Raw genomic sequence first — 82,944 nt, 5'->3', positions numbered from 1 at the left:
ATGTTTCCAGATCGAAGCGGCCATCTTCACGGCGTTCAACCAGGGTCACTTCCTGTCCCAGATGGAAAGTTGGCTCGAATGGTTCAATTTGCTTTAACAGATTGTCTGTCAGTTCCTGGCCTGTACATACTGGCACTGCAGGGATGTCATAGATCGGTTTATCCGGGTACAGCTCGACACATTGGCCGCCAACGACTGCCAGGGAGTCAATAACGTGTGCTTTAATTTCGAGCAAGCCGAGTTCGAATACCTGGAACAGGCCAACTGGACCTGCGCCGATGATGACGGCATCTGCTTCAATGGCGGCGTTGGCCGCGGTAGTTTGTTTGTTTTCCATGCTACGTGATGATTCCTGATATTGCGGATTTGTTTGAGCCGATTAACCTATGCCCGTAATGCTTTCCCAGATACTTACTTGTCCAGATATTGCAATTTATCTTTGACGTCTTTCCAGTCGTCAGCATCTGGCAAAGGAGCAACGGTCTTGGTAATCGACGGCCATTTGCGGGTCAGGTCGGCATTGATCTTGATAAATTGCTGTTGATCGGCCGGTACATCTTCTTCAGCAAAAATGGCGTTAGCCGGGCACTCTGCAACGCACACGGCGCAATCGATGCATTCGTCTGGATCAATGATGAGGAAATTCGGGCCAGCACGGAAGCAGTCCACCGGGCACACATCCACGCAATCGGTATAGCGGCAGCGGATGCAGGATTCGGTCACAACGTGGGTCATAACAGTCCAATCTAAACTAAAAATTCGGGATTTAGGCGCAGTCTAAGCGCAAAAAATAGGCTCAGAGCTGCAAAGCCTTGTATTTTAAGGCAATTTAGCAGTTCTCACAAATCAGGCTTATATAGTTTGCGCATAAGCAAATGCAGTCGTATCAGTGGACTTTGCCTCTGCAGTTTATCATGATGCGCAATTGTAGGCCTAAGCTCAGGCTTCTGGATTGATTTGCATCATCAGCATGAATTTTCTTGCATGAACGATAGCCGGGATGAAAGTTGTTGAACTGCTATAAGTCCTCAAGAAAAGTGAGCGTGAAAACGGTATGATGCGGCAGTGAGCTAGTCTGCCATGAGGCGGGCGGGTATTTTCAGCATTTGTTTTTATATTTTTATTTTAAGGCCGGACATGAAGCCTGCAATCTTGGTAACGCGAGCCATCTTTCCTGAAGTGTTGACGAAGCTGGAACAGTATTTTGATGTTGAGTCGAATCAGGATGATATTATTTTTTTACCAACTGAGCTCGCTGGCCGGCTAAAAGGCAAAGTCGGTACTCTGGCAACAGCCAGTGCAAAAATCAATACGGAATTATTGCAGCAATTGCCAGACTTGAAAGTTGTTGCCAGTATGGCGGTTGGTTATGACAATATCGATCTGGCTGCTTGCACAGCCCATGGTGTCATGGCTAGTAATACGCCTGAAGTCTTGAATGAAACCACTGCCGATTTTGGCTGGGCCTTGCTGATGGCGACTGCCAGGCGGGTGACGGAATCTGAACACTGGCTGCGCGCCGGGCATTGGACAAAGTGGCGGTTTGACTCTTTCCTGGGTGTTGATATACATGGTGCCACCTTGGGTATTATCGGCATGGGCAGGATAGGGCAGGCCATAGCGAGGCGTTCTACAGGTTTTGATATGAAGGTCATGTATCACAATCGCTCGCGCCTGAGTACGGAACAGGAGGCATATGCGAATAACGCGCAATATGTGAGCAAGGAAGAATTGCTGCAACAAGCTGATCATGTGGTGCTGGTGCTGCCATATTCAGCAGCTTCACATCACACCATAGCTGCGGCAGAGTTGGCAATGATGAAGCCGGGCGCAACACTGGTGAATCTGGCACGTGGTGGCATTGTTGATGACCAGGCCCTGATTGCGGCCTTGCGTGAAAAACGGATTGCGGCAGCTGGCCTGGATGTATTTGAGAATGAGCCCAAATTCCATCCAGATTTTTTGACCTTGAGCAATGTCGTGCTGACACCGCATATTGCCAGTGCCTCCGAGACAACTCGCCGGGCAATGGCAAACCGTGCGGCAGATAACCTGATTGCAGGTTTGACTGAGGGCAGACCAAGGGATTGGCTCAATCCTCCGGCTTAACCCCGAATCTTAGCCTTTGAGTTCGTTGATGAGGTCAATGTATTGCTGCATCGCTGTTTCCTGGGTAGTGCCTTTCAGGCCAGTCCAGGCATCAAACTTGGCGCGGCCGACAAAGTCGGTCATGCCAGGGCGATCACCAGTGGCGTCACCTGTGCTGCCTTGTTTGAACAGGGCATAGATTTTCAGCAAAGTCATATTGTCCGGACGCTCGGACAGGTTTTTGGAATCGGCTTGTGCCTGGGTGAATTGTTCTTGCAAGCTCATTGTAGTCTCCAGCATGTTATTAAGAAGCGCAAAAATAGCATGAAGACATGCAGGCAGGGCAGTTTTGCGCTAGAGGTTTCCCTCCAGCGCTTCCGGTTTGCAGTGGATTAATGCAGGGTAGGCTCAGCGCCGCAGCAGACTTTGTATTTTTTGCCGCTGCCACAAGGGCAAGGATCATTTCTGCCTACTTTTGGGGCTTCGCGCTTCACGGTGGTGACGCCAGACTTGCGCAAGGGTGCCCAAAAACGGCGTATGGTGGGGATGGACGCTTCCAGCGTCAACGCCAGTTCATGGCATTTTTCTGGTGTATCGACGAACTTCAATTCGCTTTCTTCTATCTCTTCTGCGCCCAGCAGGTAAATAGGTTGCAGCAATGGGCCGATTTCTTCAGATTCCCAGGCGGCTTCCCATGCTTCTTCACGCAATTGCATGCCTTCCCAGAAGCCCCAGGCCCAGGTTTCGCCGTCGATCAATTCCTTGCCATTTTGTTCCATGACACAAAACAGAGGCTCGTATTCTTGCGGGGCGACTTCAAAGGTGATCTGTATTTCATTCATGAAGCGGGCTACCAGGCCAGTAACGCGCTGCATTTCCTTTTCATTCTTGAACTTGGGTTCGCCCTGGTCAGGCAAGCCCCACACCAGTGGCAGCCATTCAGCCATCGGTATCACTTCCGGGCCCAGGGCAATGGCGGTCAGGTAGCCGTGCAGGGCATCCATGGTCATGCCATCGTCGCCGACTTTTTCCGACATCAGGAATTTGTCGAGTTCATTGAATTCTTTGTCGCTTAGTGGTTCGTCGAGATGCATGGAGTGACTCTTGAAAAGGTAAATATGAAAATACCGGAAGTTTAGCGCTTTGTGTGCTGGCTGTGCAGGACTTTTATCTCTAACCCAGTGAGAGGCACGTACAATAGCGACATGACAGATTTTACTCCCCCAGATTCTTTCGCCGGGCTGACACCCGAATTAGTCCTTGATGCCGTCGATAGTAGTGGCTTGCGCAGCGATGGTCGCATGTTGGCCTTGAATAGCTATGAAAACCGCGTTTATCAGATAGGCATAGAGGATGCTTCTCCTATTATCGCCAAGTTTTATCGCCCCTTGCGCTGGTCAGATGAAGCGATACAGGAGGAACATGACTTCGTCGCTGAGTTGCAGACGCACGAAATTCCTGTCATTGCTGCCTTGCGGGCAGACAATGGAAATAGCCTGCGTCACTATCAAGGATTCCGCTTTTCCTTGTTCAAGCGCCAGAGTGGCCGTGCACCTGAAACTGGTGACCCAGCCACGCTGGAATGGCTGGGACGTTTCATAGGACGCATACATGCCGTCGGCGCTACTACCAGTTATGCAGTTAGGCCAGCGTTGAATCCGCAAAGTTTTGGTGTATTGCCACGTGCGTGGTTGCTGGAGCATGATTTTATTCCAACTGATTTACTGGCGGCGTACGCCAGCGTTAGCCAGCAAGCCCTTGATGGTATTCAGGCTTGTTATGACAGGGCAGGCGAGGTGCTGCAACTACGCTTGCATGGTGATTGCCATCTGGGAAATGTCTTGTGGCTGGAATCTGGTCCAGAGGCTGGCCCGCACTTTGTCGATTTTGATGACAGCCGCATGGGACCAGGCATACAAGACTTATGGATGCTGTTATCGGGCGACCGTAGCGAAATGCAAAGCCAGTTGACCGATATTCTGGTGGGTTACGAAGATTTTTTTGAATTCGAGCCGCGTCAACTATATTTGATAGAGGCCTTGCGCACCTTGCGGCTTATCCATTATTCCGCCTGGCTGGCGCAGCGCTGGAGCGACCCGGCTTTTCCGGCAGCCTTTCCATGGTTTAACAGCCAGCGTTACTGGCAAGACCGCATACTTGAACTGCGCGAGCAGGTTGCTTTAATGGATGAGGCACCGTTGTGGCGAATTTAATACTGTTTTAGTCTCGTTCTTGATCAAATTACGAATAAGTCCGGCCTTATTGTAAAATCCCGCCAATTTTTAAACTATGATGAAAATGCACCATGACTCAAGACGAACTGAAACTTGTCGTCGCCCAGGCGGCAATTGCTTATGTAGTAGAAGGTGAAATTGTTGGCGTAGGTACCGGTTCTACGGCAAACTTTTTTATTGATGAACTAGCCAAGATCAAGCACAAAGTCAAAGCAGCTGTTGCGTCTTCTGAAGTGACGGCAGCACGTTTGCGTTCTCACGGTATTACCGTGCTGGATTTGAATGAAGTGACATCCATGCCAGTGTATATCGATGGCGCGGATGAAATCACACCGCAAGGTGCCATGATCAAGGGTGGCGGTGCGGCATTGACGCGCGAAAAGATCGTTGCATCTGTTGCTGAAAAATTTGTATGTATCGCTGATGGTTCCAAACTGGTGGACGTGCTGGGCAAGTTTCCTTTGCCAGTAGAAGTAATTCCCATGTCACACGCAGTCGTTGCACGCAAGCTCAATGCATTGGGCGGGGAGGCGCGTTTGCGCATGAAAGATGGACAGCCATTATTGACTGACAATGGCAATATGATTTTGGATGTACATGGCATGCAAATTCTTGATCCGCTGACGATGGAAGCAGAGATTAACAATATCGTGGGAGTGGTGACGGTTGGCTTGTTCGCTCGACAAGGTGCAAATGTTTGTCTTCTGGGGACTGCTGAAGGTGTGAAAACCTTGCAGTTCTGAAATTAGCAAGAGACTGGTATGGTTGTTTTGCAGTAAATACATGCCATTGCAGATGAATATGAAGTCATCAATTGTTCAATTCTATGAGGAGATGAAGCAAATGAACATGAATACAAAGAAAAAAACAGCCAAGTCACTAAGTTTCCTGGCCTCACTGACGGCAGCTTTGCTGATCTCAGCTTGTGCAACACAGTCGCCTACCACAGGAAGGCCTGTCATTGATGTTGCAATGACGCAGGCCATGCAAAGTAAGATCAGCCCAGATGCGGCCATTGCGATGCTCAAAGAGGGGAATCAGCGCTTTGTCTCCAGTAGCATGTTGAAACGCGATTTGCCTGGTCAGGTAAAAACCAGCGGAAGGGATGGTCAGTTCCCATTTGCCAGTGTAGTCAGTTGCATAGATTCGCGTTCTGAGCCTGCGCTCGTATTCGATCAAGGTATAGGTGATTTGTTTACTGCCAGAGTGGCCGGTAACATCGTTAATGAAGACATCCTTGGTAGCCTTGAATATGCTGCAAAGGTAGCTGGGTCTAAAGTCATCATCATTCTTGGTCATTCACATTGCGGCGCAGTGAAAGGAGCGTGTGATAATGCTAATTTGGGCAATCTGACACAACTGGTGGCCAAGATCATGCCGGCTGTGAAAGCGACGCCTGATAATCATGGCAGCGACCGTTCTTCAAAAAATCATCATTTTGTCGATGCAGTGGCAGAAATGAACGTGAAAATGACGGTCAAGGCAGTGACAGAAAAGAGCGTGGTATTGAAAGAAATGGCCGACAAGGGCCAGATCAAGATCGTCGGAGCCATGCTGGATGTTGAAACGGGAAAAATCGCTTTCTATTGATAAAGTCAGATCGAAACAAACAAAAAAGCCCGCTAAGCGGGCTTTTTTGTTTAGACGCGACTCAATTACTCTGTCGGCGGAACATAGCCAGTAGCAGCATCGGCCCCATCGCCAAAGAAATGTTTTTCCATCTGCGTTGCCAGATACTTGCGGGCGCGAGTGTCAGCCAGATTCAGGCGGTTCTCATTCACTAGCATGGTCTGGTGTTTGAGCCACGCAGCCCAGGCTTCTTTGGACACGCTTTCATAAATTCTTTTGCCCAATTCACCTGGGTAAGTTGGAACGTCTAGACCTTCGGCTTCTTTGTCTAATTTAATGCAGTGGACCATGCGGGCCATGTTGGTGCTCCTTAATGTGAATCTTGATAAGTCTTGAAAACAGCCTGAATTATACGGGCAGTGGCTTAGAGTTGCTTGATCAGAACCAAAGACTTGCGTTGCCAGTTATACATTTTTTGCCTGTCTTTCGGCAAATCGTCTACCGAAGCACTAACAAAACCGCGTTTCAGGAACCAGTGAGCAGTGCGCGTCGTTAATACAAACAGACTATGGAAGCCAGCCCGGCGCGCACGTTTTTCCAGATGCTTGAGTATGCGTTCGCCGTCGCCTTGGCTTTGCACTTCCGGATTCACAGTCAGGCAAGCCATTTCTGCCATCTTTTCAAAAGGGAAGGGGTAGAGGGCGGCACAACCAAATATCACGCCATCATGCTCAATGACAGAGAAGTAATTGATCTCCCGTTCTATCAGTTCACGTCCACGCTTGACCAGGGTGCCATCGGCTTCCAGCGGTTCTATCAACTTGATAATGCCGCCTACGTCTTCAATCGTGGCCTCGCGCAAGCTTTCCAGGTTTTCTGAAGACACCATGGTGCCCACGCCATCATGGGTGAACAATTCCAGCAGGGCAGAACCATCCATCTTGTACGGGACGATGTGAATACGCGGAACACCACCACGCGATGCCTTGATCGCGTGTTCCAGATAAAACGCAGAATCCAGTGGCAAATAGCCTGCCTTTAATTCTTGCTCGGCTTGCATAAAAGATAATTCGCGGATTTCATCATTATCCTGATCCACCATCATCGGTGTTTCAGAGATGAAAATCAGTTTATCGGCACGCAAGGCGGAAGCTGCCGATACGGCAACGTCTTCCATCGTCAAATTGAATGCTTCACCCGTTGGTGAGAAGCCCAGAGGTCCAAGCAAGACCAGATTGCCTGCATCAAGGATTCGGTGAATCGTTTCATACGCGACCTTGCGGGCAATGCCTGTCAATTGAAAGTCAACTCCGCCAACGATGCCGATCGGTTTTGCGGTGACAAAATTTCCAGAAATGATACGTATGGCAGAGTGGGCCATCGGTGTATTTGGCAAGCCCTGGCTAAATGCAGCTTCTATGTCCAGTCGCAATTCACCAGCAGCTTCTTTTGAACATTCCAGCGCTGCTGTATCGGTAATCCGTATGCCGTTGTGAAAAGCGCCTTCTACGCTACGTAATGCCAGTTGTTCGGCTACCTGGGGTCGTGAGCCATGGACGATGACAATCTTGATACCCAAGGCATGTAAAAGTGATAAATCTTGCGCCAGAACCGGCAGGGCACCTGCCATGACCAGTTCGCCGGGGAAGGCAACCACGAAGGTCTTTCCACGGAAGGCATGAATATAGGGCGCGACTGAGCGCAGCCAGTGAACGAATTGAACGGGATTTTCCATCCGCCAATTATAATCTGAGACGAGAAAACAGATGGTCAATCAACGTGGTCGATTGTACACATTGACAGATTCATTCGCAAAACCCGTGTTTTCAGTGTGTATATGTTGACTTGATACGCTCCAGCTTGCCTACATACAAATCATGGGCTTTGCGGGTTGTGCTATTGGCCTTGGCCAGGAGTAGTTCTTCAGTCGCATCAGGTATCTCACCCAGCTTCAGGTGTGCCAGCGCCAGCCATAAATGAAATTCATCATAGTTGGCGTCGCGTTTTATCTCACGCTTGAACAAGGTTTTTGCTTCAGCAAAGTCACCACGTTGCATGGCAGCCAGGCCGCGATTGAAGAAATGGAAAGGTGGATAGGGTTGTAATTCTTCGAGACGGCTGAAATAGACCTGTGCTTCCAGTGGGCGACCGGATTTGCGCAAGACTTCAGCCAGATTGCTTAAAGCCAGCGTGTTGTCGGGTTCTTTTGTCAATATTTGTTTGAACACATTTTCAGCCAATTGGAAATTGCCGTGTTGGCGATAAATAACCCCCAGTGTATTGTAGGCTGTCAGGAAATTAGGGTCGGTGCGCAATGCCTCGCGGGCAAACCAATAGGCATCATTGACATTGTGTTGCGCCAGTAATTCTGCCGCACGATTATTCATGTACATGGCGATCACAGTCGCTTCACTGATCAGCACTGTTTTTTGCCCCAGAATTTCACTTGGTGGCAAGAAATCTATCACCATTCTTTGATGATATTCATCTGCATTGCGCAAGAAACCAGATCGCCTGCCCAGCACGATATTGACGTGGCCAGCAGCAAAGTACAGATCATTATTGCGACTCCATGATTCATTAATCAACACATTTTGATATTGCACATCCAAACCCAGTTGTTTGGCAAAGGCTGCAGTCATGAGCACTAACGATAAACAGTTGCCAGAGCGTGCTGCAAATGCCTGTGCGGCATTGCGTGTCATTTCAGCATCATATTCCAGCTTGATCTGGCGCTTGCTTGAGATTGCTTCAAACAAAGCTCTTTGTGGTCCTCGTTTGCTTAACTGAGGCATGATTTCCTGATGCAGATAGGATTCCATGTCTTTGCTGACAGTCAGCACATTTTCTTTGTCGATGGGAATGGAACTGGGTGCAAATTCCTGATCATGAAAGTGCAGCTCACTCAGTTTTTGCGTTCCTGATGTCGCGCAGGCTGCTAGCAAGCATGTGAAAAACAGAATAGTCCAAGTTTTCATTTTGCCCCCCGCAAGTATCACGATAAGTAAAATTGATGATCAGGTCAGTTTTTGTTTATTCAGTATAGATCAAATTGTTTTGAAATTTCTTGCTGCTAAACCTGCTTTGTTCTGGGTGGTAAATGAATAAGTAAAAAAACAACATTGAGCAACTCTGCCAAAAATCTGGGATAATGGAAAGTGCTATGTCTTCAAATCAAACACCTAAAAACTCCCCCCAAAAAGCAATGCCCAATGTGATAGATGGTTTATCGGGATTGCGCGAACTTCGACAACAATTGCGCGAAACAGCTGGCAAGCCAGAATCGCCTGACAACAAGCCTCTAAAGGAAAATGTCGCTGAGCGAGTTCGTATGCCCAAAGTACAGAATACAAGATCGCAGCCAAATCGCAATAAGTCTGCGACAACTGCAAGCGAACCTCCAGCCGCAAGAAAAAAAATAACTGGGCCAGCCAGGGAAGCGGCGCCATTGCCATTTCGTAATCCCTTGCCACCTATCAGCTATCCTGAAGAGTTACCAGTATCCGGCAAACGGGCAGAAATTGCCGAGGCTTTGCAAAAGCATCAGGTCATTATTGTCTGTGGTGAAACTGGCTCCGGTAAAACCACGCAATTACCAAAAATCTGCCTGGAACTGGGGCGCGGCCAAAAAGGCATGATAGGCCATACCCAGCCACGCCGGATTGCTGCGTCGTCTACCGCCAAACGTATTGCGCAAGAATTGAACTCACCGCTGGGTGAACATGTTGGTTTTAAAGTCCGTTTTACCGATACTCTGAGCAAGGGCGCATCGGTCAAGCTGATGACCGACGGTATCTTGCTGGCAGAAACCCAGACCGACCCGCTGTTAAAACAATATGACACCATCATCATTGATGAGGCGCATGAGCGCAGCCTGAATATTGATTTCCTGCTCGGTTACCTGAAGCAATTGCTGCCCAAGCGTCGTGACCTGAAGATCATCATCACTTCAGCCACGATCGATGCCCAGCGCTTCGCCAATCATTTTGCTGATACCAGGGGGGCAGAACCCAAGCCTGCTCCCGTGATTGAAGTGTCGGGCCGTTTGTATCCGGTAGAAGTGCGCTATCGCCCGATACAGGATACAGAAAAAGATAAAGAACGCGATTTGATGACGGCCATTACTGATGCCGTTGATGAATTGTGCCGCGTAGGTTCTGGTGACGTACTTGTATTTTTGCCAGGCGAGCGTGAGATTCGTGATGCTGCTGAAGCCCTGCGCAAACATCATCCACCGCATGTAGAGATTTTGCCCCTGTTTGCCCGTTTGTCGGCGCAAGAGCAGGAGAGGGTATTCAAGATCTCGAATGCACGCCGTATCGTCCTTGCTACAAATGTGGCCGAAACCTCGCTGACCGTACCTGGCATACGCTACGTCGTCGATGCCGGTCTGGCGCGTGTCAAACGCTATAGCTACAGGAATAAAGTCGAGCAATTGCAGATAGAGGCAGTAGCCCAGTCGGCTGCCAATCAGCGGGCTGGCCGTTGCGGTCGCGTTGCGGCGGGTGTTTGCATACGTCTGTACGATGAGCAGGATTATCTGCAAAGGCCAAAATTTACCGAGCCAGAAATTTTGCGCTCATCCCTGGCAGCAGTCATTTTGCGGATGAAATCGCTGCGCCTGACTGATGTCGAGACTTTTCCCTTCATTGAGCCGCCACCTGGCCGGGCGATTGCTGACGGTTACCAGCTCTTGCAAGAATTGGGAGCCATGGACGAAGTCAATCAGTTGACGCCGGTTGGCAGGCAGTTGGCGAAACTGCCGCTGGACCCGCGCGTTGGTCGCATGATCCTGGCAGCGCGCGACAACCAGGCCTTGCAGGAAGTGTTGATCATTGCTGCCGCATTGTCGGTGCAAGATCCGCGTGATCGCCCGATGGAGGCGCAGGCGGCAGCAGACATGGCGCACAAGAAATTTGCCGATGAAAAGTCTGAATTCCAGTCTTACCTGAAAATCTGGAAATGGTTTGAAGATGCCATTGAGCACAAGAAAACCAATCGCCAGTTGCAAGACAATTGCCGCGCCAATTTCCTGAGTCAGATGCGCTTGCGCGAATGGCGAGAAGTGCATTCGCAATTGTTGACGATAGTAAAAGAGCAGGGCTGGCGTTTAAATGAAGCACCTGCCACTTATGAGCAATTGCACTTATCTCTATTGACGGGTTTGCTGGGTAATATCGGTTACAAGTCAGATGAAGAAGCGCATTACCTAGGCGCGCGTGGTATCAAGTTTTATATCTGGCCAGGTTCTACCCTGGCCAAAAAAGCCGGACGCTGGATCATGGCGGCTGAGCTGGTTGATACTACACGCCTGTATGGCCGTTGCATCGCCCAGATCAATCCTGAATGGCTGGAAAAAATCGGCGAGCACCTGCTGAAAAAATCCTATGGTGAACCACGCTGGGAGAAACGTGCCGGTCAGGTATCTGCCTTCGAACGTGCGACCCTGTACGGTCTGGTCGTGTATAGCCAGCGGCGAACCCAGTATGGATTGACGCACCCTGCAGAGGCACGCGAGATGTTCATCCGCGATGCACTGGTCGAAGGTGAATTTGATACCCGCGCCCCTTTCTTTGCGTATAACCAGAAACTGGTACGCGAGATAGAAAACCTCGAACATAAATCACGCCGTCTGGATGTGCTGGTGGATGAAGAACTGATCGTGGCTTTCTATGACCAGCACTTGCCAGTCGATGTCTATAACGCCGTCTTGTTTGAAGAGTGGCATAAGGAAGCGACCAAAGCCAATCCCAAGCTCTTGTACCTGAACAAGGACGAGTTGATGCGCCATGAAGCGGCTGGCGTTACCACGGATTTATTCCCCAAGAGCATGCAGGTGTCAGGCGTGGCCTTGCAGCTCAGTTATCACTTTGAGCCTGGTAGTCCGCGCGATGGTGTGACTCTGACCGTGCCTCTGTTTTCACTTAATCAGGTCTCGGCAGACCGCTGTGAATGGCTGGTACCCGGCATGCTGAAAGAAAAAGTGCATTTGCTGATCAAGTCCTTGCCGCAAAAAATACGTCGTCACTGTGTGCCTATTCCTGAATATGCAGCAGGCTTTTGTGAGCGCAATGATTTTGGCAAAGGCAACTTCCTTGATGCAGTGATTGCAGATATACGCGAGCAAAAAGGTTTGCTGTGCAAGACCACGGACTTTAAATTCGAGACTGTGCCTGTGCATTTGACGATGAACTTTAAAGTCGTCGATGAACATGGCCGTCAACTGGAAATGGGACGTAACCTGGCCAGCCTGCGGGCGGAATTTGGTGGCCAGGCACGCGAGAGTTTCCAGCGTATTGCCAGTGCCGAGAAACTGGCTTTGCTAGATACAAATCCAGTTGCGATCAAGCAGGCTGCTGTGGCAGAAGACAAATCAGTCCGTAATGCCGGGAAACCAGCAACTGCCAACGTCCAGACTGGTGCCGCAATACCGGCATTCAAGCAGGAAAACCTGACAGCCTGGACTTTCGACAGCTTGCCCGAATTGCTGGAAGTCCAGCAGGGTAAACAGACCCTCATTGGTTATCCAGCTCTGGTGGATAAACTCACGCATTGCCATATTGAGGTCTTTGATGACCCTGATGAAGCGGCGCGTATACATCGCATAGGCATGCGGCGTCTGTTTGCCTTGCAGTTGAAAGAGCAGATCAAGTTCCTGGAAAAAAATATCCCTGGTTTGCAGCAGATGGGCATGCAATTCATGGCGCTGGGTTCGCAGGAAGAATTGCGTGACCAGATTATTCAGGTCGCCATAGAAAGTGCCTTCCTGCAAAGCCCTTTACCTGCCAATTCAGGTGAATTCAACAAGCGCAGGGATGAAGGTAAGGCCAGGTTGAATTTGCTTGCCAATGAAATTGCCCGCACAGCCGCACAGATACTGGCTGAATACCATGGATTGCCGAAGAAACTGCAAGGCATCAAGGCGCATGCGCAAGCTGCTGCCGATATGCAGGCGCAATTGCAGATGCTGGTGACCAAGCACTTTATTGCGGAAAATGATTTCACCCAGTTGTCGCACTTCCCGCGTTACCTGAAAGCGATCACGGTACGCATGGACAAGCTGCGTGCCGATCCGGCGCGTGACCAGAAGTTGGTGGCTGAATGGAATAGTGTCGCCCAGGCCTGGCAACGTCACCCGCGCAAGACCGGTGTTGATGCTGATCCAAAACTGCTGGAGTTTCGCTGGTTGCTGGAAGAACTCAGGGTCTCGCTGTTTGCCCAGGAGCTGCGTACACCCATGCCGGTGTCAGTCAAGCGCTTGCAAAAAGTGTGGGAAAGTTTGCAGCGATAGCCGTCAATAGATCATCAGTAAATGAGTAATAGCATGGCCGCATGCAAAGCTTGTTTGCTTGTTGTATGCTAAGGGCAGGCAGACAGGTTAATACACCTGATACTGCCTGCTTTTTTTATAGGCATGCTGAAATTCATGAATCATAAACTGAACCCTGCAACGATCTTCTTGCTTGTCATACCGCCTTTGCTCTGGGCGGGCAATGCTGTCGTCGGGCGTATGATTCATGAGATGGTGCCGCCTATCACTCTGAATTTTATTCGATGGGTATTGGCCTTTTTGATACTCTTGCCCATGGCTTTCCATATTTATCGCCGCGATAGCATGTTATGGCGTAACTGGCGGCGCTATGCGGTACTGGGTTTGCTGGGTGTGGGTTTGTACAATGCCTTGCAATACCTGGCCTTGCAGAGTTCTACACCGATTAACGTCACACTGGTTGCTGCCAGCATGCCGGTGTGGATGATGATGGTTGGTAGCCTGTTCTTCCAGGCCAAGGTCTCTCGCTGGCAACTGGCCGGTGCAGTATTGTCTATCGTTGGTGTGTTGATTGTCTTAAGCCGTGGTGAAATAAGGCAATTGCTGTCGCTGCATCTGGTTCTTGGCGATATTTTCATGATCATTGCCACCATCACCTGGTCAGTCTATAGCTGGTTGCTGACGCGCGGTAACGATGGTGAGTTACGCAATCACTGGGCTGATTTCTTACTGGCGCAAGTCAGCTTTGGTGTATTGTGGTCCGGCTTATTTTCTGCAACTGAATGGGTTGTTACCAAGCCGGTCATACACTGGAGCCCCATGCTATTCGCGGCCCTGGCTTTTGTTGCCATCGGCCCGGCAGTGATTGCTTTTCGTTGCTGGGGCTTAGGCGTACAAAGGGTAGGGCCGAATATTGCTGCTTTTTTCAACAACCTGACGCCCCTGTTTGCTGCCCTGATGTCAGCTGCCTTTTTGGGGGAAGCACCGCATGTGTTTCATGCGCTGGCATTTATGTGCATCGTCGGTGGCATTATCCTGTCTTCGCGGCGCTAGATTTTTTTATCGAGTTCTTGGTTTAAATTGGGTCGCCAACGCCTATAGGCGCAGGAGCGATGTTGACGATGAGTGAAAATAGTTGCTCATATTTGTAACGTTCGCCAGCATCATCGAGCATTTTGCGGTTTTCCAAAAATGCGGCATCAACTTCTTTCCAGTCCTGGTCATTCAGCACTTGCCTGGCTATGGGCATGATGCGCTCTTCTTCTGCGCGCATGTGGGCAAAATAAAAATGGGCGTACTGCTCCACAAGATCACGAAATCGTGCAAAAGCAGGTTTGCCACCAAATTCATAATCCAGCAAAGCATGAAATAACCTGTGCACCATCAATTCACCTTTACTGTGTTGTTCACTTAAGGCATCAAGTTCACTGTCGAGTTGATGTGTTCTTTCCTTGATTTTCGCAAACAGGTATTGATCTTCTTTGGGGTGATGGACTTTTTCAGGATATTCCATGATGTAATACAGCATCGCCCGGAATACTTTCAGATCAGGCGCATTGCCGCCACTTTCTATTTGCCGGACGAAATAGCGCATACCTTGTATGACTGATGACAAGTGTTCGTGCTCATCTTGTATGACGCGCAGCGAAGCAGGGTAAATATTTCTGACTGACATGGCGTGTCTCCTTGCTATTCTTTTTATTACTTTACTTTGGCAGAGACAGGGGGCTCTTGATCAGGATCAAAGGTGCTGGCTTGACTGGTTGATAAAAAATTAGCCACGCAAGCGAAGCTTGCGCGGCTATATTGCATTCTGATTGTGTGAAAACGCTACTTGGCGTTCAATGTATTCTGAAAATCAGACTTAATGTATTAACGTTTTGCTTGTATCGCTTCGATCTGATCCATGATTTTATTCATGCGTACAAATACTGCCTGATAGGGGGCGGGAGAAGCCAAGTCAACACCTGCACTCTTGACCAGTTCGTAGGGATACGCAGAGCCGCCTGCTTTCAGGATGTTCAGGTATTTATCCCTGGCGCCAGCTTGCCCTTTCAGGATTTCATCTGCAAACATGGAGCCAGCAGCGATGGAAGTTGCATACTGGAATACATAAAAGCGATTGTAGAAGTGTGGAATATAAGCCCATTCTACGGCATAGGCATCATCTATCTTCATGACGTTTTCTTTGTCACCATGATAGCTTTTCAGGATGTCGCCATAGATTTTCGATAATGCTTCACCAGTCAGGGATTCACCTTTGTCTACTTTGGCATGTACTTCACGCTCAAAGTCGGCAAACATGGCCTGGCGGAAGAAAGTGCCGCGCAGGTTTTCCAGTGCTGAACCGAGATACAGGAGGCGCTCATCATCGCTTTTGGCGATCTTTAGCATATGGTCAAGCAGGAAAACTTCATTGGTGGTTGATGCAATTTCCGCTGTGAAAATCGGATAGTCAGCGCTGATGAAAGGCTGATGCTTGTTGGCCAGATAGGAATGCATGGCATGACCCCATTCATGTCCCAAAGTTGACACCGATTCATAATCATCGTTGTAATTCAACAGCACGTAGGGGTGAACATCGTAGGCCGAGCCATTCATGTATGCGCCTGAGCGCTTGCGTGGACGTGGGTAAACATCCATCCATCGTTCTGTCGTGGCTTTGGTCATGGCTTTGACATAGTCGTCACCTAAAGGCTTGACTGACTCCAAAACCAGTTTGACACCATCCTTGATTGTGTATTTGAAATCGCCAGATACCAGGGGGGGATAGATGTCGAAATAGCGCAGGTCTTTTACCCCAAGCAGTTTGGCTCGCAATTTGAAGTAGCGGTGCAGGGTAGGCAGGTTGGCCCTGGTTTGCGATACCAGTGTGTCATAGACTTCGCGTGGCACCTTGTTGTTATCCAGTGCTTGCGTCAAAGAATCGGGATAGTTGCGTATCTTGGCGTAGGCTGAGTCGCGTTTTAATTGTTCGTAAAACATAACGCCATAACTGCGTTCAAATTCTTTCCATTTACCCCAGAATGCGTCAAATACAAGTTGGCGATCTGCCCGGTTGGGGGCCGCACGGTATTTGGTATAGGCGGACTGATCTATGCGTACTTCTTCACCAGTCGATAATTTGACCTTGGGCCATGGCATATCTGCATTTGACAAGGTGGAATAGACAGCGCTGGCAGTATTGGTTGCCATACCAAAGGTTGCGACGATTTCTTCGCCTTTTTTATCCAGGGTATGCTGGCCGGAACGCAAGATGTCATCTAACTGATGGGTATAGATCTTCAAGCCTTTTTCTTTAGACTGGAATGCAGCTATTTTTTTTGCACCTATACTCAAAATTTCTGGTCTGAGGAAAGACGTTGCTTCTTCCACTTTACTGCCCAAAATGTCCGAGCGCTGGCCCAGGTCTGCACCAGCATTGTCACCAGTGTCCTGATCGCGGAACTGGAAGGCATAGCTGGAAAGACGGGCATAGCGCTTCCACAAGTCAGCATTCAGATCCAGGCACGTCTTGAAGCGGGCAATATTGTCGCCCAGGTGACCGCTACAGGTTTGAAACTGTTTTAACTGGACCTCCAGCGTCATGGCATCTTTATCCCAATCAGCCTTGGTCTGATACATGTCTTTCAAATTCCATCGATCTGCTTCTGTCTCATTGGGATGGGCAGCAAAGGCAAAGCTTGGCAGGGTCAATGCAACAGCGAACAAGTTGCGAACAAGATGTTTATGCATGGTTTATGGTCCAGTTTGGATTTTTTGGATTAATGGATGTGCAACAAATGCAGGATAGTGGCTTATTGTTTATTTAATATCAACACATTTCAATGTAGTCATATTGACCCTGCACTTGAGGCCATATTTTGGTCTGAAAGTTCACAATTGAAAAGCAAATTTGGAAATATATTTACCATTTCCAAAACTTGAAATTGTCAAATAATTAATTAATTCGCAACTAAACCTGGCTTATGGTTACACAATGGCGGTAAATCCAAAAAAAGCACATATGTGCAAAAAAGGCGAACCATGGTTCGCCTTTTTGTGCAGGTAAACTCAATTACTTGCTACTCAATTCCACCTTGATCAAATTATCATCAGGTTTGCGATCCACATACTTGATATCTGGATCGATGCCTGCTTTGGCGGGCATGCCTTTGACGATGAGTTTGAATTCCATTTCTTTCTGGTGGATGAACTGGCGCTGACGCAGCAAGGGTTTGCCGTCTTTGTCGTCTATGCCTATGTCCATCCAGTCTTTCAGAGGGACTTCTTTTTCTACACCCAATTCATCGGCCTTGAGTTTATTGCTGGTGACTTTGAGCGTCACTTCGTGCTGACCATCAGACAAGGCTGTAGCCGTTGCTGAAATGGCGCGATTTTCATACAGGGTGATGGAGTCAAACAGATCATCAATCACATATTGCTGCTCAGTCGGCGTGACTTCACGCAAGGCCTTGGTCAGGGCAGTGCTGCTAGGATAAGGTGCGCCCTTGTTGGCATGGCGTGCGATGACTTGGCGCAAGGCCTGATTGACTTTGTCTTCGCCGATCTGGTCTTGCAGCAAGTACATGGCCAGGCTGCCTTTGGCATAGTGGATATAGTCTTGATTTTCATTTTGTGCCAGCGGCAGTTCTTTTTTCCTTTCCTGACTGCGGCCCTGTAAATAGCGATCCAACTCAAACTGCAAGAAGCGGCGCATGGTTGCATCACCATAGGTATGCTTCATGACCATCAGGGCAGAATACTGTGCCAAGGTTTCCACCAGCACTGTGCCGCCTTTGCTATTGCCCGAGATGACTTGATGTGCCCACCATTGATGGGCGACTTCATGTGCTGTTACATAGAATGGATAATCAATTTCCTTGGGATTGTTATCATCGACACGGGCAATGAAGCCTATGCTTTCTGAGAAAGGTATGGTGTTGGGGAAAGCCTGCGCAAATCTGGCATACCGTGGAAATTCAATGATACGGACCAGTTTGTGCTGATACGGACCAAAGTTCTTGGTGTAATAATCCAGTGATTTTTGCACGCCTTTCACCATACGGTCTACATTGTATTCATGTCCTCTGTGATAATTGATTTCTATGGGAGTGTTTTGCCATTTCGCCTGTTTGACTTCATAACGTCCTGACAGGAAGGCATAAAAATTCAAGATGGCTTGCTCTGGCACGTAGTGATAATAGTTGCGCCCTTGTTCTTGCCATTGACGCTTTAAAGTGCCAGGTGCAACTGCCATTTGATCTGCAGAGGTTGACACTACCGCATCAAAACTGATCCAGTCGGCATCATTGGCGATATAATTGTTTTCCAATGCCTTGGGATCATCCCTTTCAGCCATTCTCTCCTTTTCAGGCAAGCCATGCTCGCGTCTGGTTTTATCTTCTCTGAGTTCCAGAGCTGGCTGATAGCCTATATGTGGCATCAACATGCTATTGAAGAAGCTGCCATTGTAGTAAAGAGGGCTACCCTGGCTCATACCCAGGAAGTTTTTGGGCGCGATTTTAAGTTCAAAATTGAAATTCAATTTCTCACCTGCCGCTAAAGGTTCTTTAAGTTTGTAGCTATGAAACCCCAGCTTGCTATCGGCTATATTTCTTTCATTCGGTAAATCCCATTCCATCTTGATGATGTCTACATCGTCTTTTTGCGTGATAAAAATTTCTTGTATAGCGTGGTTGCTGCGATTGACGAGTTGGTAGCTACCTTTGATATGGCTGCTACGGGTTTCCGGGAAAATGTCTACATTCAGCTTGACATCGCTAATGCGTGGCTGTGCCTGGTTGGCATACTGTTTATAACGTTTTTCATATTGGGCATTATCAGTTTGCTGGGCAAACTGGTTTTGATAAGGATTGAGGATATTCGTAAAGTAAAAAATCGCAGCACCAGTCAACAAAAAGACACTGGTGCCAGCCAACATCAAAATCGAATTGCCGCCTGAGAAAGCCTGTTTTGCCAGGCGTAAACGCAGGCGGAAATCGGTGGTAGTGCCACGTACCCACATCATCAAAGACAGGCTGACCAGGATCAAGGCTGCACCGGTCCAGTAAGTCAGATACCAGCGTGAGATCGCCAGCATGTGGCCATAACCATTCATGTCAGAATAAGTAACAGATGGTGTCACTGCATAGTTGAACATGGGATGCTCCACACCCAGTGCAGGCAAGGCTATCGTGGCAGCGTAATACAGTATGATCAAAAAATAAGCCAGATACTTGTGATTGACGATAACTTGCAAGGAAATCGCTAGTACAGCTAACAAGGCATATTCCGGCCATTGCATCAGAAACAGCTGCTGCACATACTGGGCTAACTCATAATTGTTATAGCCTTTGATGGTCTGTAGCAGGATGCCGCACAACATCAATACGAAGAGCATGATGCCTTGCAAGGCGATCAGTGCGATCAGCTTTGCAGCGAATGGCAAATAGCTTGGAATGGGTAGTGCGTCGAGAAGTTGCGCAATGCGCGCATCCCGTTCACGCCATACCAGTTCTCCGGCATAAAAAGTAGTGATGGCAAGCATGAAGATACCAAAGCTGCCACCCAAAATCTCCAGTACCGCATAGGTCACAGGATAAGTGGGCGTACCAAACATTTTAGTGATGGAACTGGAAATCGCAAACATGAACAAAACGCCAGCCAATAGTATGACGATGAAATAAACATTTTTTACTGACTCCCGCAAATTCAGCATGCTCTCGGCATACAGTAACTTCAAGATTCTGTTACCTGAGAAAATGGGTGTAACTTTTTGCAGTAGCATCGTGGCGGGTAACGTTGTAGCAGCCTCTTTCTTTTGCTTGCCTGTCGTGTTGATCGTTGCGAATTTAAAGCGCCAGTAGCACAGCGCCAGACTGGCAAGGCCAAGACCCAGCCATATCAGACGGTTGATGAGAAAAACGCCATCCAGAGCGATTTGGCGGGCATTCTTGTCGGCTATGCTCCAGTATTCAGTCATCATGCTGACGGCAGAAGAACCAAAGGGATCAAGCAGTGCAGCCATGGTCTTGTTGTCGAGATCAGCCCGCAACGAACGGGCGACCAGATAGCCGATAATCAACAGCACGCTGGACACATACACCGGCATCATGCGACGTGTAAGTGCGCCAAGGGTAAAGAAAATACCACCAAAAATTATAAAATTCGGCAATATCGCATACAGATAGGGCATGACATATGACAAAGGCTGTACTGCACCCAGCCTGACAGCTTCTATGCCCGGCAAATAACAACCCAGCCATGCACCCAGACCGAGCCCAGAAAAAATGATGATGCTGGTCAGCAGGGCAGCCAAAAAGCGACCTGCGAGATATTGGAATTTGCTGATGGGGGCGCTGTAGAAAAAATGCCAGGTGTGGTGTTCTATATCCTGGTGCGTCGCTTGTCCCATCAATGCCGCAACCGTGCTGATGCCCAGATAGCCAAGGAAGGTGATGCTTTGAAAAACGGCTACTGGGGCATTGATATAAACCTTGCCGCCAAAACCGATGGACGCGCCGGCAAATAAGCCACCTGCTGCTGCCATCCATAGCAGGGCCAGGCAAAAGAAAACCAGAAAATAGACATAAGTGGACAGGCTGTGGGATTTCTGGCGCAGCTCAAACATGAGTATCGCTAACATGACGACTCCTCAGGCTGCGCGTTGAACTGGCAATGCAGCAGGGCTGGGCAGCAAACCAGCCATCGCAGCGAAATACACATCTTCCAGATTGCCTTGGGTCGCGTCAAAGCCATGATCTGGCTGTTCGTCCGCATAGACGTGGATGAGCGTACGGCCCGAAGTCAGGCGACTGGAGATGACTTGATACTTTTGCTGGCAGGCTGCGAGTTCAGTCTTCTCAACAAAGCGTTTCCAGATTTTGCCCTGGATCTGTGCGATCAAAGAAAGCGGCTGTCCGGTTAGTATTACCTGGCCTTTGTTGATGACAGCCATGTTGTTGCACAGGTCAGCCACATCTTCAACGATATGGGTGGAAAGGATGACGATTTTTTCTGTACCTATGTCAGACAGCAAATTATGAAAGCGTACCCGTTCTTCCGGGTCTAGGCCAGCCGTAGGTTCATCAACGATGATCAGTTTTGGGTCGCCGAGCAAGGCCTGCGCAATGCCAAAACGCTGACGCATGCCACCAGAGAAGCCACCCAGGTGCTTGTTTTTGACATTGTAGAGATTGGTTTGATGGAGTAAAGCCTCAACCACCTCTTTACGTTGTTTGCGATTATCCAGCCCCTTCAGGACCGCAAAGTGATCCAGCAAGTCATAGGCGCTGACCTTGGGGTAAAGGCCAAAGTCTTGCGGTAGATAGCCAAGCAAACGGCGTATCTGATCCTTTTGTTCATGGATATTGATATTGTCCAGCAGCGCAGTGCCTGAATCGGCATCCTGTAAAGTCGCCAGCGTGCGCATCAGGGTTGATTTGCCCGCACCATTTGGTCCCAGCAAGCCAAACATCCCTGCAGGTATGGTCAGGTTGATATCATTGAGTGCCTGTACACCGTTACTGTATAGTTTTGAGAGATGTTGTATGCGAAGTTCCATGCTTTTTCCTTGTTGTAATTGAATCATTCCTTGCGCGGTTGGCGCCGGTAGATATATCTTATGCAAATGGAATGTGCAAATGGAAAGATGCGATGAAACAGGTATGAGCAGGGACGGAAGCGAGAAATTGGGGATTGAATTAGTCACCCTGGAACGAGATTGGCATCTTGTCAGGCTTATTAGGTCAAAGTGCTGCAAGTTTGTGTTTGATGCGATATAATGGAGCTTGGCGGGCCCCTGCGCATTGCGGCATGGCCAATCTGGTCAGGTCGGGAACGAAGCAGCCACAGTCATTTCCCGTAAGTGCCGCAGATCAGGCTCGCCAACTTCTCCTTTCAAATTCCCCAGCTTAAATTCTCGTAACATGGGTTGCCATGTGGTCTAGTTTTGCTCAATGCTATGCGGCAAACTTGTCAGTTTGATTGACAGGAGCGATGAGGGGTAATAGCAGGCTGATGGTGGTTCCTTCGCCTGGTTCACTTTCCAGATCGATTTTGCCCCCAAGGACATCCGTTACCAGATTGTAGACGATATGCATTCCCAGGCCAGAACCTCCTTTGCCAAGTTTCGTTGTAAAGAAGGGGTCAAAGACACGGGCGAGGTGTTCAGGTGAAATGCCTGTACCATCATCACTGAAGATAATTTCAACCTGATGCTGACCAAACAGCCTGGTTTTCAGGTACATATTTCCGTGCTCGAGATTTTCAAATGCGTGGGTCAGGCAGTTATTGACAGAATTTGTAATAATTTGCGCCAGAGCACCCGGATAACTTTCCATCATGATATCAGGTGTAAAGTCTATATGCAGGTGATGAGTACTCCTGCTATACATAGGTTCCAAAGTGACCAGAATTTCATTAAGTGTCGTGCTAAGGTCAAAATTGCGCCGGTGATTGCTGGACTGGTCCACGGCCACTTGTTTGAAACTGAGAATTAACTGTGCTGCCCTGTCCAGGCTACGTACTAGGATATTCGCGCCCTTGCTGGTTTCACGAGTTAGCTGTGCCAGGACAGAGCGACGTGGCTGCGTAGTGGATAATTCATTTTCCATGGTGACTGCATGGTCTTGCAAAGTTGAGGCTACCGTGACGCTGTTTCCTATGGGTGTATTCAACTCATGCGCAATACCGGCGACTAAAGAACCTAGTGCGGCCATTTTTTCTGAACGTATCAATTCACCTTGCATGGCGGTCAAACTGTCTAGTGCATTTGCCAGTTCATTATTGGTTTCTTCCAGGCTTAGTGTGCGTTGCACTACCCGTTTTTCCAGATCTGCGTTCAATTGACGGATTTCATTTTCTATAGCGCGTATCTGGCTTATATCGATGGGTGTAAAGATAACCATCTTGTTGCCACCAGATTCAAATAACCTTGAAGACAGTAAACAGGTGGCGATTTTGCCATTTTTATAGCGAAATCGCATTTCAAACTGGTCGACAAAACCCTGCTCTTTGAGTAATTTTAGATAGTTTTCCCGTAAAGAGACGTCTTCCCAAAGCTGTAGTTCTTGCGGGGTTTTTCCCATCATTTCATGGACTTGAAAACCGGTTTGCCTCAGCAGGCTGTCATTCACTTCAACCAGTTTGTCATCTGCCAAACTGATCAACGCCAGGGGAACAGGCGAAAATTTAAATAGATTGACGAATTTGCTTTCACTAACGCGTAGTGACATTTCGGATTTTCTTAAGGAGTCTTCCGAGAGATGCAGGCGATGTATATGTACCCATAAAGAAAACGTCAATATGCACAAAAGCAGTATCGTAATCCCTGAAAATACCAGACGGTCACGCGTGCGTTCGCGCCACGGCATCAGGATGGAATCGCTGTCGCGGGCAAAAACTGACACGATAGGGAAGCTGGCAATTTTCCGGTAAGTATAAAGTCGCTCTATTTGATTTTTTTCATCAAGAAACTGTGCGTCTCTGAAATTGCCTTCGACGGGTTTACTGGCCAGCTCACGAATGACTGGCGAATTTCTAATCTCTTTACCTATATATTCCTTGTCAAAAGGAAAACGCACGATCACGGTGCCATTTTCGGTAAACAGGGATACTATCGCCTTGCTATCTTTAGCGATGCGGGCATACACCGCACTAAAGTAAGAAACGCTAATGTCGGTACTTATAATTCCTAAATGACTACCATTGTCCGCATATAAGTTGCGAGCAAGTGGGACGACCAGCTCCGTATCATAAAAGCGCTGAAAGGGCTGACCAATCACGGCATGTTTGATTTCGGGATGCTTGAGCAAATAGGGGATGTATGTTCTTTCGTCCGCATCAACCTGATATGCAGGGTAATCGATAGTACTGACGAAGGCTTTTCCAGCAACATTGACATACTGCAGTGCTTTTAATATTTTGTTAAAAGGCTGTGCTTTGGTGATGAGTTCACGGATGATGTCGTCATTTAGCTCTCGCTCCCTGCTGATGGATTGTATGGCGTTGATGACTGTGCTCAAGTTGCCATCGGCCTCGCTCAGAGTTTGGGTAGCATGTTCTTCCAGCAGGCGAACAGCGACCAATCCATTTTCATGCTCGGATCTGAAAGTAATGTTGCGGTCTTGCGAAATGGCCCACCATGTTTGCAAAATAATGGCTGCAATGGCCACACCTGCAAGTAACAGGAAAATCACACCAGCAATTTTGGGCCGTTCAGCCGGTACCGCCATGCAAATTCCTTCCTGTAAATTCTTTCAGATTCCCGATGATTGAGACAGCTTGCGAGTTGGCGAAATTATTAATTGAATATGGGTAAGCTCAAACCTGGACAAAGAGGAAGTTTTTGGACATCCCCTTTTTAAAGATGTACCAAGCTTTATCTTAATAGTATATTCCTGTTCCCAGGCAGAAATCTTGTCCAGGAACTCTCTCTACATATCCTTTTTTCTTTTCCAAATCCTTGGTAACAGGATTGGGCCAGCGATAGGCAACCCATGCTTTGCCGTTGGCGAAACATTTTTCTGCCATCTCCTTGATCAGGTAAACACCATCCTGATCACGCATGTCCAGCATGGTCTTACCCACAATCTTTGGATTTTTACCGTGGACAGCCTGGTAACCTTTTTGATCAAGTGTATATAAATACAAGTCGCCTTTTTTATTGATATCGCTGGCAGTATTGAAGGGGCTGTCCAGTTTGTTAAATTCAGCAATGGACTTTTCAACACCATTCTTTTTGATGTATTCCTGCGCTTTTTGAATCAAAGCGACGGCTTCTGCTTCCGTACTTCTTTCTGCAGCGCTTGCGAAGTTAGGTGATGTACCGACAATTAATCCCAAAGCAAATACGAGGCTTGTCTTTTTCATGGGTGTCTCCCTGATTTGAAGCTGGTTAAAGAACTATGAAACCGGGTTTTTCAAGTGCTGAACAGGAAATGCTTATAATGGGTTGAAGTACCTTGCTTATACAGGGTACTACTGCATGCAATCACAATGATACAAATTAATTGCCCAGTGTTTATATGATAGAGCCAAACTTTGAAAAGTTAAGTAAAATGGAAATAAATTGCTATTCAAATTCACCCGATTTAACATTGAATTTGTTGTTTTTTTTGCGAAACTGAATGCCGGGGCAGGCAATGAATCTGGGGCAATCGATACTTGACTTGAATTTTTCAAGTCGTCATGAAAACAATGCAGGTGCCGCCGTACCGGATTTTTAGATTTTTGTGCAAGCATATGAGGAAATGAGCAAGGTTGCCAGAAATACGCTGACATGCATACCTGGTGCCGCTTATGGTTCCGGGATTGCAGAAAAGCTGGATATCGATATCTTCCTGGCACTTCATACCGAGTCAGGTAATCCGGTAATGTTTTATATCCATGCAATGAATGGGTGCAATTGATACCAGAGAGGGCGACCAGGCTCAGCCCTATGCTGTTGGCTCACGCAGGCCACGCTCCCGACATTCTGGCGATTGGCGTTTGGAAGGTGGCGGGCTTTCGTTTGCAGAAGTGACTCAGGCCCTGGTGCTGCATATGCTTTCAGCCTGAGCCAGTTTAGTTGGCGTTTATGCAGCGGCGCGTTTGTCCGTCACTCTGGCGATAGGGCTGATTTGCGTTGCCATGATGACGATCAGGATCAACAAGCTGCCACTGCCCATGAATAATTGCGGAATAGTGATACCGCGCAGTAGCCAGCCCGTGAATGCCGCCGAGACTGGCCCTATGCCCATGAAGATAAACATGAACATACTCATGGCACGGCCTATCATATTCGGTGGCACCTGTTTTTGTACCCAGGTAAATACTGCCACATGTAAAAAACCACCCAGTATGCCTACGCTTAATAGTATGACTGCACCTTGCCAACTGGCGCTGATCAGGCCCATGGGGATAAACAGAATGCCCACAATTAAATCGACCAGCAAGATAGTGCGCCCCAGGTTGCCAAAACGCAGATTCGGTTTCATGCCTGCCAGAGCCATACCCAATAACGTACCAGCTCCGTGCGAACCTGCCAGCAAACCAAGTGCACTGGCGCTGTTGCTGAGTTGATTCGCCATCACAGGCAAGGCGATCTGTATCGGCCCCATGATGAAAAAGGCGATCGCCGACCAATAGATAAAGCAGCTGCGCAACTGTTTCTCATTCCAGCAATAACGCAAGCCTTCTGTCAGTGATTGCAGCAGAGCTGGTTTATGTCCGGCAGGGCCAGGGGGCATAGTCATGTTGTTCATCCCGACCTTGCTCAGTGTCCAGGCAGAAAAAGCATATGTGAAGCAATCAAAGAAGAAAGCCGCTGCCAACCCTTGCGCATCGTTGATCATCCCTTGCTCATGCGTGCCAAACAGAGCAATCAGCAAGCCTGCCAGTACAGGGCCTATGAACATGGTCAACTGGCGCACACTCAACATGATGCCATTTGCAGATTGCAATTGCGCTGGTGCGACTACCCGTGGCAACATGGAAGTACCTGAAGGGATGCTGAAGGCTGTCGAGATTCCCAGGCCCAGGGCCAGGGCATACACCATCCATAATTCCAGCTTTCCGTAAAAAATCAGGGCGCTCAATATACCCAGCAGAAGGGTATTAATGTACTTGGTTTGCATCATCACTATCTTGGGGGAGTAGCGGTCCACCACTGCACCACCCAGCAATATCAACAATGCACGTGGCACGCTGATCAGGGCCAGCACGATACCCAATATCAAGGTGTCACCAGTCATCTTCAATACCAGCCAGGGCAGGGCAATCAAAGTGAACTGATCACCCAGCATGGAGATGGCACCGCCGCCTATCATCCACAGGAAATTACTGTCCTTGAATATGCCTTTGGGCGTGTTGTCGGTTTTGTGTGTATTTACATCGTTCATTTTGTTTTCCTTATGGCTTCAGAGGATGGCTTTTTTCCAGAAAGGCCAGTCCCTGGCGGGCATAGACAATTAATGCCGGCGTCAGTCCGCCACCTATACTTAGTTCTGGTTCTTTTTCGTGGATGCTTCTGACTTTGAGCATGGTAGGCAAATGATTGCCCCATGCATCCATGAATAAACTGCGCCACTTGATTAACGAGGCTTGTACATCGGGATGTTCAGGTGGTAAGCCCAGTGCCATTTTTTGTCTTACTTCTGCAAAAACATGTGTCCAGGTTTCATTATTTTTAAAGAAGGATTTGCGAAAGTACTGCAGTTCTTCTTCATTCAGATATTTGCAATAAATGTCATACCTGACCTCGATGGACGCCTTGGTAATAAAGTCCATCATTTCATCATCCACACCACTTAAGGACTGCAAAGATGGTTCTTTTCTATGCATCTGGGTAAATTTGCTGAGCAATGCGGGGTCAGGCATCAGCGCACTCATGACGCGCACCCACTCCCTGGCCAATTGCTTGGCTCTCGGATCACTTGGGGGTACTTTCTGGTCCAGTAAAACTCGCCCTGCCACGACAAAAGGCGGCATATGCGTGTCCACTTTGCTTTGTGCTTGTAACTCCAGTTCACGCAAGCGCAAAATTTCATCGCGGCTGAAATATTTGCCAATCAGGCTCATCATTTCCAGCGTAGACAACCAGTATTCAAGATTGGGTTCGTTATTGGTTTTCAGTAAGCCTGACAGTTCTTGTAATCTGTCGCGCAATTCCATGCTTTGGGCAATCTGCTGGTCCAGGCCGGTAATTTGTTCGTCGATGACGCTGTGCAAGTCGTCACCTGCTCCGTTGATGACATCGCCAACTTCTGCCAGCGACAAGTCCAGGCGGCGCAGGGCTTGGATATGGTGCAAGCGCTTGATATCCGATCTGTCGTAGAGGCGATAACCTGCCTCTGAGCGCGCAGATGGCTTGAGCAAGCCGATTTTGTCGTAATGATGCAGTGTGCGTATGGTCAGGCCAGTGCGGCTGGCCAGTTCGCCGATTTTCAATAACATACCTGATCTCCTTCAGTCAGGCAGACTATAAAGCCTCACCTAATGTCAGGGTCAAAGGTTTTCTGAATATATTTTTGCCAATCGGTGTATTTGCCTTTTTTATCTTTTCTTTGGCCAATATGCCCACATTACTCCAAACAGACTGCTCAGTAGGATAAAGCCCCATTCCATGCCACCTTGACCAGGGCCAACGACATACCAGCCATATTGGGCGTGGACATGAATTAATCCAAAGCAAATCACGACGATATGACCTAGGCATGCAGGCACGACCAGGCGATTGGCCAGCAACGCGAGGCTGCAGGCAGTTTGTAGCAGCAAGACCAGCCATGCCAGGGAAGTGCCAAAGGGATAGCCCAGGGAAGTCAGGAAATCGCCAAATCGCGGAATGTTTTCTATATGGGTGTAACCATGCAGGGGATGCATCAAAATAATGAGGGCGACACCTATGCGTACCATATCCATGCCGCGATTGAGGTTGGCTGGATTTGTTTTATACCATTGCTGAATCATGGAAAGTCTCCTGAAAAATGGGCTCTCAACAATGGCAGAGAATAAAACTTGGCAATGACTTGTGTGATCGATTCGTCTTGCAGAGTGATGAATTCAAGACAGACCTTGGCTGAAGAGGGCTGGTGAGGCTGGATCACCAGGCCAGTAGAAATTAATGCTTGATTTCAGGGGCAGGTAATGTGCCTTCTGTCAGTGTGCTGGCAACGAACAATTGCGCGCAATCCACCTTGTCGAAACCATAGTGCTTGCCACAGAAATCACAATTGATATCCAGCGTACCAAGGTCAGCGATGGCAGATTGTATTTCGTCTTCGCCCAGCATTCTCAACATGTCGCCGACTTTTTCACGTGTGCAATTGCACTGGAATTGCGGATGCAAAGGGTCGAATACACGTATGGTTTCTTCCCAGAACAGGCGGTGCATGAGTATGTCTATCCCAGTGCTCAGCAGTTCCGGCCGCTTCAGGGTATCGCCCAGCATGACGGCATGGTTCCAGGCTTCGGTTTCATCCTCCACCTGAGCTTCCGCACCGCCGGTTTTAGGTAGTTTTTGTAATAACATGCCGCGCGCGACCTTATCATCAGCAGCCAGCCACAGCTTGGTGTCGAGTTGCTCAGAGCGCTGCATATAGTTTTCTATGACAGTTGCGATGCTGTCGCCATCCAGTGGTACGATGCCCTGGTAAGCCTGTTGACCCGGCAATTTATTATTCGGGTCCAGCGTGATCACAAATCGTCCTTTGCCATGGGAATGGATTAAGGCTGTCAGGCTGGCATCATCTGCAATGTCGGCATGCTCGCTGAGTTTGGCAGTGGCGCGCATTTTCAATTCAGCATCGCATTCAACCACCAGCAATTTGACAGGGCCATCTCCATGAATTTGCATGATCATGGTGCCATCAAACTTCAGGTTGGCTGACAGCAGCGCAGATGCGGCCATCAACTCGCCCAATATGGTTTGTACAGCTGCAGGATAAGTCTTGCGTGCCAGGGTTTGTTGCCAGGTGTGAGTCAGTTCGACCATTTCGCCACGTACACCGGCATGTTCGAACATGAATTTTTGTAAGGTATCAGTCATTATTATCGCTAAATCAGTCTATGCGTTTGAGTTGAGTTTTAAAGGCTTGCCCGCGCTTGACATAGTTATTGGCATTGCGCTGCAGGCCAGCAATATCTGCTTCGCTGAGTGTCCTGACTACTTTGGCGGGTGAGCCTATGATGAGGGAGTTATCAGGAAATTCCTTGCCTTCTGTGACAAGCGCGCCAGCGCCAACCAGGCAGTTCTTGCCGATCTTTGCGCCATTCAGTACTACAGCCTGTATGCCTATCAATGATCCATCACCAACGGTACAGCCATGCAGCATGGCCTGGTGGCCAACAGTGACATTTTTGCCTATCACCATCGGGTAACCAGGATCAGTGTGTAAAATACTGCCTTCCTGGACATTGCTGTTTTCACTGATGGTAATCAATTCATTGTCGCCGCGTATGGTGACATCAAACCAGATGCTGGCATTGGCTTCTATCCTGACTTTGCCTATGATGTTGGCACTGTCTGCGATATAGGCGGACGCATCTATTTCTGGAGCTAGGTCACCAAATTGGTAAATAGGCATGATTATTCCGTAAAATGGCGCATTATTTATAACGCATTATTGGGTAGAGCCCGTATTGTAAACCCCAGCGGGTTTGCTTGCCCGACTTTGCCCATCTATGAAAGATAAAGTTATTAATGAGTTAAGAGCATGCGCATTGGCTGCAGTGCTGGAACCAGATCCTCAACGCAAATGTGAGGCTATCCATGCAATTTCCAAGGAGTCCTTACTGGATGTCGCTGCCGAATTTACAGAGCCTGAAGGAATCCCCGGGCGTTTGAGCAAGCCTGAGTTAGTGCCGCCAGGTAAGGTAGGCCGTCGCGCCATGAATACGGTTGAAGGCAGAGCAGTGCTCATTCATGCACTGGCACATATAGAACTGAATGCAGTCAATCTGGCGGCAGACATCATCTGGCGCTTTGCCGGCATGCCCGCACAGTTTTATCTCGATTGGTTGCAAGTAGTTAAAGAGGAGGCCTATCACTTCCAATTGCTGGTTGGACATTTGCGTAGCCAGGGCTTTGCTTATGGAGATTTCCCGGCGCACAACAGCATGTGGGAGATGGCGGAGAAAACCAAGGGCGATCTGTTAGCCCGCCTTGCTTTAGTGCCGCGCACACTGGAAGCGCGTGGCCTGGATGCCACGCCATCTGTCATGGCCAAGTTGACGCAAGCTGGTGACCAGGCTGCTGCCGATATCCTCGCCATTATCCTGCACGACGAAATTGGCCATGTCGCCATCGGCAATTTTTGGTATAAGAAGCTGTGCGCAGAACAGGGTCTGGATATTATTTCGACGTATGCCGAGATGACCCGTAAATACAAGGCCCCGCCAGTGCGGGGGCCTTTTAACCTGGAAGGCAGACGGGCAGCAGGTTTCGATGAGGATGAGCTGCGAGCCTTGCAGGCCGCTGCAAACGCCTAGTTTGGTAGGGAGCTGTGTTTAATCTCCGGCACGTACCGAACCTATGCCTTCCACAGATTTGCTGACATTGCGTGGGTGGCCGTAGTAGGTGAGGCTGCCTATGCCTTGTACAGTTGCATTCAGGCTGTCGCGTGCATTGACGGAGACAGAGCCGACACCTTCGATGCGGGCATCTACCTGCTCGGCGACCAAGTCCTTGGTTTCTACCAGACCGACACCTTCGGCACGCAAGGTGAATGTCTTCACCTTGCCGTTTGCCACCAACAATCCGGCACCTTCATAAGACAAGGCAAAGTGCGTGCCAGAAAGATTGTTCAGTACGGTTTTGCCAGCACCCTCCATCTTGAACTTGCTTAATTCCGGAATGCTGATAGTGACTTGAGAATTGTCGCTGATTTTGACTGAGTTTTTTTCTTTATATGAAATCACCAGTTCATCGCCGATCACTTCGGTAGTGACATTATTGATAAACCTCTCACTGCCTTTGATTTGTACTGACTGAGCTTTACCGACTTCAACCACCAGACTGAAGGCACTACGGGTCTTGATGGATTTGAATGTGGGCAAGTTGCGGGTTTGCTCATCAGCGAAAGCAGTAGAACTGAGCAGCAGGGCAGGTATCAACAATAAACGGCGCATGAATGTCTCCAAAGGTAAGTGTGCTGCACTCCCTCAGGGCAAAAAGCGTGTGCAGATGATTTAGTATTACCAATTTTATCTGCACCTGCGCTCGCTTTGCGATGAACTGCAAAATTCTGGGGCTGAGCCGTCATTCAGACAGGCCGCACTGTATTCAGCTTTTCATAGTGCAGCATGTCCATCCAGATGCCATTTCTGAGCACGGAGGCATGGGAATGACCAAATTCATCAAAGCCACATTTACGCATGATGGCCTGAGATGGCAGATTGTCGATAATCACTACCGCTTCTATCCGGTTGAGCTTGAATTCGTTAAATGCCTGTTCCACTACCGCATTGACTGCAGCAGTAGCATAACCATGGCCACCGTGGCGCTGGCTGAAGCGGTAGCCCAGGAACGCCTTGTGGTATTGGTCTTGCTCGACGCCGCGCAGGGTAATGCGACCTACTACTTCGTTTCCCACCCAGGCAAGGTAGTGATATTCGCGCTTGGCACTGGCCAGGTATTGCGCCTGCTCCAGGCTGGAACGTACTTCTTGCAAGGAATAGAAATCATCGCCACGGCTTGCTATCCATTCTTCAAAGTGATTACGATTTTCCTGCTCAAAGGCTAAGACGGCGCTTGCATCATCAGCTTTGACCAGCGCAATAGTCAGGGTGGAATTCATTATTCTGTTTCATCAAGTCAGGTTGGGAATCTGCTGATTGTAATGGATGCTTAAAGTTGTTGCTAATGCTGTCGTAATCAAAGCTAATCATTCCTGAAAAGAACAAAATGACAGGCTTTAGCTCAATGGTAAACCGGATCGCGTTAATTTTACTCGGCGCATGCTTTTCTGCGCACTCCACTGCACAAATGACTGATCCCGGTTTGCCGCCCAATAAGGCATTGGTATTGACAGGCTTTGCTGTCAACAAACCTGTGCAAGTACTTGATATTGATGATGCGGCCCAGGGTTTTCCCAAGGCTATTGCCCGCAGGTTGATTCGGGAGCGGCAAGTGCAGGTTCGCACCTCCCCTGATCTATTGTCGTTTGACTGGCAGCAGGATGCCCCGCCAGCGAAGCTCTTGCAGCAACTTGGGCAAACGTTTGGCAGTCGCTATATTGTCTCCGGCGAGATCCGCAATGCAGGTATTAAAACAGATAGCAATCTGTTCGGTCTGACGCAAAAAAGAACACGTGCCATAGAACTGGATGTGCGTATCTATGACGCACGCTCTGGTCAACTGCTGGTCCAGCAAGAATTTTCCACGACGGTTTCTGGCAACGTGAGCGTAGGGCGCGAACATGTTTTTGATGGTGCAGCTTTTAACAGCACGCTTTACGGCAAGACCATTAGCGATATGCTTGACCAGGTTGCCAGCCTGGTCAGTGCGACGGTGTTGGTGCAACATTGACACTGTCTGAATTATTGCGTTGTGCGTTCTTGTTCTCGCAGTCTTAATATGCGGCGTTGTACTTTTCCGGTGGTGGTCATGGGTAGGGCATCAATGAACTCTATCTCTTTGGGATATTCATACGGCGCCAGTTTTCCACGCACATGGTTCTGCAATTCCTTGATCAGGGCATCATCACCCTGATAGCCCGGGCTCAGTACCACATATGCCTTGACAAGGTTGCCGCGCTCTTTGTCAGGTTTGGGCACTACAGCTACGTTTGCTACAGCCGCATGCTTGACCAGGCAATTTTCAATTTCTGAAGGGCCTATGCGATAACCTGCGGCCTTGAACATATCGTCTGCTCGGCCCTGATACCAAAGATAGCCATCATCATCGCGAGTGGCCAGATCACCAGTTCTGCACCAGTCGCCTGTGAATTTATTGCGAGTGGCTTCGTCGTTTTTCCAGTAACCCAGAAAGAACACGGGATCTAGGTGACCATAGGCATCATAACGACTCATGGCAACTTCGCCAATTTCGCCATTTTCTACCTCATTACCATCATCATCGATGATAGCAACTTTGTGCCCTGGATACGGTCTCCCCATGCTGCCAGGTTTGGCTGGCCACAGTTGGTGGCTGTTGCCGACGATGTAGTTCATTTCAGTCTGGCCAAACATCTCATTTGGAATGATGTGCAGTGCTTGTTCGCACCAGTTGAAGACTGCATCACCAACGGCTTCGCCCGCAGTCATGATCGCGCGCAGTGAAAGCTTGTATTTTTCCCTCGGTTGCGCTTCCGCCTTCATCATCATTTTCAAGGCAGTTGGGAAAAGGAAGGTATTGGTGATCTTGTATTTTTCCAGCAGATAGTAGGCAGTGTCCGCAGAGAAGCGCCCTTGGTAGCCGACGATGGGCTTACCAAAATACAGGGTAGGCAATAGGGCATCCATCAAGCCGCCGGTCCAGGCCCAATCCGCTGGCGACCAAAATACATCTTCGTCTTGCGGGAACCAGTTTTGCGAAGCCACAAAGCCTGTCAGGTTACCGATAATTGCTGAGTGTGGTATCAGCGCACCTTTGGGTGCACCGGTAGTGCCGCTGGTGTATATCAGGATGGCCGGATCACTGGAGCGGGTATCGGCAATGTGGGAAGTGACAGGCATGTTGGGTACATGTGTTTCCCAGTCTATGCAGGGCGGCATGTCGTTGTTGGCAGTGCAATCCAGACTAATGACAGTTTTCAGGTCGGGACAGCGGTCGCGAATTTCTTCAAATGCCTTTATTCCACTGTCGTCCAGGATGATGGCGATGGACTGACTATGTTGCAGCCTATATTCGAGTGCATCAGGCCCGAACAAAAAAGACAAGGGCATGACGATGGCGCCAATTTGTAGGCAAGCCATGATGGCGATTGCCGTTTCTGGTCTTTGTGGCAAGATGCAAGCTACTACGTCACCACGTTGTATGCCTTCCTGCAAGAATAGATTGGCGAGCTGATTGGCTTGTTCATGCAACTGCTGATAAGTCAGGCGGCGGCTGTTACCTTCGCTGTCTTCATACAGTATGGCCGCCTTCTTTGCATGTTTGTGATTTGCCGCCCAGCGGTGACAGCAAGCTTCTGCGATATTGAAATTGCTGGGCACATCCCATCTGAATTCATGGTAAAGCTGCTCATAATGATCAACTTGATCAGTTCGGTCAGCTTTTGTATCGTTTTTAGTCTTGTCTTTGAGTTTGTTCAACTGCTTCATCCTGTCTCCGTTATAATAATCGAACGGTCGTGCTATTGTGTTGTTGTATTGCTAGGCCGCATTACTCTCATGCTACTTGATAATCCGCTGTACAGGCTGGCGTTTGCCTGTATTTACAGATGAAAAATATTAAATTTTTATGAATTCTCTATTCAAGCCTTCACGCACATCCTTTCTTGATATCCGTGGACTGCAATACCATGTCCGCAGTTGGGGGCGGGAAGATGCACCCAAGATCATCATGCTGCATGGCTGGATGGACGTGTCCGCTTCTTTTCAGTTTGTCGTTGATTGTCTGAAACAAGATTGGCAAGTGCTCGCGCCTGACTGGCGCGGCTTTGGATTGACAGAGTCACCCAAGGTAGATACTTACTGGTTCCCGGATTATCTGGGTGACCTCGATGCATTGCTAAGGCATATATCGCCGAATGAATCCGTGAACCTGCTTGGCCACAGCATGGGCGCGAACGTTGCTGGTCTGTATGCAGGCGTGCGCCCTGAGCGTGTGCGCAAGTTTATTAATCTGGAAGGCTTTGGCATGCCAGTCACCCATCCCAAGCAGGCGCCAGGGCGCTACAGGAAATGGCTGGATGAGCTGGAAAGTCAGGCCAGCTTGCGCACTTACGCCTCGCAGACAGAAGTAGCCGCCCGTTTGCAAAAAACCAATCCACGCTTGTCGGATGAAAGAGCAGCATTTCTTTCTGCTCATTGGGCTAGGGAAACCAGCCCCGGTTGCTGGGAGATTTTGGGTGATCCGGCTCACAAGCAAACTAGTCCGCTGCTGTACAGAGTGGAAGAGGTCATGGCCTGTTGGCAAAAAATCACTGCGCCAGTGTTGTGGATGGAGGCAGATGACACCAATGTCTGGCACTGGATGGGGCCAAAAGAAGAGGCGCGTGTGGAAATAGACAGGCGGCTCGCGTACATTCCGCAATTGAAAAAGGAAATGATCATGGATGCCGGGCATATGCTACATCATGATCAGCCTGAGAAATTGGCCGAGTTGATTGAGACTTTCTTGCTCAAGGAGTGATTCAGCTAGTCTTGCTGCCCCTGTGCCAAAATGAAAAAGCAAGTTCTGGGTTAAACTCCCAGAACTCGCTTTTATTTTATATTCATATCCCGGCACTATGAGCACGACACCTAAACCACCCCAATACGGTTTTACTACCACTATCCTGCATAGCGACAGACAAAAAGACATAGAGCATGGCTCTATCCATAAGCCTATCCATACATCGGTCATGTATGGATATCGTGACGCACGTGATCTGGCTGCCGTGTTCCAGAATAAACAATCTGGCTACCGCTATGGTCGCCAGGGCAATCCCACCGTGTCGGCGTTGGAAGAGAAAATCAGCAAGATGGAAGGTGGACTGGGCACGATTGCCTTCGCAACCGGCATGGCTGCCATCGGCGCAGTGTTCCAGGCATTATTGCGTCAGGGCGATCATGTGGTGTCATCGTCATTCTTGTTTGGCAATACCAACAGTCTGTGGCAAACCGTTGCTGGGCAGGGTGTCAATGTGTCCCTGGTAGATGCTACTGATGTTGCCCATGTTGCTGCTGCACTGACGCCAGCGACCCGCATGGTATTTGTAGAGACCATCGCCAACCCACGTACACAAATCGCTGATTTGAAAAAAATAGGTGAGCTATGCCGTGAAAAAGGCATCCTGTTTGTGGTTGATAACACCATGACTTCGCCTTATCTGTTTCAGCCCAAAGCTGTGTATGCAGGCTTGGTTGTCAATTCCCTCACTAAATCCATCGCAGGACATGGCAATGTACTGGGTGGTGCCTTGACGGATACTGGTTTGTTTGACTGGAGCGTGTTTCCAAATATTGCAGCCAATTTCCGCAAACAGCCTTCACACATGCAAGGCTTGGCACAAATCAGGGCAAAAGCCTTGCGCGATTTCGGCGCTTCCATTTCACCAGAGGCAGCGCATCAGGTCGCGGTAGGGGCAGAAACGATAGCACTGCGTCAGGAAAGGGAATGCACGAATGCAATGGCGCTGGCAAAAATGCTCGCTGCCGATCCGCGCGTGGCAGCGGTGCATTACCCCGGCTTGCCAGATCATCCGCAGCATGACCTGGCGACGGATTTGTTTGCGGCATATGGGGCTCTGTTCAGCTTTGAGCTAAAGCCAGAGATTGATTGTTTCGATTACCTGAACCGCTTGAAGCTCGCAATCAATGCAACGCATCTTGGTGACACCCGTACCCTTGTGATTCCGGTTGCGCACACCATTTTCTTTGAGATGGGGGCAGAACGCCGGGCCGAGATGGGGATAGCGGATTCCCTGATACGCGTTTCGGTCGGCATAGAAGATACCCAGGATTTGCTGGATGATTTTGCGAATGCGCTGGCATCTGAGTAAAAAACCACGGCAATCTTTGAACTAAAAACTGTTTTGCAGCACTACTGTACGTTGGCGCCAAGGGGCGCTGTGGTTTGCATGTGTTTCGATTATTTTATTTCTGTATTGACAAGGTAACTATGTTTAAACTCTCTCTCAGTATGACGATGCGTGACTGGCGTGCTGGTGAGCTGCGCTTTTTACTGATTGCCTTGATGATTGCCGTGGCCTCACTGGCCTCGGTAGGTTTTTTTACGGACAGGATGCGCAGCGGCCTCAACCGTGATGCGCATCAATTGCTGGGTGCTGACTTGCTGGTCGCTGCTGACCAGCCTATCAAGCCAGAATGGCGACAAGAAGCAGAAAAGCGCGGCTTAAAGACAGCGGAAACTGTAGTTTTTCCCTCCATGGCATTGGCAGGTGAGGGTGATGAAGCTGTATCCCGCCTGGTATCTTTAAAAGCAGTGAGTGCAGATTACCCCTTGCGTGGCAAGTTGAAGTTGAACAAGGGTGAAGCAGAAGTTGCTACCGATGTTGTCCCGCAGCCTGGCACAGTGTGGGTAGATCCTGCCTTGCTGTCGGCCTTGAATTTGAATGTTGGCCAAAAAATCAAACTGGGCGAACTGCAATTGACAGTAACCCAGACCATAGGCACGGAGCCAGACCGTGGTGCCGGTTTCATGAATTTTGCGCCGCGTGCCATGATATCGCTGACGGATATACCCGCCAGCAAGCTGATACAAAATGGTTCACGCGTAACTTACCGCTTACTCATGGCTGGTGATGCCAAGCTTATCGCTACCTATCAAAAAGAGTTGCAGGGAAAAATAGAGGACGAGAAGTTGAAAGGCGTACGCCTCGAATCGTTGGCTGCAGGGCGGCCAGAAATGCGTGCCACGCTGGACAGGGCTGATCAGTTTCTGTCGCTGGTGAGCCTGTTGTCAGCCATGCTGGCTGCAGTTGCGATTGCCATGGCGGCACGGCGTTTCATGTTGCGCCATCTGGATGCCTGCGCCATGTTGCGTTGCCTCGGGCTGACGCAAAACCAGGTCATGTCTATGTATCTCATTGAATTCCTGATACTGGGGTTGCTGGGTAGTATCGCTGGTGTGCTGCTGGGTTATGCAGGCCATTATGTTTTGCTGGAATGGTTGGGCAAGCTGGTCGCTAAGGACTTGCCTGACGCGAATTTCTTGCCTGCTTTGCAGGGCATCGCCACCGGCTTGTTGTTACTGGTTGGATTTGCCTTGCCACCTATTTTGCAATTGCGTAATGTGCCGCATAACCGCGTCATACGACGTGAGCAAGAAGCACCCAAGGCAATGACGCTGGTAACTTATGCCTGCGGTCTTGGGATGTTCGTGGCTTTGTTGCTTTGGCAAACGGCTGATATCAAGTTGGGCTTGATGACTGCGGCTGGCTTTCTGGCTGGCTTGCTGGTATTCGCGTTGGTTGCATGGCTGGGTATGTTTGCACTCAAACGCATGCGTACATTATTTGCACATTCTGCCTGGCGTTTTGCCATTACTGCCTTGCAAAGGCGACCTGGCGCGACTGTGATACAAGTCGTCTCACTGGCACTGGGCTTAATGGCCTTATTGTTATTGACTGTGGTACGCGGCGACCTGATCACGGCGTGGAAAAAAGCGACGCCAGCAGATGCCCCGAATCAGTTTGTCATTAATATACAGCCAGATCAAAAAGAAAATATTACTAAACAGTTGGATGCATTTGGCAAGCCCCAGATTTATCCAATGATACGTGGGCGCTTGATTGCATTGAATGACAAGCAGATCACTGGCGACACCTATATAGAAGACCAGGCCAAGCGCATGGTAGACAGGGAATTCAATTTGTCGACCATGGCCGATATGCCTGCACTGAACAAGATCACTGCGGGTCGTTGGTATGACGATGGCAAGGCAACAGAAGCCGAGGCTTCAGTGGAGGAGGGGATAGCAAAGACCCTGAAATTAAAGCTGGGCGACAAGATAACTTTCGATATCGCCGGGCAGCAAGTGACTGCTACCATCAGCAGTCTGCGCAAGCTGGACTGGGGTTCCATGCGGGTGAATTTCTTTGTCATTATCAATCCCAAGGCGATGGTGGATATGCCGCAGACCTGGATTACGGCTTTCCGTTTACCTGAAAAAGACAAAACTTTCGTCAATCACCTGATGCGTGACTTCCCTAATCTGACGGTGGTAGATGTTGGAGCCATGATTAAGCAAATGCAGGACGTGCTGGATCAGGTGATTACGGCAGTAGAATTCTTGTTCATGTTCACGCTTGCTTCGGGCGTGCTGGTGCTGTATGCAGCGCTGGCGGGTTCGCAAGACGTGCGCATGCGTGAAGCTGCACTCTTGCGCGCCCTCGGGGCAACCCGCAAGCAATTATCACAGGCGCAGTGGATAGAGTTTTTGCTAATAGGCGGCTTGTCTGGCGTATTGGCGGCATCAGGTGCGTCTGCCATCGGCTGGGCATTGGCACGTTTCAGTTTCAATTTTGATTGGACTTTCTCGCCACTGGTCTGGCTGGCAGGCTTGATTGTCGGTGCAACTTGCGCCGTGATAGGTGGCTGGCTGGGCTTGCGCAATGTGTTGAACCAACCACCTTTGCAAAGCCTGCGAGAGACTTGATAGCAGGGCGGCAACTGAATTAACTTAAAAGGATTTATTTTGCAAAAACAAGACATCAAACTCTATGTAGATTCACAATTCACCAGCCCCTATGCGATGTCTGTTTTCGTCACGCTGCAGGAGAAAGGTCTTGACTTTGATTTGCTGACGGTAGATCTGGAAGCAAATGCCCAGCATGCACATGATTATGCCGCTACGTCCCTGACACAGCGCGTGCCTACACTGGTGCACAATGGTTTTGCTTTGTCCGAATCATCGGCGATTACCGAGTATCTGGACGAAGTATTTCCTCAGCAAGCAGTTTATCCCAAGGAAATTCACGCACGTGCCAGGGCACGGCAAGTGCAAGCCTGGATACGCAGCGCCCTGATGCCGATACGGGTAGAGCGCAATACCCAGGTCATTTTCTATGACAAGAAGCTGGAACCCTTGTCTGACGCGGCTAAGGCAGCAGCAGGGCAATTGTTTCTGGTCGGTGAGTCACTGGTGCCAGATGATGCTGAAAATCTCTTTGGTGACTGGTCTGTCGCCGATCTCGATCTTGCCCTGATGATTAATCGCCTGGCACTGCATGGTGACCATGTGCCTGAAAAATTATCCCGATTCGCGGCACAACAATGGCAAAGACCTGCAGTGCAATTGTGGGTGAATCAGGCAAGGCCGGCACTCTGAGTGGTTTTAAGAGTGGTTTTAAATAAGTGATGACATGAATACTGAAGTTGAAAATAATGAAGAAGCCCAGGTCAATTTGTATGAATTGCTGGGTGGTGCAGACAAACTGCGTGAGATGGTTGATCGTTTTTATGACTTGATGGAGCTGGAGCTAGAATTTGCTGGCATACGCGCATTGCATCCCACTCCCATGGATGGGTCACGCGACAAGCTGTACTGGTTCTTGTCAGGCTGGATGGGTGGCCCTGATCTGTATATCGAACAGTTTGGTCACCCGCGCCTGCGTGCTCGTCATCTGCCATATGCCATTTCCAGCAGCGAACGCGATCAATGGCTGCGCTGCATGGCCTGGGCCATGCAGGATATCGGTGTCAGCGAAGATTTGCAGCAGCATTTGATGCAATCGTTTTATCAGACGGCTGACTGGATGCGTAACCGTCCTGGTTAAGTTCGCAAATTGAATTCTGTTTTTCACCTGAATATTTTCTATGAGCATGTTTGAGGTACTAATACTTTTGCTGGCTGCGCTGGCCGTGGTCTTGAATATTTTTCTTTTGCTGCGTAAGTCTGATACCCAGGATGCAGGTGGCATAGCCGCCATACAGGAACAACTGCACCAGACCCAACAACAATCACTGCAGTCGCAAATGACGCAAGAGCGCAGTGAACGCGCACTGAGAGAGCAGGTGCAATTGACAGCCCAGACTGGCCGTCAGGAACTGGCTGGCAGCTTTGGGCAGTTACAGCAAAACCTGGCAGCCCAGTTGACCAGCGTGGCGACCCTGCAAAACAACCAGATCGATGCTTTTTCCCAGCAATTGGTGAAGCTCAATGAAACCAATGCCCAGCAACTGGAACAGTTCAGGCAAGCTTTCATCCTGCAAGGCCAGGTTGCCCGTGACGAGCAAGGCCAAAGCCTGAAGCGCTTTGGTGACAGCCTGAATCAAACGCTGCTTGCGCTGACAGAATCAAATGCCCAGCGCATGAATGAAATACGCGCAACGCTGGAACAAAAAATACAGCAATTGCAGGCAGACAATGCAGGCAAGCTCGAAGAAATGCGCAAGACCGTCGATGAAAAGCTGCATGCCACGCTGGAACAGCGTCTGGGCGAATCATTCAAGCTGGTTTCTGACCGTCTCGAAAAAGTACATCAGGGTCTGGGTGAGATGCAGCAGCTTGCGATAGGTGTAGGGGATCTCAAGCGGGTACTGACGAATGTGAAAACCCGTGGCACCTGGGGTGAGGTGCAACTGGAAATGGTGCTGGAGCAAATGCTGACGCCAGACCAATATGCCAAGAATGTAGAAACCGTACCAGGCTCAGGTGAAAGGGTGGAGTTCGCCATCAAGCTACCTGGCAAGGAAGAAAACAGGGCCCCAGTATGGATGCCCATCGATGCTAAATTTCCCAAAGAACAGTATGAGCGCCTGATCGATGCTGCCGAACGTGCAGATGCAGAAGGGGTGGCGCAGGCAGGCAAAGAACTGGAGAGAGCGATACGTCTCGAAGCCAAAACCATTTCCGAAAAATACCTGTCGCCCCCGCTGACCACTGATTTTGCCATCCTGTTCTTGCCGACTGAAGGCCTGTACGCAGAAGTCATGCGCAGGCCAGGCCTGGCTGATGAATTGCAGCGCACTTGCCGCGTCTCCATCTCTGGCCCTTCGACTTTGTCAGCATTGCTGAATAGTCTACAAATGGGTTTTCGCAGCCTGGTGCTGGAGCAGCGCTCATCCGAAGTCTGGCAGGTGCTGGGCGCAGTCAAGACAGAGTTTGGCAAATTTGCAGATGTGCTGACTGCGACCAAAGTCGCACTGGAAAAGGCAGCGAAAAATATCGATCAGGCTGAGGTCAGGACGAGGCAGATGACCAGAAAATTGAAGAGTGTAGAAGCACTGCCGGCAGACACAGCGCAAAACTTGCTGGGAACCGGCAGTGATGCAATTGATGCAGACACAGAATAACGTAAATCAAACAAATTAGACCAGGTCCGAAGATTTATCCCCCATCAAATAACGTGGTCCGGTGCCTTTATTATTAGCTATATCCTGTGGATTATATAAAGCACAGGATTTGAGTGAAAGGCAGCCACAACCTATGCATGAGCTTAACTGGTCACGCAAAGCTGTCAAAGACCTGATGCGTTCCTCTATCAATGGCTGCCATGATTTTGACAGTTTCTCCCAATCCTGTTTTGTTGGCGTTCTTTGATCGGGCAGGGCGGTCAGTGTAGTTTCTATTTCTTCCAGACTTAAACCAGCAGTTTGTGCTGCCCTTATAAAGGCCACACGACGCAATACTTCCCGTTGGAACTGGCGTCGTTGCGCAGGGCCGCGTACGCTGCTGATCAAGCCCCTGCTTTCATAAAAGCGCAAAGCACTGGCAGCGATTCCTGAACGTTTGGCAAGTTCACCTATGCTGATCAAATTTGCAGTGTTGATAGTTGCCATGATCCAATTTTTTCTCTGAAAAAACGCTTGACTTCAAGTTAACTTGAACTTGCATACTACAGCAAGTTCAATCAAGTATGGAGAATGCGAATGAGGACTTCGATAACATCAATGGGTGGCAATGCAATTCTGAGGGATTTGCTGGACAAAAACAGCGAGTTTGCCTTGAATGCCAAAGGTACGACTAATCACTGCCCTATGGCATTGTGCGCTCTCGCTGGTATGGGGGCGAGCGCTGAACGCCTGCAAGAATTTTTTGTACATTGGCAGGTGTCATATGCATTGCCGCGATTGCCAGTAAATGAAATTATCGAGTACGAAAATTTCCGTGTTTATTTGGGAAAACGAGACAGTTTTGCTGACTTACAAACGTGTTTTGCCACGCGTATCGCTGAGTGCTGCAAAAACGAAGTCATCAATGAAGTTTTGGCGTTGGTCCCATTTGCTCCGGCAACCACAGCTTTTCATGCGCTAATACGACTTTCCTATGGCTTGCAGGCGGAGCACAATGGTGAAATCGCTGCCGGGCTTGCTTCACTGGTAGTTGCTAATTTTGACATTAACATCAATATGTCAGGGAGGCCGCCTGCAAACTCGGTCGCAGCAGGGTTTCAGCATTTGTCTTATGGCATGGAAGGTAAGCTCTATCCGGGCAGGATGATCACTGAAAAAATGCAAGCCGTTGTCAATGATGAACAGTTTTTGCGTCATTTGCCAGCCGCGCCGGTATCAGAGCATCTTCTGGATGAACTTGCTCGTTGGGCAATGACGGCCTACGGTCAAACCAGAGATTTCACCATCTTGCATATTGTTACTGCTGTCAATGCACTGCGACAGATACTGCCATATCTCGAAAGTGAAACCATCGCCAGGAGCTTGCAGGATCTATGGATAGCCTTGTGCGCAGCCTATGTATCTGTTGGCGCACCAGCCTTGAAAGACATTGCTGCTTATGAAAGCGAGATGCTTCTGCTATATCCTGAAGCTGATCCCTGGCCCACCCTATTTACCAAGGCAATCAATATCGATGATGATCATGTCATTAAATTGACTTACACCTGCAGTCAGGAAGCCAGTTTGTCGTCCAGCATCTTGTATCAAGCAGTAGTCATGGACATGCTGGCAGATCACGCAGTCCCGGCATACTGATGATTTTGATAAGCATCGAGATGGACTACGCGATAGGCATTCCTGCCACTGCGTTTGACTTCATACATGGCTGCATCTGCCTGTCTTAATAAATTGTCGGCAATGAATTCTGTCGGGCCAGTGTAGCTGATTCCTATGCTGGCCCCAATTTGTACAAATAGCTTGTCGTTTATGCTGATTGGCTCGCTGACCAGGGTGATTATTTTTTGTGCTATCTCTTCTGCTTTTTCCAGACTCGTCAAGTCTTTGAGCAAGATGATGAATTCATCGCCACCCAGCCTCGCGACAAAATCGGATTTTCTGACAGTATTGCTGACAAGCTGAGAAAAATGGACCAATACCTGATCGCCCACTATGTGACCATGACTGTCATTGACTTGCTTGAATTTATCCAGGTCTATCATCAATAAGAAGAATCCCGAAGCATTTCCATTTCCATGCTCTTTGGAAAGGCGGCTGATTTCTTTTTCAAAGCCCAGGCGGTTATTGATGCCGGTCAAATGATCGGTGACTGCGAGCTGGTTGGCGCTTTCTTCCTGTGATTTGCGTTCAGTTATATCATTGACCAAGCCCTGCAAGATACCATCTTCGGCAGGGCTAATCACAAGATTGACCCATTTCTTGTGGGTTGAAGCTGCCAGTTGTATATAAAAGTCGTCAGACATGACTTTAGCTTCATTGATGGCCATATCTATCATCAAATGCAGGCGCAGTTCTTGCCCTTCTAGCAAGGACGTCAAGGCATTCGCTATCTTGGTACTGTCACTACTTGCATCCAGGCTGAACATGCGCAGAAATGCGGGATTATAGGAAAGCAATTCGCCAGCAAAATTGAGCTGAAATATCCCGGTCTCTGCGTTTTCAAAAATGGTTTGAAATTTCTTTTCGCCGATTGCATGTTTGATACGCAAAGTCCGTTCTTCGTTCAAGGTCTCCAATAAACTGGCGACCAGCGTGTTGACGTCACGCACCAATTGACCTATTTCATCTTTTTCATTGCCATCGGGCAGACACAGCTTGTCACCAGATTCAGGGGCAAGAGTATGCAATCGGTCTGAGATATTCTTGATCGGTTTGGTAATCATATTCAACACCACATACACCACAGCAGATGCCATCGCTAAGGCTTGTAGTAACAGCAAATACATAATGAAACGTGCTTTGGATGTGCTTTGCTCACGGATGAAATCCAGGTTCGGGTCAAGGTGAATTTCGCAGACTTTCTCTTTGGAATTGAAGGGGGAATAGACCTCATGGACCAATTGGCTTGAGGCATCAATGCTTGGCAACATGGTGAGTGCAGAAGGTTCTGATTTTTGTGTGCTTTGCTTGTCTGCTTCAGCAAGAACTTTACCGTCCGAGATAATCTGCACGCGGCTGATGTCTCCATTCTTTATTAATCCACGCGCGAGTTCTGCAGCCAGATTCTGGTCTAGTACGAAGCAGGCGATGCTTGCGGTGTTTTCCACTGTGCTCAGTGAGGCTTGCGTGCGCTGGCGCGCCTGTTCTTGTTCGGACTTTGCCGAGAAATGATAGCTGAGCAAGGCAAAGAAAATACCGACAAGCAGAGCAATGCCAAGCACAATAAATGCGCTGCGATAGACAATACTGGTACGTAGCAGTCTTAACATGCAAAATCACTTACTGTGTAGGGTCATAAATCAGTTTTACCCGTTTATCCAGTTTCTTTCTCTCTATATAGCCAATGGCGGCCTTGTTACTACCTACTATATCCAATACTTCATCTGTTGTCTCCACTTGTAAGGGTGGGGAACCTTGTCCAGAAAACATCAATCTGGCCCAGTATGAATTAATTTCCGGTAAATTCTTATTCACTAGCATGGCATAAAATTTGGCTTTTTCAGCATTGACTGCCGCCAGGTCAAGCGGCATGGCGTTCATCCCCGTGGTCAGTTTGCGATTTCTTCCCATATACAGGTTGATCACTTCATCTTTGCTCAATTTTTCTATGCCGCTTTGTGGATTGGCTATCACAACCAGATCAGCCTGCGCTGCCTGGCAACAACTCCAGAAGCTGACATATAAGAGAAGATGATATATGGCTCTCATCAGTTTTTCCTAAAATATAAAATTGTAGGCAACACTGATCAAATTGGCCCTGCCATTCCATCCGGCCTGCTTATTGCGTACGAGTAGATAGTCTTTGATACTTATATTGTCATATTGTAATTTTATATTTGATTTCTCTGTCAGGTCGTAACGCAGGCCCAGAGATATAGTGGTCTGGTGATTGAACTGATTTTCAATGGCTTGCTCAAAGCCCGCTGCCAGCATGTCAATATCAGGACTGATACCTGTTGGCAGAGGGGTGTAGATTTTGCGGTCTGCAGGGCGGGATGCGGAATACGTGAAGTAGGGAGTCCATTGATCTATCCGGTAACCCATAGTCAGATAGGCGGCCCGATTAGTCGGGAATAGCAGGGATTCAGAGCTGAGTTGATTGAGCATCAATTGAGCCTGTAATGGTCCCTGGTCGTAAGCGATGCCAGCAGACAGGTATTTGAATTTTTTTCCTTCCAGTGACAGATCACTGGCCAGACCTGCCGCGCTGGGGATCAGGCCATTCAGAGAAGGAGAGCGCAGGCTGTCTAGCAGCGGTTGCAGCGAAGGAAAGTCGTTTTTGAATCTCAACTGGGAATAGCCTAGTCTAAATATCCAGTTTTGCGTTTGGTATTCGATATGCCCACCCAGCAGGCGAGAACGGTTCGAGGATAAAAATTCATCCGTATTGCCGGTAAAAGTCTTTTCGCGTGCCACTCCAGCGAATACTTTGGCGCGAAAAACACCATCACCTAATGGTTTGGAAATAATCATGTCTGCGCCATCAAAATACGAGATGATCAGGCTGCCAAAGAAGTCTATTGGTGGCCGTACCCATTGATAGGAATAGCCTACATTACGCGAATCAGCCAGCAGGTAGACATCAAACCCCAGGCGACCTGCACGTAGCTGCAGGTTGTCGCTGGGTAGGTAGCGACCATAGGCCCAGGTGATTTCAGGTTGAAAATTATTCGCTGACCTGCGGCTGATAATTTGCAGGGCAGTATCGATATTGTCGTTGATATTCTTGTTGATCTGGATGCCAAAATTGGAGTCCATACCAAAATCAGTTTGCCTGGTAAAACCAACGCCATCGTTTTGCGTCAGATCGCGAACTATATCAACCTGACGACTATCACTGCGGACCAGACCAAGCGTACCAAAGCCGCTGATAGATAACGGTTTGTCATCTGCAGCCAAGCACGGCGCTGCCAGGCTCAACATGCTGATGCTTAAAAGTAGACGTGAAAACCTGCTTGACATAGAACCTCACTACAAAGGTAAAGTGCTACACAATCAAAGGCAAGCTATTGTTGAGCAATGTCTGATAATAGGTTTCACAGACGCTGCAGGTAACCAAACTGTTATTTTTTTTCTGGCGATTTTTGCTTCGCAAGCAGCAAATCTTATATGCTGTTATGCAGGGCTTCAGGCAATGTGTTTTGTAGGCGCTATCCAAGTCCATCAGCTCAGTCTTGGTTGTTGCGGATGCCGTCGCTGAGGGAGTTGCTGAGCGTCTCAGCACCCAATGTTGTGCCTGAAGTCATTGTTGTCAGCCGAGTCAAGACTCATATTGTTTGCCATGGTTTTTTCATCTTCACCCCATCCCAAAAATAAAACAGGAGCGCGAAGCTCCTGTTTTTAACAACTTTCATGAGCATGAGCGCTGCAAGAGCAGCATATCATGTTATTGTGTTTGTACCATTGAATTAATGAATACGGGTGTTACTGGTACATCAGTCATACCTGCTGCTGTTGTAGTTGGGACGACATTGATTTTGTCCATGATGTCGAGGCCAGTAACGATTTTGCCAAATACAGCATAGCCAGTACCTGCAGTCAGCCCGTCAAAACCTGCGTTGTCAGCGGCATTCAGATAGAACTGTGCCGTAGCCGAATTGGCCTCGCTGGTGCGGGCCATGGCAATGGTGCCACGCAGATTGCTCAGGCCATTTGGTGTTTCCAATCTGATTGGCGACTGTGTTGTGGGTTGCTGCAAATCTACAGTAAAGCCACCGCCCTGAACAATGGCGTTCTTAATGACGCGGTGGAAAATTTTATTTACATAAAATCCACTTTCCACATAGTTGAGGAAATTGTCAACAGTAATGGGTGCTCTTGCCGGATTGAGTTCCAATACGATATTTCCAAGGCTGGTCGTCATCGTTACTTGTGGTTGCGCTTTAAGTGTTAGATCCACAATTCCCGAATAAAGGGTCGTGCCGTTTGCTGCGGTGATCGTATAAGTAGTCGAGCCAACACCTATAAGTTTGCAGGACAATACTCTTTGTGTGGCCGTACCGCCCGCCAGTTCAGTGATGCTCAGACAAGCTGGAATGCTGGCGTTATAACCTTTATCCAGATTTTGGCCGGTAATCGTAAAATTGGTAACTTTGCGATAGACCACTTGGTCAGTAGTAACTTTTGTCACTGAAGGTGTTACTGCTGGCGTATCCGATTTTGATCCGCCGCAGCCACTCAGCAATACGAGAGATGCACAGGCACCCAATAGCCATGTTGTCGCTTTCAAACTGTTCTCCAAAAGTAAATAAATGCGGGTATTTTACTTTGCTTATTCCTTTTTTTATCAACAAGTCAGAAGCTGTTACGATTTCTATACAATTGCAGCCGTATTTTGTTAAATCAGGCCATCAAACAGCAAAATATTGACTTTGTCACCTGCGGCTACGGAAGATTGATCATGACTCAGAACTATCATGCAATTTGCTTCTGACATAGAACGCAAAATACCAGATCCTTGAGAGCCTGTAATGCTGACACAAAGGTCTCCGTTTTCATCAAGAGCAAATATGCCGCGTTGATATTCTGTACGTCCAGGACGTTTGCGTATGGTGGTGTTCGACTTGGCGCTAAGCAGTGGCAAGGTCGTGATATTGCCACCCATCAGTTGCAGCAAAGCCTGTCGGGCAAAAAAGTAAAAAGAAACCATGACGGCTACCGGGTTACCTGGCAAGCCGAATAAATAGGCACTTTTTTCGGCAGACTTGATTTTGCCAAATGCCATTGGCCGTCCAGGACGCATAGCGATACTCCAGAAAGCTACGTCGCCGAGCCGTTTCATCATTTGCTGGGTATGGTCAGCATCGCCAACCGAAACGCCACCGGAGGTGATTATTGCATCGGCATTTTCGCAAGCACTGCGCATGGCGGCTTCCAGCGCATCTGGATTGTCCTGAACCACACCCATATCCAGCACATCGCAACCCAGGCGTGTCAGCATGCCATACAGGGTATAACGATTGCTATCATAGACACAGCCTGCTTCCAGTGCTTCACCCAAAGAGCGTAATTCGTTGCCAGTAGAAAAAATGGCGACTCGCAAGCGTCGTTGTACGCTGACTTCCGGAATGCCAAGGGAGGCTAACAAACCCAGATCGGCCGGTGTCAATATTTTGCCTTTTTGCAGGGCGACTCTGCCTTTCGCCAAGTCTTCGCCTTTCAGGCGGCGATTATCTCCTGCACGCAAAATACCTGCACTTAATTTGACTTGAGTATCGCTGACTTTGCTTGTGAATTCCTGTGGCACGACCGTGTCACATCCTTCTGGGAGGACTGCACCCGTCATGATGCGTACACATTGATTGTGCTTGACTACGCCCATAAACGCGACACCAGCCAGGGCAGTGCCTATAGTGTCCAGATACAGCTCTTGATCGCCGGACAAATCTTCGCTGCGCAAGGCATATCCATCCATGGCAGAATTGTCGTGGGCAGGTACGTCGATGGGGGAGGTGATGTCGACGGCCAGTACGCGCCCCAAAGCTTGGCGCAAGGTAAGTTTTTCCATGCCGCAAACAGGCTGGATATATTTGCGCATGATGTCTTGCGCTTGTTGTACCGAGATATCTTCTGGATCGTAGTCAGTCATGCATCCTGTAATGTCATGCAAGTTCCTGGCAGGTGCCGGGGGGGTATTCATATCAGTTTTCCAGTTCCCTTAATTCTTCCAGTGTATTGATATTGCGGAATGCCGTATTGTCTTCAAACAAGACTTCGCAAATCTGCAGACTGGTATGCCACGCTTGCATTTTGCGTCCACCATTTTCCAGATAAGTTGTCAGTCCGCCTAATACACTGGTTTTCATCAAGGCAAATACAGGGTGACTTTGTTTTTGCAGCATGCCATTCCGGCTTTCCAGTGTTACCGCCACGGCCAATTCAGCCTTGCTGTCTAGCAGCGCAGACGATAATCTGTCTGCCAAGTAGGTCGGCAAATATGGCGAATCGCAGGATGTGCACATCAGGTAGGGTGTATTGCAATGTAGCAGACCGGTTTGTATGCCTGCCAGTGGGCCAGCAAAGCCTTCCATGTGATCTTGCCAGACAGGAAAACCAAACTCCTGATAGATGTCGATGTTTTGGTTTGCACTGATCAAGACAGTTGCTGTTTGTTGTGCCAGTCTTTGCAGCACATGCAAAGCCATGGCTTTTCCGTGAAGGCATTGCAAACCTTTATCTACCTTTCCCATGCGTATGCCACGGCCGCCCGCCAGTACCAGGCCAGTGATCAGTTTTTTGTCTAAGGGAGGGCTAGAAGTAGGCACTGAAATCGATTTGCTGAAATCTAAAGTACGGATAATACTGTTATCAGCCGCCTATGTAAGACATTTCTATTTTTTTTTGCTCTCGGCCAGGCGTATTTTGGCTGCGCAATTCAGAATAGCGATCTGTACGCTGCTGCCAGATTTGAGATATCACATTCGCGATGGCCAGGTCTGAGTGCTGTTGAGTGTCACGCAACAAGGCACGCAAATCATGGCCGCGGCTGGCGAACAGGCAAGTATAGAGCTTACCCTCAGTTGACAGCCTGGCTCTGCTGCAGTCATGACAAAAAGTTTGCGTGACGCTTGATATGAAACCCAGTTCACCACTGCCGTCTGCATGACGCCAGCGGGCTGCGGTTTCGCCAGTGTAGTTTGCACCCATGGAGACCAGTGGCATGCCGGCATCTTGTATACGTTGTACCACCTGGGAAGAGGGGGTGACCTCATCGAGCTTCCAGCCATTCGATGCACCGACATCCATGTATTCTATGAATCTGAGTATATGCGGCTTGCCCTTGAAGTAACGAGTCATGGGAATGATCTCATGGTCATTCAAACCTGCCTTGACTACCATATTTACTTTCACTGGCCCAAGCCCGGCTGCTTCAGCTGCGGCGATGCCTTCCAGTACTTCGTTGACAGAAAAATCGACATCATTCATGCGTTTGAAAATCGCATCGTCCAGCGCATCCAGTGAAACTGTCACACGCGTCAAGCCAGCATCCTTGAGGCTTTGCGCCTTGCGCGCCAACAACGAGCCATTTGTCGTCAGCGTCAGGTCCAGCGGCTTGCCATCGATAGTCCTGAGTTCGGCCAGCATTTCTATCAGGCGTTCCAGATGCTTGCGCAATAGCGGTTCACCGCCGGTCAGGCGTATTTTCCTGACGCCATGCGCGACAAATATGCTGGCGATACGGGTGATTTCTTCAAAGCTCAGCAGGGAATTGTGTGGCAGGTATTGATAGTCTTTATCAAAGACCTCTTTGGGCATGCAGTACACACAGCGGAAGTTGCAGCGATCAGTTACTGAGATGCGCAGATCATGCAGGGGGCGTGACAAGGCATCCTGCAATTGGCCATCGGGTGTTTTCAATACTTCTGGAACAGACAATGCAGGACTAAATCGTTTTAATTCTGATAGCGGAATAAATTTTTCCGTCATGGCTAGGGCAAGTAATTTTTAAGCTTAATAATGAACAATAGCACGACTTGAAATCTCATGTGACTGCATAGGTTTTTGTTAAATTTAAGCTAATAGTGAGAGGGTATATCCCGCCAAGGCGCAGGCTGCCAGCAGCTTGACAGTAGAAAGCTTGAATTTGAATACAGCGATACCGGCCAGGGCAGTGAGTACTATGGCTTGAATATCCAAAGTTGCCGCATCTTTAAAAAAGACATGGCTGGCAAACATCCAGGCCAAGCTGACAATAACGCCAACTACCGCAGCTGAAATGGCATTCAGCGGTGCATTCAAATGCAAATTATTCCTGCTGGATTCAACCAGTGGACCACCTGCCAGAATGAAAATAAACGAAGGCAGAAAAGTGAAGAAGCAGGCTACGCTTGCCCCCAGGCCTGCTGCCAGTAGTAGATGATCCGCACCTAAAAAAGCATGGCTCCAGCCGCCAATGAAGCCGACAAAAGCAACGATCATGATCAAGGGGCCGGGTGTGGTTTCACCCAGTGCCAAACCATCCATCATTTGCGTTGTACTTAACCAGTGGTATTGCTCAACTGCTGCCTGTACCATATACGGCAGCACTGCATAAGCGCCACCAAAACTGAGTATGGCTGCCTTGGTGAAAAAGCTGGCCATATCGGTTAATGGGTGAAGCAGGCCAAAACTGAGCGCAAGCAACAGCCACACCGCAACAGCAAACAAGATGCCCACGCCTAGCGTGATGAGCAGTTTTAACCAGGAAAAGCGTGCATGTTCTGGCGTTGGTGTGTCGTCACCAATAATCGCGGGCAGATGTTGATGTTTGGTTTGTCGGTGGGCAGATTGTGCTGTGTTGCAGAATTTGCGAAAGATCAGGCCCGTGCACGCAGCAGCAATGATGACCAGAGGAAAGGGAAGATGTAGCCAGGCGATGGCAACAAAGGCCGCAAGTGCGACTGCAATCAGTACGCCGGTCTTTAGAGTGCGCTGAGCGATGCGCCAGGCTGCAACCAGTACGATGGCGACTACCGCAGGCTTGATGCCATTCATAAGCGCTTGGACGACAGTATTGTCGCCAAAAGCCATATATATCCAGGATAGCAAGATCAATATCAGGAATCCTGGCAAAAAAAATAACAGGCCAGCCATGATGCCACCCCTGGTATTGTGCATGAGCCAGCCTATGTAAATGGCAAGCTGGGTTGCTTCAGGGCCGGGTAAAAGCATGCAGTAATTCAGTGCATGTAAAAAGCGTGTCTCGGATATCCATCGGCGCTTTTCCACCAGTTCTGTATGCATTAGCGCAATTTGCCCTGCGGGGCCACCAAAGCTGATGAATCCCAGCTTAAGCCAGTAAAGAAAAGCTGCTTTCAGGGTAATCTCATGCGTCGGCAAAGGTCAGCTCTCGGTATTTTATTGGCAAACATTGTGCCAACATATTGTTGCGTATTTAATGACCCGCATAAAAAAACCGGCAATCAAAAGAAAGCCGGTTTTTTCCTTAAGCCTGCATTGAAAACTGCCTACAGGCTGCCCATCAACATCATGGACGACGTGTTTCCACCATAACCAATGGCTCATCGGCAGCGACTGGTGCAGGTTTGCGTTCACGTGGAACGCGTACTGGTGCTGCCAGCTTTTCTGCTTCGGCTTTGGCTGCTTGCAGTTTGATAGGGTCGGTACTGGCTAATTCCAGCCCGGCTTCTTTCAGCATGCTATGCAGGGTTTCCAAAGGCATGGCTGCATCCAGTGGTTTTGCTGCCGGAGTGCTGACTACCTGAACTGGAGCGGCAGGAGCTGTAATTACCGGGGCTGTCACTACTTCAACAGGCGCAACTTGAGTTGCCACTTCTGCGGGAGCAGCAATGATAACTTCAGGTGTCGGTGTTTGTGCAGGCGCAACTTCTGCAGGTGCAGCGATCTCTACAGTCGCTGGTGCTGCTTCAGGCACCTCAGGCACTTCAATAGCAACTGGTGCAGTGATGACTTCCTGCGGAGCAGGAGTAATTAATGCAGGTGCAGAAACGACAGGTGCAACAACGTCATCAACTACATTTGCATCAGGAGTTGCTCCCTCTGGTGCAAATTCAGGCGCCGTAGCTACTGGTGTTTCTGCAAAAACGACAGGCTGCTTGACTTCTGCAGTATGGCTTACTGCATCGATAGTCACTTCCTGTACGGCAACAGCAGGGGGGGCTACAAGCGCATTTATTACTGCTTCATTGCTGCCTGCATCAGCATCGACTACTTCGCTACCATCAATTGGCAATTCACCTTGCTCATTGACTATCTCGTTACCATCGCGGTCGCGGCGATTGCGGTTGCGGCCACCACGACGGCGACGACGGCGGCGTTCTTCGCCTTGCTCGCTGTTATCGTTTTCGGCACCAGATTCCAGTGCTTCCAGTTGTGGTGCAGCAGGCATGACATCGACAGGTACAGGGTCTACATGCTTGTGGATAGGTTCTTCCTTGCTTTCCTGAGCCTGGTTTTCCTTACGTTCGTCACGTTGACGTTGCTGGCGTTCGCGACGGGTTTCCTGGGATTCGCGCTCTTCACGTGGTGGTTTGGGGGCTTTTGGTGGGCGCGGGTTTTCCGCTGCAACTGGTTTGGCTGCTTCTTGCTCTGGCTTTTCTAGCTTTTCTGCCTTCGCCGGGCGGTCTTCCCGTTCATCGCGGTCACGGTTGCGGCGATTGCGGTTGCGTTGACCATTGCCACTTCCATTGCGCGGGCCACGGGCGGTGCGGTCGCGTTCGCCAGCTTTTTCTTCTGCTGGCTTTGGTGCTTCTGCCTGGGCTGCTGGTTCAGACTTACCAAACAGGAAGCCAAACAGCTTGCCAAAGAAGCCTGGTTCTGCCGGCGCTATCACTGGCGTAACGATAACAGGTACAACTTCCTTGCGTTCAACGATAGGCGCTGTCTCAGGCGTAATGCTCTTGACCATGGCTTCCTGGCGCGGCTTGACGTCTTCTTTCTGGCGTTTGCTGTAGCCGATGTCGGTGTCAGCCTGCTCAGCCATGGCATAGCTGGCGTGATGATCTTCCAGGCGTGGATCATCTGTTTTCAGGCGATCCAGCTTGTAATGCGGGGTTTCCAGATGTTTGTTCGGGATCAGGATGACAGTCACGCGATGCCGCGTTTCTATCTTCAGAATCTCACCACGTTTTTCATTCAGCAGGAAAGCGGCAACGTCGACAGGTACCTGGACGTGGATTGCTGCTGAGTTTTCCTTCATTGCCTCTTCCTGGATAATGCGCAGGACTTGCAGGGCTGAAGATTCGGTATCGCGGATATGACCAGTGCCGTTACAACGTGGGCAGGTCACATGGCTGCCTTCCGACAGCGAAGGGCGCAGGCGCTGGCGTGATAATTCCATCAGGCCAAAGCGGGAAATTTTGCCCATTTGCACACGTGCGCGGTCATAGCGCAGGGCATCTTTGAGGCGGGTTTCAACTTCGCGCTGGTTCTTGGCGTTTTCCATGTCGATAAAATCGATCACGATCAAACCACCCAAGTCACGCAGGCGCAACTGGCGTGCTACTTCTTCAGCTGCTTCCAGATTGGTATTGAAAGCTGTCGTTTCAATATCACCACCACGGGTAGAGCGGGCCGAGTTAACGTCCACGGACACCAGGGCTTCTGTATGATCAATGACGATCGCGCCGCCGGATGGCAGTGGTACGGTACGGGAATAGGCTGTTTCGATCTGGTGTTCGATCTGGAAGCGCGAGAACAGCGGTACATCATCGCTATAGCGTTTAACGCGATGCACCATGTCTGGCATCACGTGGCTCATGAACTGCTGAGCCTGTTCGTAGATTTCATCGGTATCGATGAGGATTTCACCGATGTCAGGCTGGAAATAATCGCGAATGGCGCGGATGACCAGGGAAGACTCTTGATAAATCAGGAAAGCGCCTGGAGAAGATTTGCCAGCACCTTCAATGGCACGCCATAGTTGCATCAGGTAGTTTAAGTCCCATTGCAATTCGTCAACATTGCGGCCTATGCCAGCAGTGCGGGCAATCACAGACATGCCACCTGGCAAGTCCAGTTTGTCCATGGTTTCGCGCAATTCCTGACGGTCTTCACCCTCAACGCGGCGGGAAACACCACCACCACGCGGGTTGTTAGGCATCAATACCAGATAGCGGCCAGCCAGGGAAATGAACGAGGTCAGGGCTGCCCCCTTGTTGCCACGTTCTTCTTTTTCTACCTGGACCATGATTTCCTGGCCCTCGCGCAGTGCTTCTTTAATGGAAGCATTGCGTACGTCCACACCTTCTTTAAAGTAGGTGCGGGCAACTTCTTTGAAGGGGAGGAAGCCGTGACGTTCTTCGCCGTAGTTGACGAAACAGGCTTCAAGGGAGGGCTCGATACGAGTGATCACGCCTTTGTAGATATTGGACTTGCGCAATTCGCGACCGGCAGTCTCGATATCAATGTCAATGAGTTTTTGTCCATTGACAATGGCAACGCGCAACTCTTCTTGCTGCGTCGCATTGAACAGCATACGTTTCATGTTTTACTCCGTGACCTGGTGGTCATCTTGTGTTGCCTTCTTTTATAAAGGCAACTGTGCTGATACGGGATGTATGCGGGAGCGGAGTGTTTGAGGGGGAGGGAAATGCCTGAGGCAAAGCAGGGCGAAGTCTATATGGCATAAAAAGCCAGGTAGAGCTGGTAAAACGGCCATCTGTTTTGCGTTGGGCGCGGACGATCAAGGTAAGAGAGTTCGAGTGCACATGTCCCCCGCGTTGTCTGACTTGCTTGTTGATTGAACAAGCAAGTACAACGCCAGGCGATGAGCAACTTTGGTGCCAGACCATCTTATTGTGTTGTGTCTGGCGGAATCGACCCTGTTACTTCAATCATCAACCGGCAAGCTCACAGGTTCATATTTAAACCCGCGCCTCTTGCCAGACTAATATCCTTACAATTCAAACTCTCTGATCCAACTTCATTTGTCTATGCCCGATAACAACAATTGGCTGCTACCTTGACCTGCAAATGACGCTGCATACACATCTTTTCCATCAAATTTGCAAACAGGCGAGGCCGATGGACATGCCCCTGTGTAAAATAGGCGTTTATTCCTCTTACACTGCTAAAGCATAAATGCTGAAGCGAAAATGATTATATATTCAAAATGAAGGACTTAGCGACAATTAATAGGGGAGCACATCAAATTCAGATGGAAAAGCCTTCCCCTCAGCAGCCTTCGGCCTCCCAACCCAAAGTTCAGATGCTCACGATCTCGGAAGAAGAAGCGGGACAGCGCATTGATAATTTCTTGCTACGCATCTGTAAAGGCGTGCCAAAAAGCCATGTTTACCGTGTTTTACGTTCCGGTGAAGTGCGTGTTAACAAAGGGCGTATAGACCAGTTGTACCGTCTGGTAGAGGGGGATGTTGTCCGCATCCCGCCAATACGCATGGCAGAACCCAGCGAACAGACTGCACCCAAGCATGAATTCCCCATTCTGTTTGAAGATAATCATTTGTTGATTATCAATAAACCGGCTGGCGTAGCAGTGCATGGTGGCTCAGGCATCAGTTATGGTGTGATTGAACAATTGCGTGCTTCCAGGCCAGATGCCAAGTTCCTTGAGCTAGTCCACAGACTGGACAGGGAAACATCAGGGATACTCTTGCTGGCCAAAAAACGTAGCGCATTGACAAATTTACACGAACAAATGCGTGATGGTGTTACTGACAAGCGGTATCTGACCCTGGTGCATGGTGAATGGAAAAATGCCCGTCAACATGTCAAGCTGGCTCTGCATAAGTATACGACTGGGGAAGGTGAGCGCCGCGTGCGGGTGCAGGCGGATGGCATGGCCTCACATACGGTATTTACTTTGCAGAAAAAATATCGGGATTTCGCCTTGCTTGAAGCTGAGCTGAAAACCGGGCGTACCCATCAAATTCGTGTACATCTATCGGCTAGCGGTTTTGCTATTGCGGGCGATGACAAGTATGGTGACTTTTCTCTGAATCGTGCTTTGCTTAAGGCCGGCGAAGGACGTGGCGCGTTGAAGCGCATGTTCCTACATGCGCACCAGATAAGCTTTGTCCATCCTGAGACGGGCAAAACCATGACAGTTAATGCGGGCTTACCTAAAGAATGTGACGATTTTCTGAAAAGCCTGGCTTAGTGCGGAAAGTCTTAATGGTTTAGTAATGGTATGATGCCGTTATTGATGAGAAACATGTCGCGCATGCTGGTGTGCGCGCGTTTATTGAATATATGGCAAAAAAGCAATTTGATTTAATTGTATTTGACTGGGACGGAACCTTGATGGACAGCACAGCTGCCATCGTCAAATGCATGCAGTCCGCAGCGAAAGACCTTGGTTTGCCGGTTCCCAAAGAAGATATCGCTTCTTATGTCATCGGCCTTGCCTTGCCTGAAGCAATACAGGTGGCCATGCCGGGCATAGACCCCAAACTCTATCCCAGGGTGGTTGAGCGTTTTCGCCATCACTTCCTGACCAAGGATCATGAGTTGCCTCTATTTAAAGGCGTCAGGGAAATGCTGGCTGAATTAGCGCAGGAAGGTTATTTCCTGGCGGTGGCAACTGGTGCCAGCCGGGTTGGCCTGAGTCGCGCTTTACATACAGCCAAGCTGACCTCGCTATTTGATGCGACACGTTGTTCCGACGAGACATTTTCCAAGCCACATCCCGCCATGTTGCAGGAGTTGACTCGTGAACTGGGTCAGGATATGCGCCGCACCGTCATGATAGGTGACACTACCCATGATTTGCAGATGGCCAATAATGCTGGTGCTGCAGCGATTGCGGTTGAATATGGTGCGCATGACGTGTTAGCCCTAAAGAACATGCAACCCTTGTTTTCTGCAAAAGATGTTGCGCAGCTGCATGAGTGGCTGCGCCAAAACGCCTGAACACAAGTGGTAGATACGAGGTAGAGATGACGGCAATTTCTGTATGTAAGTCAGATGATTTGATAGAAGGTGGCAAGGGAGTACGCTTTCCTGTTACTGCTGGGAGCGATGATGCCGTAGGTTTTGTCATTCGCTATGACGGTGTAGTGCATGGTTATTTGAACCGTTGTGCTCACGTACCAGTCGAGCTGGACTGGAATCCTGGTGAATTCCTTGAATCCAGTGGGCTTTACATCATGTGTGCAACCCATGGCGCAATTTATCAGCCAGACACTGGCTATTGCACGGGCGGCCCTTGTCGCGGTGGTCGCCTGCGAAAAATCAATGTCAGCGAAGAAGACGGGCAGATTTACTGGCATCCCGACGATTATATACAAGCTGTTATTGCCTGATTTCTGGAAAAATTATGAATGAGCAATTCCCGAGTTCGCCAATAGGCGAAAGCGACAAAAAAGAAGGTTGGGAACGTCAGCTTCTGGAAAAGCTGGCTACCGAATCCTTGCGTGAGCAACGACTGCGGAGGCGCTGGAGTATCTTCTTCAGGTTCGCATTTTTGTCGGTGATGATTTTCTCGTTTTACTATTTTAGTGATTATGCAACGGGTGAAATGGAAAACCTGGGGCATCATACAGCGCTCATAGAAATTGATGGCACCATAGAGTCTGAAGGTGCTGGCAGCGCGCATACAGTGATCCCTGCATTGAACCGGGCGTTTGCTGATCCTGGTTCGGTTGCTGTCATTGTGCGTATCAATAGCCCTGGTGGCAGTCCAGTACAAGCGGGCATGATCAATGATGAGATGGGCAGGCTACGCAAAGAATACCCAGATAAAAAGCTGTATGTCGTGGTTGATGAAATCTGCGCGTCGGGCGGCTATTACATTGCTGTTGCCGCTGATAAAATTTTCGTCAATAAAGCCAGTGTAGTCGGTTCTATCGGCGTACTCATGGATGGCTTTGGTTTCACTGGCTTGATGGATAAGTTGGGTGTTGAGCGCCGCCTGATGACGGCAGGTGAAAACAAGGGCTTCATGGACCCATTTTCGCCGCAGACTGAAAAACAAAAAGCTTTTTCGCAGACCATGCTCAACGAAATTCATCAGCAATTTATTGATGCGGTGCGAACTGGGCGTGGCCAGCGCTTAAAAGAAACGCCAGAAATGTTTTCGGGTCTTTTTTGGATAGGGAGCAAGGCCGTGCAAATGGGTTTGGCAGATGATTTTGGTTCTGTTGATTCAGTGGTGCGAGATATTGTCAAGGTGGAAAATATTGTTGATTACACTCAAAAAGAAGGTCTGCCTGAGCGTGTCTTGAAAAAATTTGGCGCGTCCATAGGCTCTAGTGCAGCGACCACGATGCTAAAGGGAAATACGCCAGGCATACGTTAATTGAGTATTTAGTTTGGTTGATTTTCTTAATCTTGTTGGCTGCTTGCATAGTTATTTTTTTCTTTCACTCGCAAATGAGTTGGCATATATTAGGGGCGTAACTGGTTCAAAAGAAGGAGGTCGATATACAAAATAGTTTTTTGTATCCTAGGCGGATTGAATTTGAGCTCCGGTAATGTCTTGTGTGCCGGTTATTAATGAAGTGGATATGCCTACAATTTGTGCAGTACCTATCCGCGTAGTCTGCGGACCTGAGGTTTCTCGGATTCCTCGCTATGTATTAGCATCGCAGTAGCAGTATAATATTTGTAAAGCTCCATGTAGTATCCATGAAGTAAAAGAAACGGTAGTGCAATGCTACCGTTTTTTTTTGTGTCTAAATTTCCTTCCCTGAACTTGATTCGCGTCAAGCATCCTTATTTTGTTTCCTGTAATATCAACGTCAACTTATTCTTGAAAATCTCTTTCTGGAAAACATGGCATTCGCATTTTCATCGTTTCTTGACTCAGTTCTTTTCTCTTTTAAAACAGGGGAAAAGATAGACTGCTTTCATTGTGGTGAAAAAATGCGTAAAAGCAATGCACTAACCGTCCAATTTAATGGCTACACGCAACCAGTTTGCTGTCACGGTTGCCTTGCTATCCTGCGCACTGTTGAGCAAAATAATCTGGTCAATGAATATATGAAAAACAAAGCCAGCCAGCCAGTTATTGGGTGAGCACATGAGGGATGCGCATGGTGCGATACCAGACATAAGTGAAATAGGTCAGCAGCAACAGCTTGTTACGGAGAAACTGAATCTTTCAGGTATGCGATGTGCTGCCTGTGTGCAATTGATCGAATTTCGCATCAGGCAGTTACCTGGTGTGGTCACATTCCAGATACTTCCTGCCAGCCATCGCGCTGAAATTTCCTGGGATGCAGAATTGCTGACGCTCAAGCGAATTCTTGCAGCCATTACAGACCTTGGATACGGCGCTTTACCCACAAGTCAGTCGCCAGATGAGCTGGAGCAAAAAGAAAACAAGCGCGCCCTGTGGCGCATATTCGTCGCCGGGTTTGCCATGATGCAGGTGATGATGTATGCCTTTCCTGCCTACATGGTTCCTGTGCCGCAGCTTGATGGTGATCTGACACCAGATGTCGATAAGCTGCTGAAGCTGGCTAGCATGATCATCGCGGTACCTGTTATCGGCTTTTCAGCCATGCCTTTCTTTTCTTCTGCTTGGCGTGATTTAAAGAATCATCATATAGGTATGGATGTGCCTGTGTCGCTCGGCATATTGCTGACTTTCTTTGCCAGTGTCTGGGCGTCTTTTCACGGCGGTGCTGTTTATTTTGACTCCGCCATCATGTTTGTTTTCCTCTTGCTCGGTGCGCGGCTGATTGAGTCCAGGGTGCAAAAGCGAACAACTGCAGCACTGAGAATATTGACGCAATTATCGCCAGCGATGGCACAACGTTTTCTTTCATATCCACAGCAGGCTGTTGAGACTGTCGATGTTGCCAGTTTGCAGACGAACGATTATTTGCTCGTGGCAGCCGGTGAGCATATCCCTGCGGATGGTGTCGTCATCAACGGTGAAAGCAGTTGCGACGAAGCATTGATGACGGGTGAATCTTTGCCGGTCAGTAAGTCTATAGGTAGTCATGTGCTGGCGGGGTCTGTGAATATTCACGGCTCTCTTGTGATGCAGGCAAAAGAGGTGGGTGGTGCAACCCAATTGTCGGCATTGATAGGCATGATGGAATCTGCCTCGCTGGAAAAACCGCCGCTGGTTTTGCTGGCAGATAAGCATGCCAGCCGCTTTTTGATCATCATCCTCATCTTAGCCTTTTTCAGCGGCTTGGTCTGGTGGCAAATAGATGCTGACCGTGCCTTGTGGATAGCCATCAGCATCATCGTCGTGACTTGTCCTTGTGCCTTGTCATTGGCGACACCTGGAGTGATGTCCGCAGCCATAGGTATTCTGGCTAAGAATGGTGTTTTGCTGGCGAAGTCAAAAGCCATACAAGCCATGGCATCAGCTACACATATCGTCTTCGATAAAACCGGTACTTTGACCATGGGTAAATTGCAGGTCAGGGAAATGCTACTTGCAAGTGAAAATTCGATCAGTACAGCAATTGCCATGGCGTTGGCATGTCAATCTACACATCCCGTATCCAAAGCAATTGGTGATTATCTGGCGCAAAGGAAATCGCATCAAGATTTACCTGAGTTGAGTAAAATCAGGGAGGTGCCTGGAGGCGGTATTGAAGCTGAATTTGATGGAGAAGTTTATCGCCTGGGTAGTCTGGAATTTGCACATGAACTGCATGTTCAGGAAATGATCGTACCTCCACGCTTTTCAGGGCAAACTTTAACTGTTCTGGCCAATCAACGTGGCAACCTTTTGTGGTTCGCACTCGATGACATATTGCGTGATGATGCGATTGAAGCGATTAGAAATTTAAAGAATAAGGGGAAAACAATACTGCTTTTGTCTGGTGACAGGCTGGATGTCGTCAAGAAAATAGCTGCACAATGCGATATTCAGGAGGCGCATTCGGGGCTAAGCCCCGCAGGTAAATATGAAATAGTGCGAAAGCTACAAGCGAATGGTGCCACAGTAGTCATGGTTGGAGACGGCATGAATGATGGGCCTGTGCTGGCGTTGGCGGATGTATCCGTGGCGATGGGGCAGGGGGCACCAATTTCGCAATCGCGCAGTGATGTATTATTGATGTCTAACCGCTTGCTTGATCTTGATTTTGGAATGACAGTCGCCACTAAAGCCTACCGGCTGATACGCGAAAATCTGGCGTGGGCTGTACTGTACAATGTGCTAGCGATACCAGCAGCCATGGCAGGCTGGCTGGAACCGTGGCACGCTGCTCTGGGAATGTCGCTGAGTTCGTTGATTGTGGTTCTGAATGCGCTGCGCTTGTACTTATTGAGGCAAGCTGTTTATTTGATGCCGGATTGATATAGAGAGCTGCACGGGAAATTATGGATATACTTTACTTGTTAATACCGCTCAGCTTGGTCCTGGTGTTTGCGATTGGTGCCGTATTTTGGTGGGCAGTCAATCACAAACAATTTGATGATCTGGAGGACCAGGGTAAAAGTATTGTTGATGATGTGGATGGTTGAAGATTGGTTATGATGAGCGATCGGCTAAACTCAATATCTGATTTGCCGTGTCAATGAAGTCAAATTCATCAATATTATTTTGTTGTATTGAATGGGCATTGAGGTATTTTGCAAAATTTCGAATAATGGATTTGTTGTAGGCAGGATCGTAATGCTGCTCCAGTAACTCATGCACCAGACCTTGTAGTTCGCGACCTTCTGCCATTCTTCGCCAGCTGAGTATTTTTTCTTTCCCGTGCAGTGCTGTCAGAAAGTGCAATTGTTTATTCAGGCTTTCAGTGTCATGCATGAAATGGGCATATTCTTCGATCAATAACTCCACTCTTCTGGCTGTCGGTAGCATGAGCTGTATGCAAGTCGAGGCACGCATGGCACTCATCAGGTGTTCAGGAACTCGCAGGTCCCCGATCTTTTTACTTTCCGCTTCTACATAAATCACTTTTTGAGGTGAAAATTCCTGCATGCGCTCGAAAATGCGACTTTCGAACTGCTTTTGAGATGGTTGAATATGTTCGGGCAAGCCACCCAGAACTGAACCACGATGTTCCGCCAGTTGTTCCAGGTCAAGGACTTGTGCGCCCAGGCGTTCCAAGGTTTGCAGGGTGCGGCTTTTGCCACTGCCTGTCGGGCCGCATAATACCTGCCACTGAAACTGGTCCAATTCTGCACTCAGGCTGTTATTAACAAATTGCCTGTATGCTTTATAGCCACCATTCAATTGTGCTACGGGCCACCCTACTCTTGCGAAAACATGGGCCATGGAACCACTTCGGTTTCCGCCTCGCCAGCAATAAATCAGTGGTTTCCAGTCGCGAGGTTTGTCCTGAAACAAGCTTTCTATATGCTGTCCTATATTCTTCGCAACCAGAGCAGCACCCAGACGTTTGGCTTCAAATGAACCAACTTGCTTATACTTGGTGCCAACGACAATGCGCTCATCGTTGTCGAGTACCGGGCAATTAATGGCATTGGCAATATGGTCTTCAGCAAATTCAGCGGGACTGCGCGCATCGATGATGGTTTCAAATTCTGCGCGTCGCTCGAATACCTCCGGGAAGTCAAGTAGCTCTGGATATTTCATGAATTGTTTACTCAACTTATTTACTTAAAAGTGGCAACAAATGTGGCCAGACATTATTGAGTATAGCTGGATGGGCCTCTGCAGCAGGGTGGATGCGATCCGCCTGGAAAAGCGTCTCTTTTTCTGCTATGCCTTCCAGCAAAAAGGGAACTAATGCTGTCTTGTTTGCTTTAGCCAATTTTTCATAAAGAGAGAAAAAACGCTCGGAATAATCGGGGCCATAATTTGGTGGGATTTTCATGCCAGCTAAGAGCACTTTGCTGCGCTGCATCTTTGCCATGTCTATCATGCCTTTGAAATTATCTTCAGAAGCTTTTAGCGAGAGGCCACGCAAGGCATCATTGCCACCCAGTTCGATGATAAGTATATCTGGATGATGTTTTTCCAGTAGTTTGGCCAGTCTTGCCTTTCCACCGCTGGTAGTGTCGCCGCTGATGCTGGCATTGATGACAGTGGCCGGGATATTTTTTTGCTGCAATCTCTGCTCCAGCAAGGCTACCCAGCCTTTGCCACGCACCAGTCCATATTCGGCAGATAAGCTGTCGCCGAGCACAAGGATGGTTTTTGATGCAGAATATGCGGGTAAAGTAGTAACTGCAAACATGACGAGCACCAGGGCTTGCTTTAATAAGCTGCTGACGTGACCTGACAATCGAGTAAAAAGCATACGTAAAGACCTTATGGAATCAAATAAAGCGGCAATAGAAGTAAAGCACCTGACCAAGCGCGTAGCGGATGCGACTGGCGAGTTGAGCATACTGAATGGCATAGATTTTACCGCGCAAGCTGGGCAAACGCTTGCAATTGTTGGGGCATCTGGTTCTGGCAAGTCAACCTTGCTTGGTATTCTTGCAGGTCTGGATACGCCAACGGAAGGCAAGGTCATGCTGGATGGCGTAGATATTTTTGATTTGACAGAAGATGGTAGAGCGCAATTCCGTAAGGAGAAACTGGGTTTTGTATTTCAGTCTTTTCAATTATTGATGCATTTGAATGCATTGGAAAATGTCATGTTGCCGCTGGAGTTGCGCGGTGATAAACAGGCTCGTGCCAAGGCAGAGAAAATGCTGGAACACGTTGGACTGGGTTCAAGACTCAGGCATTATCCCAAGTTTCTGTCAGGTGGTGAGCAGCAGCGGGTGGCGCTGGCTCGGGCGTTTGTCACCGAGCCGCCTTTGTTGTTTGCTGATGAACCTACCGGCAGCCTGGATGCCGCCACTGGCGAGGCTATCATCAATCTGATGTTCACTTTGAATCGCGAGCGTGGATCAACCCTGGTCCTGGTTACGCACGACTTGTCGATTGCAGCAAGATGTGGGAGGGTGTTAACCATCAGTGCCGGTCATTTGCGGTCTGACACTGTCAATGCATGAGGATGCATTAATTTACTTCAGGTTCCCGTCCCAGTTGTAAGCCTGAATATTGCCATCACTATAGGCAGCCAGCCAGCCGCCACGCTTGGTCTGGTCATCGCAATCGCAATCCCAGTCCGGCAATACATGCCTGGTTTGACCATTATTGGTGTGTATGGCTGGCCTGTGCGTATGCCCATGTATCATGGTGCTGCTGCCAGTTTGTAAAAACAATGCTGCAATGGCATCAGCGTTGACATCCATGATGGCGACGGATTTTTGTTTTTGTTCCATCTTGCTTTCTGTTCGCAAGCCTTCAATGATTTTTTTACGTTGCTCAAGCGGCATAGCCAGGAAAGTCGTTTGCCACTCTGCTTGCCTGACTTGCGCCCTGAATTTCATGTACGCGTGATCATCTGTGCATTGCGCATCGCCATGGCTAAGCACTATTTTTTTGCCTGCCAGATCAATTACGCTGGGATCATTCAGCAAGATTGCCCCGGTTGCAGCAGAAAAATCGGCGCCGATCAAAAAATCGCGATTTCCAGCTATCCAGTATAGTTGCACGCCGTGATCATGGACTTTGCGCAGGGCCTGGACGATGGGCAAATTATAGCTGTCGTTGATATTGTCATCACCCACCCAATATTCAAACAAATCCCCCAATAAATACAGTGACTTGGCCTGAGTCGCCTGCTTGTCGAGAAAACTTAAAAATGCCGCCGTGGTCAAGGGCAGAGTGGCATTTAAATGGGTGTCAGAAACAAAAAGCGCAACCAGTTCAGGTTGCGCTTTTGTCTGATTCGCGCTGTGGTCTGCGATCATGGAATGTGCTAATAGATATTAAACGATTTCTGCTTTTTCGATCAGGACGTTTTCTACCGGTACGTCCTGGAACATGCCAGTACGGGTGGTTTTTACCGCTGTGATTTTGTCGACGATATCCATACCCTCAACTACTTTACCAAATACGCAGTAACCCCAACCATCCTGGCCTGGGTAATCGAGGAAGTCATTCTTTTTTGTATTGATGAAAAACTGGGCTGAAGCAGAGTGCGGATCGCCAGTGCGTGCCATGGCCAGTGCATAACGCTCATTTTTCAAGCCGTTCTTGGCTTCATTTTCGATAGGTGCATTGGTGGATTTTTGGTTCATGCCTGGCTCAAAACCGCCGCCTTGGATCATGAAGCCATCAATGACGCGATGGAAAATGGTGCCGTTGTAGTGACCAGATTCAACATAGGCCAGGAAATTGGCAACAGTTTTTGGAGCTTTTTCTTCGTTCAGGTCAATCTTGATATTACCGAAGTTGGTGGTCAGAATAACGGCCATGGTAGTCTTTCTTTTCAAAAAATTTAGAGATTTGTTTACTTTAGCAGGGTAGCGGATTGAATGATAACTGGTTTGACAGGTACATTTTGCATCATTTTTGCTTCGCCAGTTTCGACCACTTTAATTTTTTCAACTACTTCCATACCCTTGATGACTTTGCCAAATGGCGTGTAGCCTGCGGTCATTGCCAGTGCTCGGACACGTCTTTCGTTGACGGTGTTGCCACGGTACTGGAATTCTACCGGGTCTCCCTCAGGCAGGATTTGATGGTTCAGGAACTCATTGTCTTTGACATTGATGTAAAACTGCGCGCTTGCTGAATTGGGGTCTTGCGTGCGGGCCATGGCAACCACGCCCAGGTCATTTTTCAAGCCGCGGTCCAGCGCTTCACGTGCTTCCAGCGGGACAGGTTTATTGGTCGGCTTTTCTTTCATATCCTTGTCGTAACCCCCACCTTGTATCATGAAGTTATCAATGACACGATGAAAGATGGTTCCTTTGTAATGTCCGCTTTTAACGTACTTGAGGAAATTTTCGACGGTTTTTGGGGCCGCCTCAGGGTAGAGTTCAATAACGATTTCACCCATGTTGGTCTTAAATGCGACCTTTGGTTGCCCTTCGGCAAAACTGAAGGCGCTTGCCATCATCAGGCAGGTGCCCACAAATACACTGCCCAGTCCGGTTTTTGATATTTTCATATTCAGCATACGTTAGTGATGGAAGAAATAAGTTTACAGTAAACTGCTCAGACCGTGGTTTCGTAAATGATGCGCCATCTGGCTGCTTCTTTCAGCCAGTATTGACGTTTGCGAACCGCTGCTCTGGCTTTGCCATTTGTGGTTTCCTGGGTAAAAGTACTGACGATGAGCTCATCTTTACCTGGGTAACGAAAATGGGTGACATCTTTCAATTTTATAACAGGATTATGCCAGTTATCCCAACTTTGCTGCTGCTTGGGAAACCAGGTATTCAGGTTGTCACCCTGCATAGTCTTAAAATTCCGCGAATAATTGGTTAAAATGCGATTGGCATTCTGGCTTTGCATGTCCAGGCGCCAGTCATCAACCAACTTTTCTGCCAGGTGCCTATCCAGTATCCATTTATTGCGGCTGACAAATTCCAGTTGCTCACTAATGATGACGGGGGTTTTTCCTATGTCCACCATGGACGAAATTTTCAAAAAATCCGGATTCGTCAATACCACGCAGCCATCTGATGCTAAGGGTGGGCGACTGAAGCTCTCAGGTGGCATACCATGCAGCCAGATGCCAGAACCATTGCGGCCATTGAATTTGTCCCATTCATTGGGGTAGTTCAGGGGCAGGGCGCCAGGGCCATAAAAGCTAGGCAGCTTGGCACCAGCCAGTCGGCTGGTGATGTAATACACGCCTATGGGTGTTTTTTGATCACCTTCTTTGAGTTTATTGATGCCAAATTTTCCCTGGCTGATGTAGAAATCGTTGACCAGACGTGGCTGGCCCCCGGCATTTTCATACACATATAAACGCGATTTTTTGGCATCAACGACGATGGCCTGTTTCTGGTCGTCGCGCAATTGCAGGATGACTCTGGGGATAAGCTCCGGGTCAGGGCGTTCACGGTAAGAACGTAGTCGAGCAGCCGCCTCATCTCTGAGATCTTTCAATTTGTCCGGTTGAGTCAAAGCGCCAACGCCAAAATTGCGTACCGGGCGAGTATGCATTAACAATAAATCGCCTTGTATCAGGTGGGCTAGTTGAAAATGTGGGTAAGCTTCAACCAACGCATCTATCTTGCTTTGCGCTTTTTGCAAGTTATTGGCCGCCAGGCTTTTATAGACTTCAATGAGCAATGCATCCGGGTCAGGTGCATTTGGATTGATTTCTGCGGGCGCGACCTTGTTTGGCCGTGACTTGGCCATGACCGATGCTGGCGATAGTGTAGATGCAATGCATGTCATTGTAACAATGGCACAAATGCACAATTTTCCGACTTTGCCAGCAGTCGGAATTTCAGGATTGACAGCAAAAAACATTAGCTACCCGCACGCTCCTGTTTGATCTGCCATTTGCCATCCTGCTTTACCATATGCAAGGTTTTGCGGCTATTGGCAGTCAATTGATCAGATGTATAAATCTGGCGGAATTTGACGGTTGCGGTATTACCATCCACATCGACTTTGGGTGATTCTATTTTGACATTGATGCGGCCTTTGCCCTCTATCCTGTGGCGGCGTTCTTCTGCCCATGCTTTGAAGCTTTCACCCTTTGGGGGTTGAAAGTCTTTTGCGTAATGGCCCAGATAGGCATTGGTATCTTTGTTACTCCAGGCCTTGGCCCAATTTTCTACAGCTTTCATGACATCTTCTTCTGATTTGTCATTAGCAGCAGCAATAGGTGCGGGCTTGGTTTTGGGTTCTGGCTTGGCGGTTTCAACTTCAGGTTTTGCCACCGCAACAGCAGCGGAATTAGTCTTGACTGGCGCAGCAGGTGTTGGTGCTGCTGTTGCTGCCATGGCTGCTTTAGGATTGGTGCCGCCAGTGGTATTGCCAACCAGATTTTTAACCAGGGTGAGTTTCAGCTTGGCGGTATTGTTTCCAGAATCGAGCTGTAAGGCCTTGTCATAAGCCTGGCTTGCCAGTTTGGCATACACATCGCCCAGGTTTTCATGGGCCGTGCCATAAGTAGGATTGGTCCTGATGGCCATTTCCAAAGCGGCACGTGCTTTGTCATATTGCCCTGATGAAGCATATAGCACTGCCAGATTATTATAAGGTTCAGGCAATTCCGGATAATCGTCGGTCAGTTTAGTGAAAATGCTGATGGCTTCCGCAGACTTGTTTTGCTCTGTCAGTATTAAACCCTTGAGAAAGCGCATCTGCGCATCCTTGGGGCGCTGTGCCAATGCCGCATCCACTTTCTGCAAGGCTTCACCTACTTGGCCAGCCCTGAGTAATTTGCCAACATCTGCGGCCTCATCAGCGCGCGCATAGGCAGACATCAATAACAAGGACAGACTGGATACGGTAAGTACATTCTTTAAAATGTGGCGCATGGTGTTCGGTCTTGGATTTATAGGGGTTAGGCAGAACATATAAGCAGCAATGTTATACTGGCTTGCAAGCAAAGCGCCATCTTATCAAATAAGTTGCCGACTATGGGTGTTTGACAAACAAACAGCATTTTCCCTTCACTTTATTTTTCAGTTTTAACTGAATCTGTGACGTCACGTGACTTGTATGCAAGTTGGGCTATAGGGATTTGTGTCATGGAAACAGGTATCTGGATGCTGATTTTTACTGCTCTGGCGCAAGACAAAAGCGGGGAATACTGGACAGCAGGGCAGGTTTTGATATCTAATCTGGTCCGTCAGGACTAATTGTCCATTATAAAAACATACGAATTTTACAAAACAGGCATCTAAATTCTTGTTTTGTACGCTTAGCATAGCGACACTTGATTCAATTAAACACAGCGCCAGCGCCAGAATGAAATTGGATTTTTTTATCAACTCGTGTGATGTTAAGGAGGCACGATGACTAAAACGACATTTTTAAATTTTGAACAATCAATTGCAGAACTGGAAACAAAAATAGAAGAACTGCGTTTTGTTCAAGATGATTCCGCAGTCGATATTTCTGAAGAAATAGACAGGCTGTCGAAGAAAAGCCAGATGTTGACAAAGGATATTTACGCCAAGTTGACCCCGTGGCAAGTGTCGCAAATCTCCCGCCACCCTCAGCGTCCATATACGATGGACTACATCAATCAGATGTTCACTGATTTCCATGAGTTGCATGGCGACCGCAGTTTTTCAGATGATCAATCCATCGTGGGCGGTCTGGCAAGGTTCAATGGTCAGGCATGTATGGTCATGGGGCACCAAAAAGGTCGTGATACCAAAGAACGTGCCATGCGCAATTTCGGCATGCCCAAGCCAGAGGGCTATCGCAAGGCCATGCGCCTGATGAAGCTGGCTGAAAAATTCGATATACCTGTATTTACTTTTGTTGATACCACTGGCGCATGGCCAGGCATAGATGCCGAAGAGCGCGGCCAGTCCGAGGCTATTGGTCATAACCTGTATGTTATGGCAGAGCTGAAGGTGCCGCTGATCACCACTATTATTGGTGAAGGTGGCTCTGGCGGTGCGCTGGCATTGGCGGTAGGTGATGCTGTATTGATGTTGCAATATGCAACTTATTCTGTGATTTCGCCAGAGGGTTGCGCTTCCATCCTGTGGAAGACTTCTGATCGCGCATCCGATGCCGCCGAAGCACTGGGTTTGACAGCGCACAGGCTGAAAGCCATGGGCCTGATCGACAAGATCATCAATGAACCATTGGGTGGCGCGCATAGAGATCCTAAACAAATGTGTGCTTTGGTAAAACGCGCACTGGCAGATACCCTGCGTCAATTCCAGGGTGTAAAAACCAAGGACTTGCTGGCTGCCCGTCATGAAAAATTGCTGAGCTACGGTAAGTTTAAGGAAACGAAACTTGCTGAATGAGGCCAGATCAACATTGCTCCAGTCTTGAGCAAACATTCTCAAAAAAACTCGATGCCATTATTGCTGATTTCTGTGAAGGAAGGCTGCAAAATGGCATCGCTGTAGCTTATAGCGGCGGCCTGGATTCGACGGTTTTGCTATCCCTGGCGATGAATTATTGCCGCCGCAACAATATTCCTCTGTTTGCCTTTCATGTACACCACGGACTGAGTCCCAATGCCGATGCCTGGCTGGATCACTGCCGGGCTGGCTGTGTTGCCACTGGCATCAGCTTTCAATCTGAATGCATACAGGTTAGCCGCGACAGTGGTGATGGCGTGGAAGCGTCTGCCCGCAAGGGGCGCTATCACGCTTTGGGACGAATGTCGAAAAATGCCGGCATTCCATTAATCCTGGCTGCTCATCATCAGGATGACCAGGCTGAAACCCTGTTATTGCAGTTGTTACGAGGCAGCGGCGTAGCTGGCATGTCGGGTATGGATGTTTGTCATCGTGCGCCTAATTTGTTTGGTCATGATGAAGTCATGCTGGGGCGGCCACTGCTGACAGAAAAACGAAGCACACTCGAAGCTTATGGGAGTCAGCAGGGTTTAAGCTACATCGAAGATGAATCCAATACTGACCAGCGTTATCTGCGCAATGCCATCCGCCACAGTGTGATGCCGGTGCTTGAGGGTTTGTCGCCAGGCTATTCAGAGCGCATCGCGCGTTCTGCCACTCATTTCCAGGCTGCGCAAGATTTGCTGCTGGAAGTTGCTGAACAAGATTTCGTCAGTTGCACGCATGAGACCGGCCTGGCAATTGCTGCCATGCGCGCACTGAGTCCTGCACGCAGGGACAATTTGTTCCGCTACTGGTTTTCCAGGACTGGTGTGCGCATGCCAACGACTTCGCGCTTGAAAGAAATGCAAAGCCAGTTGTTTGATGGACGTGAAGATGCGCGTATTACAGTGCAGCACGATACTATCGCTATACACCGCTATAAAGATACTGTTTATTTATCAGCGCAACAAGTTGAAGTGGCAGAGGAAAGCCGTTTGCAAGAGTTTGTCTGGCAAGGACAGGCACATATCCATTTCCCTGAATTTGCTGGTAGCCTGCATTTTGACCAGAGTGATCATGGTTTTGATGCGGCCTGGTTGCAGTCGCAGGGGCTTTCCTTGCATTTGCGCAGGGGAGGGGAGCGATTGAAGCTGGCAGAAAACCGCTCGACCCGCGACATGAAAAGTCATTTTCAGTCCTTGCGCATACCATTCTGGCAGCGGGAACGCTTACCCTATGTCTCTACGGGCCAGAATTTACTGTTTGCTGCCGGCGTCGGCATGCAAAGCCGGTTTTGCCAGGCGGCGCCAGGCGCATGTGTTTCCCTGCGCTGGGTTTTTGATTAAATTAAGTATTGTCGTCTTATAGGAATATTCAATATGCGTAGGCAGCTAGTCCTCGATACCGAAACCACAGGTTTGAATGCACGCAATGGCGACCGCATCATAGAAATTGGCTGTGTAGAATTAATTAACCGTAAGCTGACTGGAAATAATTTCCATCGTTATATCAATCCTGAGCGTGATTCTGAAGAAGGCGCGCTGGCAGTTCACGGTTTGACGACAGAGTTTTTAAGCGATAAGCCCAAGTTTGCCGAAGTGGTTGAAGAATTCTGCACCTATATCAAGGATGCAGAAATCATTATTCATAATGCACCCTTTGACGTCGGCTTCTTGAATGCAGAACTTGCGCGCCTGAATTTGCCAGCGCTGACCGAGTATTGCCCCAGTATTGTAGATACCCTGGTGCAGGCAAAGGAATTGCATCCCGGAAAGCGAAATTCACTGGATGCCCTCTGTACCCGCTATGAGATTTCAAATTCACACCGCAAATTGCATGGCGCTTTGCTGGATGCTGAATTATTGGCAGATGTTTTTCTGGCAATGTCGCGCGGGCAAAATAGTTTTGAGATCGATATTGAGGAAGATGACACCCCAAAAGAACAGGAAGTTGTCGCCTTTGATATGCCGGTTGGAGAGATTACTGTCTTAATGGCAACGGATGAAGAGATGGGGGAGCATGATGCCTTATTGTCAGGCCTGGATAAGCAAATCAAGGATAAATGCATCTGGCACACGACCGTGTAGGAAACAATGGTAAATATTGCCTTTAAAGAAATATATAAATAGCAATAAATATAAGAATTACTAGCTTTAATAGCCACCTAAAAGACTCAAAAATGATCACCTGTTGCAAACAGGTGATTTTTTTTGAGTTTTTTTTGATCCCAGCCCTAAAGTTTTCACAATTTGTTGCCGTTAGATGGGTATTAAAATAAATCAAAAATATTTTTAAATTTTCCCTAAAGTTTTCTAAAGTGCTGCCGTTAATGATTACAAGACGATGAAGTAAAAGCTCGTTTTTTACGTAAGCAATTGTTTTCATTGAAGTTTTTTGAATTGGCCAATTTTGCTGATCCGAAAAAATAAAAATCTGTTTTCTACGAAATTTCGTTTTGTAGATGTCTAAATGTGCCTGTAGGATATTTTCCTACGGCATGTCTTCGTTTTATTCTTGGTTTAAATACGGATTCTCGCTTATACAGCCGCTTTTCCTCAGCCTGCACAATGTATCTCACTGGCAACGCAAACATGCCGCTGATTACAAACTGGAGGGTGAGAAAATGACGCAGAACGATATGATGGCCGAGATTCGGGATGCCAATTTGAGTTATTTGATGTTGGCACAACAAATGATTCGCGCTGATAAAGCGACCGCTATTTTCCGTTTGGGTATCGGCAAGGAAATTGCAGACCTGATCGAAGGTTTGAATAACGCCCAGATTTTGAAATTGGCTGGCTCCAATATGATGTTGGCGCGCTTCCGCTTTGAAGATAGCTCCATTTTGTGTATGTTGACAAATTACAACAAGGAACGTGCTCTTGCGCATTCCCATGCTGCGATTTTGATGGCTGGTCAGCCAGTTGAAGAAATCCATTAATTTGTCGGGAATTGAATCGAAGCGGACGGAGAAAAATCATGGCAAGCAAAAGCGTAGTAAACGAAGCTCACGAAATTCAACTGGCAATTGAATTGGTCAATCTGGGTGCCAGATTGCAATTGCTGGAATCTGAGACTTCCTTGTCGCGTGAGCGTCTGCTGAAGATATACAAGGAATTGAAGGGTGTATCTCCACCAAAAGGCATGTTGCCTTTTTCTGCTGACTGGTTTGTTACCTGGCAGCCAAATATTCATTCTTCCCTGTTTATGAATATTCATAAATATTTGCGCGAACATGCGGGAGTGGCTGGCATCGAGGCCGTCATCAAGGCATATCGCCTATACTTGGAGCAATTTCCAGTGCCAGCGGGTGAGGAGCCAGTATTGTCTCTGACACGTGCCTGGACTCTGGTTCGCTTCTTTGAAGGAAAAATGCTGAGTTTTGCAAAATGTTGCAAATGCGGTGGGCATTTTGTTGCACATAGTCTGGATTTGCATGATGATTATGCATGTGGTTTGTGCCACGTCCCGTCAAGGGCGGGTAAAACAAAAAAAGCAAAAGATGCGGAGGCCTCGCTGGAAATGGTGGCTTAAAATTCAGGAGGAGCCTTGGAGGTAGTATCATCGAAAACTCGCAAAGGCAAACTCCTATTGGGTGACGGAGTCTTTTCTTCGCCCGTCTTTCTGGCGCTGTTATTGCAGTTACGCGCTTTTGGCTTGTCTTATTTGTTGTATGTCACTGATCAGTGGTGGTTTGGCGGCATACTGTCTCCTTATTTTCTTCTCGCTATTCACGCAAGTTTAGCCGCTGGCCTCAGCATTATGCTGGGCATGAGTTGGTGGTGGTGGTTGATACAATTTGTTTTCCCGCTTGCAGTTATTGCTTCTCTTGTTTTTCAGTTGCATCCAGCACTTAGTTTGTGCATCTTTTTGCTGATGGTATTGTTGTTTTGGTCAACTTACCGTACGCAAGTTCCATATTTTCCTTCCAAATCCAGTTTATTGCCGTGTATTCTTGAGCAACTACCTGCGCGCGATGATTTGCGTTTCATTGATATAGGTAGTGGCTTTGGTGGTGTATCCGTCAGTCTCGCAAAACTGCGGCCACAGCAATCATTTTATGGCGTCGAAATCGCGCCTTTTCCCTGGCTAGTAAGTTGGTTCAGGGCGAAACTGGCGGGGCCCAGACTTGGTTTTTACTTGAAAGACTATCTTCGACTTGATTTCGCTGAATTTGATGTGGTGTTCGCGTATTTGTCGCCAGCGGCCATGCCAGAGTTGTGGGTGAAAGTGAGGTCTGAGATGCGGTCGGATACCTTGTTCATGAGTTATGAGTTTAAAGTGCCTGGTATTGATGCGGATGTAACTATAAAAAGCAATGCGAATGACCCCGCTCTCTATATCTGGCGCATATAATGATCATAGTGAAATGTATTCCTGAAGCAATATTTAACCTTCCATTTCTGGTGAATGTTTCAGGTCTGAGGTAGTGTAGTTGATATTATAAAAAATCCTCTCTAAGGAGTAAAAGCCTGTGTTAGTTATCGTTGGCTATATCATTGTGGTTGGCTCGGTCTTTGGCGGCTTCGTCATGTCCGGCGGACACGTTGCTGTATTGTTTCAGCCACTGGAATTGTTAATGATAGGTGGCGCCGCGGTAGGTGCTTCACTGGTGGGTAATAATGCAAAAACTCTGAAGGCTTCATTGAAAGCACTTCCTGGCGTTTTGAAAGGCTCAAAATACAATAAAGCTTTGTACATGGAGTTGATGACCATGTTGTTTGATGTGCTAACCAAAGTGCGTAAGGAAGGCCTGATGTCCATCGAAGGTGATATCGAACGTCCGGAAGAAAGCCCGCTGTTCAGTAAATATCCTTCAATTGTTCATGATCATCATATGATGGAGTTCATATCGGATTATTTGCGGCTGATGGTCTCAGGGAACATGGATGCTTTTCAGATCGAAAACTTGATGGATAATGAGTTGGAAACGCATCATCACGAAGGTGCAGTTCCTGCACATTTCATTGCCAAGCTTGGTGATGGCTTGCCTGCTTTTGGGATTGTGGCTGCGGTGATGGGCGTTGTGCACACGATGGAATCGGTTGGTATTCCGCCTGCTGAATTGGGGATTCTCATCGCGAAGGCCTTGGTCGGTACCTTTCTGGGTATCTTGCTGGCATATGGATTTGTCGGTCCTTTATCGAGTTTGATGGAGCAACAGTTGGATGAGTCATCCAAGACTTTTCAGTGTATCAAGGTTACTTTGCTGGCCAGTCTGAATGGTTATGCCCCAGCTTTGGCAGTGGAATTTGGGCGGAAAGTGCTATATTCAACTGAGAGGCCCACCTTTTCGGAGTTGGAAGATCATATTAAGCAATCTAAATCTAAATAATAAAAACAGGATTGATGATGGCAAGCGAAGAACTTCGACCAATTATAGTCAAACGCATCAAGAAGGTGGCCGGTGGTCATCATGGTGGTGCGTGGAAGATTGCGTACGCTGACTTTGTCACTGCGATGATGGCTTTCTTCTTATTGATGTGGTTGCTGGGGTCTACAGCCAAGGGTAATTTGAACGGCATTGCCGAGTATTTCCAGACTCCCCTGAAGGTGGCAATGGCTGGTGGTGATGGCAGTGGCGATAGTTCTAGTGTTATCAAGGGCGGTGGTAAGGATCTCAGCGCACGAGAAGGGCAAAATCGCAAAGGTGATATTGACGCACAGAAGAAAACTTATAATCTCCAGGCTGCAGAGGCTGCTTTGGCCAAAGTTGAAGCTGAGAGGTTAAAGGGCTTGAAAACAAAAATTGAAGCGGCGATTGAGTCTAATCCTACCTTGAAGCAATACAAGAAACAATTGTTGTTGGATATTACAACCGATGGTTTGCGTATTCAAATGGTCGATGAACAAAATCGCCCTATGTTTGCCTCTGCCAAGGCAGATTTACAGCCCTATACCAGAGAAATTTTGCATGAGATAGGTAAAGCACTTAATGATGTGCCTAATCGCATCAGTTTGTCTGGCCACACTGATGCAGCGCCGTATGGTAGTGGCGAACGCGGCTACAGCAATTGGGAGCTCTCTGCTGACCGTGCCAATGCATCAAGACGTGAGTTGATTTATGGGGGGATGGATGAGACCAAGATGTTAAGAGTCGTTGGCCTTTCTTCTTCGGTACTCTTTGACAAGCAAGATCCTTTGAATCCTATCAATCGTAGAATCAGCATTATCGTCATGAATAAGAAAGCAGAGCAGTCTGCATCGCAGGACGGAGGCACCATTGAAGTCGAAAGTCAACCTGACTCAAGTGCAGAAATTTCAGTCAAGCCTTGAAAGAAGTAATGACAGGCAAAGCAGTAGCAAGCTACAAGTAAGACTGCAGCATCATTAAGTCAAAATGCATAGATAGGATGCTTAAGATGTCCAAAAAGAAACTGTTGGGTTCTCAGGTTAAGCAACTTTTATCAGGTGTGTCTGATCATGGAAATGCACATTTGCTGGAGGTTGAGACCGACCTTGCGCAAACAACGATACTCCTGGGTGAGGCGATAGAAAAGCTGGGTGTCAGCTTCATGGCGCTGCATGCGGCAATATCGAGTGAGCAGGAGGAAATCAATTTGATCGTCAGTTCTGGCGGTGTTTCAGATGAAAGTGTGTTGCGGCTCAAGGTCATACAGGAAGATATTTCCAAGCATATCAGCTCAGCAGTAACCAGCTTGCAATTTCAGGATTTGACCAGTCAATTGATTTCACGAACCTTGCAAAGATGTGAAGGCTTGCGCGAAGTGCTGGGGACTTTAGGTGTGTTGGGTAATGATATTGAACATGATGGTGAATCTGATGAATTGACGGCGTTGCTGCGCGAAACTAACTTACGCCTGGAAAAGCAAAGTGCGGATCTGAAGAATTTGTTACGTAAAGCAGTGCATCAAAAGCATCTGGATAGTGGTGACATAGAGTTATTTTAAATCAAGTGGCAGTGAGCGGAAGCTGCCTATAATTCGTATAACGGAGTAAATATGGCCAAGACAATTTTAGCTGTGGATGATTCTGGCTCCTTGAGGCAGATGGTAGCTTTCAGTTTAAAAGCAGCGGGATATCAGGTAATTGAAGCAGTTGATGGTCAGGATGGTCTGGAAAAAGCACGTAATCAAGTAGTCGATTTGGTGCTGACGGACCAAAACATGCCAAGAATGGATGGTCTTACTCTCATCAAGTCTTTGCGTGGTTTGCCATCTTATGCGCGCGTGCCCATACTGATGCTGACAACTGAGTCAAGCGACGATATGAAGGCTAAAGGTCGTGCTGCTGGTGCCAATGGCTGGCTGGTAAAACCATTTGATCCGCAGAAACTGACTGAAGTGGTTAAAAAAGTGATTGGCTGAATTCATGGCCCGCAGTTTGGGCAAACAAATGTAAATCACGGAGTTTAATAATGACGATTGACATGAGTCAGTTTTTCCAAGTGTTTTTCGACGAGGCGGAAGAGCTTCTTGCCGAGAAGGAAAAATTGTTACTTGCCGTCGATATCTCTTCGCCAGATCCTGAGGATTTGAATGCCATTTTCCGGGCAGCTCATTCCATCAAGGGTGGAGCTTCGACTTTTGGCCTGACGGACATGACAGAAGTGACTCATATTCTGGAGTCGCTGCTCGATAAAATACGCAAGGGAGAGATGGCGCTTACTGGGGAGCACGTCGACGCTTTTCTCATCGCCAAAGATATTTTGAAAATGCAGCTTGATGGCCATAGGCTCGGTACCCCTGTTGATCAGGATGCTGTTGCTGATGTCAGGATGTTGCTGCAATCGCTGTCACAGGATCCGGTGCCCGCATCGGCACCTATCGCCAGTTTTAATAGCCGAATCCCAGAGCTTGATCATTCCGATGTCGTCTTTAAAACGGCATTTAAAATTGAAATGCCTGAAGTATCTGAAGCTGATGCTGTTGCCATCATGTCTGAGTTAGGGTTGCTGGGTGCGATTTCCAGGCTCGATAATAATGGTAAAAACGTAGTTCTGGCATTACGCACCAATGAAAGCAAAGATGACATCATTTCGATTTGTTCTTTCATACTTAATCCTGATACTCTGAAAATAAGCGAAGAACAGATTGCCAGCTTACCTGCTGGCAAGGCAGAGCCTACCGAAGATGAGCTTGGATATGGATTCTTTGAACCTCTGGAATCCATGTTTCCATCAGAAGAAAATAAAGCCGCTCCTGTAGCTGAAAAAATGGTGGATGTTGTTGCCGCTGAAAAGCAAGTTCAGCAAGCCGAGAAAAAAATTGAAAAACCTGCGGCCTCTCAAGAATCCTCAACCATACGGGTTGGTATAGAGAAAGTGGATCAGTTGATTAATCTGATCGGTGAGCTGGTGATTACCCAGGCCATGCTGGAACAGCGTACTCAGGATCTTGACCCTATCGCCAATGAGCGCTTGTTAAGCAGCGTTGCACATTTGACGCGCAATACCCGTGATCTGCAAAAGGCCGTCATGTCCATACGCATGATGCCTATGGATTATGTGTTTTCACGTTTCCCGCGGATGGTCAGAGATCTGGCGACCAAACTTGGCAAGAAAGTTGAATTTGTCACTTATGGCGCTTCGACGGAGCTGGATAAAGGCTTGATTGAACGCATCGTTGATCCACTTACCCATCTGGTTAGAAATAGTATCGATCATGGTATAGAGATGCCGGCAACCAGGGCGCAATCTGGTAAAAATGAAACCGGTAAATTATCCCTTTCTGCTGTGCATCAGGGCGGCAATATTGTTATTGAAGTCAGTGATGACGGTGGTGGTTTGCACAGGGAAAAAATTCTCGCCAAGGCAAAGCAGAATGGTTTGACTGTATCTGACTCTATGACTGATAGTGAGGTCTGGCTCCTGATTTTTGCTCCCGGCTTTTCTACTGCTGAGACTGTCACTGATGTTTCAGGTCGCGGTGTTGGCATGGATGTCGTCAAACGTAATATAACTGCCATGGGTGGGGTAGTCGATATACGCTCGGCGAAAGGATATGGAACAACTATTACGATTTCCCTGCCTTTGACACTGGCAATACTTGATGGCATGTCGATTAAATTTGGTAACGAGATTTATATCTTGCCTTTGGGCTTCGTTATGGAATCGTTGCAACCGACCAAGGCGGACATTAAAGAAATCAGCGGCAAGGGCAGGGTGGTCAAGGTCCGTGACGAGTATCTGCCACTCGTGCCGTTGTACGAATATTTTGACATTCAGCCCAAATATACTGATCCATCCGATGGCATTGTTGTCATTGTTGAGGTGGATGGTAAAAAAGCGGCGCTGTTTGTTGATGATCTGGTAGGTCAGCAGCAAGTTGTGGTGAAAAACATAGAATCAAATTACAAGAAAGTCCCCGGAATCTCAGGTGCAACGATTCTGGGCGACGGTGGTGTTGCACTTATTTTGGATGTCGCTGCTGTTTTGCGCACCGCGCGATGAAGATTGAATTAGAAATTTAAGACGAGGAAAAAGAAATGACGCAAATTTCACAGGCTGGTGATCATGGTTCCAATGATGGAACTAAGTCCGATATTGCTGGGCATGAATTCCTTGCTTTCACTTTGGGAAATGAAGAGTACGGTATTGACATTCTCAAGGTGCAGGAAATACGAGGTTACGAAGCAGTAACTCGCATCGCCAATGCCCCAGATTTCTTGAAGGGTGTTATCAACTTGCGCGGCATTATTGTTCCCGTCGTTGATATGCGCATTAAGTTTAATTTGGGTACGCCTACCTACGATCAATTCACGGTCGTTATTATTTTGAATATCGAGGGTCGCATAGTTGGTATGGTCGTGGATAGCGTTTCCGATGTTACTACCTTGTTGCCAGAGCAGGTCAGGCCAGCACCAGAAATGGGAACAACGTTTAGCACAGACTTCCTGATTGGTCTCGGTACGCTGGATGATCGCATGTTGATACTTGTAGACATTGATAAATTGATGTCGAGTCCAGAAATGGGCTTGGTTGATACAGCGGCATAGAGCCTGTTTTTCCTGGATTGATTGGCAAGAAAATAGAGTCGGTGTAGTAGCTAGCAAAAAATAAAATGGAGACGCTATGAATCTGAGAAATTTTAAAATCGGCACCCGCCTGGGATTGGGCTTTGCACTTATTTTGGTGGGCCTGATTGCAGTTATTTTATTTGTTAATGCGCTTAGTGGCAACAATCGCAAGGCAATGGCAGATGGTTTGAACCTGTCCGCACAAAAGCAGGTATTGGCAAATAATATGAAAAGTGCCTTGTTTGAAGGCGGAATAGCCATGCGCAATATCGGCATACAGTCAGATGTCGGTGAAATGCAAAAAGAAGAGGCCAAGGTCAAGCTGCAAAAGAAAAAATATGAAGAAGCCAAGGATAAAATTGCTTCTTTGGGTTTGAGTGAAGAAGAAAAGAAAATTCTTGGTGATATTGCCAAAATTGATAAGGAAATAGATAAGCCATTAAAGGATGCTGTTGGCCAGGCGTTGGCATTTAATGCGGAAGGTGCTGCAAAGATTATTGCGACAGTGATTGATCCCTTGAGCACCAAATCAATCCAGGAAATGAATAAGTTGGTCGATGTGCAGGATGTCGCTTCGAAGCAGGTTTTTGAAACCTTTGCAGCTGCAGGCGCGAAACTGACTAATTGGCTTTATGTCATTTTGTTGTCTGCTCTGGCATTAGGCGCACTGTTTGCCTGGACCATCACTCGTAGTATTACACAGCCCTTGCAAGAAGCCCTGAGTCTGGCCGAAACTGTGGCAGAAGGAGATTTACGTAGTCAGGTCGCAGTAACAGGTAATGATGAAGTGGCTTCATTGTTCCAGGCTTTGAAGAATATGAACGACAATTTGGCTGCCACGGTTGGGCAGGTAAGGACCGGTACAGAGACCATCACGGTAGCATCGCAAGAGATTGCTTCTGGCAATGCTGATCTGTCCAGTCGGACGGAATCGCAGGCCAGTTCACTGGAAGAAACCGCCAGCTCGATGGAAGAGCTGACCAGTACAGTCAGGCAAAATGCCGACAATGCACGCCAGGCTAATCAGCTGGTAGTCTCTGCATCCGGTGTTGCTGTCAAAGGTGGTGCAGTGGTTGGTCAAGTAGTGAGTACCATGGGTTCGATCAAGGAAAGTTCTCGCAAGATTGTTGACATCATTGGCGTGATTGACGGTATCGCCTTCCAGACCAATATCCTGGCCTTGAATGCGGCAGTGGAGGCCGCCAGGGCAGGTGAGCAGGGCCGCGGCTTTGCCGTGGTGGCGGCAGAAGTGCGCAACCTGGCGCAGCGTAGTGCCAGTGCTGCGAAAGAAAT

At 48.4% G+C, this 82,944-nt stretch carries 76 protein-coding genes and 1 other RNA gene; 39 read left to right on the top strand and 38 right to left on the bottom strand.

Going from position 1 to position 82,944, the window contains the following annotated elements; genetic code table 11:
* Together Q8K39_RS24910 and fdxA are read right to left on the bottom strand one after the other, a co-directional pair.
* Positions 1-337: NAD(P)/FAD-dependent oxidoreductase (locus Q8K39_RS24910; RefSeq protein ID WP_370868679.1), on the bottom strand; the 337-nt coding region annotated here is incomplete at its 3' end.
* A 74-nt stretch (positions 338-411) separates the two neighbouring features.
* The gene (gene fdxA, locus Q8K39_RS24905) at positions 412-735 is read right to left on the bottom strand and encodes a ferredoxin FdxA (RefSeq protein ID WP_186951675.1); all 324 of its coding nucleotides are present in this window, start codon (positions 733-735) and stop codon (positions 412-414) included.
* Positions 736-1,137: 402 nt separating this feature from the next.
* Here fdxA and Q8K39_RS24900 point away from each other — a divergent pair, with 402 nt between their 5' ends.
* Positions 1,138-2,109 (top strand): D-glycerate dehydrogenase, encoded by a 972-nt coding sequence (locus Q8K39_RS24900; RefSeq protein WP_305263829.1) that lies wholly within the window; start codon positions 1,138-1,140, stop codon positions 2,107-2,109.
* Positions 2,110-2,118: 9 nt separating this feature from the next.
* On the opposite strand, the gene Q8K39_RS24895 is transcribed toward Q8K39_RS24900, so the two are convergent.
* Together Q8K39_RS24895 and Q8K39_RS24890 are read right to left on the bottom strand one after the other, a co-directional pair.
* A complete protein-coding gene (locus tag Q8K39_RS24895; protein WP_305263828.1) occupies positions 2,119-2,373 on the bottom strand; it encodes an acyl-CoA-binding protein in 255 nt (84 codons plus the stop codon).
* Between the two features lie 107 nt (positions 2,374-2,480).
* Positions 2,481-3,182 carry a UPF0149 family protein gene (locus Q8K39_RS24890; protein WP_186951671.1) on the bottom strand — a complete coding sequence of 234 codons (702 nt, stop codon included), beginning with the start codon at positions 3,180-3,182 and terminating at the stop codon, positions 2,481-2,483.
* 111 nt (positions 3,183-3,293) lie between these two features.
* On the opposite strand from Q8K39_RS24890, the gene Q8K39_RS24885 reads away from it, so the two are divergent.
* The 3 genes from Q8K39_RS24885 to Q8K39_RS24875 all read left to right on the top strand — a co-directional run bounded on the left by Q8K39_RS24885 (position 3,294) and on the right by Q8K39_RS24875 (position 5,912).
* Positions 3,294-4,301 carry a serine/threonine protein kinase gene (locus Q8K39_RS24885; RefSeq protein WP_305263827.1) on the top strand — a complete coding sequence of 336 codons (1,008 nt, stop codon included), beginning with the start codon at positions 3,294-3,296 and terminating at the stop codon, positions 4,299-4,301.
* 92 nt (positions 4,302-4,393) lie between these two features.
* Positions 4,394-5,065, top strand: a complete 672-nt coding sequence (gene rpiA / locus Q8K39_RS24880; RefSeq protein WP_305263825.1) for a ribose-5-phosphate isomerase RpiA — start codon at positions 4,394-4,396, stop codon at positions 5,063-5,065.
* A 100-nt stretch (positions 5,066-5,165) separates the two neighbouring features.
* Entirely contained in the window at positions 5,166-5,912 is a 747-nt protein-coding gene (locus tag Q8K39_RS24875; RefSeq protein ID WP_305263823.1) for a carbonic anhydrase family protein, read from the top strand.
* Positions 5,913-5,977: 65 nt separating this feature from the next.
* Here Q8K39_RS24875 and Q8K39_RS24870 read toward each other — a convergent pair whose 3' ends face one another.
* The 3 genes from Q8K39_RS24870 to Q8K39_RS24860 form a co-directional block, all read right to left on the bottom strand.
* Positions 5,978-6,250 carry an oxidative damage protection protein gene (locus Q8K39_RS24870; RefSeq protein ID WP_186951668.1) on the bottom strand — a complete coding sequence of 91 codons (273 nt, stop codon included), beginning with the start codon at positions 6,248-6,250 and terminating at the stop codon, positions 5,978-5,980.
* Between the two features lie 65 nt (positions 6,251-6,315).
* Positions 6,316-7,626, bottom strand: a complete 1,311-nt coding sequence (gene argA, locus Q8K39_RS24865; protein ID WP_186951667.1) for an amino-acid N-acetyltransferase — start codon at positions 7,624-7,626, stop codon at positions 6,316-6,318.
* 91 nt (positions 7,627-7,717) lie between these two features.
* Entirely contained in the window at positions 7,718-8,869 is a 1,152-nt protein-coding gene (locus tag Q8K39_RS24860; RefSeq protein WP_305263820.1) for a tetratricopeptide repeat protein, read from the bottom strand.
* Positions 8,870-9,054: 185 nt separating this feature from the next.
* On the opposite strand from Q8K39_RS24860, the gene hrpA reads away from it, so the two are divergent.
* Together hrpA and Q8K39_RS24850 are read left to right on the top strand one after the other, a co-directional pair.
* Complete coding sequence (hrpA, locus tag Q8K39_RS24855) at positions 9,055-13,182, top strand: ATP-dependent RNA helicase HrpA (protein WP_305263818.1); 4,128 nt, start codon at positions 9,055-9,057, stop codon at positions 13,180-13,182.
* 135 nt (positions 13,183-13,317) lie between these two features.
* Positions 13,318-14,214, top strand: a complete 897-nt coding sequence (locus Q8K39_RS24850) for a DMT family transporter (RefSeq protein WP_305263816.1) — start codon at positions 13,318-13,320, stop codon at positions 14,212-14,214.
* 22 nt (positions 14,215-14,236) lie between these two features.
* Here the strand turns inward: Q8K39_RS24850 and Q8K39_RS24845 are convergent, their stop codons facing one another.
* The 4 genes from Q8K39_RS24845 to Q8K39_RS24830 form a co-directional block, all read right to left on the bottom strand.
* Entirely contained in the window at positions 14,237-14,836 is a 600-nt protein-coding gene (locus Q8K39_RS24845) for a hemerythrin domain-containing protein (protein ID WP_186951664.1), read from the bottom strand.
* A gap of 197 nt (positions 14,837-15,033) precedes the next feature.
* Positions 15,034-16,896 carry an oligoendopeptidase F gene (pepF, locus tag Q8K39_RS24840; RefSeq protein WP_305263815.1) on the bottom strand — a complete coding sequence of 621 codons (1,863 nt, stop codon included), beginning with the start codon at positions 16,894-16,896 and terminating at the stop codon, positions 15,034-15,036.
* A gap of 322 nt (positions 16,897-17,218) precedes the next feature.
* Positions 17,219-20,788 carry a M1 family aminopeptidase gene (locus Q8K39_RS24835; protein ID WP_305263813.1) on the bottom strand — a complete coding sequence of 1,190 codons (3,570 nt, stop codon included), beginning with the start codon at positions 20,786-20,788 and terminating at the stop codon, positions 17,219-17,221.
* 9 nt (positions 20,789-20,797) lie between these two features.
* Positions 20,798-21,706 (bottom strand): ABC transporter ATP-binding protein, encoded by a 909-nt coding sequence (locus tag Q8K39_RS24830; RefSeq protein WP_305263811.1) that lies wholly within the window; start codon positions 21,704-21,706, stop codon positions 20,798-20,800.
* 228 nt (positions 21,707-21,934) lie between these two features.
* Between Q8K39_RS24830 and ffs the strand changes: the two genes are divergently transcribed.
* Positions 21,935-22,033: signal recognition particle sRNA small type (gene ffs, locus Q8K39_RS24825), an RNA gene on the top strand.
* A gap of 70 nt (positions 22,034-22,103) precedes the next feature.
* Here the strand turns inward: ffs and Q8K39_RS24820 are convergent.
* Both Q8K39_RS24820 and Q8K39_RS24815 read right to left on the bottom strand, forming a co-directional pair.
* The gene (locus Q8K39_RS24820; protein ID WP_305263809.1) at positions 22,104-24,377 is read right to left on the bottom strand and encodes an ATP-binding protein; all 2,274 of its coding nucleotides are present in this window, start codon (positions 24,375-24,377) and stop codon (positions 22,104-22,106) included.
* A gap of 151 nt (positions 24,378-24,528) precedes the next feature.
* The gene (locus Q8K39_RS24815) at positions 24,529-25,014 is read right to left on the bottom strand and encodes a cache domain-containing protein (protein WP_186951659.1); all 486 of its coding nucleotides are present in this window, start codon (positions 25,012-25,014) and stop codon (positions 24,529-24,531) included.
* A gap of 380 nt (positions 25,015-25,394) precedes the next feature.
* Here Q8K39_RS24815 and Q8K39_RS24810 point away from each other — a divergent pair, with 380 nt between their 5' ends.
* Entirely contained in the window at positions 25,395-25,553 is a 159-nt protein-coding gene (locus tag Q8K39_RS24810) for a hypothetical protein (RefSeq protein ID WP_305263807.1), read from the top strand.
* Complete coding sequence (locus tag Q8K39_RS24805) at positions 25,540-25,701, top strand: hypothetical protein (protein WP_305263805.1); 162 nt, start codon at positions 25,540-25,542, stop codon at positions 25,699-25,701. The genes Q8K39_RS24810 and Q8K39_RS24805 overlap by 14 nt, the downstream gene beginning before the upstream one ends.
* Positions 25,702-25,718: 17 nt before the next feature.
* Here Q8K39_RS24805 and Q8K39_RS24800 read toward each other — a convergent pair whose 3' ends face one another.
* The 5 genes from Q8K39_RS24800 to Q8K39_RS24780 all read right to left on the bottom strand — a co-directional run bounded on the left by Q8K39_RS24800 (position 25,719) and on the right by Q8K39_RS24780 (position 30,206).
* Positions 25,719-27,023 (bottom strand): MFS transporter, encoded by a 1,305-nt coding sequence (locus tag Q8K39_RS24800; protein ID WP_305263803.1) that lies wholly within the window; start codon positions 27,021-27,023, stop codon positions 25,719-25,721.
* 10 nt (positions 27,024-27,033) lie between these two features.
* Positions 27,034-28,077, bottom strand: coding sequence for a MerR family transcriptional regulator (locus tag Q8K39_RS24795; protein ID WP_305263801.1), 1,044 nt, complete (start codon positions 28,075-28,077; stop codon positions 27,034-27,036).
* Positions 28,078-28,176: 99 nt separating this feature from the next.
* Entirely contained in the window at positions 28,177-28,590 is a 414-nt protein-coding gene (locus tag Q8K39_RS24790; protein ID WP_305263799.1) for a DoxX family protein, read from the bottom strand.
* A gap of 151 nt (positions 28,591-28,741) precedes the next feature.
* Positions 28,742-29,668 (bottom strand): Hsp33 family molecular chaperone HslO, encoded by a 927-nt coding sequence (gene hslO, locus Q8K39_RS24785; RefSeq protein ID WP_305263798.1) that lies wholly within the window; start codon positions 29,666-29,668, stop codon positions 28,742-28,744.
* A gap of 13 nt (positions 29,669-29,681) precedes the next feature.
* Complete coding sequence (locus Q8K39_RS24780; protein WP_305263796.1) at positions 29,682-30,206, bottom strand: gamma carbonic anhydrase family protein; 525 nt, start codon at positions 30,204-30,206, stop codon at positions 29,682-29,684.
* 97 nt (positions 30,207-30,303) lie between these two features.
* Here Q8K39_RS24780 and Q8K39_RS24775 point away from each other — a divergent pair, with 97 nt between their 5' ends.
* On the top strand, positions 30,304-31,110 hold the full coding sequence (locus Q8K39_RS24775; RefSeq protein ID WP_305263794.1) for a ferritin-like domain-containing protein: 807 nt from the start codon (positions 30,304-30,306) through the stop codon (positions 31,108-31,110).
* Positions 31,111-31,128: 18 nt separating this feature from the next.
* On the opposite strand, the gene Q8K39_RS24770 is transcribed toward Q8K39_RS24775, so the two are convergent.
* Complete coding sequence (locus tag Q8K39_RS24770; protein ID WP_305263792.1) at positions 31,129-31,749, bottom strand: GIN domain-containing protein; 621 nt, start codon at positions 31,747-31,749, stop codon at positions 31,129-31,131.
* Between the two features lie 134 nt (positions 31,750-31,883).
* Positions 31,884-32,417 (bottom strand): GNAT family N-acetyltransferase, encoded by a 534-nt coding sequence (locus tag Q8K39_RS24765; protein WP_305263790.1) that lies wholly within the window; start codon positions 32,415-32,417, stop codon positions 31,884-31,886.
* A 188-nt stretch (positions 32,418-32,605) separates the two neighbouring features.
* Between Q8K39_RS24765 and Q8K39_RS24760 the strand changes: the two genes are divergently transcribed.
* On the top strand, positions 32,606-33,148 hold the full coding sequence (locus tag Q8K39_RS24760; protein ID WP_305263788.1) for a flagella assembly protein FlgT middle domain-containing protein: 543 nt from the start codon (positions 32,606-32,608) through the stop codon (positions 33,146-33,148).
* A gap of 11 nt (positions 33,149-33,159) precedes the next feature.
* On the opposite strand, the gene Q8K39_RS24755 is transcribed toward Q8K39_RS24760, so the two are convergent.
* A complete protein-coding gene (locus Q8K39_RS24755) occupies positions 33,160-34,884 on the bottom strand; it encodes an acyl-CoA synthetase (RefSeq protein ID WP_305263786.1) in 1,725 nt (574 codons plus the stop codon).
* 139 nt (positions 34,885-35,023) lie between these two features.
* Here Q8K39_RS24755 and Q8K39_RS24750 point away from each other — a divergent pair, with 139 nt between their 5' ends.
* From Q8K39_RS24750 to Q8K39_RS24725, 6 genes are all read left to right on the top strand, one after another.
* On the top strand, positions 35,024-35,917 hold the full coding sequence (locus Q8K39_RS24750) for an alpha/beta fold hydrolase (protein WP_305263784.1): 894 nt from the start codon (positions 35,024-35,026) through the stop codon (positions 35,915-35,917).
* A 97-nt stretch (positions 35,918-36,014) separates the two neighbouring features.
* Complete coding sequence (locus tag Q8K39_RS24745; RefSeq protein WP_305263782.1) at positions 36,015-37,268, top strand: cystathionine gamma-synthase family protein; 1,254 nt, start codon at positions 36,015-36,017, stop codon at positions 37,266-37,268.
* Between the two features lie 119 nt (positions 37,269-37,387).
* On the top strand, positions 37,388-39,886 hold the full coding sequence (locus Q8K39_RS24740; protein WP_305263780.1) for an ABC transporter permease: 2,499 nt from the start codon (positions 37,388-37,390) through the stop codon (positions 39,884-39,886).
* 39 nt (positions 39,887-39,925) lie between these two features.
* Positions 39,926-40,558: a glutathione transferase gene (gene yfcF / locus Q8K39_RS24735; protein ID WP_305263779.1), complete on the top strand. Its 633-nt coding sequence runs from the start codon at positions 39,926-39,928 to the stop codon at positions 40,556-40,558.
* 34 nt (positions 40,559-40,592) lie between these two features.
* On the top strand, positions 40,593-41,006 hold the full coding sequence (locus Q8K39_RS24730; RefSeq protein WP_305263777.1) for a group II truncated hemoglobin: 414 nt from the start codon (positions 40,593-40,595) through the stop codon (positions 41,004-41,006).
* 40 nt (positions 41,007-41,046) lie between these two features.
* Positions 41,047-42,525 carry a DNA recombination protein RmuC gene (locus tag Q8K39_RS24725; RefSeq protein WP_305263775.1) on the top strand — a complete coding sequence of 493 codons (1,479 nt, stop codon included), beginning with the start codon at positions 41,047-41,049 and terminating at the stop codon, positions 42,523-42,525.
* A 15-nt stretch (positions 42,526-42,540) separates the two neighbouring features.
* Here the strand turns inward: Q8K39_RS24725 and soxR are convergent, their stop codons facing one another.
* Positions 42,541-43,011, bottom strand: a complete 471-nt coding sequence (gene soxR / locus Q8K39_RS24720) for a redox-sensitive transcriptional activator SoxR (protein WP_305263773.1) — start codon at positions 43,009-43,011, stop codon at positions 42,541-42,543.
* A 90-nt stretch (positions 43,012-43,101) separates the two neighbouring features.
* Here soxR and Q8K39_RS24715 point away from each other — a divergent pair, with 90 nt between their 5' ends.
* Complete coding sequence (locus tag Q8K39_RS24715) at positions 43,102-44,160, top strand: questin oxidase family protein (protein WP_305263771.1); 1,059 nt, start codon at positions 43,102-43,104, stop codon at positions 44,158-44,160.
* On the opposite strand, the gene Q8K39_RS24710 is transcribed toward Q8K39_RS24715, so the two are convergent.
* From Q8K39_RS24710 to Q8K39_RS24670, 9 genes are all read right to left on the bottom strand, one after another.
* A complete protein-coding gene (locus Q8K39_RS24710) occupies positions 44,139-45,791 on the bottom strand; it encodes a diguanylate cyclase domain-containing protein (protein ID WP_305263770.1) in 1,653 nt (550 codons plus the stop codon). The two genes, Q8K39_RS24715 and Q8K39_RS24710, sit on opposite strands and share 22 nt — an antisense overlap.
* 10 nt (positions 45,792-45,801) lie before the next feature.
* On the bottom strand, positions 45,802-46,230 hold the full coding sequence (locus Q8K39_RS24705) for a hypothetical protein (RefSeq protein ID WP_186951639.1): 429 nt from the start codon (positions 46,228-46,230) through the stop codon (positions 45,802-45,804).
* A gap of 9 nt (positions 46,231-46,239) precedes the next feature.
* The gene (locus Q8K39_RS24700) at positions 46,240-47,484 is read right to left on the bottom strand and encodes a porin (protein WP_305263767.1); all 1,245 of its coding nucleotides are present in this window, start codon (positions 47,482-47,484) and stop codon (positions 46,240-46,242) included.
* A 424-nt stretch (positions 47,485-47,908) separates the two neighbouring features.
* The gene (locus Q8K39_RS24695) at positions 47,909-48,751 is read right to left on the bottom strand and encodes a peptidylprolyl isomerase (protein ID WP_305263765.1); all 843 of its coding nucleotides are present in this window, start codon (positions 48,749-48,751) and stop codon (positions 47,909-47,911) included.
* Between the two features lie 108 nt (positions 48,752-48,859).
* Positions 48,860-50,161, bottom strand: coding sequence for a gephyrin-like molybdotransferase Glp (gene glp, locus Q8K39_RS24690; RefSeq protein ID WP_305263763.1), 1,302 nt, complete (start codon positions 50,159-50,161; stop codon positions 48,860-48,862).
* A 1-nt stretch (position 50,162) separates the two neighbouring features.
* On the bottom strand, positions 50,163-50,786 hold the full coding sequence (mobA, locus tag Q8K39_RS24685) for a molybdenum cofactor guanylyltransferase MobA (protein WP_370868678.1): 624 nt from the start codon (positions 50,784-50,786) through the stop codon (positions 50,163-50,165).
* Between the two features lie 43 nt (positions 50,787-50,829).
* A complete protein-coding gene (moaA, locus tag Q8K39_RS24680; RefSeq protein WP_305263761.1) occupies positions 50,830-51,948 on the bottom strand; it encodes a GTP 3',8-cyclase MoaA in 1,119 nt (372 codons plus the stop codon).
* A gap of 84 nt (positions 51,949-52,032) precedes the next feature.
* On the bottom strand, positions 52,033-53,340 hold the full coding sequence (gene chrA, locus Q8K39_RS24675) for a chromate efflux transporter (RefSeq protein WP_305263759.1): 1,308 nt from the start codon (positions 53,338-53,340) through the stop codon (positions 52,033-52,035).
* Between the two features lie 148 nt (positions 53,341-53,488).
* Positions 53,489-56,467, bottom strand: a complete 2,979-nt coding sequence (locus Q8K39_RS24670) for an Rne/Rng family ribonuclease (RefSeq protein ID WP_305263757.1) — start codon at positions 56,465-56,467, stop codon at positions 53,489-53,491.
* Between the two features lie 627 nt (positions 56,468-57,094).
* Between Q8K39_RS24670 and Q8K39_RS24665 the strand changes: the two genes are divergently transcribed.
* The 7 genes from Q8K39_RS24665 (at position 57,095) to ccoS (ending at position 63,378) form a co-directional block, all read left to right on the top strand.
* On the top strand, positions 57,095-58,102 hold the full coding sequence (locus Q8K39_RS24665) for an RluA family pseudouridine synthase (protein WP_370868677.1): 1,008 nt from the start codon (positions 57,095-57,097) through the stop codon (positions 58,100-58,102).
* Between the two features lie 92 nt (positions 58,103-58,194).
* Positions 58,195-58,854, top strand: a complete 660-nt coding sequence (locus Q8K39_RS24660) for an HAD-IIIA family hydrolase (protein WP_305263753.1) — start codon at positions 58,195-58,197, stop codon at positions 58,852-58,854.
* Between the two features lie 26 nt (positions 58,855-58,880).
* Positions 58,881-59,246, top strand: a complete 366-nt coding sequence (locus tag Q8K39_RS24655) for a Rieske (2Fe-2S) protein (RefSeq protein ID WP_186951629.1) — start codon at positions 58,881-58,883, stop codon at positions 59,244-59,246.
* Entirely contained in the window at positions 59,246-60,241 is a 996-nt protein-coding gene (locus tag Q8K39_RS24650) for a S49 family peptidase (RefSeq protein WP_370868680.1), read from the top strand. The genes Q8K39_RS24655 and Q8K39_RS24650 overlap by 1 nt, the downstream gene beginning before the upstream one ends.
* 476 nt (positions 60,242-60,717) lie before the next feature.
* A complete protein-coding gene (locus tag Q8K39_RS24645) occupies positions 60,718-60,960 on the top strand; it encodes a heavy metal translocating P-type ATPase metal-binding domain-containing protein (protein WP_305263749.1) in 243 nt (80 codons plus the stop codon).
* Positions 60,961-60,964: 4 nt separating this feature from the next.
* On the top strand, positions 60,965-63,211 hold the full coding sequence (locus Q8K39_RS24640) for a heavy metal translocating P-type ATPase (RefSeq protein ID WP_370868676.1): 2,247 nt from the start codon (positions 60,965-60,967) through the stop codon (positions 63,209-63,211).
* A gap of 23 nt (positions 63,212-63,234) precedes the next feature.
* Positions 63,235-63,378 (top strand): cbb3-type cytochrome oxidase assembly protein CcoS, encoded by a 144-nt coding sequence (gene ccoS, locus Q8K39_RS24635; protein WP_186951625.1) that lies wholly within the window; start codon positions 63,235-63,237, stop codon positions 63,376-63,378.
* 7 nt (positions 63,379-63,385) lie between these two features.
* On the opposite strand, the gene mnmH is transcribed toward ccoS, so the two are convergent.
* Both mnmH and Q8K39_RS24625 read right to left on the bottom strand, forming a co-directional pair.
* Positions 63,386-64,459 carry a tRNA 2-selenouridine(34) synthase MnmH gene (gene mnmH, locus Q8K39_RS24630; RefSeq protein WP_305263746.1) on the bottom strand — a complete coding sequence of 358 codons (1,074 nt, stop codon included), beginning with the start codon at positions 64,457-64,459 and terminating at the stop codon, positions 63,386-63,388.
* 16 nt (positions 64,460-64,475) lie between these two features.
* Positions 64,476-65,126, bottom strand: a complete 651-nt coding sequence (locus Q8K39_RS24625) for an arylesterase (protein ID WP_186951624.1) — start codon at positions 65,124-65,126, stop codon at positions 64,476-64,478.
* Between the two features lie 13 nt (positions 65,127-65,139).
* Here Q8K39_RS24625 and Q8K39_RS24620 point away from each other — a divergent pair, with 13 nt between their 5' ends.
* A complete protein-coding gene (locus Q8K39_RS24620) occupies positions 65,140-65,832 on the top strand; it encodes an ABC transporter ATP-binding protein (protein ID WP_305263744.1) in 693 nt (230 codons plus the stop codon).
* 12 nt (positions 65,833-65,844) lie between these two features.
* Here the strand turns inward: Q8K39_RS24620 and Q8K39_RS24615 are convergent, their stop codons facing one another.
* The 5 genes from Q8K39_RS24615 to Q8K39_RS24595 form a co-directional block, all read right to left on the bottom strand.
* Complete coding sequence (locus tag Q8K39_RS24615) at positions 65,845-66,636, bottom strand: UDP-2,3-diacylglucosamine diphosphatase (RefSeq protein ID WP_305263742.1); 792 nt, start codon at positions 66,634-66,636, stop codon at positions 65,845-65,847.
* An 18-nt stretch (positions 66,637-66,654) separates the two neighbouring features.
* The gene (locus tag Q8K39_RS24610; RefSeq protein ID WP_186951621.1) at positions 66,655-67,143 is read right to left on the bottom strand and encodes a peptidylprolyl isomerase; all 489 of its coding nucleotides are present in this window, start codon (positions 67,141-67,143) and stop codon (positions 66,655-66,657) included.
* 35 nt (positions 67,144-67,178) lie between these two features.
* Entirely contained in the window at positions 67,179-67,841 is a 663-nt protein-coding gene (locus Q8K39_RS24605; RefSeq protein WP_370868675.1) for a peptidylprolyl isomerase, read from the bottom strand.
* A 47-nt stretch (positions 67,842-67,888) separates the two neighbouring features.
* Complete coding sequence (locus Q8K39_RS24600; RefSeq protein ID WP_305263741.1) at positions 67,889-69,043, bottom strand: murein L,D-transpeptidase family protein; 1,155 nt, start codon at positions 69,041-69,043, stop codon at positions 67,889-67,891.
* A gap of 113 nt (positions 69,044-69,156) precedes the next feature.
* Complete coding sequence (locus tag Q8K39_RS24595; protein ID WP_305263740.1) at positions 69,157-70,176, bottom strand: tetratricopeptide repeat protein; 1,020 nt, start codon at positions 70,174-70,176, stop codon at positions 69,157-69,159.
* Positions 70,177-70,656: 480 nt separating this feature from the next.
* Here Q8K39_RS24595 and Q8K39_RS24590 point away from each other — a divergent pair, with 480 nt between their 5' ends.
* From Q8K39_RS24590 to Q8K39_RS24530, 13 genes are all read left to right on the top strand, one after another.
* A complete protein-coding gene (locus Q8K39_RS24590; protein ID WP_110253741.1) occupies positions 70,657-71,631 on the top strand; it encodes an acetyl-CoA carboxylase carboxyltransferase subunit alpha in 975 nt (324 codons plus the stop codon).
* The gene (gene tilS / locus Q8K39_RS24585; protein ID WP_305263739.1) at positions 71,628-73,019 is read left to right on the top strand and encodes a tRNA lysidine(34) synthetase TilS; all 1,392 of its coding nucleotides are present in this window, start codon (positions 71,628-71,630) and stop codon (positions 73,017-73,019) included. Before Q8K39_RS24590 ends, tilS begins: the two co-directional genes overlap by 4 nt.
* Before the next feature lie 33 nt (positions 73,020-73,052).
* Positions 73,053-73,760 (top strand): DNA polymerase III subunit epsilon, encoded by a 708-nt coding sequence (gene dnaQ / locus Q8K39_RS24580; protein ID WP_305263738.1) that lies wholly within the window; start codon positions 73,053-73,055, stop codon positions 73,758-73,760.
* A gap of 536 nt (positions 73,761-74,296) precedes the next feature.
* Entirely contained in the window at positions 74,297-74,614 is a 318-nt protein-coding gene (flhD, locus tag Q8K39_RS24575) for a flagellar transcriptional regulator FlhD (protein WP_110254236.1), read from the top strand.
* Between the two features lie 38 nt (positions 74,615-74,652).
* Positions 74,653-75,207 carry a flagellar transcriptional regulator FlhC gene (flhC, locus tag Q8K39_RS24570; protein ID WP_305263737.1) on the top strand — a complete coding sequence of 185 codons (555 nt, stop codon included), beginning with the start codon at positions 74,653-74,655 and terminating at the stop codon, positions 75,205-75,207.
* Between the two features lie 135 nt (positions 75,208-75,342).
* On the top strand, positions 75,343-76,029 hold the full coding sequence (locus Q8K39_RS24565; protein ID WP_305263736.1) for a class I SAM-dependent methyltransferase: 687 nt from the start codon (positions 75,343-75,345) through the stop codon (positions 76,027-76,029).
* Between the two features lie 118 nt (positions 76,030-76,147).
* Positions 76,148-77,008 (top strand): flagellar motor stator protein MotA, encoded by an 861-nt coding sequence (gene motA, locus Q8K39_RS24560; protein WP_186951613.1) that lies wholly within the window; start codon positions 76,148-76,150, stop codon positions 77,006-77,008.
* A 17-nt stretch (positions 77,009-77,025) separates the two neighbouring features.
* The gene (gene motB, locus Q8K39_RS24555; RefSeq protein ID WP_186951612.1) at positions 77,026-77,949 is read left to right on the top strand and encodes a flagellar motor protein MotB; all 924 of its coding nucleotides are present in this window, start codon (positions 77,026-77,028) and stop codon (positions 77,947-77,949) included.
* A gap of 86 nt (positions 77,950-78,035) precedes the next feature.
* A complete protein-coding gene (locus Q8K39_RS24550; RefSeq protein ID WP_186951611.1) occupies positions 78,036-78,584 on the top strand; it encodes a chemotaxis protein in 549 nt (182 codons plus the stop codon).
* A 51-nt stretch (positions 78,585-78,635) separates the two neighbouring features.
* Positions 78,636-79,001, top strand: a complete 366-nt coding sequence (locus Q8K39_RS24545) for a response regulator (protein ID WP_110253733.1) — start codon at positions 78,636-78,638, stop codon at positions 78,999-79,001.
* Between the two features lie 50 nt (positions 79,002-79,051).
* Entirely contained in the window at positions 79,052-81,085 is a 2,034-nt protein-coding gene (cheA, locus tag Q8K39_RS24540) for a chemotaxis protein CheA (RefSeq protein WP_305263735.1), read from the top strand.
* 35 nt (positions 81,086-81,120) lie between these two features.
* The gene (locus Q8K39_RS24535) at positions 81,121-81,630 is read left to right on the top strand and encodes a chemotaxis protein CheW (protein WP_186951609.1); all 510 of its coding nucleotides are present in this window, start codon (positions 81,121-81,123) and stop codon (positions 81,628-81,630) included.
* Positions 81,631-81,706: 76 nt separating this feature from the next.
* On the top strand, positions 81,707-82,944 hold a 1,238-nt coding region (locus Q8K39_RS24530), incomplete at its 3' end, for a methyl-accepting chemotaxis protein (RefSeq protein WP_305263734.1).

It is taken from the genome of Undibacterium sp. (assembly GCF_030683615.1).
In the GTDB taxonomy this organism is placed as follows: domain Bacteria; phylum Pseudomonadota; class Gammaproteobacteria; order Burkholderiales; family Burkholderiaceae_D; genus Undibacterium; species Undibacterium umbellatum.
Note: the sequence above shows the minus strand (reverse complement) of the source record. Positions and strands in the feature narration are given on the sequence as shown.

Bases quoted from the DNA above. Each gene is read 5' to 3' on its own strand.
- Q8K39_RS24740 (WP_305263780.1), top strand. From the start codon at position 37,388: ATGTTTAAACTCTCTCTCAGTATGACGATGCGTGACTGGCGTGCTGGT.
- Q8K39_RS24550 (WP_186951611.1), top strand. From the start codon at position 78,036: ATGTCCAAAAAGAAACTGTTGGGTTCTCAGGTTAAGCAACTTTTATCA.
- Q8K39_RS24665 (WP_370868677.1), top strand. From the start codon at position 57,095: ATGAAGGACTTAGCGACAATTAATAGGGGAGCACATCAAATTCAGATG.
- rpiA (WP_305263825.1), top strand. From the start codon at position 4,394: ATGACTCAAGACGAACTGAAACTTGTCGTCGCCCAGGCGGCAATTGCT.
- Q8K39_RS24750 (WP_305263784.1), top strand. From the start codon at position 35,024: ATGAATTCTCTATTCAAGCCTTCACGCACATCCTTTCTTGATATCCGT.
- Q8K39_RS24780 (WP_305263796.1), bottom strand. From the start codon at position 30,206: ATGCCTATTTACCAATTTGGTGACCTAGCTCCAGAAATAGATGCGTCC.
- Q8K39_RS24590 (WP_110253741.1), top strand. From the start codon at position 70,657: ATGACTAAAACGACATTTTTAAATTTTGAACAATCAATTGCAGAACTG.
- motB (WP_186951612.1), top strand. From the start codon at position 77,026: ATGGCAAGCGAAGAACTTCGACCAATTATAGTCAAACGCATCAAGAAG.
- Q8K39_RS24745 (WP_305263782.1), top strand. From the start codon at position 36,015: ATGAGCACGACACCTAAACCACCCCAATACGGTTTTACTACCACTATC.
- flhC (WP_305263737.1), top strand. From the start codon at position 74,653: ATGGCAAGCAAAAGCGTAGTAAACGAAGCTCACGAAATTCAACTGGCA.
- Q8K39_RS24815 (WP_186951659.1), bottom strand. From the start codon at position 25,014: ATGAAAAAGACAAGCCTCGTATTTGCTTTGGGATTAATTGTCGGTACA.
- Q8K39_RS24620 (WP_305263744.1), top strand. From the start codon at position 65,140: ATGGAATCAAATAAAGCGGCAATAGAAGTAAAGCACCTGACCAAGCGC.
- Q8K39_RS24875 (WP_305263823.1), top strand. From the start codon at position 5,166: ATGAACATGAATACAAAGAAAAAAACAGCCAAGTCACTAAGTTTCCTG.
- Q8K39_RS24715 (WP_305263771.1), top strand. From the start codon at position 43,102: ATGAGGACTTCGATAACATCAATGGGTGGCAATGCAATTCTGAGGGAT.
- Q8K39_RS24545 (WP_110253733.1), top strand. From the start codon at position 78,636: ATGGCCAAGACAATTTTAGCTGTGGATGATTCTGGCTCCTTGAGGCAG.
- pepF (WP_305263815.1), bottom strand. From the start codon at position 16,896: ATGCATAAACATCTTGTTCGCAACTTGTTCGCTGTTGCATTGACCCTG.
- moaA (WP_305263761.1), bottom strand. From the start codon at position 51,948: ATGACGGAAAAATTTATTCCGCTATCAGAATTAAAACGATTTAGTCCT.
- argA (WP_186951667.1), bottom strand. From the start codon at position 7,626: ATGGAAAATCCCGTTCAATTCGTTCACTGGCTGCGCTCAGTCGCGCCC.
- Q8K39_RS24670 (WP_305263757.1), bottom strand. From the start codon at position 56,467: ATGAAACGTATGCTGTTCAATGCGACGCAGCAAGAAGAGTTGCGCGTT.
- Q8K39_RS24890 (WP_186951671.1), bottom strand. From the start codon at position 3,182: ATGCATCTCGACGAACCACTAAGCGACAAAGAATTCAATGAACTCGAC.
- Q8K39_RS24770 (WP_305263792.1), bottom strand. From the start codon at position 31,749: ATGCGCCGTTTATTGTTGATACCTGCCCTGCTGCTCAGTTCTACTGCT.
- Q8K39_RS24700 (WP_305263767.1), bottom strand. From the start codon at position 47,484: ATGTCAAGCAGGTTTTCACGTCTACTTTTAAGCATCAGCATGTTGAGC.
- Q8K39_RS24755 (WP_305263786.1), bottom strand. From the start codon at position 34,884: ATGAAGCAGTTGAACAAACTCAAAGACAAGACTAAAAACGATACAAAA.
- Q8K39_RS24730 (WP_305263777.1), top strand. From the start codon at position 40,593: ATGAATACTGAAGTTGAAAATAATGAAGAAGCCCAGGTCAATTTGTAT.
- Q8K39_RS24625 (WP_186951624.1), bottom strand. From the start codon at position 65,126: ATGCTTTTTACTCGATTGTCAGGTCACGTCAGCAGCTTATTAAAGCAA.
- Q8K39_RS24655 (WP_186951629.1), top strand. From the start codon at position 58,881: ATGACGGCAATTTCTGTATGTAAGTCAGATGATTTGATAGAAGGTGGC.
- Q8K39_RS24885 (WP_305263827.1), top strand. From the start codon at position 3,294: ATGACAGATTTTACTCCCCCAGATTCTTTCGCCGGGCTGACACCCGAA.
- Q8K39_RS24900 (WP_305263829.1), top strand. From the start codon at position 1,138: ATGAAGCCTGCAATCTTGGTAACGCGAGCCATCTTTCCTGAAGTGTTG.
- Q8K39_RS24600 (WP_305263741.1), bottom strand. From the start codon at position 69,043: ATGGCCAAGTCACGGCCAAACAAGGTCGCGCCCGCAGAAATCAATCCA.
- Q8K39_RS24820 (WP_305263809.1), bottom strand. From the start codon at position 24,377: ATGGCGGTACCGGCTGAACGGCCCAAAATTGCTGGTGTGATTTTCCTG.
- Q8K39_RS24615 (WP_305263742.1), bottom strand. From the start codon at position 66,636: ATGATCGCAGACCACAGCGCGAATCAGACAAAAGCGCAACCTGAACTG.
- Q8K39_RS24790 (WP_305263799.1), bottom strand. From the start codon at position 28,590: ATGATTCAGCAATGGTATAAAACAAATCCAGCCAACCTCAATCGCGGC.
- Q8K39_RS24895 (WP_305263828.1), bottom strand. From the start codon at position 2,373: ATGAGCTTGCAAGAACAATTCACCCAGGCACAAGCCGATTCCAAAAAC.
- hrpA (WP_305263818.1), top strand. From the start codon at position 9,055: ATGTCTTCAAATCAAACACCTAAAAACTCCCCCCAAAAAGCAATGCCC.
- Q8K39_RS24640 (WP_370868676.1), top strand. From the start codon at position 60,965: ATGAGGGATGCGCATGGTGCGATACCAGACATAAGTGAAATAGGTCAG.
- Q8K39_RS24830 (WP_305263811.1), bottom strand. From the start codon at position 21,706: ATGGAACTTCGCATACAACATCTCTCAAAACTATACAGTAACGGTGTA.
- Q8K39_RS24850 (WP_305263816.1), top strand. From the start codon at position 13,318: ATGAATCATAAACTGAACCCTGCAACGATCTTCTTGCTTGTCATACCG.
- Q8K39_RS24835 (WP_305263813.1), bottom strand. From the start codon at position 20,788: ATGTTAGCGATACTCATGTTTGAGCTGCGCCAGAAATCCCACAGCCTG.
- ccoS (WP_186951625.1), top strand. From the start codon at position 63,235: ATGGATATACTTTACTTGTTAATACCGCTCAGCTTGGTCCTGGTGTTT.
- mnmH (WP_305263746.1), bottom strand. From the start codon at position 64,459: ATGAAATATCCAGAGCTACTTGACTTCCCGGAGGTATTCGAGCGACGC.
- Q8K39_RS24710 (WP_305263770.1), bottom strand. From the start codon at position 45,791: ATGTTAAGACTGCTACGTACCAGTATTGTCTATCGCAGCGCATTTATT.
- Q8K39_RS24760 (WP_305263788.1), top strand. From the start codon at position 32,606: ATGACTGATCCCGGTTTGCCGCCCAATAAGGCATTGGTATTGACAGGC.
- soxR (WP_305263773.1), bottom strand. From the start codon at position 43,011: ATGGCAACTATCAACACTGCAAATTTGATCAGCATAGGTGAACTTGCC.
- flhD (WP_110254236.1), top strand. From the start codon at position 74,297: ATGACGCAGAACGATATGATGGCCGAGATTCGGGATGCCAATTTGAGT.
- Q8K39_RS24535 (WP_186951609.1), top strand. From the start codon at position 81,121: ATGACGCAAATTTCACAGGCTGGTGATCATGGTTCCAATGATGGAACT.
- Q8K39_RS24610 (WP_186951621.1), bottom strand. From the start codon at position 67,143: ATGGCCGTTATTCTGACCACCAACTTCGGTAATATCAAGATTGACCTG.
- Q8K39_RS24810 (WP_305263807.1), top strand. From the start codon at position 25,395: ATGAGCAAGGTTGCCAGAAATACGCTGACATGCATACCTGGTGCCGCT.
- tilS (WP_305263739.1), top strand. From the start codon at position 71,628: ATGAGGCCAGATCAACATTGCTCCAGTCTTGAGCAAACATTCTCAAAA.
- Q8K39_RS24765 (WP_305263790.1), bottom strand. From the start codon at position 32,417: ATGAATTCCACCCTGACTATTGCGCTGGTCAAAGCTGATGATGCAAGC.
- Q8K39_RS24775 (WP_305263794.1), top strand. From the start codon at position 30,304: ATGAAAGATAAAGTTATTAATGAGTTAAGAGCATGCGCATTGGCTGCA.
- fdxA (WP_186951675.1), bottom strand. From the start codon at position 735: ATGACCCACGTTGTGACCGAATCCTGCATCCGCTGCCGCTATACCGAT.
- glp (WP_305263763.1), bottom strand. From the start codon at position 50,161: ATGAATACCCCCCCGGCACCTGCCAGGAACTTGCATGACATTACAGGA.
- cheA (WP_305263735.1), top strand. From the start codon at position 79,052: ATGACGATTGACATGAGTCAGTTTTTCCAAGTGTTTTTCGACGAGGCG.
- Q8K39_RS24595 (WP_305263740.1), bottom strand. From the start codon at position 70,176: ATGCGCCACATTTTAAAGAATGTACTTACCGTATCCAGTCTGTCCTTG.
- Q8K39_RS24645 (WP_305263749.1), top strand. From the start codon at position 60,718: ATGGCATTCGCATTTTCATCGTTTCTTGACTCAGTTCTTTTCTCTTTT.
- Q8K39_RS24725 (WP_305263775.1), top strand. From the start codon at position 41,047: ATGAGCATGTTTGAGGTACTAATACTTTTGCTGGCTGCGCTGGCCGTG.
- hslO (WP_305263798.1), bottom strand. From the start codon at position 29,668: ATGACTGATACCTTACAAAAATTCATGTTCGAACATGCCGGTGTACGT.
- Q8K39_RS24805 (WP_305263805.1), top strand. From the start codon at position 25,540: ATGGGTGCAATTGATACCAGAGAGGGCGACCAGGCTCAGCCCTATGCT.
- Q8K39_RS24605 (WP_370868675.1), bottom strand. From the start codon at position 67,841: ATGAAAATATCAAAAACCGGACTGGGCAGTGTATTTGTGGGCACCTGC.
- Q8K39_RS24795 (WP_305263801.1), bottom strand. From the start codon at position 28,077: ATGTTATTGAAAATCGGCGAACTGGCCAGCCGCACTGGCCTGACCATA.
- dnaQ (WP_305263738.1), top strand. From the start codon at position 73,053: ATGCGTAGGCAGCTAGTCCTCGATACCGAAACCACAGGTTTGAATGCA.
- Q8K39_RS24705 (WP_186951639.1), bottom strand. From the start codon at position 46,230: ATGAGAGCCATATATCATCTTCTCTTATATGTCAGCTTCTGGAGTTGT.
- Q8K39_RS24870 (WP_186951668.1), bottom strand. From the start codon at position 6,250: ATGGCCCGCATGGTCCACTGCATTAAATTAGACAAAGAAGCCGAAGGT.
- Q8K39_RS24800 (WP_305263803.1), bottom strand. From the start codon at position 27,023: ATGAACGATGTAAATACACACAAAACCGACAACACGCCCAAAGGCATA.
- Q8K39_RS24860 (WP_305263820.1), bottom strand. From the start codon at position 8,869: ATGAAAACTTGGACTATTCTGTTTTTCACATGCTTGCTAGCAGCCTGC.
- Q8K39_RS24845 (WP_186951664.1), bottom strand. From the start codon at position 14,836: ATGTCAGTCAGAAATATTTACCCTGCTTCGCTGCGCGTCATACAAGAT.
- Q8K39_RS24660 (WP_305263753.1), top strand. From the start codon at position 58,195: ATGGCAAAAAAGCAATTTGATTTAATTGTATTTGACTGGGACGGAACC.